The organism is Dongia soli (assembly GCF_034044715.1).
GTDB classification, from domain to species: Bacteria; Pseudomonadota; Alphaproteobacteria; order Dongiales; family Dongiaceae; genus Dongia_B; species Dongia_B soli.
Map to the genome: position 1 here is coordinate 631,713 of NZ_JAXCLW010000002.1, position 115,343 is coordinate 747,055.

Annotated in this window: 102 protein-coding genes and 3 tRNA genes (2 of these 105 cut by a window edge); 64 read left to right on the forward strand and 41 right to left on the reverse strand. The window is 58.9% G+C overall.

Going from position 1 to position 115,343, the window contains the following annotated elements:
- From kdsA to SMD27_RS09470, 13 genes are all read left to right on the forward strand, one after another.
- Positions 1–329: the final stretch of a 3-deoxy-8-phosphooctulonate synthase gene (gene kdsA, locus SMD27_RS09410; RefSeq protein ID WP_320508113.1), read on the forward strand. 532 nt of this gene lie to the left of the window's left edge; 329 of the gene's 861 nt are visible here — the last part of the coding sequence; its start codon lies off the left edge, out of view; it ends in the stop codon at positions 327–329.
- A 122-nt stretch (positions 330–451) separates the two neighbouring features.
- A complete protein-coding gene (locus SMD27_RS09415; protein WP_320508656.1) occupies positions 452–628 on the forward strand; it encodes a DUF1272 domain-containing protein in 177 nt (58 codons plus the stop codon).
- Positions 629–723: 95 nt separating this feature from the next.
- Entirely contained in the window at positions 724–1,989 is a 1,266-nt protein-coding gene (locus tag SMD27_RS09420; protein ID WP_320508114.1) for a YihY family inner membrane protein, read from the forward strand.
- 157 nt (positions 1,990–2,146) lie between these two features.
- Complete coding sequence (gene eno, locus SMD27_RS09425; protein ID WP_320508115.1) at positions 2,147–3,424, forward strand: phosphopyruvate hydratase; 1,278 nt, start codon at positions 2,147–2,149, stop codon at positions 3,422–3,424.
- Between the two features lie 84 nt (positions 3,425–3,508).
- Positions 3,509–3,862 (forward strand): FtsB family cell division protein, encoded by a 354-nt coding sequence (locus SMD27_RS09430; RefSeq protein ID WP_320508116.1) that lies wholly within the window; start codon positions 3,509–3,511, stop codon positions 3,860–3,862.
- Between the two features lie 205 nt (positions 3,863–4,067).
- Entirely contained in the window at positions 4,068–5,093 is a 1,026-nt protein-coding gene (gene pdhA / locus SMD27_RS09435) for a pyruvate dehydrogenase (acetyl-transferring) E1 component subunit alpha (protein ID WP_320508117.1), read from the forward strand.
- Between the two features lie 14 nt (positions 5,094–5,107).
- On the forward strand, positions 5,108–6,511 hold the full coding sequence (locus SMD27_RS09440; RefSeq protein ID WP_320508118.1) for a pyruvate dehydrogenase complex E1 component subunit beta: 1,404 nt from the start codon (positions 5,108–5,110) through the stop codon (positions 6,509–6,511).
- Between the two features lie 29 nt (positions 6,512–6,540).
- Positions 6,541–7,878, forward strand: coding sequence for a pyruvate dehydrogenase complex dihydrolipoamide acetyltransferase (locus SMD27_RS09445; protein WP_320508119.1), 1,338 nt, complete (start codon positions 6,541–6,543; stop codon positions 7,876–7,878).
- A gap of 75 nt (positions 7,879–7,953) precedes the next feature.
- Entirely contained in the window at positions 7,954–8,322 is a 369-nt protein-coding gene (locus SMD27_RS09450) for a hypothetical protein (RefSeq protein WP_320508120.1), read from the forward strand.
- A 22-nt stretch (positions 8,323–8,344) separates the two neighbouring features.
- Positions 8,345–8,713, forward strand: coding sequence for a hypothetical protein (locus SMD27_RS09455; protein ID WP_320508121.1), 369 nt, complete (start codon positions 8,345–8,347; stop codon positions 8,711–8,713).
- Between the two features lie 44 nt (positions 8,714–8,757).
- Positions 8,758–10,158: a dihydrolipoyl dehydrogenase gene (lpdA, locus tag SMD27_RS09460; RefSeq protein WP_320508657.1), complete on the forward strand. Its 1,401-nt coding sequence runs from the start codon at positions 8,758–8,760 to the stop codon at positions 10,156–10,158.
- A gap of 10 nt (positions 10,159–10,168) precedes the next feature.
- Positions 10,169–11,122 carry a lipoyl synthase gene (gene lipA / locus SMD27_RS09465; RefSeq protein WP_320508122.1) on the forward strand — a complete coding sequence of 318 codons (954 nt, stop codon included), beginning with the start codon at positions 10,169–10,171 and terminating at the stop codon, positions 11,120–11,122.
- On the forward strand, positions 11,122–11,556 hold the full coding sequence (locus SMD27_RS09470) for a type II toxin-antitoxin system RatA family toxin (RefSeq protein WP_320508123.1): 435 nt from the start codon (positions 11,122–11,124) through the stop codon (positions 11,554–11,556). The genes lipA and SMD27_RS09470 overlap by 1 nt, the downstream gene beginning before the upstream one ends.
- On the opposite strand, the gene SMD27_RS09475 is transcribed toward SMD27_RS09470, so the two are convergent.
- Genes SMD27_RS09475 through SMD27_RS09485 form a run of 3 tightly spaced genes read right to left on the reverse strand, consistent with a single transcriptional unit; the run spans position 11,453 to position 14,055 of the window.
- The gene (locus SMD27_RS09475; RefSeq protein ID WP_320508124.1) at positions 11,453–12,391 is read right to left on the reverse strand and encodes a hypothetical protein; all 939 of its coding nucleotides are present in this window, start codon (positions 12,389–12,391) and stop codon (positions 11,453–11,455) included. The two genes, SMD27_RS09470 and SMD27_RS09475, sit on opposite strands and share 104 nt — an antisense overlap.
- Positions 12,388–12,858 (reverse strand): CinA family protein, encoded by a 471-nt coding sequence (locus tag SMD27_RS09480; protein ID WP_320508125.1) that lies wholly within the window; start codon positions 12,856–12,858, stop codon positions 12,388–12,390. Before SMD27_RS09480 ends, SMD27_RS09475 begins: the two co-directional genes overlap by 4 nt.
- Positions 12,859–12,882: 24 nt before the next feature.
- The gene (locus SMD27_RS09485) at positions 12,883–14,055 is read right to left on the reverse strand and encodes a bifunctional 2-C-methyl-D-erythritol 4-phosphate cytidylyltransferase/2-C-methyl-D-erythritol 2,4-cyclodiphosphate synthase (RefSeq protein WP_320508126.1); all 1,173 of its coding nucleotides are present in this window, start codon (positions 14,053–14,055) and stop codon (positions 12,883–12,885) included.
- 89 nt (positions 14,056–14,144) lie between these two features.
- On the opposite strand from SMD27_RS09485, the gene ccsA reads away from it, so the two are divergent.
- The 13 genes from ccsA (at position 14,145) to SMD27_RS09550 (ending at position 29,065) form a co-directional block, all read left to right on the forward strand.
- On the forward strand, positions 14,145–14,945 hold the full coding sequence (gene ccsA / locus SMD27_RS09490) for a cytochrome c biogenesis protein CcsA (RefSeq protein WP_320508127.1): 801 nt from the start codon (positions 14,145–14,147) through the stop codon (positions 14,943–14,945).
- Positions 14,946–15,036: 91 nt separating this feature from the next.
- Positions 15,037–16,023 (forward strand): tRNA dihydrouridine synthase DusB, encoded by a 987-nt coding sequence (gene dusB / locus SMD27_RS09495; RefSeq protein ID WP_320508128.1) that lies wholly within the window; start codon positions 15,037–15,039, stop codon positions 16,021–16,023.
- Positions 16,024–16,088: 65 nt separating this feature from the next.
- Positions 16,089–17,204: a two-component system sensor histidine kinase NtrB gene (locus SMD27_RS09500; protein ID WP_320508129.1), complete on the forward strand. Its 1,116-nt coding sequence runs from the start codon at positions 16,089–16,091 to the stop codon at positions 17,202–17,204.
- The gene (ntrC, locus tag SMD27_RS09505; protein ID WP_320508130.1) at positions 17,201–18,667 is read left to right on the forward strand and encodes a nitrogen regulation protein NR(I); all 1,467 of its coding nucleotides are present in this window, start codon (positions 17,201–17,203) and stop codon (positions 18,665–18,667) included. Before SMD27_RS09500 ends, ntrC begins: the two co-directional genes overlap by 4 nt.
- Positions 18,668–18,695: 28 nt before the next feature.
- Entirely contained in the window at positions 18,696–20,978 is a 2,283-nt protein-coding gene (locus SMD27_RS09510) for a sensor histidine kinase NtrY-like (protein ID WP_320508131.1), read from the forward strand.
- Between the two features lie 143 nt (positions 20,979–21,121).
- Positions 21,122–22,531: a nitrogen assimilation response regulator NtrX gene (gene ntrX / locus SMD27_RS09515; protein ID WP_320508132.1), complete on the forward strand. Its 1,410-nt coding sequence runs from the start codon at positions 21,122–21,124 to the stop codon at positions 22,529–22,531.
- Between the two features lies 1 nt (position 22,532).
- Positions 22,533–23,909: a Trk system potassium transporter TrkA gene (gene trkA / locus SMD27_RS09520; protein ID WP_320508133.1), complete on the forward strand. Its 1,377-nt coding sequence runs from the start codon at positions 22,533–22,535 to the stop codon at positions 23,907–23,909.
- Between the two features lie 26 nt (positions 23,910–23,935).
- A complete protein-coding gene (locus SMD27_RS09525) occupies positions 23,936–24,805 on the forward strand; it encodes a D-amino-acid transaminase (RefSeq protein WP_320508134.1) in 870 nt (289 codons plus the stop codon).
- Complete coding sequence (locus SMD27_RS09530; RefSeq protein ID WP_320508135.1) at positions 24,802–25,464, forward strand: HAD family hydrolase; 663 nt, start codon at positions 24,802–24,804, stop codon at positions 25,462–25,464. The genes SMD27_RS09525 and SMD27_RS09530 overlap by 4 nt, the downstream gene beginning before the upstream one ends.
- Positions 25,465–25,604: 140 nt before the next feature.
- Positions 25,605–25,856: an RNA chaperone Hfq gene (gene hfq, locus SMD27_RS09535; RefSeq protein ID WP_320508136.1), complete on the forward strand. Its 252-nt coding sequence runs from the start codon at positions 25,605–25,607 to the stop codon at positions 25,854–25,856.
- A 131-nt stretch (positions 25,857–25,987) separates the two neighbouring features.
- Positions 25,988–27,328, forward strand: a complete 1,341-nt coding sequence (gene hflX, locus SMD27_RS09540) for a GTPase HflX (protein WP_320508658.1) — start codon at positions 25,988–25,990, stop codon at positions 27,326–27,328.
- Positions 27,325–28,179, forward strand: coding sequence for an inositol monophosphatase family protein (locus SMD27_RS09545; protein WP_320508137.1), 855 nt, complete (start codon positions 27,325–27,327; stop codon positions 28,177–28,179). Before hflX ends, SMD27_RS09545 begins: the two co-directional genes overlap by 4 nt.
- Positions 28,180–28,198: 19 nt before the next feature.
- Positions 28,199–29,065 carry an NAD(P)-dependent oxidoreductase gene (locus SMD27_RS09550; protein WP_320508138.1) on the forward strand — a complete coding sequence of 289 codons (867 nt, stop codon included), beginning with the start codon at positions 28,199–28,201 and terminating at the stop codon, positions 29,063–29,065.
- 161 nt (positions 29,066–29,226) lie between these two features.
- On the opposite strand, the gene mazG is transcribed toward SMD27_RS09550, so the two are convergent.
- Positions 29,227–30,048, reverse strand: a complete 822-nt coding sequence (gene mazG, locus SMD27_RS09555; protein ID WP_320508139.1) for a nucleoside triphosphate pyrophosphohydrolase — start codon at positions 30,046–30,048, stop codon at positions 29,227–29,229.
- 177 nt (positions 30,049–30,225) lie between these two features.
- Here mazG and SMD27_RS09560 point away from each other — a divergent pair, with 177 nt between their 5' ends.
- From SMD27_RS09560 to pstB, 6 genes are all read left to right on the forward strand, one after another.
- Positions 30,226–31,287 carry a DmpA family aminopeptidase gene (locus tag SMD27_RS09560; RefSeq protein WP_320508140.1) on the forward strand — a complete coding sequence of 354 codons (1,062 nt, stop codon included), beginning with the start codon at positions 30,226–30,228 and terminating at the stop codon, positions 31,285–31,287.
- 8 nt (positions 31,288–31,295) lie between these two features.
- Complete coding sequence (locus tag SMD27_RS09565) at positions 31,296–31,880, forward strand: DNA-3-methyladenine glycosylase (RefSeq protein WP_320508141.1); 585 nt, start codon at positions 31,296–31,298, stop codon at positions 31,878–31,880.
- A 288-nt stretch (positions 31,881–32,168) separates the two neighbouring features.
- The gene (pstS, locus tag SMD27_RS09570) at positions 32,169–33,191 is read left to right on the forward strand and encodes a phosphate ABC transporter substrate-binding protein PstS (RefSeq protein ID WP_320508142.1); all 1,023 of its coding nucleotides are present in this window, start codon (positions 32,169–32,171) and stop codon (positions 33,189–33,191) included.
- Between the two features lie 118 nt (positions 33,192–33,309).
- Positions 33,310–34,314 carry a phosphate ABC transporter permease subunit PstC gene (pstC, locus tag SMD27_RS09575; RefSeq protein ID WP_320508143.1) on the forward strand — a complete coding sequence of 335 codons (1,005 nt, stop codon included), beginning with the start codon at positions 33,310–33,312 and terminating at the stop codon, positions 34,312–34,314.
- 1 nt (position 34,315) lies between these two features.
- The gene (gene pstA, locus SMD27_RS09580; protein WP_320508144.1) at positions 34,316–35,176 is read left to right on the forward strand and encodes a phosphate ABC transporter permease PstA; all 861 of its coding nucleotides are present in this window, start codon (positions 34,316–34,318) and stop codon (positions 35,174–35,176) included.
- Entirely contained in the window at positions 35,169–36,029 is an 861-nt protein-coding gene (gene pstB, locus SMD27_RS09585) for a phosphate ABC transporter ATP-binding protein PstB (protein WP_320508145.1), read from the forward strand. Before pstA ends, pstB begins: the two co-directional genes overlap by 8 nt.
- A gap of 45 nt (positions 36,030–36,074) precedes the next feature.
- On the opposite strand, the gene SMD27_RS09590 is transcribed toward pstB, so the two are convergent.
- Positions 36,075–36,686 (reverse strand): nitroreductase family protein, encoded by a 612-nt coding sequence (locus SMD27_RS09590; RefSeq protein WP_320508146.1) that lies wholly within the window; start codon positions 36,684–36,686, stop codon positions 36,075–36,077.
- Positions 36,687–36,759: 73 nt separating this feature from the next.
- Between SMD27_RS09590 and SMD27_RS09595 the strand changes: the two genes are divergently transcribed.
- Entirely contained in the window at positions 36,760–37,194 is a 435-nt protein-coding gene (locus SMD27_RS09595; RefSeq protein ID WP_320508147.1) for a bleomycin resistance protein, read from the forward strand.
- Between the two features lie 30 nt (positions 37,195–37,224).
- On the opposite strand, the gene SMD27_RS09600 is transcribed toward SMD27_RS09595, so the two are convergent.
- Both SMD27_RS09600 and SMD27_RS09605 read right to left on the reverse strand, forming a co-directional pair.
- The gene (locus SMD27_RS09600; RefSeq protein ID WP_320508148.1) at positions 37,225–37,473 is read right to left on the reverse strand and encodes a hypothetical protein; all 249 of its coding nucleotides are present in this window, start codon (positions 37,471–37,473) and stop codon (positions 37,225–37,227) included.
- A gap of 226 nt (positions 37,474–37,699) precedes the next feature.
- On the reverse strand, positions 37,700–39,565 hold the full coding sequence (locus SMD27_RS09605) for a CHASE3 domain-containing protein (RefSeq protein ID WP_320508149.1): 1,866 nt from the start codon (positions 39,563–39,565) through the stop codon (positions 37,700–37,702).
- Positions 39,566–39,873: 308 nt separating this feature from the next.
- Here SMD27_RS09605 and SMD27_RS09610 point away from each other — a divergent pair, with 308 nt between their 5' ends.
- The 3 genes from SMD27_RS09610 to SMD27_RS09620 all read left to right on the forward strand — a co-directional run bounded on the left by SMD27_RS09610 (position 39,874) and on the right by SMD27_RS09620 (position 43,623).
- Positions 39,874–41,145, forward strand: coding sequence for an NAD(P)/FAD-dependent oxidoreductase (locus SMD27_RS09610; RefSeq protein WP_320508150.1), 1,272 nt, complete (start codon positions 39,874–39,876; stop codon positions 41,143–41,145).
- Between the two features lie 444 nt (positions 41,146–41,589).
- Positions 41,590–42,702 (forward strand): acyltransferase family protein, encoded by a 1,113-nt coding sequence (locus SMD27_RS09615; RefSeq protein ID WP_320508151.1) that lies wholly within the window; start codon positions 41,590–41,592, stop codon positions 42,700–42,702.
- 312 nt (positions 42,703–43,014) lie between these two features.
- Positions 43,015–43,623: a hypothetical protein gene (locus SMD27_RS09620; RefSeq protein WP_320508152.1), complete on the forward strand. Its 609-nt coding sequence runs from the start codon at positions 43,015–43,017 to the stop codon at positions 43,621–43,623.
- Between the two features lie 135 nt (positions 43,624–43,758).
- Here the strand turns inward: SMD27_RS09620 and SMD27_RS09625 are convergent, their stop codons facing one another.
- The 9 genes from SMD27_RS09625 to SMD27_RS09665 form a co-directional block, all read right to left on the reverse strand.
- Positions 43,759–44,817: a sodium:calcium antiporter gene (locus SMD27_RS09625; protein WP_320508153.1), complete on the reverse strand. Its 1,059-nt coding sequence runs from the start codon at positions 44,815–44,817 to the stop codon at positions 43,759–43,761.
- On the reverse strand, positions 44,777–45,796 hold the full coding sequence (locus tag SMD27_RS09630; RefSeq protein WP_320508154.1) for a cation diffusion facilitator family transporter: 1,020 nt from the start codon (positions 45,794–45,796) through the stop codon (positions 44,777–44,779). The genes SMD27_RS09625 and SMD27_RS09630 overlap by 41 nt, the downstream gene beginning before the upstream one ends.
- 46 nt (positions 45,797–45,842) lie before the next feature.
- Positions 45,843–46,637 (reverse strand): MBL fold metallo-hydrolase, encoded by a 795-nt coding sequence (locus SMD27_RS09635; protein WP_320508155.1) that lies wholly within the window; start codon positions 46,635–46,637, stop codon positions 45,843–45,845.
- Positions 46,634–47,449, reverse strand: a complete 816-nt coding sequence (locus SMD27_RS09640; protein WP_320508156.1) for a TatD family hydrolase — start codon at positions 47,447–47,449, stop codon at positions 46,634–46,636. The genes SMD27_RS09635 and SMD27_RS09640 overlap by 4 nt, the downstream gene beginning before the upstream one ends.
- Positions 47,446–49,002: a methionine--tRNA ligase gene (metG, locus tag SMD27_RS09645; protein WP_320508157.1), complete on the reverse strand. Its 1,557-nt coding sequence runs from the start codon at positions 49,000–49,002 to the stop codon at positions 47,446–47,448. Before metG ends, SMD27_RS09640 begins: the two co-directional genes overlap by 4 nt.
- A 175-nt stretch (positions 49,003–49,177) precedes the next feature.
- Positions 49,178–50,362: a DNA polymerase III subunit delta' gene (locus SMD27_RS09650; protein WP_320508158.1), complete on the reverse strand. Its 1,185-nt coding sequence runs from the start codon at positions 50,360–50,362 to the stop codon at positions 49,178–49,180.
- A gap of 6 nt (positions 50,363–50,368) precedes the next feature.
- Positions 50,369–51,094 carry a dTMP kinase gene (gene tmk / locus SMD27_RS09655; RefSeq protein WP_320508159.1) on the reverse strand — a complete coding sequence of 242 codons (726 nt, stop codon included), beginning with the start codon at positions 51,092–51,094 and terminating at the stop codon, positions 50,369–50,371.
- Position 51,095: 1 nt separating this feature from the next.
- Positions 51,096–52,259: a D-alanyl-D-alanine carboxypeptidase family protein gene (locus SMD27_RS09660; RefSeq protein ID WP_320508160.1), complete on the reverse strand. Its 1,164-nt coding sequence runs from the start codon at positions 52,257–52,259 to the stop codon at positions 51,096–51,098.
- Positions 52,260–52,395: 136 nt separating this feature from the next.
- Complete coding sequence (locus tag SMD27_RS09665; RefSeq protein ID WP_320508161.1) at positions 52,396–53,355, reverse strand: septal ring lytic transglycosylase RlpA family protein; 960 nt, start codon at positions 53,353–53,355, stop codon at positions 52,396–52,398.
- A 452-nt stretch (positions 53,356–53,807) separates the two neighbouring features.
- Between SMD27_RS09665 and SMD27_RS09670 the strand changes: the two genes are divergently transcribed.
- Positions 53,808–54,200: a GFA family protein gene (locus tag SMD27_RS09670; RefSeq protein WP_320508162.1), complete on the forward strand. Its 393-nt coding sequence runs from the start codon at positions 53,808–53,810 to the stop codon at positions 54,198–54,200.
- 101 nt (positions 54,201–54,301) lie between these two features.
- On the opposite strand, the gene SMD27_RS09675 is transcribed toward SMD27_RS09670, so the two are convergent.
- Positions 54,302–54,391, reverse strand: a tRNA-Ser gene (locus SMD27_RS09675).
- 202 nt (positions 54,392–54,593) lie between these two features.
- Here SMD27_RS09675 and SMD27_RS09680 point away from each other — a divergent pair.
- Both SMD27_RS09680 and SMD27_RS09685 read left to right on the forward strand, forming a co-directional pair.
- A complete protein-coding gene (locus SMD27_RS09680; RefSeq protein WP_320508163.1) occupies positions 54,594–55,178 on the forward strand; it encodes an OmpA family protein in 585 nt (194 codons plus the stop codon).
- 285 nt (positions 55,179–55,463) lie between these two features.
- A complete protein-coding gene (locus tag SMD27_RS09685; RefSeq protein ID WP_320508164.1) occupies positions 55,464–56,732 on the forward strand; it encodes an MFS transporter in 1,269 nt (422 codons plus the stop codon).
- 15 nt (positions 56,733–56,747) lie between these two features.
- Here the strand turns inward: SMD27_RS09685 and adiC are convergent, their stop codons facing one another.
- The gene (adiC, locus tag SMD27_RS09690; protein WP_320508165.1) at positions 56,748–58,292 is read right to left on the reverse strand and encodes an arginine/agmatine antiporter; all 1,545 of its coding nucleotides are present in this window, start codon (positions 58,290–58,292) and stop codon (positions 56,748–56,750) included.
- Between the two features lie 258 nt (positions 58,293–58,550).
- Here adiC and SMD27_RS09695 point away from each other — a divergent pair, with 258 nt between their 5' ends.
- A complete protein-coding gene (locus SMD27_RS09695; protein ID WP_320508166.1) occupies positions 58,551–59,198 on the forward strand; it encodes a DsbA family oxidoreductase in 648 nt (215 codons plus the stop codon).
- Between the two features lie 22 nt (positions 59,199–59,220).
- On the opposite strand, the gene mfd is transcribed toward SMD27_RS09695, so the two are convergent.
- Both mfd and SMD27_RS09705 read right to left on the reverse strand, forming a co-directional pair.
- Positions 59,221–62,727, reverse strand: a complete 3,507-nt coding sequence (gene mfd / locus SMD27_RS09700) for a transcription-repair coupling factor (protein ID WP_379990415.1) — start codon at positions 62,725–62,727, stop codon at positions 59,221–59,223.
- Positions 62,728–62,769: 42 nt separating this feature from the next.
- The gene (locus SMD27_RS09705; RefSeq protein ID WP_320508167.1) at positions 62,770–63,096 is read right to left on the reverse strand and encodes an FAD assembly factor SdhE; all 327 of its coding nucleotides are present in this window, start codon (positions 63,094–63,096) and stop codon (positions 62,770–62,772) included.
- A gap of 81 nt (positions 63,097–63,177) precedes the next feature.
- Between SMD27_RS09705 and recG the strand changes: the two genes are divergently transcribed.
- On the forward strand, positions 63,178–65,259 hold the full coding sequence (gene recG / locus SMD27_RS09710; protein ID WP_320508168.1) for an ATP-dependent DNA helicase RecG: 2,082 nt from the start codon (positions 63,178–63,180) through the stop codon (positions 65,257–65,259).
- A gap of 9 nt (positions 65,260–65,268) precedes the next feature.
- On the opposite strand, the gene SMD27_RS09715 is transcribed toward recG, so the two are convergent.
- The gene (locus SMD27_RS09715; RefSeq protein ID WP_320508169.1) at positions 65,269–65,961 is read right to left on the reverse strand and encodes a DUF502 domain-containing protein; all 693 of its coding nucleotides are present in this window, start codon (positions 65,959–65,961) and stop codon (positions 65,269–65,271) included.
- A gap of 190 nt (positions 65,962–66,151) precedes the next feature.
- Here SMD27_RS09715 and SMD27_RS09720 point away from each other — a divergent pair, with 190 nt between their 5' ends.
- Complete coding sequence (locus tag SMD27_RS09720) at positions 66,152–67,039, forward strand: tetratricopeptide repeat protein (protein WP_320508170.1); 888 nt, start codon at positions 66,152–66,154, stop codon at positions 67,037–67,039.
- A 16-nt stretch (positions 67,040–67,055) separates the two neighbouring features.
- Here the strand turns inward: SMD27_RS09720 and SMD27_RS09725 are convergent, their stop codons facing one another.
- Both SMD27_RS09725 and SMD27_RS09730 read right to left on the reverse strand, forming a co-directional pair.
- Positions 67,056–67,637 carry a hypothetical protein gene (locus SMD27_RS09725; protein ID WP_320508171.1) on the reverse strand — a complete coding sequence of 194 codons (582 nt, stop codon included), beginning with the start codon at positions 67,635–67,637 and terminating at the stop codon, positions 67,056–67,058.
- 129 nt (positions 67,638–67,766) lie between these two features.
- Positions 67,767–68,957, reverse strand: a complete 1,191-nt coding sequence (locus SMD27_RS09730; RefSeq protein ID WP_320508172.1) for a D-alanyl-D-alanine carboxypeptidase family protein — start codon at positions 68,955–68,957, stop codon at positions 67,767–67,769.
- Positions 68,958–69,149: 192 nt separating this feature from the next.
- Here SMD27_RS09730 and SMD27_RS09735 point away from each other — a divergent pair, with 192 nt between their 5' ends.
- Positions 69,150–70,916 (forward strand): tetratricopeptide repeat protein, encoded by a 1,767-nt coding sequence (locus SMD27_RS09735; protein ID WP_320508173.1) that lies wholly within the window; start codon positions 69,150–69,152, stop codon positions 70,914–70,916.
- A gap of 53 nt (positions 70,917–70,969) precedes the next feature.
- Here the strand turns inward: SMD27_RS09735 and pbpC are convergent, their stop codons facing one another.
- Together pbpC and SMD27_RS09745 are read right to left on the reverse strand one after the other, a co-directional pair.
- Positions 70,970–73,084, reverse strand: a complete 2,115-nt coding sequence (pbpC, locus tag SMD27_RS09740) for a penicillin-binding protein 1C (RefSeq protein WP_320508174.1) — start codon at positions 73,082–73,084, stop codon at positions 70,970–70,972.
- A complete protein-coding gene (locus tag SMD27_RS09745) occupies positions 73,081–78,321 on the reverse strand; it encodes an alpha-2-macroglobulin (protein ID WP_320508175.1) in 5,241 nt (1,746 codons plus the stop codon). The genes pbpC and SMD27_RS09745 overlap by 4 nt, the downstream gene beginning before the upstream one ends.
- 260 nt (positions 78,322–78,581) lie before the next feature.
- Here SMD27_RS09745 and SMD27_RS09750 point away from each other — a divergent pair, with 260 nt between their 5' ends.
- Complete coding sequence (locus SMD27_RS09750) at positions 78,582–79,805, forward strand: mitochondrial fission ELM1 family protein (protein ID WP_320508176.1); 1,224 nt, start codon at positions 78,582–78,584, stop codon at positions 79,803–79,805.
- Between the two features lie 13 nt (positions 79,806–79,818).
- On the opposite strand, the gene SMD27_RS09755 is transcribed toward SMD27_RS09750, so the two are convergent.
- Positions 79,819–80,679: a hypothetical protein gene (locus SMD27_RS09755; protein ID WP_320508177.1), complete on the reverse strand. Its 861-nt coding sequence runs from the start codon at positions 80,677–80,679 to the stop codon at positions 79,819–79,821.
- A 55-nt stretch (positions 80,680–80,734) separates the two neighbouring features.
- On the reverse strand, positions 80,735–81,619 hold the full coding sequence (locus SMD27_RS09760; RefSeq protein ID WP_320508178.1) for a hypothetical protein: 885 nt from the start codon (positions 81,617–81,619) through the stop codon (positions 80,735–80,737).
- 423 nt (positions 81,620–82,042) lie between these two features.
- Here SMD27_RS09760 and SMD27_RS09765 point away from each other — a divergent pair, with 423 nt between their 5' ends.
- Positions 82,043–83,824: an ABC transporter ATP-binding protein gene (locus tag SMD27_RS09765; RefSeq protein WP_320508179.1), complete on the forward strand. Its 1,782-nt coding sequence runs from the start codon at positions 82,043–82,045 to the stop codon at positions 83,822–83,824.
- On the opposite strand, the gene SMD27_RS09770 is transcribed toward SMD27_RS09765, so the two are convergent.
- Positions 83,796–85,265: an ABC transporter ATP-binding protein gene (locus SMD27_RS09770; protein ID WP_320508660.1), complete on the reverse strand. Its 1,470-nt coding sequence runs from the start codon at positions 85,263–85,265 to the stop codon at positions 83,796–83,798. The two genes, SMD27_RS09765 and SMD27_RS09770, sit on opposite strands and share 29 nt — an antisense overlap.
- Between SMD27_RS09770 and SMD27_RS09775 the strand changes: the two genes are divergently transcribed.
- The 5 genes from SMD27_RS09775 (at position 85,203) to spt (ending at position 90,236) form a co-directional block, all read left to right on the forward strand.
- Positions 85,203–85,340: a hypothetical protein gene (locus tag SMD27_RS09775; protein ID WP_320508679.1), complete on the forward strand. Its 138-nt coding sequence runs from the start codon at positions 85,203–85,205 to the stop codon at positions 85,338–85,340. The genes SMD27_RS09770 and SMD27_RS09775 overlap by 63 nt on opposite strands.
- A gap of 523 nt (positions 85,341–85,863) precedes the next feature.
- Positions 85,864–87,594: a fatty acyl-AMP ligase gene (locus SMD27_RS09780; protein WP_320508180.1), complete on the forward strand. Its 1,731-nt coding sequence runs from the start codon at positions 85,864–85,866 to the stop codon at positions 87,592–87,594.
- Complete coding sequence (locus SMD27_RS09785) at positions 87,594–88,562, forward strand: NAD-dependent epimerase/dehydratase family protein (RefSeq protein ID WP_320508181.1); 969 nt, start codon at positions 87,594–87,596, stop codon at positions 88,560–88,562. Before SMD27_RS09780 ends, SMD27_RS09785 begins: the two co-directional genes overlap by 1 nt.
- Positions 88,563–88,743: 181 nt before the next feature.
- Complete coding sequence (locus SMD27_RS09790; protein ID WP_320508182.1) at positions 88,744–89,010, forward strand: acyl carrier protein; 267 nt, start codon at positions 88,744–88,746, stop codon at positions 89,008–89,010.
- Positions 89,011–89,012: 2 nt separating this feature from the next.
- Positions 89,013–90,236, forward strand: a complete 1,224-nt coding sequence (spt, locus tag SMD27_RS09795) for a serine palmitoyltransferase (protein WP_379990422.1) — start codon at positions 89,013–89,015, stop codon at positions 90,234–90,236.
- Positions 90,237–90,334: 98 nt separating this feature from the next.
- Here the strand turns inward: spt and SMD27_RS09800 are convergent, their stop codons facing one another.
- The 3 genes from SMD27_RS09800 to SMD27_RS09810 are packed head-to-tail and all read right to left on the reverse strand — an operon-like array spanning position 90,335 to position 93,476.
- Complete coding sequence (locus tag SMD27_RS09800) at positions 90,335–91,258, reverse strand: hypothetical protein (protein ID WP_320508183.1); 924 nt, start codon at positions 91,256–91,258, stop codon at positions 90,335–90,337.
- Positions 91,259–91,284: 26 nt separating this feature from the next.
- Positions 91,285–92,244: a diacylglycerol kinase family protein gene (locus tag SMD27_RS09805; RefSeq protein ID WP_320508184.1), complete on the reverse strand. Its 960-nt coding sequence runs from the start codon at positions 92,242–92,244 to the stop codon at positions 91,285–91,287.
- Positions 92,241–93,476 (reverse strand): CDP-alcohol phosphatidyltransferase family protein, encoded by a 1,236-nt coding sequence (locus SMD27_RS09810; protein WP_320508185.1) that lies wholly within the window; start codon positions 93,474–93,476, stop codon positions 92,241–92,243. The genes SMD27_RS09805 and SMD27_RS09810 overlap by 4 nt, the downstream gene beginning before the upstream one ends.
- A gap of 249 nt (positions 93,477–93,725) precedes the next feature.
- Here SMD27_RS09810 and SMD27_RS09815 point away from each other — a divergent pair, with 249 nt between their 5' ends.
- The 7 genes from SMD27_RS09815 to SMD27_RS09845 all read left to right on the forward strand — a co-directional run bounded on the left by SMD27_RS09815 (position 93,726) and on the right by SMD27_RS09845 (position 100,804).
- Complete coding sequence (locus tag SMD27_RS09815; protein WP_320508186.1) at positions 93,726–94,661, forward strand: metallophosphoesterase family protein; 936 nt, start codon at positions 93,726–93,728, stop codon at positions 94,659–94,661.
- Between the two features lie 101 nt (positions 94,662–94,762).
- The gene (locus tag SMD27_RS09820; RefSeq protein ID WP_320508187.1) at positions 94,763–95,218 is read left to right on the forward strand and encodes an HIT family protein; all 456 of its coding nucleotides are present in this window, start codon (positions 94,763–94,765) and stop codon (positions 95,216–95,218) included.
- Between the two features lie 17 nt (positions 95,219–95,235).
- Complete coding sequence (gene lptF / locus SMD27_RS09825; protein WP_320508188.1) at positions 95,236–96,450, forward strand: LPS export ABC transporter permease LptF; 1,215 nt, start codon at positions 95,236–95,238, stop codon at positions 96,448–96,450.
- Positions 96,447–97,541, forward strand: coding sequence for an LPS export ABC transporter permease LptG (lptG, locus tag SMD27_RS09830; RefSeq protein ID WP_320508189.1), 1,095 nt, complete (start codon positions 96,447–96,449; stop codon positions 97,539–97,541). The genes lptF and lptG overlap by 4 nt, the downstream gene beginning before the upstream one ends.
- A 5-nt stretch (positions 97,542–97,546) precedes the next feature.
- Positions 97,547–98,779, forward strand: a complete 1,233-nt coding sequence (locus SMD27_RS09835; protein WP_320508190.1) for a CDP-alcohol phosphatidyltransferase family protein — start codon at positions 97,547–97,549, stop codon at positions 98,777–98,779.
- 23 nt (positions 98,780–98,802) lie between these two features.
- The gene (locus SMD27_RS09840; RefSeq protein WP_320508191.1) at positions 98,803–99,978 is read left to right on the forward strand and encodes a GNAT family N-acetyltransferase; all 1,176 of its coding nucleotides are present in this window, start codon (positions 98,803–98,805) and stop codon (positions 99,976–99,978) included.
- Between the two features lie 34 nt (positions 99,979–100,012).
- The gene (locus SMD27_RS09845; protein ID WP_320508192.1) at positions 100,013–100,804 is read left to right on the forward strand and encodes a nucleotidyltransferase family protein; all 792 of its coding nucleotides are present in this window, start codon (positions 100,013–100,015) and stop codon (positions 100,802–100,804) included.
- Between the two features lie 49 nt (positions 100,805–100,853).
- Here SMD27_RS09845 and SMD27_RS09850 read toward each other — a convergent pair whose 3' ends face one another.
- Positions 100,854–101,585: a phosphocholine cytidylyltransferase family protein gene (locus SMD27_RS09850; protein WP_320508193.1), complete on the reverse strand. Its 732-nt coding sequence runs from the start codon at positions 101,583–101,585 to the stop codon at positions 100,854–100,856.
- A gap of 228 nt (positions 101,586–101,813) precedes the next feature.
- Between SMD27_RS09850 and SMD27_RS09855 the strand changes: the two genes are divergently transcribed.
- A tRNA-Asn gene (locus SMD27_RS09855) sits at positions 101,814–101,888 on the forward strand.
- A gap of 93 nt (positions 101,889–101,981) precedes the next feature.
- On the opposite strand, the gene SMD27_RS09860 is transcribed toward SMD27_RS09855, so the two are convergent.
- Together SMD27_RS09860 and SMD27_RS09865 are read right to left on the reverse strand one after the other, a co-directional pair.
- Positions 101,982–102,671 (reverse strand): type 1 glutamine amidotransferase domain-containing protein, encoded by a 690-nt coding sequence (locus SMD27_RS09860; protein WP_320508194.1) that lies wholly within the window; start codon positions 102,669–102,671, stop codon positions 101,982–101,984.
- A 123-nt stretch (positions 102,672–102,794) separates the two neighbouring features.
- Positions 102,795–103,397: a TetR/AcrR family transcriptional regulator gene (locus tag SMD27_RS09865; RefSeq protein WP_320508195.1), complete on the reverse strand. Its 603-nt coding sequence runs from the start codon at positions 103,395–103,397 to the stop codon at positions 102,795–102,797.
- A gap of 139 nt (positions 103,398–103,536) precedes the next feature.
- Here SMD27_RS09865 and SMD27_RS09870 point away from each other — a divergent pair, with 139 nt between their 5' ends.
- Positions 103,537–104,025: a hypothetical protein gene (locus tag SMD27_RS09870; RefSeq protein WP_320508196.1), complete on the forward strand. Its 489-nt coding sequence runs from the start codon at positions 103,537–103,539 to the stop codon at positions 104,023–104,025.
- Positions 104,026–104,030: 5 nt separating this feature from the next.
- On the opposite strand, the gene SMD27_RS09875 is transcribed toward SMD27_RS09870, so the two are convergent.
- Positions 104,031–105,368, reverse strand: a complete 1,338-nt coding sequence (locus tag SMD27_RS09875; RefSeq protein ID WP_320508197.1) for an MFS transporter — start codon at positions 105,366–105,368, stop codon at positions 104,031–104,033.
- Positions 105,369–105,484: 116 nt separating this feature from the next.
- Between SMD27_RS09875 and SMD27_RS09880 the strand changes: the two genes are divergently transcribed.
- The gene (locus SMD27_RS09880) at positions 105,485–106,381 is read left to right on the forward strand and encodes a LysR substrate-binding domain-containing protein (protein WP_320508198.1); all 897 of its coding nucleotides are present in this window, start codon (positions 105,485–105,487) and stop codon (positions 106,379–106,381) included.
- Positions 106,382–106,393: 12 nt separating this feature from the next.
- Here SMD27_RS09880 and SMD27_RS09885 read toward each other — a convergent pair whose 3' ends face one another.
- The 3 genes from SMD27_RS09885 to SMD27_RS09895 form a co-directional block, all read right to left on the reverse strand.
- Positions 106,394–106,726: a hypothetical protein gene (locus SMD27_RS09885; RefSeq protein ID WP_320508199.1), complete on the reverse strand. Its 333-nt coding sequence runs from the start codon at positions 106,724–106,726 to the stop codon at positions 106,394–106,396.
- Between the two features lie 114 nt (positions 106,727–106,840).
- Positions 106,841–106,915 (reverse strand) — tRNA-Lys (locus tag SMD27_RS09890).
- A gap of 120 nt (positions 106,916–107,035) precedes the next feature.
- The gene (locus SMD27_RS09895; RefSeq protein WP_320508200.1) at positions 107,036–107,944 is read right to left on the reverse strand and encodes a DMT family transporter; all 909 of its coding nucleotides are present in this window, start codon (positions 107,942–107,944) and stop codon (positions 107,036–107,038) included.
- A gap of 216 nt (positions 107,945–108,160) precedes the next feature.
- Between SMD27_RS09895 and SMD27_RS09900 the strand changes: the two genes are divergently transcribed.
- From SMD27_RS09900 to SMD27_RS09910, 3 genes are all read left to right on the forward strand, one after another.
- Positions 108,161–108,376: a dodecin gene (locus tag SMD27_RS09900; protein WP_320508201.1), complete on the forward strand. Its 216-nt coding sequence runs from the start codon at positions 108,161–108,163 to the stop codon at positions 108,374–108,376.
- Positions 108,376–109,431, forward strand: coding sequence for a lipid A deacylase LpxR family protein (locus SMD27_RS09905; protein WP_320508202.1), 1,056 nt, complete (start codon positions 108,376–108,378; stop codon positions 109,429–109,431). The genes SMD27_RS09900 and SMD27_RS09905 overlap by 1 nt, the downstream gene beginning before the upstream one ends.
- Positions 109,432–109,767: 336 nt before the next feature.
- Positions 109,768–110,091, forward strand: coding sequence for a hypothetical protein (locus tag SMD27_RS09910; RefSeq protein WP_320508203.1), 324 nt, complete (start codon positions 109,768–109,770; stop codon positions 110,089–110,091).
- Between the two features lie 496 nt (positions 110,092–110,587).
- Here SMD27_RS09910 and coaD read toward each other — a convergent pair whose 3' ends face one another.
- Entirely contained in the window at positions 110,588–111,103 is a 516-nt protein-coding gene (gene coaD, locus SMD27_RS09915; protein WP_320508204.1) for a pantetheine-phosphate adenylyltransferase, read from the reverse strand.
- Positions 111,096–113,882: a DNA gyrase subunit A gene (gene gyrA, locus SMD27_RS09920; protein WP_379990551.1), complete on the reverse strand. Its 2,787-nt coding sequence runs from the start codon at positions 113,880–113,882 to the stop codon at positions 111,096–111,098. The genes coaD and gyrA overlap by 8 nt, the downstream gene beginning before the upstream one ends.
- A gap of 289 nt (positions 113,883–114,171) precedes the next feature.
- On the opposite strand from gyrA, the gene SMD27_RS09925 reads away from it, so the two are divergent.
- Positions 114,172–114,879, forward strand: a complete 708-nt coding sequence (locus tag SMD27_RS09925; protein ID WP_320508206.1) for an MOSC domain-containing protein — start codon at positions 114,172–114,174, stop codon at positions 114,877–114,879.
- A 2-nt stretch (positions 114,880–114,881) separates the two neighbouring features.
- Here SMD27_RS09925 and SMD27_RS09930 read toward each other — a convergent pair whose 3' ends face one another.
- Positions 114,882–115,343, reverse strand: partial view of a DMT family transporter gene (locus SMD27_RS09930; protein WP_320508207.1) — the 3' end only. It continues 471 nt past the right edge of the window; 462 of the gene's 933 nt are visible here — the last part of the coding sequence; its start codon lies beyond the right edge, outside the window — the gene reads right to left on this strand; it ends in the stop codon at positions 114,882–114,884.

Genomic DNA, 115,343 nt, shown 5'->3' on the forward strand with positions numbered 1-115,343 from the left:
ACATGCTGGGCTTCCGCGCGATGAAAGCCGTCAGCAATGATCTGCCGATCATCTTCGACGCGACACATGCCCTGCAGATGCGCGATCCGACCGCGGAAAAATCTGGCGGCCGGCGTGGCCAGATCGCCGAGCTCGCGCGGGCCGGACTGGCGATCGGCATCGCGGGACTGTTCATCGAAGCCCACCCCGATCCGGATAAGGCTAAATGCGACGGGCCATGCGCCTTGCCGCTGGCGAAATTGCCCGCCTTCCTGGAACAGATGAAAGCCCTGGACGACTTGATCAAAGGTTTCACGCCGCTTGATATCGACGGGAAAGGGCAGGGCTGATCTAGACCGCAGAAGCCTGTCGAGATGGCAGTGAATGCTGTCTGATCGTCATTGTCGCTGGCAGTCAGGCGATCCAGAGTTATGGGATGAACCAGCGATGGAGGTATCCGATGGCTCTCGAGATGCGACCGGTTTGCGAGAAATGCGGTCGGAACCTGCCGCAGGATGGCGAGGCCTATATTTGCTCCTACGAATGCAGCTTTTGCGCTAACTGCACGCAGGACATGTCGGGGGCTTGCCCGAATTGCAGTGGCGAATTGCTCCGCCGCCCGAAACGCCAGGCGAAGGCGACCGCTTAAATATCACGAATCCTTGCTTCGCCGAAGCGGAGGCCCGCGATTGACCCGCTCTCAATCGCCTTCTACCCTAACGGGAAGTTGAGTGAGGGGAGCGGATGAAGAAGGCCCAAGAGATCGTTGCGATTGCCATATCCATGGCGCGTCAGGCTCCCGGCCTGATCTATTACGTCTGGCAACGTTTCAACCAGGATTCATGTGCGTCAATCGCGGCGGCGCTGAGCTATAACTCATTGCTCGCTTTGGTGCCGTTGCTGGCGATCGGCCTAGCCATGTTCGCAGCCTTCCCCGCCTTCAGCTCGATCCGCGAAAACATGCTGCAGGCAATCTTCGATAACCTGGCGCCCTCGATCAGCGATAGCGTCAGCCAATATCTCCAGACGTTCGTCGAGAATGCCGGCAAGGCCACCGGTGCCGGCGTCATCGGCCTCGGCGTCACGTCGATCCTGCTTTTCAATACAATTCAAACAGCCGTCGATCGCATATGGGGCGTGACCGTCAGCCGGACTAATCTCAACCGGCTGATCATCTATTGGGCTCTGATTACCCTCGGTCCGATTCTGTTCGGCGCCAGTTTTTCGATTTCCGGCTATGTTTTCGCAACGGTCAGATCCGTTGGTGCTTATGGTATCTCCACCGGCTTGCGCGTCTTGACCACGCTGATGCCTTTTCTCCTTGAGACAATCGGATTTGCCGTATTTTACCGGCTTATTCCGTCGCGCTACGTCCGGCTTGGCGATGCCGTGACGGGGGCTGTCATCACGGCTCTGCTTTTCGAATTCTTGAAGCAAAGCTTCGCACTCTATCTCTATTACGTGCCGACCTATCAGGCTGTTTACGGGGCAATCGCCACGCTGCCGGTCTTTCTTCTTTGGATGTATCTGGTTTGGCTGATGATCCTGGTCGGCGCTGAGATCACTGCTGCTTTGCCGGAATGGCGCGCCGGCCGCCGTAGCGTCGGCGGCGGCATCCGGCGGTCGGATACCTTTGCGTTAGCCCTTGGTGTGCTGGGGGCCCTACGGCGAGCATCGCTACACGGAACAGGTCTGCGGCTGATACAATTGCAGTCAGGCTTGCAAGCCGATCCCCACCGGCTGCTGGCTATTCTCGATAATTTGAAAGATAGCAATATCCTGACCCGCGGTGAAAACGACCGCTGGCACATCAGCCGCGATCTCCGCAGTCTCAGCCTGTTCGATCTCTGCCGCCATCTCGGCCTGACGCTTAGCGATCCTTCGGAGAGCCCGACGAGGCTGGCTCCCTTGGTTGAGCATCTGAATGAGGCCGAGCGGGAGATGCTGAGCCAATCGGTTGATGACAGCTTGACGTCGCTCGATCATGGTTCTGGCGCCAAATCCCGATAGAAAATTTTACCTTATTGAATAGAGGCGGTTTCAGATCACACGTGAATCGCTTAAGCGATTCCACTTGTGATCATCCGGCCCTAGTAGGGACGGATCGACCTCGCTATAAAAGTCGACCTAATTGTAATCGGCATCCTTCCCCGAAGAGGTTAGAGACATGAGCGCCATCATCGACATCAATGCCCGTCAAATCCTGGACAGCCGCGGCAATCCCACCGTGGAAGTCGACGTCGTGTTGGAAAGCGGTGCCTCGGGACGGGCCGCGGTGCCCTCCGGTGCCTCCACGGGTGCGCATGAAGCCGTTGAATTGCGTGATGGGGACAAGAAGCTTTATCTCGGCAAGGGCGTCCTCAATGCCGTGGCCGCGGCGAATGGCGAGATTTTCGATGCCATCGGCGGGCTGGAAGCCGACGATCAGGTGAAAATTGACCAGACGATGATCGAGCTGGATGGGACGCCGAACAAGGCGCGCCTTGGCGCCAATGCCATTCTTGGCGTCAGCCTCGCCGTTGCCAAGGCTGCGGCGGAAGAGGCGGGGCTGCCGCTTTATCGCTATGTCGGCGGTACCCAGGCGCGGATCCTGCCGGTCCCCATGATGAACATCATCAATGGCGGCGCCCATGCCGACAATCCCATTGATTTCCAGGAATTCATGGTGCTGCCGGTAGCGGCGCCAAGCGGCAGTGAGGCGATCCGCTGGGGCGCCGAGATCTTCCATGCCTTGAAAGCGCAGTTGAAGGCTGCCGGACATAACACCAATGTCGGCGATGAAGGCGGCTTCGCGCCCAACCTGGCCAGCGCCGAAAAGGCCCTGGACTTCATTATGCAGGCGATTGAAAAAGCCGGCTTCAAGCCCGGCAAGGATGTTGCCCTGGGACTTGATGCCGCTTCTACGGAATTCTTCAAAGACGGCAAATATCATCTGGAGGGCGAAGGCAAGGTGCTGGATGCCGGCGGGATGGTTGACTTCTACGCCAAGCTGGTCGCGGCCTATCCTATCGTCTCAATTGAAGATGGCATGGCTGAAGACGATTGGGCGGGCTGGAAGGCGCTGACCGATAAGCTGGGGGGCAAGGTACAATTGGTGGGCGACGATTTGTTCGTTACCAATCCGGTACGGCTGGCTGACGGCATCAAGCGCGGGGTGGCCAATGCCATCCTGGTCAAGGTCAATCAAATCGGTACGCTGACGGAAACCCTGGAAGCGGTGGAGATGGCGCACAAGGCTGGCTATCGCGCAGTCATGTCGCATCGTTCTGGTGAAACCGAAGATGCCACCATCGCGGATCTCGCGGTCGCGACGAATTGCGGGCAGATCAAGACAGGTTCGCTGTCGCGGTCCGATCGTATCGCCAAGTACAACCAGCTCATTCGCATCGAAGAGCAACTCGGCTCGGCGGCGCGTTATGGTGGTCGCGCAGCCCTGGCACGCTAAATAATCGCTCGATCAACACGATTTTACGTGTCCGATTCGCTTTTGAGTTGACGCCTGGAATCGAGATGTGATTCCGTATTTTTCATGGATCTACGTCGCGAATTCAGGCGCCGCTCGCGCCAAGTACTTTGTCAGCTGCTTGGCGCATGCATAGCGGGATATTTTGTCTACCACGCGGTACAAGGCGACCGCGGGGTCATTGCTTGGATTCAGGTCAACCAACGTCTCGCCCAGGCCCAAGCGGATCTTGATCGCACCAACGAAGAACGTAGTGCGTTGGAGCAGCGTGTCGCTCTCTTGAGCAACAGCAGTCTGGACCTGGATATGCTTGAAGAGCGGGCCCGCGTCATGCTCAATTTCAGCCACCCCGACGACCTTGTGATCTTCCTCGATGATGCGGCAAATAAGGCTTCCTCAGCGCCTCACTCGGTGAATTAACCGGTGTCTGGTTAATCGAAACAAAATCCTTTTGTTTCAGTTTTTTAACCCTCCTTGATTTTGCTGTTCACCTACCCATAATACAAGTCCAACAGGTCGATGGGATGCAAAGTCCCCGTTTCGATCACGCATTTAAAAAAGACCGCACCAAAAGATCACCGTAATTCGTTTCGCAGACCACCATCACCATTCGAAGGGGAGGTTCATGGCAAAGGCAACTCAAGCTAAGGCCGGTGCAGCGCGCGCCGCCCGCGGCAAGGATTCGTCGGCCACCTCGGAAGAGCTCATTGGTTACTATCGTGACATGCTGTTGATCCGCCGCTTCGAAGAGAAAGCGGGACAACTCTACGGCATGGGCCTGATTGGTGGTTTCTGCCATCTCTATATCGGCCAAGAAGCCGTCGTCGTCGGTATGCAGGCTGTGGCCGAGGAGGGCGACAGCATCATCACCAGTTACCGCGATCACGGCCATATGCTGGCTTGCGGCATGGACCCAAAAGGAGTCATGGCGGAACTCACCGGCAGACGGGGCGGCTATTCCAAGGGCAAGGGCGGCTCGATGCACATGTTCAGCCGCGAAAAGGGTTTCTTCGGCGGTCACGGGATCGTCGGTGCCCAGGTGCCGCTCGGAACCGGCCTGGCTTTCGGCCACCATTATCGCGGCGACGGGAAGGTCTGCATGACTTATCTCGGCGACGGCGCGGTCAATCAGGGGCAGGTCTATGAGGCTTTCAATATCGCTTCGCTATGGAAGCTGCCCGTCGTCTACATCATCGAAAACAATAAATACGCCATGGGCACCAGCCAGCAGCGTTCGTCTGCGGGAACCGAACTGTGCAAGCGCGGCACTGCATATGACATCCCCGGCATCCAGGTGGACGGGATGGATGTGCTTAAGGTGCGCGAAGCCGGCGAGATGGCGGTCGCTCATGCCCGCGCCGGTAATGGGCCCTACATCCTGGAAATGATGACCTACCGCTATCGCGGCCATTCGATGTCCGATCCAGCCAAGTATCGCAGCAAGGAAGAAGTTGCGAAGATGCGCCAGGAACATGACCCGATCGATCATCTGAGGGATCGGCTCCTGTCAGGTAACCATACCGATGAAGCGGCCTTGAAGAGTATCGACAAGGAGATCAAGGAGATCGTCTCCACCGCTACCGAATTCGCCCAGAGCAGCCAGGAGCCAGATCCGGCCGAGCTCTATACCGATGTGCTGATCGAGGCCTGAGAGGGATACATATCATGGCGATCGATATTCTGATGCCCGCTCTCTCTCCGACGATGACCGAAGGCAAATTGGCCAAATGGCTGAAGTCGCCAGGCGATCAAGTCAAGGCCGGCGATATCCTGGCCGAGATCGAAACCGATAAGGCCACGATGGAAGTGGAGGCGGTGGATGAAGGTGTCCTCGACCGCATACTGGTCGAAGCGGGCACCGATAATGTAGCGGTCAATAGCGTGATTGCTATCTTGCGCGGCGAAGACGAGGCAGCCGGCACAGAGCCTGCAAAGAAGATGGATGGTGCCACGGCACCGGTGCCCCAGCCCCAAGCGCAAGAGGCAAAGGCGCCCGAAACAAAAGCGCCGGAATCCAAACCTGCCGAACCGAAGGCTGCTGCGCCAAAGGCAGCGCCGATTCCCATGGAAGCGGATTATGCCGGCCCGACCGTCACGCAGACGGTTCGCGAAGCTCTACGCGACGCCATGGCGGAAGAAATGCGCCGTGACGAGAACGTGTTTTTGATGGGCGAGGAGGTCGCGGAATATCAAGGGGCTTATAAGGTCAGTCAGGGCCTGCTGGAGGAATTCGGCGCTCGCCGGGTGATCGATACGCCAATCACGGAACACGGCTTTACCGGGATCGGCGTAGGCGCTGCTTTCAGCGGATTGCGCCCGATCGTCGAATTCATGACCTTCAACTTCGCGATGCAGGCAATCGACCAGATCATCAATTCGGCAGCCAAGACGCTATACATGTCCGGTGGCCAGCTTGGTTGCCCGATCGTCTTCCGTGGGCCCAATGGTGCCGCGGCGCGTGTGGCTGCACAGCATTCCCAATGCTATGCCAGTTGGTATGCCCATTGCCCAGGTTTGAAGGTCGTGGCGCCCTGGTCTGGCGCGGATGCGAAAGGACTGCTGAAATCGGCGATCCGCGATCCCAATCCAGTGATCTTCCTGGAAAACGAGATCCTGTACGGCCAAAGCTTCGAGGTGCCGAGCGATCCCAACTGGATCGTTCCGATCGGCAAGGCGAAGGTTGTGCGTCCTGGCAAGCATGTGACGATCACCGCTTTCTCCCGGATGGTCAGCGTCGCATTATCGGCGGCGGAAGATTTGGCGAAAGAAGGTATCGAGGCGGAAGTCATCGATTTGCGGACGATCCGGCCATTGGATGTCGAAACCATCGTTACGTCAGTTCAGAAGACCAATCGCCTGGTATCGGTCGAAGAGGGCTGGCCCTTCGCCGGCATCGGGTCGGAATTGTCGGCGGTGATGATGGAAGAGGCTTTTGATTGGTTGGATGCGCCGGTGGTGCGCGTCGCCGGTGTCGACGTGCCCATGCCCTATGCCGCCAATCTGGAAAAAATGGCGCTGCCCCAGCCGCAAACGGTGGCGGAAGCAGCTAAACGCGTCTGTTATCGCTGAACAAGCGGACGGTAGGAGGAGGCGATATCATGCCGATCAATATCCTGATGCCCGCTCTGTCACCGACGATGACGGAAGGTAATCTGGCAAAGTGGCTGAAGAACGAAGGCGACGAGGTCAAGGCCGGTGACGTGATCGCCGAGATCGAGACCGACAAGGCGACGATGGAAGTCGAAGCGGTCGATGAAGGCCGTATCGGTAAGATCCTGGTGCCGGCTGGTTCCGAAGGCGTCAAGGTGAATGACGTCATCGCGGTCCTGCTGGAAGAAGGTGAAGATGCCAGCGCCATCGGTAAGGCTGCACCAGCGCCGAAGCCGGCCGAGCAACCGAAGACCGAAGCAAAGCAGGCGGAGCCAAAAGTCGAAAGTGCGCCTCAGGCTGCGCCGACACCTCAAGCTGGTCCTGCAGCGACGCCGGCACCCCGGGTACCGGCAAAAGCTGATGCCGGGGGAAAAAGCGAGCGCATCTTCGCTAGCCCGCTCGCGCGACGTATAGCGACGGAAAAGGGGATCGATCTCGCCGGTATCAATGGATCGGGTCCGCACGGCCGCATCATCCGACACGACGTCGAAGAAGCGGTTGGCAAAGGCGGTGGCGCGAAACCGGCTGCGGCTGCTGCTGCCGGAGCAAAGGCGCCGGCAATTCCCGGCACGCAGGGTTTCGGCGAAGGCGCATTCGATCTCGTTCCCCACACCAATATGCGCAAGACGATCGCGCGGCGTCTGCAGGAATCGAAGCAATTCGTTCCGCATTTCTATCTGACGGTGGATTGCGAAATCGACCGCCTGTTGGAATTGCGCGAGGAGATCAATGCCGCGTCGCCCACTGAAGGCGAAGGCGCTTATAAGCTATCAGTCAACGATTTCCTGATCAAAGCCTGCGCCGTTGCCTTGAAGAAAGTACCCGCTGCGAATGCGTCTTGGAGCGATGACGGCCTCAAGATGTATAAGACGGCTGATATTTCTGTCGCGGTTGCGATTCCCGGCGGACTGGTGACGCCGATCATCCGCGAAGCCGAACGCAAAAGTTTGACAGAGATTTCATCAGAGATGAAATCTCTGGCGAAACGAGCGAAGGACGGCAAACTTAAGCCGGAAGATTACACTGGCGGCAGTTTCTCACTGTCCAATCTCGGGATGTATGGCATCAAGGAATTCAGCGCCATCATCAACCCGCCGCAGGCTTGCATTCTGTCGGTGGGCGCTGGCGAGCAACGTCCGGTCGTTCGCAACGGCAAGATCGAGATAGCGACGGTCATGAGCATCACGCTGTCGGTCGATCATCGGGCCGTCGATGGCGCTCTCGGCGCAGAATATCTGGCAGCATTGAAGCGGCTGATCGAAAAGCCACTCGGCATGCTGGTGTGAGATGACGCTGCAGGGCGTGGCCGCCAGACAAGTAAAGAGCCAGAGTCCTGGGGACCGATCGTCCCGGGGGCGGCGATGACGCGGCGTGGCTGGACCTTGCTGATCGTCGCTCTCGTGGTCCTCGGCCTCGTGGCGATTTATCTTTGGTCAATGCAGCGCCAAGCCCCTATTGTTTCTGCGCGCTATAAAGAGGTCTTCGTTGAGAACTGTCTGAAGCAGGCCAATGACGCGGCCCAGCAGCAGAATAAGCCGTTCAATGAAGAGCAAAAGCAGATGCTCCAGCAGGTCTGTAACTGTGGTGCGGCCCGGAGTTCCTCCGTCTTAAGTACGACGGACGTCAACACTTTCCTCGCCAATCCGAGCGATCCGGCGATGCTCGATAAGATCAAGCCAATCCTCGAGGCCTGCGCCAAGGAGTCTCGGGGATCGGGCACCGCGCCGTAACCGGCTGGACGGATCGCGAAAGATGCGCAGATTTCTTCTGATCTTCATTGCGGTCATCGTCGTGACAGCGGCAATCGTCGTTGGCGCTATCGTTTGGACGATCGGCCAGTTGGACGATCCGGCGAGCCGCCCGAGCCTGGCCTTCAAGGCGCGTTTCGCCGAGGGCTGCGTAAAGACCGCGTCGGAAAGTGGGTCAGCCGGCAGCAATGAGCTGAGCGATCAGCAGCGTAACGATCTAGCATCGGTTTGCGATTGCGCGGCGGAATATGTGCGGCAGGATGTTGCTGAGACCGGCGTTGCAGGAACCTTGCATATGCTGATAGTCGAAGGTCCGAAGGCGAAATTGCTGCGTGCCTTGGATAGTTGCCAGACCACACCATCTGCGCCCTAAGGCGCGACGATAGAACCCGCATCCTTGACGGGAAGGAGTTGATGATGAGCGATAATGCCTTCGACCTGATTGTCGTCGGTGGTGGTCCTGGCGGTTATGTCGCCGCCATCCGAAGCGCCCAGCTCGGCTTGAAGACGGCTGTGATCGAACGCGAGCATCTTGGCGGCATCTGCCTCAATTGGGGGTGTATTCCGACGAAGGCGCTGCTGCGCTCGTCGGAGATTGCCCATCTCATCCGCCATGCCGGTGATTACGGCTTCTCGGTCAGCGGTTTCACCATCGATCTGCCAAAAATCGTCGAGCGGTCGCGCAAGGTTGCAGCGCAGCTTTCCGCTGGCGTCAAACATCTCCTCAAGAAGAACAAGGTGACGGTTTTTGACGGCCATGGCCGGCTGAATGGCGCAGGCAAGCTGAGTGTCGAAAAAGACGGCAAGAAACTAGCGGACTTGACCGCGAAGCATATCATCCTGGCGACCGGCGCCCGTGCGCGGGCTCTGCCGGGTCTCGAGCCGGATGGCAAGCTGGTTTGGACCTATAAGGAAGCCATGGTGCCGAAAGAGATGCCAAAAAAGCTGCTGGTGGTCGGCAGCGGGGCGATCGGTATCGAATTCGCCAGCTTCTATCGCGGCCTCGGTGTGGACGTAACTGTCGTGGAAGTGGTCGATCGCATCCTGCCGGTGGAAGATGCGGAAATCTCTGCCTTCGCCCACAAATCCTTCGAGAAGCAGGGTATGAAGATTATCACCGGTGCGGCGGTGAAGGCGCTGAAGAAATCCGATAATTTCGTGACCGCCACGATCGAAAGCGGCGGCAAGTCCCAGGACATCACGGTCGACCGGGTCGTCCTCGCCGTGGGGATCGTCGGTAATGTCGAAAACTTGGGTCTCGAGGGGACCAAGATCAAAGTCGAGAAAGCCCATATCGTCGTGGATGAATTTTGCCGTACCGGCGAGCCCGGCGTTTATGCCATCGGCGATTTGGTCGGCGCGCCATGGCTGGCGCATAAGGCCAGTCATGAGGGCGTGATCTGCGTGGAGAAGATCGCTGGGCTCAACGATGTTCATCCGTTGGATGTCCGCAGCATTCCCGGATGCACCTATTGCTCGCCCCAGATCGCCAGTGTCGGCCTGACCGAACAGGCGGCCAAGGACAAAGGTTATGAGATCAAGGTCGGCCGTTTTCCCTTTATCGGCAATGGCAAGGCGATCGCCCTGGGCGAGCCGGAGGGCATGGTCAAGACCGTGTTCGACGCCAAGACCGGCGAATTGCTGGGGGCTCATATGATCGGGGCCGAGGTGACGGAACTCATTCAGGGTTATACAATCGCCAAGACATTGGAGACCACCGAAGCGGAACTGATGCATACCGTCTTCCCGCATCCGACCCTATCGGAAATGATGCATGAGGCGGTCCTGGCAGCTTATGGTCGGGCCATCCATTACTAAGGAATTCGCGATGAGCGAGAAGGCAGCAGCTTTACGGCACCCGGAAAAGGCGCACCGGCCGGATACGCCGGTCCAGCGTAAGCCGGATTGGATTCGCGTCAAGGCGCCGGTCAGCATTGAATATGCCGAGACCAAGGCGCTGATGCGGCGGCTCAATCTGAATACGGTTTGCGAGGAAGCGGCCTGCCCGAATATCGGCGAGTGCTGGAAACAGAAGCATGCGACGGTGATGATCCTGGGATCGGTTTGCACCCGGGCCTGTGCGTTCTGCAACGTGGCGACCGGCCGGCCGGATCTGCTCGATCCGCATGAGCCGGCGCATGTCGCCGAGGCGGTCGGGCAGCTCGGCCTCAATCATATCGTGATCACATCAGTCGATCGCGACGATCTCGATGACGGTGGTGCGGCGCACTTTGCCGAAACCATCCGACGCATTCGCGATGCCTCACCCGAAACGACGATTGAAGTTCTGACACCCGATTTCCAGAAGAAGCCGGGGGCGTTGGAAACGGTCATCGAAGCCCGGCCGGATGTCTTCAATCACAATCTGGAAACAGTGCCACGGCTCTATCGCAATGTGCGGCCTGGTGCGCGTTACTATGCGTCGCTGCGCCTGCTGCAGAAGGCGAAGGAAGTCGATTCCAAGATGTTCACCAAATCCGGCTTGATGGTTGGATTGGGTGAGAGCTTCGACGAAGTCTGCCAGGTGATGGACGACATGCGAGCCGCCGACGTCGATTTTCTGACGATCGGCCAATATCTCCAGCCGACCCGCAAGCACCACCCGGTGGATCGTTTCGTACCACCGGAGGAATTCGATCAATTGAAACGCCAGGGGCAGGGAAGGGGCTTCCTGCTGGTTGCCGCGTCGCCGCTGACACGCTCGTCGCATCATGCGGGCGAAGATTTCAAACGGTTGCAGGCTGCGCGCGCCGCTCAGCAGAAAACGGCTCCGGCGGCGTGATGAAGGTCCATTCGGAACAGCGTAATCTGCCCTATCGGGCGGAGCAGATGTTCGATTTGGTGGCCGATGTCGGCCGCTATCCCGAATTCCTGCCCTGGTGCCTCGGTGCCCGCATCCGGGAAAAGCGCGAGGACCTCGTCGTCGCCGATCTGATGATCGGTTTCAAGATGGTGCGCGAGCGCTTCACCAGCCGCGTCCACCTGGACCGGCCGGACTTGCGCATCGATGTCGAATATATCGATGGTCCGTTTAAATATCTGAAGAATCATTGGACCTTTGCCGATCTCGGCAACGGGCATTGCCGGGTGGATTTCCATTTGGAGTTCGAATTCAGCTCGGCCGTCTTGCAGAAGCTGATCGGCGTCCTATTTCATGAGGCCGTGCGTCGCATGGTTTATGCATTCGAAATGCGGGCGGCGCAGCTTTACCGATAGCCTGCTCCGGCCGATCGCAGTCTCTGCGCAATTCGAAAAAGACCCGGCCTTCCAGCCGCTCGAAGCGATCGGCTTTGCGCCGGAAATCGGCACGTGTGGTGGCGACCGCACCAATCACTGCATCCAGCGCGTCGCCGCCAATATTGTCGAGCAATTGCTGGCGCAAGGCACGCTTGGGGGCCGCCAGCAGATTGAGCTCGATTAGGCAATCGAGAATGCGTTGCCGGGACCGGCGATGCAGTGCGGTGCGGCCTTTGTAGGAGGGATAGCAATCGAGATGTTTGAGGCTGCAGGCGGCGCAGACTTCCATGATCGTCGGTATGCCGCGCCGGCTCGTCATTTGCGGAATGACGATGGCCTTCTTGCTGACGATGAGCGGATGCAGCAGATGTGCCATACCCCACCAGGCCTGGCGATAGAGCCGTAGGTTATATGAATTGAAGGGTGTTCCGGCCAGCCGATCGGTCTGGCGCTTGATCTCAATCAGATTGGTGCGCGTGCGGTTGAGCAGGCGATATGCATCGTGATCCGGGAACCGGGCCGGAAAGCCGGTAATGAAATCGGTCCAGCGTGCCGCATCGACTAGTTCGGCCGGCAGGCTGAACGGGAAATCGCAGCCGGCCACTGTCTGCGGCATGGCGGCAATGTGGCGTGCCAAGGCCGGCAAGGCCAATTGCGGCGCGACGCCAGAATTCGGCAGCTCGGTCGCGGGAAAACAGCGATCGATGACCAGGGGCGCATCATAGGCGGCCGGATCATGCTGTGCCTCGGCAATCCAAATCTTGCGGCCGGCATCGCTCGCGCCGCTGAAATCGATGCCGAGGATGCGCTTCATCTGGCGGCGTCGGATAACAGCTCGAGCGCACGCATGACGCTTTGCAGCCGAACCTCGTGCCGGCGCCCTTCGAAGACATGGCGTTCGACCTTGGCATGGGGATCGCCTTGTTTCGCAATGCCGAGATAGACGAGCCCGACCGGCTTTTCGGCCGATCCGCCGCCGGGACCGGCAATGCCGGTGACGGCGACGGCGACCTGTGCGCGGGAACGCGCAACGGCGCCCAGGGCCATTGCGGCCGCAACCGGATCGCTAACGGCCCCATATTGCTCGATCAGCGCCGCCGGTACGCCCAGCAAATCGGCTTTCGCTTCGTTCGAATAGGTGACGAAGCCCCGATCCACGACATCGGAAGAGCCGGCGATTTCCGTCAGCGTGGCGGCAATCAGGCCGCCCGTGCAGGATTCCGCCGTCGCGATCATCCAGCCACGCTGGCGGTAAAGGTCCAACAGGGCCGGGATATCCATCGCATTCTCTCCGTGTTTGTTGGTCTATCCGATAGGCAAGGCAACCGTTGCAGTTGCCTGGGCGGCAACACCTTCGCCGCGGCCAGTGAAGCCGAGCTTTTCTGTCGTTGTCGCCTTCACGCTAACCCGGTCGCGCTCGATGCCGAGGATCTCCGCAACACGCGTTACCATCGCGTCGCGATGAGGGCCGATCTTTGGCTTTTCGCAGATGATGGTGATGTCGCAATGGGTGATGCTGCCGCCCCGTTGCTGCACAAGCTTGTTGGCATGGGCCAGGAATTTCCACGATTCGGCGCCCTTCCATTGCGGATCGCTCGGCGGAAAATGAGCGCCGATATCCTTCGCCGAAATCGCGCCCAGGACGGCATCGGTCAGGGCATGCAATGCGACATCGGCATCGGAATGACCTTCCAGGCGCCATTCGCAGGGAATTTTGATGCCACACATATGCACGCCGTCACCTTCGATCAATCGATGGACGTCGAAGCCATTGCCGGTGCGGTATTCGAAAGCCTGACTCATTTTGGGATTCAACATCCTTTCCGCGCGCGCCAGGTCGGCCGGCGTCGTGATTTTGAAGTTATCTTCATGCCCCAGTACGAGAGCGACATCAATGCCGGCTGCCTCGGCGACACCCGCATCATCCGTCATTTCGGCATCGCGACCCATCACGGCATGGTGGGCTGACAGAATGGTGTTGTAGTGGAAGCCCTGGGGCGTCTGTGCGCGCCACAGGCCGTTGCGATCGACGGTCAGACCGCTGAAGCTGCCGGCTGCCCGCTTGAGCGTATCCACTACCGGCACCGCGACCAAGGCGGCCGGATGTGTGGCCAAAGTGTCCAATGTGCGGTCGATTGTCGCGGCATCCAGAAAGGGACGGGCAGCATCGTGAATGAGCACCAGATGAGGTGATAAGTCGGCCAGACTTTCCAATCCCAGGCGGACCGATTCCTGCCGGGTTTGGCCGCCATGTACCGGCGGCAGCAGGTCCAACCCGGTCGTCGCCGTCTCATAAAGCGCCTGATAGGTGGGATTGATTACAACCCTGACACCGGCAACGCGCGGATGCGACAGGAAGGTTTCCAGGCAATAGCGCAGGAGAGGTTTGCCGGCGAGGGTCAAAAACTGTTTCGGTATTTCGCCACCGACCCGCAGGCCGCTACCGGCGGCCACGACCAGGGCTATCGCTTTTGTCATTTCGCACCAGATTCGTCTTATGGGCGGTGTCTCGATAGGCCGTCGGACGCCGTTTGCCAAGGCGGCGCAGTTTAAACATAATGCGCGCCATGTCGACCATCGGACTTCCTGAAATCATTGCCGTTATCGGCCTCATTCCGCTCAGCATCGCTGGTCTGCGGGGACAGCTCGGGCGGCCGCCGTTATTTTGGCTCCTGTTGTTGATCGCGGCAATTCCGCCGGTCAGCCTGGTTTGGCAGACCGTGCATAACGGTTGGCAGGCCGGCTTGGCGGCGACCTTGTGGGTCAGCATAGCGACCATTCTGGTGCTCTACGGCATCGTCGCGGCCTTCAACCGCATGGCGATCGGCCTTAGCGCCCTGTTGGCGCCGTATCTGCTCCTGCTGGCGGTCCTGGCGACCTTGGCGCATTGGTTTGCGCGGTCGGAGGCGGTCAATCTCGCCTCGGTTCCCTGGTTTGCCGTGCATATCCTTTTGGCCGTGGGAAGCTATGCGCTGCTTACCATCACGGCTGTCGCCGCCCTAGCCATCGTCCTGCAGGAGCGGGCTATGAAGCGGCGGCGGCAAGGCTGGACCTCGGCGACCCTGCCACCGGTTGCGGAGACTGAGCGGTTGCAGCAGTACCTGCTTTGGGTCGCGGCCCTATGGATGGGGGCGGCCTTGGCGACAGGAGCGGCCAATGAGTTCCTGGAGACCGGCCGGTTTCTGCTGATGACGCATAAGATCCTGCTCTCCTGCCTGGCCTTCGCCGTGATTGTGGTTTTCCTGATCTTGCATCAGGCGACCGGCTTACGCGGGCGGCTTGCGGCGCGTTGGCTGTTGGCCGGCTATCTCTTGCTGACGTTGGCCTATCCGGGTGTGAAGTTCGTGCGGGATATACTCCTAGGGTAGCGACGCCCCGGCATCCGAAATCTATTGCATTTTTGCCTCGGGCGCGTAGAAATCGCCCAGAAAATAGGCAGCTTACATTGGTGCTGAAAAAATGAGCATCCAGATCGGTCCGGTCGAAATTGCGGACCCCGTCATTCTCGCGCCAATGTCCGGCGTGACCGACATGCCCTTCCGCCGCCTGGTGAAGCGTTGCGGGGCAGGGCTCGTCGTGTCCGAGATGATCGCCAGCGAGGCGATGATCCGGCAGACCCGGCAGTCGATGAAAATGTCGACCAATTGTGCCGAGGAATTTCCCATGTCGGTGCAGCTTGCCGGCTGCGAACCGCAGGTGATGGCGGAGGCGGCGAAGCTCAACCAGGACCGCGGCGCGGCGATCATCGATATCAATTTCGGCTGCCCGGTGAAGAAGGTAGTCAACGGCCATGCCGGCTCGGCATTGATGCGCGATGAGCCGACAGCGGCTAAAATCCTGGAAGCGACGGTTAAGGCGGTCGATCTGCCTGTAACGTTGAAGATGCGCATGGGCTGGGATCACAGCAGCCTCAATGCGCCGACCTTGGCTCGTATCGCCGAATCCGTCGGTATTCGGATGATCACCATTCACGGCCGCACACGCTGCCAGCTCTATAACGGCTCCGCTGACTGGGCGTTCGTTCGCCGGGTCAAAGAGGCCGTCTCGATCCCGGTCATCGTCAATGGTGATATCACCACCCTCGAAGATGCGAAGACCGCTCTCGATCTGTCCGGCGCCGATGGCGTGATGATCGGTCGCGGCGCCTATGGCAAGCCCTGGTTCCTGTCGCAGGTCATGGCCTATCTCAAGACCGGCCAGCGTCTGCCGGATCCGCCGCTGCAGCAGCAACTGGATATCCTCCTGGAGCATTATGAGACGATGCTGGAGCATTATGGGGTCAGCGGCGGGCTGAAGATCGCGCGCAAGCATGTTGCCTGGTATTCGAAGGGCCTGTTCGGCTCGGCTGAATTCCGTACCCGGATCAATCAGATCGACGACCCCAAGCAGGTTACAGCCGCCATCAAGGACTTTTACCTGCCGCAGATCGATCGACTGGCGGCGTGACCGTGTCGCGCGGCGGCCAGGCAATACGTGTCGCCCCGTTAACCGGTCAATCTGAGTCGGTAAATATGGAAGCGACGGCAACGACTGACATTTCCGATCGCGGCACAATTCTCGAAACCTTGCCGATTGCCGTCATCACGCTCGATGCGAATGATGTTGTTGTCGACGCCAATGCGGCCGCTGAAAGTCTGCTGGGGCAAAGCCGCGCTTTGCTGCGCGTCACGCCGCTGCGCGAAATCATTGCCGCCGATAATCCGTTGTTCGGCCTGATTGCCACAGCCCGCCATCAGCAGATCTCCGTTGTGGAATACGATCTCGCATTAGGCGGACCGCGCTTCGATGCTGCCCATATGGCGGTTGAGATCGCCCCTATGGCGGAACGGCCGGATCATGTCGTCGTGGCGCTGCTCAATCGCGGCATCGAACATCGGATCTCTCAGCAACAGATGGGCCGCGATGCGGCGCGCTCGGTTCGTGCCATGGCTGGGATGCTGGCGCATGAAGTCAAAAATCCGCTTTCCGGGATTCGCGGTGCTGCGCAGCTTTTGGAAGCCAAGTTGAACGGCGCCGATCTGCAACTCGCGGAATTGATTCGCGAGGAGACCGACCGCATCGTTGCTCTGATCAATCGCATGGAAATGTTCACCGACGACCGGGCCCCGCGTCTGGAGGCGGTCAATATTCACGAGGTCCTCGACCGTGTGCGGCGATTGGCGCAGCATGGGGTGGCGGCGAAGATCGATTTCCAGATGCATTTCGATCCGTCCTTGCCGCCGGTCAACGGCAATCGCGACATGCTGATCCAGGCCTTCTTTAATCTGGTGCGCAATGCGGCGGAAGCCTGTCCAGCGGAAGGTGGCATGATCACCCTGACGACCAGCTATCAGACCGGTTTGCGGCTGGGGAACCGGGCCGGATCCTGGCGCTATAACCGATGCGTCACCGTGACCGTTGAAGATAATGGCAGCGGAATTCCGACACATCTGCAAGCCCGCCTGTTCGATCCCTTCGTCAGTGAAAAGCCCGGCGGCAAGGGGCTCGGCCTCGCGCTTGTTGCAAAGATCGTGCAGGATCATGCCGGCATCATTGAATTCACCAGCGAACTCGGCAAAACCCAATTTTCCATCATGCTGCCGCTGCATGAAGAGCAGCGGCCGAGAAAAGCCGGGAGCGCACCATGACGTCGACCATCCTGGTGGCAGATGATGATCGCGCCATTCGCCTGGTTTTGAGCCAGGCACTTTCCCAATTGGGGCATGATGTGCGCGCTGCCAGCGATGCGGCGACATTATGGAATTGGATCGAACGTGGCGAGGGCGATGTCGTGATCACCGATGTCGTCATGCCGGATGAGAACGGCCTGGACCTTATTCCGCGGATCAAGACCCAGCGGCCGGATTTGCCGATCATTGTCATGAGCGCGCAGAACACCTTGCTGACGGCGATCCGCGCAACCGAAAGGGGGGCTTTCGAATACCTGCCCAAGCCCTTTGATTTGCGGGCGCTGATCGGTGCAGTCGAACGGGCATTAAGCCAGGCGGGGCAGCCGGCGCCGGAAACCGGGACCGCCGAGGGAGAGGTTTTGCCGCTGATCGGTCGTTCCCCGGCGATGCAGGAGATCTACCGGGTCCTGGCGCGGCTGGTGAACACAGATATGACCACGCTGATTCATGGTGAATCCGGTACCGGCAAGGAATTGGTCGCACGAGTTCTACATGATTTCGGCCGTCGTAAGGAGATGCCCTTTATCGCCATCAATATGGCTGCCATTCCCCGTGACCTCATCGAAAGCGAATTGTTCGGCCATGAAAAGGGCGCCTTTACCGGTGCGGTGAGCCGCGGCAGCGGACGGTTCGAGCAGGCCAGCGGCGGCACGTTGTTTCTGGACGAGATCGGCGACATGCCGCTTGAGGCACAAACCCGCCTGTTGCGGGTTTTGCAGACCGGCGAATTCACGCCGGTCGGTGGCCGCCAGACGATCAAGGCCGATGTCCGGATCATTGCTGCGACCCATCGCGACCTGCGGCAGATGATCAAGCAGGGGAGTTTCCGCGAAGATCTGTTCTATCGCCTGAACGTGGTGCCGCTGAAATTGCCGCCATTGCGGGAACGGCTAGAGGATATCGCGGATTTGGCGCGTCATTTCCTGCACCAGACAGAGCAGGAGGGGATGCCGGCCAAGCATCTGGATACCAATGCGATTGCCGAGCTGAAACGGCACGATTGGCCTGGCAATGTGCGAGAACTGGAAAATTTGATGCGGCGAATTGCCGTGCTTTATAGCGAGACCCTGATCGACGCCCGCATCATCACGTCGGCACTGGCGGATCAGGATCTGGGTGTCACGGCGGTCTCTCTGCCGGAACCGAACCGGCCAGCGGAATTGCTTGCGCCCGGCGAAGAGACATTGGGGCAGTCCGTTGAGCGGCATTTGCGCGCTTATTTCCTGGCGCATGAAGGTCGCTTGCCGGCGGCTGGGCTCTATGACAGGGTATTGCAGGAAGTCGAGCGCCCCTTGATCTCCCTGTCCTTGGATGCGACGCGGGGCAATCAAATCAAAGCAGCTGATTTGCTTGGTCTGAACCGCAATACCTTGCGCAAGAAACTGCGTGAGCTTGATATCCAGCCATCCCGCGGTAAATGACGGTGATACAAATGATGGCGGCAGGCAGATGACGACGATCATGGCGGGGCCCAAGAAACACCAGCGACCTAAATTGCTGCACCGCTTGGTTGACTGGGCCGACCGGATCAATCTGGAACGCAACATCGCCTATCTTTTGATGGTGATAGGTCTTGCCTGCGGTTTCGCGACCTATCTTATCATGGCGGATTACTGGCGCACCCAAAGTCCCGCCAAAGCCATTTCCTATTTGTTAATGGCCGATTTGGTGGTCGTGTTGTCTCTCGGCACGATCATTGCGCGGCGGGTGGTCCAGCTCTGGCTATCGCATCGGCGCGGCTTGGTCGGAGCGAAACTGCATTCGCGTCTGGTGCTGCTATTCGGTCTGGTGGCGCTGACGCCAACCATTATCGTTTCGGTCTTTTCCACGACATTTCTGAATTACGGCCTCAATGTCTGGTTCGGCGATCGGGTGCGCAGTGCCGTCGAAAGCTCGCAGAACGTTGCCCAGTCCTATCTGCTTGAACAACAGCAGCGAATTGCCAATGACGCTTTGTCGATGGCCAATGAAATCCGGTTGCAGGATTTTCTGAACATCATTGATCCCGGCCGTGGCCAGGCATTTCTCGACCGCCAGATCGATCTTCGCGATATTTCCGAAGCCGTGATTGTCAGCAGCTCCCGCCGTATCGTGGCCCGCAGCAGCCTCAGCCTGATGATGGAATTCGATCTTGGTATACCGGACGGCGCCTTTATGCGGGCCCGGGACGGCAAGCCTATTATTCTGCCCGCTGATGAGGGGGACAGGATTCGCGCCTTGGTACAGATCGATCCGACCTCGGATCTTTTCCTCTATGTCGGCCGGCTGATCGATGATCGCGTCCTATCCAGTGTGCGCCGGAACGAAGATGCCGTGCAGCTCTATAACCAGTTGGAGCGTGCTAGGTCGCAATGGCAAATCACCGTGCCGTTGATTTTCGGCATCATGGCTTTGTTGCTGCTGACCGGCGCGGTTTGGGTGGCCATCCTCTCCGCCAGCCAGCTCGTCCGGCCGATTACCCGCCTGGTCGTTGCAGCGCAAAAGATCGGTGATGGCGATCTAGGTGCCCGCGTCAAGGTGGGCAAGCGAGACGATGAGTTGAACTCGCTCAGCCGCACGTTCAACGTCATGGCGATCCAGTTACAGACCCAGCAGCAGGCGCTTATCGCTGCCAATCGCCAGGCAGAGGACCGCCGGCAATTTACCGAACTGGTCTTGTCAGGCGTTTCAGCCGGCGTGATCGGACTCAATGAGCAGGGCGAAATTGACTTGCCGAACCGTTCGGCTTCGGAATTGCTCGGCATCAATCTGCTGGACCACCGCGGCCGCGACCTCGGTGATGTCGTTCCGGAAATGGCGGAGATCATCAATCAGGCGCGGTTACGGCAAAGCGGTTCGGCTGAAGGCCAAATCAATCTGACAGTCGATACGATGACGCGGACCTTCCATGTCCGCGTCATTTCGGAAGAGGGCGGAGACGGACATACCCGACTTGTTGTTACCTTCGACGATGTATCGGAATTGTTATCGGCCCAGCGCAAGGCTGCTTGGGCGGATATTGCACGCCGTATCGCACACGAGATCAAAAATCCGTTAACACCCATTCAGCTGTCGGCTGAACGCCTGAAGCGCAAATATTTGAAGCAAATCACGCAAGACCCGGAAACCTTTACGGTTTGCACCGACACCATCGTCCGGCAAGTTGGCGATATCGGCCGAATGGTCGATGAATTCTCTGCATTTGCGCGTATGCCGGCCCCTGTTCTTCGGGCTGAAAATATCAACGATCTATCACGCCAGGCATTGTTTCTACAGCAGAATGCCAATCCGGCCATTAGCTATACGAGTGACTTGCCGAGCCTTTCGGTGGTTCTGAATTGTGACAGTGCCCAGTTTAATCGTGCGTTGACCAATCTATTGCAGAATGCGGCAGATGCCATTGAAGGTCGCCTGGAAGAACAGCGCCAGGCTATTGCCGATGGCCAGTTGGATGTCGCGGAACCGGGCCATATCCATCTCTGGATACGGGACACTGGGAGTGGTATTGCTGTCGGTGTCGACGATAATGGGCGTGGCCTGCCGAAGCAGGGGCGGGAGCGTCTGACTGAGCCTTATGTGACCACGCGTGCCAAAGGAACCGGTTTGGGTTTAGCGATCGTAAAGAAAATTATGGAGGATCACGGCGGTAAGCTGATCCTTGCTGATCGGGATGGCAATGGGGCCTCGGTACAATTGTTATTCCCGAGTGATGCCATCGCGAGCGACCGGTCGGTGCGTGCGGTACAGGCGTAAGAGTAAGAAAAATGTCAGCTATTGTGGCGGGTCTCATCTGTCATCGCAGGAACCTCACCTATCGGATGGTAGCGGTCATGCTATGCAATCCGAGCATTCAGCTTGTGTTTGGCAGAAGAGACCGGACAGGGTAAATCAGGATCATGGCGCGCGACATACTGATTGTCGATGATGAGGCCGATATTCGCCTGCTGATCGCCGGGATCCTCGGTGACGAAGGCTATCAGACCAGGGAGGCGGCGGAGAGCGATACAGCGCTCGACCTGCTGCGCCAGCGGCAACCGAGCCTCATCATCCTGGATATTTGGCTGCAAAACAGCACCCTGGACGGCATGGCGTTATTGAACGTCGTCAAGGCCGATTGGCCCGACGTACCCGTCATCATGATCAGCGGTCACGGCAATATCGAAACCGCCGTTAACGCGATCAAGCATGGCGCCTATGATTTCATCGAGAAACCGTTCAAGGCGGACCGGCTTCTGGTCATCATCGAACGTGCCTTGGAAGCCGCGCGGCTGCGTCGAGAAAATCAGGAATTGCGCGTCCGCGCCGGCGGCGATCTCGAACTGATCGGCAATTCGGCCGCGATGCAGCAATTGCGTCAGGCGATCGAACGTGTCGCGCCAACCGGCAGCCGGGTGCTGTTTTCCGGTCCTCCAGGCAGCGGCAAGGAGGTCGCGGCGAGATTATTACATCGGCGATCGAAGCGGGCAAATTCGCCCTTCGTTGTCGTCAATTGCGCGACGATGCATCCTGATCGTCTGGAAATCGAATTGTTCGGCGTGGAAAAAGGCAGCGACGGCGCCGACGGCGCCGGCAAGGTCGGTTTCCTGGAACAGGCCCATGGCGGCACATTGCTCCTGGATGAGGTGGCCGATATGCCGCTGGAGACCCAGGGGAAGATCGTCCGGGCATTGCAGGACCAGACCTTCGAACGGGTAGGGGGCAAGACGAAAGTCGAAGTTGATGTCCGCGTCATCGCCTCGACCAGCAAGGATCTCCAAGCGGAAATGGCCGCCGGACGCTTCCGCCAGGATCTCTTCTACCGTCTGAATGTGGTGCCAATGCGGTTGCCGCCGCTGAAGGAGCGCCGTGACGATATCGGCAGCCTGCTGGAACACTTCATGGCGCAGGCTGCTGAGGTTTCCGGCTTGCCGCCGCGCACTTTGGGCGACGATGCCCGGGCGATCCTGCAAGCTTACGATTGGCCGGGGAATGTGCGGCAGCTGCGCAATGTGATCGACTGGCTGCTGATCATGGCGCCGGGTGAATCCAATGAACAGATTCGCAGCGATATGCTGCCGCCGGATATCGGCGCGATGTCGCTTTCGCCGATGGCGTTGAACGACAGCAGCGAGGTCATGTCGTTGCCGCTACGCGAAGCGCGCGAGATTTTCGAACGACGCTATCTGGAATCTCAGGTGACGCGATTCGGCGGCAATATTTCGCGGACGGCCAGCTTCGTCGGCATGGAGCGTTCCGCCTTGCACCGCAAATTACGCTCTCTTGGCATAACGACATCCGAACGCGGGGATAAGCCCGAGGGCCAATAGGATGAAAGTAGTGATCTGCGGTGCTGGCCAGGTCGGCTCGAGCATCGCGAAATACCTCGCGCACGAGCGCAATGACGTCACCATCGTCGATTCCGATCAGGCGCTGATCCGCGAAATCACCGATCAATTGGAAGTCCAGGGCATTGTCGGCCATGCCTCGCATCCCACCGTCCTGGAGCAGGCCGGCTTGCGTGATGCCGATCTGCTGATTGCCGTCACGGCGTCGGATGAGGTCAACATGATGGCTTGTCTGATCGCCCATAGTATTTTCGACGTCCCCACCAAGATTGCCCGGGTGCGGGAGCAAAGTTACCTGGAAACGAAGTGGTCCTCGATCTTCAATCCCGATCATCTGGGAATCGATGCAGTCATTTCCCCTGAGATTGAGGTTGCCGAGGCCATTCATCGTCGTCTGGAAGTTCCGGGCGCTTTCGATGCCGTGCCTCTGGCTGACAATCTGGTCACCTTGGTCGGTGTCCGCTGCACGGCAACCTGCCCGATCATCAATACGCCGCTGCGTCATCTGACGACCTTGTTTCCTGATCTGCATGTCTCGGTGATCGGCATTGTGCGCAACGATGTTAAAATTATCCCGAGCGACAACGAGATGATGTTGCCGGGAGATGACGTCTATTTCATTGCCGACACAACCCATCTGAAACGGGCATTGGCTGCCTTCGGCCATGAAGAAGCGGAGGCGCGGCGCCTAATCATTGTCGGCGGCGGCAATATTGGCCTCTGTCTGGCGGAGCTGCTAGCGAAGCGCAATCATGGCACGGAAGTCAAGATCATCGAATTGGATAACGATCGGGCTGCCGTAGTGGCCGGTCGTTTGCCGAACCGGGTGGTAATCCAAGGGGACGCGCTCGATCCGCGTATTTTGCAGGAAGCCAATATCGAAGGCAGCGAGACGATCATCGCGGTCAGTAATGATGATGAGGTTAATATCCTCGCCTCACTTCTTGCTAAGCGCGCCGGCTGCCAGCGTTCCGTCACACTGATCAATACCTCGAATTATGCGCCTCTCGTTGGATCACTCGGGATCGATGCGGTCGTCAGTCCACGCGCGACGACGGTGTCGATTATTCTCCAGCATGTGCGGCGCGGCCGAATTCGCGGCGTGCATTCGCTGGGAGATGATTTCGGTGAGCTGATCGAGATTGAGGTGCTCGAAGCATCGCGCCTGGCCGGCACATCGATCCGGGCGGCGAAGTTGCCCAAGGGCGTGATCATCGGCGCCCTTGTTCGCGGCAAGAGCGTCATCATCGCGTCTGGTGATACGGTCATAGAGCCGGATGACCGTGTTATTCTCTTCGCCGCGCCGGAGGCAGTGCGCCATGTTGAGCGCATGTTCGCGGTACGTTTGGAATTCTTCTGATAACTGATTGTGTCGGTTGGTGCTGTATGTCTCGTTTCTGCTATGTTAATGGTCGCTATCTGCCGCATGCCAATGGCATGGTTCATATCGAGGATCGCGGCTATCAACTCGCCGACGGTATTTATGAAGTTGTGCCGATCTATCACGGCAAGCTCGTCGATATGGAGCAACATCTGGATCGGCTAGCCTATTCCTTGGGTGAGCTGCGCATTGCGCCGCCGATGGAGAGAAATGCGCTGCGGCTGGTGATGCGTGAGCTGATTGCCCGCAACGGCGTCACCAATGGTCTCATCTATCTCCAGGTGACGCGTGGCGTCGCACCACGCGAGCACAAATTTCCGAAGAAGACGAAAAGTTCGCTGGTCATGACGACCAAGAAGACCAAGCCGGTGGCGCCGGAGCTGCTGGAGAAAGGCGCCGCCATCATCACCCAGCGGGATCTTCGTTGGCTGCGGCGGGACATCAAATCGATCGGTCTCTTGCCGAATGTGCTGGCGAAGCAGGCCGCGTCGGAACAGGGTGCTTTCGAAGCCTGGCTGGTGGATGATGCCGGCTATATCACCGAGGGAAGTTCGACCAATGCCTGGATCGTCAAAGCCGGCCCCGACGGCAAGGCACGCGAACTGATCACGCGCCCCCTGGGACATGACATCCTGGGCGGCATCACGCGGCGCGGTGTCGTCGATTTGGCGAAAGAGCAGGGACTAAATCTGGTCCAGCGGCCGTTTTCACTGGAGGAGGCGCTGTCGGCCGCCGAGGCCTTTCAGACCAGCAGCAGCGCTTTCGTTTTGCCGGTGACGTCAATCGACGGCAAAGCCATCGGCGATGGCAAGCCCGGTCCGATGACCATGCGGTTGCGCGAGATCTACTGCCGTTACGCGGAGCAGGGCGAATGACCGTGGCGCTTCTGTCGAAACCGCGCGCGGTTCTGTTCGATTGGGATAATACGCTGGTGGATAGCTGGGCGGTAATCCATGCGGCGATGAATCATACGCTCGAAGCGCTAGGCCATCCGCTTTGGACCCAGGCGGAGACGGAGGCGCGCGCCCGCAACTCGCTTCGAGATAGTTTTCCTAAACTTTTCGGTGATGACTGGCCGAAAGCGGAAAAGCTTTTCTACGATCATTTCAGTGCCGTTCACCTGAGCCACCTGCATCCGCTGCCGGGAGCCGAAGCCTTGCTGAAAGCTTTCCATGAAGCAGGCATTTATCTGGCTGTGGTCAGCAATAAGCGGGGTGCCTTCTTGCGCACCGAGGCTCAGCATCTCGGCTGGGACCGATACTTCTCTGTCCTGGCGGGCGCAGGTGATGCGGCGCGCGACAAGCCGGCTAAGGAACATGTCGATCTCGCACTGCAGGGTTCCGGCATCGAAGCCGGGCCGGAGGTCTGGTTCGTTGGTGATACCGACATCGATCTGGAGTGTGCAGGCCTCGCCGGCTGCGTGCCGATCCTGTCGCGCGCAACCCCACCCGCTGTGGGGGAATTTGGCGATCATCCTCCCGTTCTACATGTAGCCGGTTGTCAGGCGTTAACGGAATACCTGAGTCAACTTTAACACTTGCCCTTTGGGTTTCTTCCCCGGGTAACTTATGTTACTCGTAGTTTCGGTGGGTTCATCGACCCGACCGCAACTAATGATGTCGCCTTCTCCGGGTGCATCGGGCCGAACCGGCCCCAAAAATAAGGAATAGAAAAATGGCAAACGAAAAATCTCAAAGCGTCCAGGACGTGTTTCTGAACAGCATCCGCAAAAGCAAGATGCCGGTCACGATCTTCCTGGTGAACGGTGTCAAACTGCAAGGTATCGTAACTTGGTTTGATAATTTTTCCGTTCTGTTGCGGCGCGATGCGCATTCCCAACTGGTTTACAAGCATGCGATCTCGACGATCATGCCGGCTGGTCCGTTGCAGCTGTTCGACGGCGCCAAGGAAAGTGACGAAGGTTGAGATTATGAAACTGTCCGGCGCGGCCATAGCCGCGCCGGACAGAGAATAGGAAATAGGTGAGTAAGAACGATCGCCCGGCGACTGCGACCGGTCAGCTGGATATTGATGGCGTACGCCATGGCGATCGGGCATTGGTCATTCATCCGGATTTGCGGCAGGCAGCACGGCCTGCAAGCGGGCCGGGCCGATCCCCTGAAGCGCGACTGGCGGAAGCTTGCGGCCTGTCGCTCGCCATCGATCTCAATATCGTCGCCGCGGAAGTCATCCGTCTGAATGCGGTCAAACCGGCAACCTTGATCGGTGGCGGTGCGGTGGAGCGTCTGCGCGACCTGATTGAGGCGGAAGAAATCTCCGTCGTCATCGTCGATGGCGCGGTCACGCCGATTCAGCAGCGCAATCTGGAAAAGGCTTGGAATGCAAAGGTCATCGACCGCACCGGCCTGATCCTGGAAATCTTCGGCGAGCGGGCGCGCACGCGGGAGGGCCAGTTGCAGGTGGAATTGGCAGCTTTGTCCTATCAGCGCAGCCGCCTCGTGCGGTCATGGACCCACTTGGAACGGCAGCGCGGCGGCTTCGGCTTCCTCGGCGGTCCCGGTGAATCCCAGTTGGAAATCGACCGTCGCTTGATCGATGAGCGCATGGTGCGGATCAAGCGCGATCTCGATGATGTCAGGCGGACGCGCGGCTTGCATCGCCGGGCACGTCAGCGCGTCCCTTATCCCGTCGTCGCGCTGGTCGGCTATACCAATGCCGGCAAATCGACGTTGTTCAATCGCCTGACCCGCTCGGATGTCTTCGCCAAGGATCTGCTCTTCGCCACGCTAGACCCGACCATGCGGCGGGTGAAGCTGCCGTCAGGCCGCGACATCATCCTGTCGGATACGGTCGGCTTCATCTCTGATCTGCCGACCGAGCTGGTCGCTGCATTCCGCGCCACGCTGGAAGAGGTGCTGGAGGCGGATCTTTTGCTGCATGTTCGGGACGTGTCGCATCCAGAGAGCGAAGCGCAGAAAGCGGATGTCGAGCAGGTGCTGAGCGGCCTCGGTATCGAGATGGCCACCGGCGATGACGGCGTCTTGCCATCAACCGGCAAAGGCATTCTGGAAGTCTTGAACAAGATTGATTTGATGGAACCCGAACAGCGGCAAAGCCTGTTAGACCAGGCGAGGCGTGATCCCCCGCTCGTGCCGATTTCAGCGGTTACCGGGGAGGGTTGCGACGCCTTGCTAGCCGAGATCGAGCGTCAGCTGGCGGCAAACCGCCTGGTGGTGACCTATCACCTCGGTCACGATCAAGGCGGCGCCGTAGCATGGCTCTATAAGCATGGCGAGGTGCTGGAGCGGGCAGATAATGATGAAAGCGCTGAATTAATGGTGCGGTTATCACCGACGGACATTGAACGGTTCGAACGGATGCATGGCCGCGAATTAAAAAACGGTATGACGGAGAGTGGCGGGAAACATCTGCCGTGAAAGTGTACGATATCGAGATTCCCGATCCGCATAAAATCGCCGAGTTGATGGCAGAAATCGCACAGGCACAGATCCTGCCGCGCTTCCGTTGTCTGGAAGAGGGGGAGTGGCGGGAAAAAGGCCCTGGCGATATTGTCACCGTGGCGGATGAAGAGGCCGAAGCGGCCCTGACGCCGCGGCTGCAGTCGCTGCTGCCGGGTTCCGTTGTGCTGGGCGAAGAAGCGGCGGCGGCCGACCCTTCGCTGATGGGGCTCCTCCGGAAGCACCAGCCGGTCTGGATCATTGATCCAGTCGACGGAACGGCCAATTTCGCCGCCGGCAAGCCCGATTTCTGCTCGATGCTGGCTTTAGTGAGCGGTGACCGGCTTCTGGCCGGCTGGATACACGAGCCGATCAATGGGCGGACCACCATGGCGGTTGCGCGGCAGGGTATTGAAATCCTCGGCTCACCGCAGGACAGGACCTTGTCTGATCGAACCGATGGCAAGTTGCGCGGTGTCGTTGCCGTCGGCCATCGCGGTAAAGAGGATCTGGCCCGCCGGGCAAATGCCGTGCGTGCAAAGATCGATCAGGTCCGGTCGTTGCGTTGCGCCGGCCTCGATTACCTGCGCCTGCTGGCCGGCGATCTCGATTTCCTGTTGTTCTCCGGCGTGATGCCCTGGGATCACGCCGCCGGGGCGCTGATCGTACATGAATCCGGCGGGCTGGCGGGTTATCTTGGTAATGGCGGCGATTACATTGCGAGTAATGCCCTCACGGCTGAGGGTGTATTGGCGGCGGCCGAGCCGGCAGTCTGGCATCAGGTTGCGGCAACCTTGGCGGGCGGCAGTGCTGCAATGGCAACGGGATAACGATAAACAGGGGTTGACGATGAAGGTGGCGTTTCTTGGACTGGGCGTCATGGGCTATCCGATGGCGGGGCATTTGGCCAAAGTAGGCCATCAGGTGACGGTCTATAATCGCACCAGCAGCAAAGCCGAGAAATGGAGCAAGGAGCACGGCGGAAAGGCCGTGCCCACCCCCAAAGCTGCCGCGGGGGATGCGGAGATTGTCTTCGCTTGTGTCGGGAATGACGACGATCTGCGAAGCGTCACCATCGGCGCCGATGGTGCCTTCGCCGGCATGGCAAAAGACAGTCTTTTCATCGATCACACCACGGCATCAGCCGATGTCGCGCGCGAATTGGGCGGCATCGCCGCCGACCGAGGACTGAATTTCCTTGATGCGCCCGTGTCGGGCGGGCAAGCGGGAGCCGAGAACGGCAAGCTCACCGTCATGGTCGGCGGCGAGCAGCCGGCTTTTGATCGGGCCAAGCCGGTGATCGATAGCTATGCGAAATCCTGCGTCCTGATGGGGCCCGTCGGCAGCGGACAGCTCACCAAGATGGTGAATCAGATCTGCATTGCCGGTCTGGTTCAGGGCCTGTCCGAGGCGGTCAATTTCGGCCAGAAGGCAGGGCTGGATATCGCCAAGGTGGTTGAGGTGATCTCCAAAGGGGCGGCACAGTCATGGCAGATGGAGAATCGCGCCTTGACCATGGCCGACGGCAAATTCGAATTCGGCTTTGCCGTCGACTGGATGCGCAAAGATCTGGGCATCTGCCTGAACGAGGCGACACGGAACGGCGCCCGACTGCCTGTTACCGCGCTGGTGGATCAGTTTTATGCACAGATCCAGGCCCGCGGCGGTCGCCACTGGGATACCTCCAGTCTCATCCATCTGCTCCAGAAACCCTGATCAATAGACGGCACGGGAAAACACGCAGCCCGCGCTTTGCGGGCTTCTATGGTTTAACAAATCGATGTAATCGGCTGTCTTTAAAATATAAAAACGGGTCTGGGCCTAACCTTATAGGTCTGCGCGATAGGTCACAACCCTGGTGGTTGAGTTTTTCTAACTCAGCGCCGTTCTTCTACCTTGGCTTGTTGCCAGGCCGCTTCCATACGATCGAGATCGGCCTTATCCGGAGAGCTGCCTTCTGCTGCCAGGATCGTTTCGACGCGGCGGAAGCGGCGCTCGAACTTGCCATTTGCTTGACGCAGCGCGGCTTCAGGGTCGACCTTCAAGTGTCGGGCGAGATTGGCGCAAACGAACAGCAGATCCCCGATCTCGTCGACCAAACGCTCGGCTGCGCCGCCCGTTTTTATTTCCGTTTCGACCTCCGCCAACTCTTCTCGCACCTTGTCCAAAACCTGCGCCGTTTCCGGCCAGTCGAAGCCGACGCGGGCGGCGCGCTTTTGCAGCTTATCGGCCCGCATTAAGGCGGGCAGGCCCAGCGCAACTCCATCCAGCGTGCTGGGCTCGCGACCGCTGGCTTTAGCCAAGCGTGCCCGCTCCTCAGCTTTCCGGTGCTCCCAAGCCACCGTCTGGGCGTGCGAAGTCTCGATTTTTTCATCAGAAAATACATGAGGATGACGCTCTATCATCTTATTATTGATAGATTTAATAACGTCAACCATCGCGAAGTCGCCTGCTTCCCCGGCCATCTGGGCATAAAAAACCACCTGGAATAACAGATCGCCCAATTCCCCCTTGAGTGCCGGCATATCGTTTTGCGAGATCGCATCCGCCACTTCATAAGCTTCCTCGATCGTATGGGGGGCAATGGTGGCGAAGCTCTGTTCGAGATCCCAGGGACAGCCATTCTGGGGATCCCGCAAGCGGGCCATGATGTCGAGCAACCGGTCCAGGGCGGCAGCGGCAGGGCTGGGTGTGGTCATATCTGGTGAGCCTTCGAATGCGTGTCGCAGAGGGGCTGACTATAGCCGCCCGGTCCCGGTGATGAAATGTTCGATAGGGCTCGGGAAACCGACGGACCTTCGCGTTCGGAGGTGGTGACGGGCTGCGCGCAATCTATTAAGACGAACGATAATACCTTCGATCAGGAAGTCAGCGCGATGATCAAGCGTTTCAGAGCCCGCGATCTATCGATTTCGCCGGGGCACCTGCCAATTGGCCCATTGAATGCCATTACCGACGTGGCTGGTTTGCTGGTCGGCCATGTCACGCTATACGACGGCGATCGCTTGCGGACAGGCGCGACGGCGATCCGGCCTCATAGCGGCAATCTGTTTCAAGACAAGGTGCCGGCCGGTCTCGCCGTGCTCAATGGCTACGGCAAGCTCGCCGGGGCGACGCAGCTCTTGGAACTGGGGGAGCTGGAGACGCCGATTGTCCTGACCAATACACTCGCCGTCGGCCGCGCCATCGAAGCCGTCAATCAATGGACGCTCGCCCAGCCTGGCAATGAATCAGTGACATCGGTCAATGCGGTCGTTGGTGAAACCAACGACAGCCGGCTCAATGATATTCGCAGCGGTCACCCGACCGTGGAGCAGATCATGGCGGCGATCGAGAAGGCATCCGATGGTCCCGTGGCTGAAGGCGGGGTCGGGGCGGGGACGGGGACAGTCGCTTTTGGTTTCAAAGGTGGTATCGGCACGTCGTCCCGCCGGCTGTCCGGCCCGCAGGGCGGCTATACGCTCGGCGTCCTCGTTCAATCGAATTATGGTGGCGATCTGCGGATCGATGGCCGCCGCTATGCAGAGCTGACAAAGATCGAGGCTGATACGGATGGGTCGATCATGATCGTGCTGGCGACGGATGCGCCGCTATCCGATCGCAACCTGGGCCGTCTGGCGGAACGAAGCTTTGCCGGTCTCGCGCGAACCGGATCGGCTCTCAGCAACGGCTCGGGCGATTATGCCATCGCTTTCTCCACGGCCGAGGCCGTGCGGCGGACGCCATCGCGCCGCGGGGCCGCTGCTGAAGTTGCCGACTTGCCGAATGACCGGATGTCGCCCTTGTTCCAAGCGGCGATCGAGGCGACCGAGGAAGCGATCCTCAATTCGCTTTTTATCGCCGAGACGACAGAGGGTTATGATGCGGGTCGCCGCACACCATCGCGCATCGAGGCTTTGCCGTTGGATCCGATCATCCGTTCGCTCAATAAAGGGTGAGGCGGTTGATGCCGGATGCTCAACCCCTGACGCAAGCCTTCTTCGCACGTCCGGTGGTGACGGTCGCGAAAGAACTGATCGGCTGCAAATTGCTTTTTGCGGGCTGCGGCGGAATCATCGTCGAAACCGAAGCCTATGATCACGAGGATCCGGCTTCCCACTGTTATGGTGGACGGACGCCGCGCAATGCCTCGATGTTCGGGCCGCCGGGCCATGCTTATGTCTATCGCTCTTACGGTATTCACTGGTGCTTGAATTTCGTTTGCGGCCGTCTTCCCAAACACGGCGAGATGGCGAGCGGCGTGCTTATTCGCGCAATCGAGCCAACGGACGGTTTGGAATTGATTGAGGAACGCCGAGGGACACGCGACCGGCGCAAATTGTGTTCAGGACCGGGACGCGTCTGCCAAGCATTGAACATCACCAAGGTGCAAGACGGACAGCCGCTCGATCAGCCACCTTTTTCCGTTCTGCGTCGTGCCAGGCGCCACGACATTGTAATCGGGCCTCGCATCGGCATCACACGTGCAGCCGAAACTCCTTGGCGTTTCGGCATGGCAGGGTCGGTGTTTCTCAGTCGTCCCTTCGCCTGATCTGCGATCGTTGATAATGCGAATCAATTTGGCCGACTGTCGGTTCGCACCGCGATTTTGTCCGTCAGCAAAACCAGCGTAAATCTGTCTCTTAACTGACAATCTATAGATCCCGTGTGTCAGCAATCTTGCTGATAACGACGCATTCTCCGCCACTGATAGCGCAGCTCGTCGGTTGAGAGACTGATTCCGAAGTTAAGACGGAATCGTCAAAAAAGGGTAACAGGGTTTGGACTATGTGAGAGCTCCCACCGCAAGCCATTCGTTCGAATTGGGAGAACTCTACAAATGAAGTATTCGAAGATGATTACGCACACTGTCGCAGCGACGCTGTGCGGGATCGCGTTGATTGGAACTGCCAGCGCTGCCGAAATCACGGGCGCTGGCTCTACGTTTGTTTATCCTATCCTGTCCAAGTGGTCGGCTGACTACAGCACGGCCACCGGCAACAAAGTGAACTATCAGTCGATTGGCTCCGGTGGCGGTATCGCGCAGATCAAAGCGGCGACCGTTGATTTCGGTGCGTCTGATATGCCGATGAAGCCGGACGATCTGAACCAACTCGGTCTCGGCCAGTTTCCTTCGGTTATCGGTGGCGTCGTTCCGGTCGTCAATCTGCCCGGCGTTGCTGCTGGCAAGCTCAAGCTGTCGGGCTCGGTTCTGGCCGATATCTATCTCGGCAAGGTCCAGACCTGGAACGACCCGGAAATCGCCAAGCTCAATTCCGGCGTGAAGCTCCCGGATACCAAGATCACCGTCGTTCATCGTTCGGATGGATCGGGCACGACCTTTAACTTCGTCAACTATCTCTCGAAGGAAAGCGCCGACTGGCAGTCGAAAGTGGGCGAAGGCACCTCCGTCTCGTGGCCGACCGGCGTCGGCGGCAAGGGCAATGAAGGTGTGGCTGCTTACGTGAACCGCATTAAGGGTTCGATCGGTTATGTCGAATACGCCTATGTCCTGCAGAACAAGATGACCTATGCCTTGATGCAGAACAAGGCGGGCAAGTTCATCGCCCCGAGTGCGAAGAGCTTCCAGGCTGCTGCGGGGACTGCAGACTGGACCAATGCGAAGGACTTCTATCTGGTTATGACGGACGCGCCGGGTGAAACGGCTTATCCGATCACCGCGACCACCTTCGTGCTGATGTACAAGCAGCCGAAGGATGCCGAGCGTTCGAAGCAGGCTTTCAGCTTCTTCAAGTGGGCCCTCGAAAATGGCCAAAAGCAGGCCGCTGCGCTCGATTACGTGCCGCTTCCCAAGGAGCTGGTCAGCCAGATCGAGACCTACTGGAAGGCAGATTTCAAGTAATTGAATCTGTCTGGCGTCTAAGCGTCACATCACGAGGCCTCTTCATAACGGGCGAAGCGGAAGCATTTCAGAATTGCGATGCTCCCGCTTCGTTGCATGATGTCGGAAAGCAATATTCATGGCCAATAATCATCTTGCCGCCGACCTTCCGGTTTCCTCCCAGAAAAATACCGCGGGGATGAGAAGCCGGCATTCCTGGAAGGACGTGGCAGCCGACAAGGCCTTCAACTGGTCGATTGCAGCAGCCGCCTTTTTCGTGCTGATCTTGCTTAGCGGCGCGGCGCTGTCGATGCTCTGGGGTGGGCGTCTAGCTTTCGAGACATTCGGTTGGCGCTTCTTCTATGGAACCGAATGGGATGCCGTCGGCAAGAAATTCGCTGCACTTGTCCCGATTTACGGTACCTTGGTGACATCGATCATCGCCATCCTGATCGCAGTCCCGGTCAGCTTCGGCATTGCTTTCTTTTTGACGGAAGTCGCACCACGCTGGATGCGTGGACCGGTTGCGTCGGCAATCGAACTTCTCGCCGGCATTCCCAGCATCATCTACGGCATGTGGGGGTTGTTCGTTTTCGTTCCCTTCATGTCCGATAATGTTGAGCCCTGGCTTGATAGCAACATTGGCCCGCTGCCGGTGATCGGCCCTCTGTTCCAGGGGGCGCCTATGGGGATCGGCATGCTGACCACCGGCATCATTCTCGGCATCATGATCATTCCCTTCATTTCCTCCGTCATGCGCGATGTTTTCACGCTTGTTCCCGTGACGCTAAAGCATTCGGCCTATGCGCTCGGCTGCACGACGTGGGAAGTGGTTTGGGATGTGGTCTTGCCTTATACACGCACGGCGGTGGTCGGCGGCATCATGTTGGGTTTGGGACGCGCGCTCGGCGAAACCATGGCGGTGACCTTCGTGCTCGGCAATGCGCATAATCTCAGCGTCTCGTTGCTGGAACCCGGCAATTCCATTGCCGCGGCAATCGCGAATGAATTCACCGAAGCGGATTCGGATATCTATCTCTCGTCGCTGATCGCGCTCGGCTTCCTGCTGTTCATTGTCACTTTCATTGTTCTTGCCGCTGCGAAGCTAATGCTGCGGCGCCTCGAACGCCAGAAGGGAGCGTGAGATGAGAGCTGTCAGTCAATCCCGTTTCCGCTGGCGCCATGCCAAAAACAGGATCGCTATGGGGCTGTCCACGCTGGCAGCGCTGTTCGGCCTGTTCTGGTTGGCCTGGATCCTGCTAACGACCTTCATCAACGGCGCCAGCGCCATCAATCTCAAACTCTTCACGGAGATGACGCCGCCGCCGGGCGAGGAGGGTGGCTTGCTCAATGCCATCTTCGGCAGTCTTGTGATGGTTGGTGTTGGTATTATCCTAGGCACGCCGATTGGCATCGCCGCCGGCACGTTCCTTGCCGAACGGGCCCGAAAAAGCAAGCTCGGCGAGACCATTCGCTTCGTGAACGACATTCTGCTCAGCGCGCCGTCGATCGTGATCGGCCTCTTCGTCTATACGTTGATCGTACGTCAGACGGGGCACTTCTCCGGTTGGGCCGGAGGTATTGCACTCGCCTTCATTCTGTTGCCGGTCGTTGTGCGCACCACTGACGAAATGCTGCAGCTCGTGCCCAATTCGATGCGCGAGGCGGCTCTGGCACTTGGCTTGCCGCAATGGAAGCTGACGACCCAAATTCTTTATCGTGCGGCGAGTGCCGGCATGGTGACCGGTGTTTTGTTGGCCATCGCGCGTATCAGTGGCGAGACGGCGCCTTTGCTGTTTACCGCGCTCAACAACCAGTTCTGGACGGATAATCCTGCCAATCCCATGGCCAATATCCCCGTGGTCATCTTCCAGTATGCGTTGAGCCCCTATGACAGTTGGCATTCCTTGGCCTGGGCGGGCGCGCTCATCGTGACGATCTTCGTTCTCTTCATCAGCATTACATCGCGTGCGCTGTTGGCACGGCGGAGGCATGGCAATGATTAACCAACGTGCAGCAACCGGTAGTGCCGCTTTTCATCCGCTGGCCGGCCTGCGGGCGACAGCCCATGCCGCCAGCCTGTCCGCGACCTCGCGCGACAACGAGATTATCAAGATCGAAGCGCGGGGGCTGAACTTCTTCTATGGAAAAAGCCAACAGCTGCACGATGTCGGCCTATCGATCCCGCAAGATCGGTTGACGGCGATCATTGGTCCATCCGGTTGCGGTAAATCGACGCTGCTGCGGATATTCAACCGCATGTACTCGATCTACCCGGATCAGACAGCGACGGGTACCTTGCTACTCGACGGACAGAATGTGCTGGATCCGAATTACCCGCTGAGCCGCTTGCGCAACGCGATCGGCATGGTGTTCCAGAAGCCGAACCCGTTCCCGATGTCGATCTACAACAATGTCGCTTATGCATTGCAGCACCACGAGAAGCTGTCGCGCCAGGATCTTCATGACCGGGTAGAAGAGGCATTACGCCAGGCCGCGCTCTGGGACGAGGTCAAGGATAAGCTCAAAGATAGCGGTCTCAGCCTTTCCGGCGGTCAGCAACAGCGTCTCTGCATTGCACGGGCGGTTGCTTTGCGCCCGGAAGTCATCCTGTTCGACGAGCCGACATCGGCTTTGGACCCGATCGCAACCAGCAAGATCGAGCAGCTTTTCTATGAGTTGAAAAGCCAGTTCACCCTGGTCGTTGTCACTCATAGCATGCAGCAGGCGGCGCGTGTGTCAGACTATATCGCCTTCATGTATATGGGCGAATTGGTCGAGTTCGGAAACACAGTGCAGATCTTTGAACGACCGCAGGACGAGCGTACCTCGGCCTATATCACGGGTCGCTTGGGATAACAGCCGGTTTGGGAAGAAAAGGGGGAGGGTATCAGCCTTGCCTCCTCAATTGTTGCGCGTTCGCAATCCCTGCGCATCAAAGATTTCCAGCATCTCGTCGAGCGTCGGCCGGCGCGACGGGATTGGCGTCTCGACAATGGTGCCGATGCTGATGAAGCCGAGTAGGTGATCGGTCCCTTCGGCACCAAAAGCCCGCCGCACCTCTGGATCGGCGCAACGCGACCCACTGAGAATGATGGCGCCGTAGCCCAGACCATAGGCTGCCAACAGCATGCTCTGCATGGCAGCACCGGCGCAGGCAATCTGTTCCGCTTCCGTGACTTCGGGCTTGCTCGTTTTCGGTTTGGCAAGGATGGCCAGCAGGACCGGCGGCCGCAGCGCCTTGTCCCGTTCCCTGGCGAATTCCGCTTCCGTTGCATCCGGCTTTGACCGCCGCTTGGCGGCGACGAAGAGTTCGGCCAGCCGTGCGCGGCCATCATCGGTACATTGTACGACGCGCCAGGGCCGCATGGCGCCATGGTCTGGCGCCGTCAGTCCAGCCGAAAGGATCTGATCAAGTTCAGCCTCAGTCGGCGCCGGCGCCCCCAGACGCTTGACGGCCGCCGACCGGCGGGTCAGGAGCCAGGAAATGTCGTGTTTCTGATCGCTTGCAGGCATGGTGCAATCCGCTTCGGTTTACGTCTATTCTCCCTCCATTAAGTGGAAGATTCCGCGGGGAAAGTGAAGTCAAATGAGTAATCCGAAGCTTGTTCCGGAACTGCTTGTCTCGGATTTCGAGAAAAGCCGTCAATTCTATGTAGAAGTTATCGGCTGTAACATCCGCTATGACCGTCCCGCACAGCGCTTCGCCTATCTCGAACTGGACGGCGTCCATCTGATGATCGAGCAGGAAAGCGATTTCTGGGAAACCGGAAAGCGGGAATATCCCTATGGCCGCGGCATCAGCCTGCAAATCGAGGTAACGGACCTCGACGGTCTACTGCGCCGCATTGAAGCGGCCGGCCTCACTTTGTTTCGCCCGGTGGAGGAGGCCTGGTATAGGGCAGGGGATGTCTATGAGGGCAATCGTCAATTCCTGGTCCAGGATCCGGACGGCTATCTGCTCCGCTTTTTCCAGGATCTAGGCGCCGCCAACTCGCCGAGATCCGGGCGTATTGTCGGTTGAACTCGATCCGCGGTAATCCGGAGCATCAGGTCATTTGCGAGATGAGGCGCGATCGAGCAGATCCGGTTGCTCTTGCCTGATGTCTTTAGGTCGCTGCCGACGGAAATATTTGAGCCACCAGAAAAATGGCCAGAACGTTATAAAAATGACGATCAAGGTGAAGACGACGACCGCGATCCCCATCTTGATGACGGCAAAATTATGGGTATTGGGGTCCCAAAACCAGCCGCCGATCGTGGCGCCGATCGATAAGAGCGTCGCAACAATGAAATCCACCATTTGCTCCTCCGATACCGATCGTGATGTTCGTGTCTTATTGATCGATAAAGAGTGTAGTGGCTCCCTGGGCACTTGGCCTGATTGATCTGTCCGCTGTCCCAATTGGGCGCATCGGGCATTCATCGCTTCGGCTGAGTGTATCACAATTCGAAATCGTTCTGACGACTAAAGTTCCTAACTGCTCCAGGGCATATATACCGCCTCGTTCCACCACCGGGTTAGTAGATTAGGCAGCAGGGAAACCGGACGTTCCGTCCAGCACGTCACGGATTTTGGTCGCAAGCTGGTCGATGGTGAAAGGCTTTGGCAGGAAGGCCGTGCCGCGGTCGAGCACCCCATTGTGGACGATGGCGTTGCGGGTATAGCCGGTGGTGTAAAGAACCTTCATCTCAGGCCGAGTTTCGTGGACCTTGTCTGCAAGCTGGCGGCCGGTCATGCCGGGCATCACGATATCGGTGAATATCAAATCGATTTCGGGATGCTGCTCCAATTGCTGCAACGCTTGTTCCGGTAAGGCCGCTTCGATGACCGAATAACCGAGTTCGCGCAATGACTCGATCGTCATCTGCCTGACTTGGCTTTCGTCTTCCACGACCAAAATCACTTCGCCTGGACGGCCGCCAGGCAATTTAGCTGGCGCCGATATCGGCTGGTCTTCAGGCGTGTCCGAACCGTTATATCGCGGTAGGTAGATCTTCACCGTGGTGCCGTGCTCGCATTCGGAATAAATCTTGATATGGCCATGGGACTGTTTGACAAAGCCGAAGACCTGGCTCAGTCCGAGGCCGGTTCCTTTGCCTGCACTTTTGGTAGTGAAGAAAGGCTCGAAGGCGCGACGCATCACCTCTTCGGTCATGCCGACACCAGTGTCAGTGATCGAGAGCATGACATACTGGCCTGGCTCCACTTCGCTATGTGCCCGTGCATAGCGCTCATCCAGATCACTGTTTGCCGTTTCAATCGTCAACTTGCCGCCGGACGGCATAGCGTCCCGGGCGTTGACGGAAAGATTGACGATGGCGCTTTCAAGCTGGGCGAGATCGGCAAAGGTAATCCAAAGGCCGCCAGCCAAGACTGTTTCTATCTGCACCCGTTCTCCCAATGTCCGGCGCAACAATTCGGAGATGCCGCCGACCAGCCGGTTGATGTCCACCGGCTGGGGGGACAGCGGTTGCTGCCGGGAGAAGGCGAGCAGGCGGGCGGTCAGGACCGATGCATGGCGTGCGCCTTCGGCGGCATTGTCGATATATTTTTCGAGACGGGCATTGTCCATCCCGCCAAGACGGCGTTTGGCTAATTCCAGCGAGCCGATGATGATCGCCAGCATATTGTTGAAGTCATGGGCGATGCCACCGGTCAATTGCCCGATCGCTTCCATCTTCTGCAGTTGCCTGACTTGTTCTTCCGCAGCGGCACGCTCGGCCACCTCACGCCGCAGCCGTTTTGTCGATGCCTGCAGGTCGAGGTAGCGCCGTCTTGCCTGCATGAACGATAAAATCGCCAGCAGGACGACAAGCAAGGCGCAGATGATCAGGGTCGTTTGTGAAATGACGTTTAGCCGGTTCGCGCTTTCGCTCCGCTCATGAAGTAAGCGTTCTTCTTCTGATCGCATCGTGGCGATTGTCTTGCGAAAATCGTCCATGAGACGGATGCCGGTATCATTACCTATTTCAGCGAGCGCCTCATTCGGTTTCCCTGCCACATGCAACCGGAGGATCTCTTCAAGTTCACCGAGTTTGCCACTCGCAAGAGCGCGCAGTCGTTCGATCGATTTTCGCTGGTTGGAATTGTCGGTTGTGAGTTCGCCAAGAGTGCTGATTTCCGGCAGAAGTTGCTGTCGTGCGGTTTCATAGGGCGCGAGATAGCGGTCGCGCCCGGTCAACAGATATCCGCGCTGCCCGGTTTCGGCATCGGTTGCCAGCGCGAGAACCTGGTTTAGATGGTTTTCGACCTCCAGGGCATGTTGCACCCAGAAGGTGACGCTTTGCTGCTGGTTCCACAGCCAGATCGCCAGGCCGGAAACCAGGAACAGCAGGACGAAGCCGAATAGGAGAGGGACGAAATGCCGATCCATTCGATTGAGAGAAAGCATTGAAGTTTTACCGCTCAAACCAACTAGCGTCGCGGTTCGACGCATTCCCCACAATTCCGGACTCGTGCGGTTGGACGGGTCCGCCTGCAATTTACAGGAGACGGGCCAATTTGCCAGGGAAATCCCGCTGGCCGTAAACGATCCACCTGCTGGACTACAGATTGTTCAAGATGTAGGAAAATCGTTTGTAAAATCTTGATTGCCATGGATTATGTCCGGCGCATGCCGGTCTTGAATCCCGAGCATTGAGCCGCTTGCAAAACTGCAACATAAGAACGGTCATCGACCCACCAAAACGGATTGAAGACGTGTCTAGCCATGCCTCTGTCCCCAACCACCGTACCGATTACGATGTCATCATTATTGGCGCGGGCATTATCGGTGTGGCAATTGCATGCTATCTGCAGCAAAGCGGTCAATCGGTCGCTCTGATCGACAAGAAAGGCATCGGCCTGGAAACCAGCAAAGGCAATGCGGGGGCATTTGCTTTTTCGGATATCATGCCACTGGCGTCACCTGGGATCATTCTCAAGGCGCCTAAATGGCTGTTTGATCCCTTGGGACCGCTGACCATTCCGCCCCGGTATCTGCCGAAAATCCTGCCCTGGCTCATTCGCTTCGGCTGGGCCAGCCGAAGCAGCATCTTCAGAAAGAATTCGGCGGTGCAGGCGCAGCTCATGAAGCTGGCCGCTCAGGAGGCCAAGGGGCTGTTGGCAGCGCGAGGCGCTCTGTCGATGTTACGCTCCGATGGCGCGTTGGAGCTTTACGAGTCCGAGCGCGAATTCAAGGCAGCCCTGCCGGGATGGAAGTTGAGGGAAGAGCAGGGGATCGAGTTCCGGCATGTGCGAGGCGCCGAATTGGCCGAGCTTCAGCCCGGCCTCAGTCCAAGCTTCGTCTGCGCTACCTTCACACCGAAATGGCAGACTGTTTCCGATCCTTATCTGGTGGTCAAACATCTCGGTGAATCCGTTCTCGACAATGGTGGTCAGCTGATCGTCGCGGGCGTGCGAAAACTGCAGCCGGCCGGTGAGGGCGCTGAGGTCATCCTCGATGATGGTCGCCGCTTGAGGTCGCGAAATGCGATCGTTGCCTCCGGTGCCTGGTCGAAGACATTCGCCGCGGATCTGGGCGATCCGGTGCCGCTTGAGACGGAACGCGGCTACAACACGACACTGCCGGTCTCGGCCTTCGACTTAAAGCGCCAGCTTATCTTCGGCGGCCACGGCTTCGTGATGACGCCGTTGAGCACCGGGATCCGCGTCGGCGGCGCCGTGGAGCTCGGCGGCCTGGACCTGCCGCCGAATTTCCGCCGATCCGATGCCATGCTGCAAAAGGCGGCCAAATTCCTGCCTGGCCTGAAAACTGAAGGCGGTACGCAGTGGATGGGGTACCGGCCGTCGCTGCCAGATTCGTTACCGGTAATCGGCCCGTCGACCGCCAGCCGCCAGATCATCTATGCCTTCGGCCATGGGCATCTTGGGCTAACGCAAAGCGCCGCAACGGGCAGATTGGTGACGGATCTGGTGCTGAAGCGAACGCCGGCCATGCCGGTCGAGCCATTTTCGGCCAGCCGGTTTTGAGCTTGACCGCACGCACCATCGCATCGGTTTGAACCAATCGTTCCACGATATGCGTGGACGGGGTGGATGCCGAACGATACGGTCGATCGATGGGGACAGGCGGTGTTCTCAAGAAACCCAGTTTTCCTTGCTCAATACCGACCGATCATCGAAGGTCTGCAAGGTAGGGTTGCTGAAAATAGTCGACCTGAAAGGTAACTAGCCGAAATAGCGCTGACGCGCTGCGCTTTCTCAGCGATAAACGGAATGCGGTGCAGAACGAGATCACAGTGCATATCACCGGACCGCTGTCGTCCCGGTTGCGCGATTAAATGTCCTTGCCAGGCGTGTGAGCAGATGAATGTCATTTCTGGCATCAGGGCTCGTTATGAGCTAACATTCATTCCATCGATAAAACCCAACTAGTCTTTGGCAAACGGCCCAATCAGATGACTGGGCGGGCGCATGAGCGCATCGCATCGCATCGACATCTTGGATGGCTTGCGGGCAGTCGCCATCATGGCGGTGTTGCTGTACCACTACTTTGTCAAATTCGCCGATCCCGGCGGTCCTGACCCATACCCATATGCGGCCGCTTATGCCGGAGTTTCGATAGCTAAATATGGATTCATGGGAGTTCAATTATTCTTCGTCGTGTCCGGCTTCGTCATCGCGATGACACTGGCGCGTTGCACAACCATCTCCGAATTCTATCTGCGACGCTTCGCGCGGCTTTGGCCACCGCTGCTGGTATGCGCAATAATCACTTTCGCCGCCCTAAACGTCATTGATACTAACTTCGCCCAGCAGCGGCGCGCCATGATGCTGGATCTGATTCCTTCCTTGACGCTGACGTCGCCAAAGATATGGCTGTGGCTCAACCACAATATCAGGTATGTCGATGGCGCTTACTGGTCGCTTTTTGTCGAAGCGCGGTTCTATATTTACGCAGCGATCATTTATCGGTGGTCCGCCAAGGGCAAATTCCTACGCAACTACATCATCTTTTCGATGACTGCCGTTGCGATCGCCACCCTCTATCGAGCGCTTCTGCAGGATGACAGATGGTACCTGATTATCGATGGCCTCTTTTACCCGGCGCACACCCTTTGGTTTGCCGCCGGTATCCTCTTCTATGAAGTCTGGACAGGCCATATTCGCCTGAAGAAAGCGATCGGGCTACTCACCCTTGGCTTTGTGCCGCTCGTCTATATGCTGAGAACGTTCCATCCGGATATCTCCGTCGTTCCTCTTGCGACGATGTCGCTGATCATTCTTTTATTGTTTGTTGTTTTTTCCGTGCGCCCCGAGTGGCTCGCACCGCTCAGATTTCGGGCAGTTCTGTGGATGGGAACGATAAGCTACTCCGTTTATCTTCTGCATCAGAATGTCGGACTGGGATTGATTTCCCTGATACCACAGCGCCTCCCATGGTGGATGCAGCTTGGCCTGGTGGCAGCCGTATCTGCTGCGATTCTCTTGCTGTCGAGTGTCGTATACGTCCTGATCGAGCAGCGGGGGAAGGCGATGGTGCTTCGACATCTGCTGCGTTCACCCCCGGTAGGCCTGCAGATGTGAGACGTAATGTTGGGGGCATCAGCGCGCCGTCTTCCTGCCAGCACTCCGCAGCAGCTCCATATGGAGCAGATGACCTGTAAGCGGTCCGCCAGACGATTTCATGTGTTGCCAAGTTAAATTGTCGTGGCCGGTCATGTGCATGCGCTTTCTCTAGGCCTCTGACTTGGAGATCGGTGGAATGCAAAAGGACGCTCAGTGACGGGGAAGGGGCGCGCAGGTCTCGGTCGTGGAGACCGCCACCATCTCGCTTGCAGGCGATTCGCACGGAGCCTCGTGTCCGCGTTGGTCGTGGCATTCTGGGCTTGGCGCGCGATGGCGATGCAGCTGGGGCAGGAGGGTCTTTCCTTTAGCGACGAAGGGGGCGGATTCACGCTCAAGGCCGTGAGCGGCAGGGGCACGCTCAGCGATCCATTTGTTGTAGTCGAAGAGGTCACACAGCAACAGGCCGTGCTGGTTATTCGTGGCTTTACCGAGGTCGGAAACCGCATCGGAACGGATCACACCGCGGGTGTTGCCGTCACGAAGGTCGTGATCAATCGCACCGCGGATGTGTGGCAGAGCTTCCAATTGGAGCTTAGGCAGATCGAAGGGCAACATTCGCCCTACGAAGACGGGCTGAGCTTTGCCCAGAATACGGCAATTACCAATGCCTTCACGACAAGCAGCTTCCCTAATATCCAAAGGTTTGACGAGCCGGAGGACCGTCTGGTGTTCTCAGGCAAGTCCGTGCGGCCAGGCGAGAGCGCAAAGTTCACCTTCCTGATCACAGACATGTCGCCAATCAGCAAGTTCTTTCTGGTTCAACAGCCGCTGCGGCCAGTATCTGGTCTGCCGGCTACTTTCCAAGGGGCCCAAGCGGCGACGGTGCAGCGTCGGATTTCGCAGATTTCATACCGCTGGCGTCAGAAACATCAGCCATAGAGCTACATATAGAAATGTCGCATAATATATATTATGGAAAATAAACGCATACTCCAGGAAAGAGGCGCAAACGGGGGCCTGGTCGGCGTCTACGTCTTGTTTTAATCCTGTTCAGCACGCCGGTGATCCACACGCTCACCTGGTCAGCGTGACGGCCAGATAGGCGACATACAGCAGAATATTGACGAGCGGCACCCAGACCGGCAGACCGCCGCGGCGCAAGGCCATGAGCCGGAGCCAGGCGGTTGCCAGCAGGGTCACCAGCACACCCATCAGGACTTCGATGCGGGGCTGCCATGGCGTCAGCAGAATGCCGATGGCTGGCAGGACGGTTCCTTGGAACACCAAAGCGCCGGTGATATTGCCGAAGGCCAGCGTATCCTTGCCGCGGCGGATCCAGAGAATGCTGTTGATTTTTTCCGGTAGCTCGGTCGCCACCGGGATGATCAGCAATGACAGCAGCAAAGCCGAAAGCCCCAGGTGAGTCGAGACACCTTCGACGCCGAAAATGAAGACCTTGGCGCCGCCGATCAGCAAAGCTAGGCCGATGATGAGCTGCAGGATGATCGTCGCCCAGTTTGACGGCAATCTGAGCCGGCTGATCAACAGCTTGTTTTCCGCCTCCGTCTTATGGCCATGCTCGACCAGCTTGTCCGAGGCGCGCAGCGTGAAGAGCAGATAAGCGAAATAGGTCAAAGCTAGGGCCGCGCTAAGAATGGCGCGGGTGTAACGCGGCTCTTGGGGCACGAACATCGCAATCGTCGTCAAGACGAAGGCGAAGAGAAAGAAATTGAGATCACGCGTCAGCCCACCATGTTCCGGGCGAAGATGGCCCCTCACCCCGCGCCGCCCCAGCACCGCAAAGGTCATCAGTCCAATCGACAGGGTCGATAACATCAGCGGTGCGCCAAGGATCGCGCCGACGCCGATCTCCTCGTTGACATTGACGTCCGTGGTTCCGGCAAAAAGAGCCAGAAAGGGTACCGTCGTTTCCGGCAAGGCCGTGCCGACGGCGGCAAAGAGCGATCCGGTGACGCCTTCCGATAGGGTCAGGCGAGCGCCCAGATGTTCCAGCCCGTTGGTGAAGAGTTGGGCAGCGATCAGGATCACCACCAGCGACAGCAGCAATTCGGCGACCGATATCGTCATGCCGCTAAACGATATGATCCGGCGCCAGACGGCATTTGTCGCCATCGAGCTCGACCTGAAGCGTCGTATGGCCGATGCCGAACTTATGGTTCAATTCATCGGCCATGCGATCGATCAGCTGGTCGCCGGGATGGCCCGATGGCATGACGAGATGCGCCGTCAAAGCCGTCTCGGTGGTGCTCAGCGACCAGATATGCAGGTCATGTACGGCCGCGACGCCGGCTTGCCCCGCAAGGTATTGACGCACTTCGGTCGGGTCGATGGCATCGGGAACGGCACCGAACGTCATGCGGACCGAGTCCCGCAACAGACCCCAGGTTCCATAGACGATCAGGGCCGAAACGATGAGGCTGACCACCGGATCGACCAGATTCCAGCCGGTGAAATAAATGACCGCACCGGACAAGACGACGCCGGCGGAGATCGCCGCATCGGCGATCATATGCAGATAAGCGCCGCGGATATTGAGATCGCCTTTACGCCCCCGCATGAAAAGCATTGCCGTGCCGGCATTGATGAAGACGCCGATCGCGGCGACGACCATCATGGTGGCGCCGGCGACGGCTGGCGGTTCGGCCAGACGGCGTAAAGCCTCCCAAGCGATGCCGCCGATGACCACCAGCAGAAACAGGGCGTTAAACAGCGCCGCAAGGATCGAAGAACTACGCAGGCCATAGGTGAAGCGTGCAGTCGGCTGTCGTTGCGACAACGACATCGCGACCCAGGCGACGATCAAGCTCAGCACATCGCTCAGATTGTGACCGGCATCTGCGAGCAGTGCCACGGAATCACTGATGATGCCATAGGCCGCTTCAACGAAGACGAAAGCCAAATTGAGGATCGCGCCGATGGCAAAGGCCCGTCCGAAACTGGCCGGCGCATGGCTATGGCCGTGATGCCCGTGACTGTGATTTCCGTGACTATGATTTCCGTGAGCATGACGATGGCCCTGATGATGCGCATGACCCTGCCCGTGACCGTGAGCATCATGAGAATGGCCATGATGATGATCATTCAAGGCCATCCGGTTCGCGCCCCCTCACCTTGCGCTTTCATTGATAACTCCTGCCTTAGGCGGAAATCTCGATCGTCAAGCCGTCATAGGCCGGTTCGACACCAGGCGGACAACGGTCCCGGATCACATCGTAATCGACCAGATGATTGAGATGCGTCAGCACCGCATGTTTCGGCTTCACACGGGCAATCCACTCCAGCGCCTTGTCGAAATGGGCATGGGTTTCATGCGGCTCGAAGCGCAGGCAATCGACGATCCAAAGATCGAGCCCCTGCAGCAGATCGAAAGCATATTCGGGCAGGTTCACCGCATCGGTCGAATAAGCCATGGTGCCGATGCGGTAGCCGGTGGTCATGCTGCCGAAGCCATGTTCCTGCTCGAAGGCATCGATCTCGATATCGTTGATCCGAAAATGCGACGGAATGCGGATCGGATGCGGCGTCAGAAAGGGTTTGTAAAGATGCCCCGATCCCTTGGTCTCCTGCCGGAAGATATAATTGAAGCGCTCGGTCAAGCTGCCCAGCGTTTCTTCCGAGGCATAGACATCGATGGTGGCACCTGACGAGGCTTTCAGAAAACGAACATCGTCGATGCCCTGCGTATGGTCCGCGTGGTCATGGGTATAGAGGATCGCGTCGATCTTGCCAACTCCGGCATCGAGCATCTGCATGCGCAGATCAGGCGATGTATCGAGCAGGATCTTGGCACGCGGATGCTCGACCAATACCGAGACCCGGCGCCGGCGGTTCTTGGGATTGTCCGGATTGCATTTGCCCCAATTGGGCCCGATCATGGGCACGCCACCGGAACCGCCGCAACCCAGCACGGTGACCTTCGCCATTGTTGTCATGCGATGACTCCGTCCTGCGGAACCTTGCGAAAGAGCCGATGGAAATTAGCCGTCGTCTGGGCGGCGAAATCGGCCAGCGGAAGACCCAGCATATCCGCGACGAAGCTCGCCGTATGCCGGACAAATGACGGTTCGTTGCGTTTGCCGCGCTGGGGTATGGGCGCCAGATAAGGTGAATCCGTTTCGACCAGCAGGCGGTCATGTGGCACGGTGCGCGCCACCTGGCGCAGGGCTTCGGCATTCTTGAAGGTGACGATGCCGGAGAGCGAAATATAGAAGCCCATCTCCAGCGCCGCATCGGCGAGATATTGCGTCGAGGTGAAGCAGTGGATGACACCGGTCAGGCCACCCTTCCCGGCTCCTTGCTGCAGCAGCCGTACGGTATCCTCATCGGCTTCGCGAGAATGCACGATGAGCGGTAGGCCGCTTTGGCGCGAAGCTTCTATATGCGTTGCGAAGACCGCTTGCTGCCGATTGCGGTCACTTTTGTCGTAGAAGTAGTCCAGGCCAGCCTCACCGATGCCAACCACCTTCGGATGTTTGGAGAGCTCGACCAACCGGATGACATCCACGTCCGGATGATGATCAGCCTCATGGGGATGAATACCGACGGAGCAGCTCAGAACATCATGCGCTTCAGCGAGCTTCAGCACGCGATCGAATTCCGTCACCTTGGTGCAGATGGTAACCATCCGCTGCACACCCTGCACAAGGGCGCGGTCCAGCACCTGGTCGATCTCGCCGGAGAAATCCGCGAAATCGAGGTGGCAATGGCTGTCGACGAGGCGGACGCTTTCTACAGGCACATTCATGATGCAGCTTCAGGTTCCACAAAGCGCGGGAAGACGCCCTCAGGCTTCGGCAAGGCGGTGCCGGGCTTCAAGGCGTGATCGCGTCCATAGGCGGCGAAGACGCGGGCTTCCGCTGGAAGAACAAGCTGATCGAGCAGCCGTTCCGCCGATTGCGGCATGAACGGCTGAAGCAGCAAGCCAAGCCGGCGGATCGTCTCGGCAAGCACGTACAGCACCGTGTTCATGCGGTCCGGATCGGTCTTGCGCAAAGCCCAAGGTGCCTGCTCGTCGACATAGCGGTCGGCCTCGCCGATCACCTGCCAGATCGTCTCCAGGGCCTTGTGGAAGGCCTGTTCGCGGATGAAGCCACGCACCTTGGGCAGGGCTTCCTCGGCAGTGCCAATAAGGCGCTCATCCGCTTCGCTGAAAGCACCGGGCTGCGGCACTGAGGCGTTGCAGTTCTTGTTGATCATCGACAGTGAACGCTGCGCCAGATTGCCAATGCCATTGGCGAGATCACTGTTCATGCGCTGAACCATGGCGCGATGAGAGAAGTCACCGTCATTGCCGAACGGAATTTCCCGCAGCAGGAAATAGCGCGTCTGGTCGAGGCCGTATTTTTCGACCAGGTGCAACGGCGCGATCACATTGCCCAGCGACTTCGAGATCTTCTGACCTTCATTCGTCCACCAGCCATGGGCGAAGACGCGGCGCGGCGGTTCCAGGCCCGCTGCCATCAGGAAGGCCGGCCAGTAGATGGCATGGAAGCGCAGAATATCCTTGCCCACCATATGCAAATCGGCCGGCCAGAATTTCCTGTACATCGCCGATTGATCGTCCGGGAAACCGACCGCGGTGAGATAGTTGGTCAAAGCATCGAGCCAGACATACATGATGTGGTCCGGATCGTCGGGCACCTGGACGCCCCAATTGAAAGTGGTGCGTGAGATCGACAGGTCCTTCAGGCCGGATTTGACGAAGCTGATCACTTCGTTGCGGCGGCTTTCCGGTGCAATGAAGTCTGGGTTGGCTTCATAAAAAGCCAGCAGCTTGTCGCCCCATTCCGAGAGCTTGAAGAAATAGCTGGGCTCTTCGACCCATTCGACCTCGGCGCCGCTGGGCGCGATCTTCTTGCCGTTCGGGCCGACGGTCAATTCGTCTTCGCCGTAATAGGCCTCGTCGCGCACCGCATACCAGCCGGCATAGGAGCCGAGATAGATTTCGCCGCGGTCCTTCAGGCGGCGCCAGATTTCCTGACAGGCCTTCTTGTGCCGCTCCTCCGTGGTGCGAATGAAGTCGTCATTGCTGTAATTCATCGCCTTGGCAAGGTCGCGGAAATTCTGCGACACCTTGTCGGTGAAAGCTTGCGGGTCGACACCGGCCGCCTTCGCCGACTTTTCCACCTTCTGGCCATGTTCGTCGGTGCCGGTCAGGAAATGCACATCATAGCCGTCCAGCCGCATGAACCTTGCCAGCGCGTCACAGGCCAGTGTCGTATAAGCATGGCCGATATGGGGCGCGTCATTGACGTAGTAGATTGGCGTTGTAACGTAATAACGTTTGGCCTCGGCCATTGATCGAACTCCTTCATTGGACAGCGGCGATCGGCACCGCCCGTCACTGCTTTTCGCCTGCTTAGCACAGGACGCGGCCGGATGACATTAAACGATCGGGAAAAGCCGGAAGGCTGGGATCGTGGTCCGATCCGGCAGGTGACCGCGCCATCTTGCCGGCGGAGTGGCCCCTATCTCACCGGCTGAGAGACTGGATGGCCAGGCAACCGGCGATCCAGGCTTGCTTGCGGTCAAGATTGACGGTGGCGACCCGCTCAAACAGACGGTTGAGTTTTTCCCACAGCTCGATCCAGCGATCAAGGCCGGCAGCCCGATGGCAACGGACGATCAAGTCCCTCTCGCCGGCGAACAATTCCGGTTCCACGTCATTGTCCGGTCCCTGCTGGTTCAGCGCCATTTTCCGGCACAACCGCTTCAGCCACCAGTCCAGCGCCTCGACGGCGATTTCGAATTCGCTTTCGTTGCCGCGGCTGGCGAGGCGGTCGGCCAATTGATGCTGCGCCGTCATATTCAGATTGGGCCAGCTTGCCATGCCGGCAAGAACGGCGCGAAAGACCGGCAGGCCGTTCTGTTCCAACAGGGCGATCCCCTGCCCCAGGCTGCCCGCGGCAATCGCCATGGCGGCGTCCCGGTCGGCCGGATCAGCTTCGGGGCAGCGGTCGGCCAAGGCCCGTTTCAGCACTTCGGCCGGCAGCGGCGCCAACGCCAAGCGCCGGCAGCGCGACCGGATGGTCGGCAACAAGCTGCCGGGCGCATGACTGATGAGAATTAGCACCGTCCGCGCCGCCGGTTCTTCCAGCATCTTCAAAATGGCGTTGGCAGCATTGCGGTTGAGGTCGTCGGCTGAATCGATAAGCACCACGCGCCAATAGCTTTCAGCCGGCTTCAGATGCAGGAAATCGATAACTTCCCGGACGTCCTCGATAAGGATTTCGCTACGCAGCTTGCCGGTCTTCTCATTGACCTTGCGCTGCAGGATCCGGATATCCGGATGTGACTGCGCAACGATCCGGCGGAACACTGGGTGATCCGGCGGCATGCCGAGACTGTTTGCCGGCAACGGCTGCTGTGCAGGCGCGGCCACTGGGAGGTCATCACCGAATAGGCCGATCCCCGCATCGGCTTCCGGCTCCGCCCTCACCGGCGGCGCTTCGCTCAGCAGCCGGCGCGCCATGCGATAGGCAAGTGTCGCCTTGCCGACCCCGCGCGGTCCGGTAATCAGCCAGGCATGGGGCATGCGCCCTCGGCCTAGAGCTTTCAGAAAGCTTTGCTCCGCCGCTTCATGGCCAATCAGGCTCGTGCTGACCACAGGGCCAGTCGGCTCTTCGATCTCCATTGCGGCTGCGGGCTTGCGGGCCATCGAAGATCAGCCTTGGCCGGACGCTACTGAAGTCGGCACTGGCAGTGTCATGCCAAAATGCCGGGAGACGATTTCGCGCACAGAGTCAGCGACATCGTCGATCGAGCGATCCGCCCGCAGAATTTGACAGCGCTGCGGTCCCGCTTTGGCGATCGCCATAAAGCCATCACGCAGGCGCTGATGAAACGCCTTGTCCATGCGCTCATAGCGATCTTCCGGAGAGGTTCCCACCGGAAGCCGAGCGGCGGCGCGCGCCAGGCCGATTTCAATCGGCAAATCGAAAATAATTGTCAGTCCGGGCTCGGTCGTCCCAACAATTTGCCGCCGAAGCGAATCCAACCATGCTAAATCGAGGCCGTGGCCATAACCCTGATAGGCGATCGTGGAATCGGCGAAGCGGTCGCACAATACCCAACTGCCCTCCGCCAAAGCCGGCCGGATGAGCTTGTCGAGATGGTCAGCCCGCGCGGCGAAATGCAGCAGGACCTCGGTCTCCGGCGTCCAACGACCCGGTAGCCCTTCAACGAGCAACTTGCGGATCTCTTCCGCGCCGGTCGATCCGCCGGGTTCTCGCGTCACCACGACCGGCTGGCCTACGGCGCGCAGCGCATCAGCCAGACGGCGGATCTGGGTGGATTTCCCCGCCCCCTCACCGCCTTCGAAAGTTATGAAACGGTTTGGTCTGCCGTGATCCCGTCCGCCGTCATTCGGTTGGACTGGCGCAGATCCCATTTTAGCTGCCGCCGAAAACCAGGTACTGCAGCTTCGCGAACATGCGGCCCGGCAAGCTTTGACGCGGCACATCCGTGCCGGCCACCAGCGGCGCTTCGAAGTCCGGCTGGCCGGGAACGCTGATGACCAGTTTGCCGACCTGCGAACCGGCGGCGATCGGAGCCGGAAGCGGGCCGTTGAAAACCGCTTTCGCCGTCACTTTCTGGCGCGCCGATCGGGGCAAGGTCGCGATCAGGTCTTTATCGACAGTGAGCGGCACGGTCTTGGCGCCCCCCATCCAGACGGGGGCTTCGGCAAGAACCGCGCCTTTGCTGGCGATGGTATAATTCGCGGTCTCGCGGAAGGCCCAGTCGATGAGCGCGCCGCCACTATCAGCGCGATGCTGCATGCTGGCGGTTCCCTGCATCACGGCGATGATGCGGCGATTATCGCGCACGGCGGAGGCGACCAGGCCAAAACCTGCTTCCTCGGTGTGACCGGTCTTCAGGCCGTCGACACCGCTACCCTGGCGGTACAGCAAGGGATTGCGGTTGCCCTGCTTGATGCCGTGCCAGGTGAACTCCTTCTCCGAGAAGTAATGGTAATAATCGGGGAAATCCTCGATCAGACGCTTCGCCAGGGTGGCAAGGTCATGCGCGGTCATATACTGCTCAGGATCGGGCAAGCCGGAAGCGTCAACGAAGTGGCTGCCGGTAAGGCCGATTTCCTTGGCCTTGGCCGTCATCCGCTCGGCGAAAGCCTCTTCCGTGCCGGCAAGCCCTTCAGCCACCACCACGCAAGCATCGTTGCCCGACTGGATGATGATGCCGCGGATCAAATCCTCGACGCCGATATTCGAATCGAGCTCGACGAACATCTTCGACCCTTGGGTCGACCAGGCCTTTTTGCTGACATGGAATGTATCGGTCAGCTTAACGTCGCCCCGCTTCAGGGCGTCGAAAAGCAGATAGATGGTCATCAGCTTGCTCATCGATGCCGGCGGCAGGCGTTCGTCGCCCTTTTTATCCAGGAGGACCGCGCCGGTCTGGTAATCGACGATATACGCTCGTTGGGCATCCGTTTCGATCGGCTCCGCCGCCGCCATGCCGATCGGTATGGCCGCCAGCAGCAAGCCAGCCATCAGAAGCGTGACGGGTCGTGCTGCATGTCGCGCGGAGAGAATCATGGAACCACCTGAGTCGTAAGGCAAATTTCGATTGGCATCTGTGTCGCAAGCTGCTGCAAATCAGGCTGTACGTCAAGCGGTTCGACGCGTATTTGCACGAAATTTCCCCATTGCATCAACAGGCTGGCTTAGCACCTCAGTCGACGACAATCCGGGCTTCCGTTTGACCCGACTGGATCAGTTGCTGGAGGACCTGATCCGCCTGCGTCACATTGGAGATCGGGCCGAGGCGAACGCGATAGAAGAGCTGGTTATTGACGTAGATCGGCGTTGTCCGCACTTGTCCGAACCGCGCCAATTTGGCGGTCAAGGTCTGGGCATTGGCCTGGCGGGTGAAGGCGCCGGCCTGGATGAAGATGTTCGTCGCCCGAACCGGCTCAAGCGATACCTGTCCATCCGGCTCCGGCTCGGCCGCCTGACCTAGGACCGTCTTGCCGGGCATGGATTGGGCCGCAGGAGCCGGGGTGGCTGGTGGCGTCGCCTGGGCGGTCGATGTCGCGCCGACCGGCGGCAACGGCGTTGCCGTGACTATGCCGGCAGGAGCGGCAGTCGGCTTGGGACCGAACCCTTCCGCTCCCTTGGCGGAAGCTGCCGCCGCCAAGGCCTGGCTTTCCTCGCCTAATATCTGGACGCGGACCCGCGCCGTGCCCGGGCCGATGAAGCCCAGCAGCTGGGCGCCGCGGCGGGTCATGTCGATGATGCGGCCGTTGGAAAAAGGCCCGCGGTCATTGACCCGGACCACGATTGAACGGCCGTTTTCCAGATTGGTGACGCGGACCATGGACGGGAGCGGCAGGGTCTTGTGGGCTGCCGTCAGGCCGTTCTGGTCATAGATCTCGCCATTGGCGGTGTATTTGCCGTGGAAGCCCGGACCGTACCAGGATGCAATACCGGTTTCGTCGTAATTGTAATCGACCTTTGGGTAATACCAGACGCCGGCGACCTGGTAAGGATTGCCAATCTTATAGGGCTGCACCTGACCTTGCGGCAATGTACGCGCTGTCGGGCTTGCCACTTTGGTTTCGCCGCAGCCAGTCAGCACAATCATGGCCAGCGCGCCCGCCGCAAGGGGAAAACGCCGAATCATACGCATCATTTTGTATCCGAGGAGCCCCAGTTAATCAGGATGTTGTAAAGTAAACGGAGCTTCGCCTCGATGCAATAATCCCTGACCGGTCTCTGCGATGGTCACGGCTTTATTTCAGGGTCGTAACGCGGATTAAGCGGTTTCGGGGCTGAGCCGCTCGAGCCTAGCGATGAGCGAGGAGGAATTCGATTTCGCCCGATACGTTGATTGGAGGGCAAATCGGCTCCCCCGCGCCGATTCGCGTATCTACTACGGCGTCCACAATGTAAGGCATCCACAATGTTCAGGGCGTTTTGGTGCAGGCTATTCCCCGCTGTTCGGAGCGCCCGCTTTTTGCAAGGGCTGGGCCGGGAAACCTTATGATGCAGGTGATCGCAGCAGCGATCGCCCCTGCCCGCAGTTGCAATGGCAGAGGCGTCCGTTTTAAACATTTCATCTGCTTGATTTAAAGGAGGCACAGCATGGACCGGTTCACTGGCGGTTGCCTGTGCGGCGACGTCCGAGTTGTAGCGTCGGGACGGCCATACCGGGTTGGCATTTGCCACTGCCTGGACTGTCGCAAACACCATGGCGCCCTTTTTTATGCCGCCGCTGTGTTCCCTGAGGATGCGGTGACGATTGAAGGGGAGACGCGCGATTATGCCGGACGCTTTTTCTGCCCGCGTTGCGGCTCGCCGGTTTTTTCCCGCAGCGGAGACGAGATCGAAGTGCATCTGGGGTCCCTGGATGCCCCCGACCAATTGAAACCAACTTATGAAAGCTGGATCATCCGCCGCGAGTCCTGGTTGCCGCCGTTTCCGCTGGCAAAGCGATACGAGCATGATCGCGAGGGCACGACTCGCTTTGAAGAGTAGAACGCGCGAACCGGGCCATGACGCTGCGACAAGCGATTGGCCGGTTTCGTCACGGGCGCATGCGACAGATTTAAATGCGGGCGCTAAGTACCTAGAAACGCTGGCGGATGGGGTGAGATTCGAACTCACGGTAGGGGTTACCCTACGGCGGTTTTCAAGACCGCTGCCTTAAACCACTCGGCCACCCATCCGGAACGTTCGGGGACAGCGCGCGCCACCGATGGACAGCGCTTTGATTATCCGCTGCGCCGCCGATGGTCAATGCATCGCTTGAAGGAAATCGTCCTTTCCTATCCTGACGGGCTGCACAAGCCTGCCGGCCTGATCTATCCTTTAAGTCGTGCGCCGGCAGATTGGCGTCGGAGGGTTGTCTTGGCGGCACCCGGAATAACCATGTGGTTGGGCGCCCTTGTGGTGCTGGTCGGGATCGCTTTGCTTGTCATCGATCAGTACGACAACGCGTCCAAATCGCGCCGCATTTTCAACCGAAGGATAACGATCTCGGCCTCGCCGATCATCATCCTTCTGGTCGGCTGTGTGTTGCTTGCATATGCCTTCGGCCAGCATTCATCGCTGCTCGATCCATTCTCCGGCAAAAGGCCGATACCTGTCTCTTTCGACGAGGCGCTGCATGCGCCGGGCGATCGGACGGTGACAGGGAGTATTTTCTTCACCTTCGGTGACGCGCATCTGGTCGAAGGCGAGATCCGCCTGCTCGACGCTGCCGCCGTTATCATGAAGCGGCACCCGACCGCCTTGATGATGGTACGGTCGCGGCTTTACCTGGGCGGCGCGAGAGAAGACTTGACCAGCAGTGTCGATGCGCGGGCGGCGGCGATCGGAAGTCATATGAAGGGGGCCGGTATCGCACCGGATCGGGTGGTCTATGATGAAGCCGCTACCGTCACTGAACACCTGCGCCGCGGCGATTATCGCCGGGCATATTCGGCCGTCGATTTCATCGTTTGGTGGGAGTGAGTAATATTGCGAGTTGCGTGCAGGCACCTATTGAAGCGCTTTGGCGAGAAGCCTGTCTTCGACCGGTCAGCAGCCAGATCTCACCTTCGCCGCTGACATCGAAAAAGCCGACCTGATGTTTCTCCGCCAACGTGCGAAGTTTAGTAGCCAAGCCGGCGACCCGGAGATGACATCTCTGCCGCAGAACATCGTTTCAGAGGCTCGGTAAATGCGTTATGAGATGCAACGGCGCATCCCCTTCCCCGCTCTCTCCTGCTATTTTCTCCGACTTGGCCCTTGCTTCCGATGAAAATTTCCTTTCCCAAAAGCTCCTCTTTCCTGCGCTTTTGGATGAGCCAGACGGCCTCTACCATGGCCTATCAGATGCTCGTCGTCGCAATCGGCTGGCAGGTCTACGATCTGACGCAAAGTGCCTTCATGCTAGGCATGGTCGGGCTGGTACAATTCGTGCCGCAGCTTCTGCTCACGCTTATCGTCGGGCATGTCGCGGACCAATACGACCGTCGGCGTATCGTCCTGCTTTGCCAGTGGTTGAAAACCGCAATGGCAGCCATTCTCGCTATAGGCAGTTTGACGGGGACGTTGACGGTCGAGATCATTTTCATCTGCGCTTGTCTGATCGGCGGAGCACGAGCTTTCGAACTGCCCAGCATGCAAGCTCTGCTCCCCAAGCTGGTCGAGCCGTCAATGCTGGCGCGGGCGATGGCGAGCGCCGCCGGTGGACGTGAATTCGCGATCATCATCGGCCCTGCACTGGGTGGGCTGATCTATGCCCTGGGATCGGATATCGTCTATATGACCGGCGCCGCGCTGTTTCTGGCGGCCGGTTTCCTGGTCCTCATCATCCGCCTTCCTTTCCACACGCAGCGTCGGGAAAAACCGACGCTGCAATCCTTGCTGGGCGGCGTCAATTTCATCCGCAGCAAGAAAGTGGTGCTGGGCGCTATTTCAATGGATCTGTTCTCCGTCCTGCTGGGCGGTGCGACCGCGTTGTTGCCCATCTATGCACGGGACATTCTACAGACCGGCCCCTGGGGACTTGGTTTGCTGCGGACCGCGCCGGCAATCGGTGCGCTCGCCATGTCGGTCTATCTCGCCAAGCGGCCGCTGGCCAGCCGGGTGGGACATGTGATGTTTGCCGCTGTCGCTGGCTTCGGCCTGGCGACCATCGTTTTCGGCATTTCGCGCTGGTTCCCGCTGTCATTGCTGGCATTGATCGTTCTGGGCGCAATGGACATGGTGAGCGTGGTGATCCGGCAGACATTGGTACAGCTGGAAACGCCCGATGAGATGCGGGGCCGCGTGAGCGCAGTGAACGCGATTTTCATCGGCGCCTCGAACCAGTTGGGTGAATTTGAATCCGGCGTGACGGCCGCCTGGTTTGGAACGGTGCCGGCGGTCGTGATCGGCGGCATCGGTACCCTGCTGGTGGTGGTTGCCTGGATGCGTCTTTTCCCCGATCTTTTCCGGCGTGACGCTCTTCTCCACGAGCAACCGCGCGTTACATCTGCGGTGCCCGAAAAGAGCCGCAGCATTCCGTCTGCGGCTCCTTGATAAGGTCCGTCCCGCCTATTCGGTTGCAGGCGGCGGCGTCGCGGGTTGCGTCGATGGCGGTGGCGGCACGGTGACCGGCGGCACCTCCTCGCCCTGTTCGACATTTGGTTTGATCGCACGTTCATGCAGCAGTTCGGCCGATTTCCGGCCCACCGAAACCCAGTACATCGCGATCAGGGCGATGATCGTGATCGCCAGGGAAACGTGGCGGATCCAATGCGGCGTGCGTCCGCCTGGATGCTGGCCGGTCTCTTCGATTTGGCGCTGGCGGCTGATCGCGGCCGAATAGAAGACGATGGTGGTGATGACGAAAATCAGCGACCAGCGGGTCTGGGCGCCGTCGGATCCGATCATGGCCCATAGGCTATAGACGGCGGCAATGACGCCGATCACCGTGTAGATGACGTACTGGTTTTGCGCCATCTGCTTGTAGCCGATGACCTTCATCGAAATCGACGAATAGATATAAGGCAGCAGCGTCATGATAACGGCGATAGAGGCGATCTTGCCGAATTGCTCGCTCGCGGTTGGCGACATGGTGGCGAGCACCTGCACCGTCATGATGACCGCGACGATCATCAATCCTGCCGCAGGCACGCCCCGCGAATTCACCCGGGCGAAGATGGCGCCGAACAGACCGTCATCGGCAGCCGCCTTCGCGGTCTGGCCGACCAGCAATGTCCAGCCTGCCAGCGAGCCGAGACAGCCGACCGCCGCACAGACCGCCACGATATTGGCGGCGACGTCGCCCAGGGCGACGCGGGCGGCATCGGCGAAAGGCGCGTTGGAAACTACCAGCTCCTTATTGGGAATCATCCCCATGATGACCGAAGAGCTAAGGATATAGCACACACCGGCCAGCAGTACCCCGACGACGGTGGCAATGGGTACATTGCGTGACGGATTGCGGACCACAGCCGCCGAGACGGAGGCGCTCTCCACACCGATGAAGGCCCAGAGCGTATAATTCAGCGTGGAATTGACGGCGTCGAAATTGCTTTTGCCCGAAACATTCCAGGCCTCGCCAAAAGTCTGGGCGTTGAACCAGAACCAACCGAAGATCGCCATGCCGATGATCGGCACCAAGGCGAAGCTGGTTGTCAAGGACTGGATCTTGCCGACAATATTCGGCCCCAGGATATTGGCGTAGGTGAAGAACCAGATGACGGCGATCTGCGCCAGAGCGAAGACCAGCACGTCATTGAGCATCGGAAAGAAGTGCCGTAGATAGGCGAGACCGGCGACGGCCAAGCCGACATTGCCGACCACATTGGCGAGCCAATAGACCAGATTGGTCTGATAGCCCATGTAATTGCCGAAAGCCTTCCGGGTATAGGCATAGGGCCCGCCAGCCGCCGGATCGATGGCGGCGAGCTTGGCGAAAATCAGCGCCAATGCAACCGATCCCACCATTGTGATGAGCCAGCCGATCAGCGAGATGCTACCAGCCGTGGCCAGATTGGCGGGCAGCATGAAGACGCCAGAGCCCATCATATTGCCGGCAACCATCAAGGTCGCAGCTGACAGGCCGATTTTGTTGTCGGTATTTTCAGTCGCCATGATCATCTTCCCCCGAAGACAGTGTCGAAGGTAGGCAGATGCAATAACGGGACCCGAATAGATTGCCAGATCTTAGCAAATCGAGCGCAGGCAGCTACTAAAATTTGCCGAAGACGCATCTCGGGTAGGATGTATGGGTCATGAGGAAGACTTGCCAGCCGACCAGAGAGGGCACAATATGTCATAAATTATATCTGTTTACCCATGATAACTGGACGCGCCGCTACCTTGAACGCGGTGCTCAATGTGGCGGATGCGATGCAGCTGGACATTTTTTCCGACACGATCTGCCCCTGGTGCTACATCGGTAAGCGCCGCTTGGAACGTGCGCTCCAGGCGCGACCTCAGCCGAATTTGCAACTCCGCTGGCGAGCCTTCCAGCTCAATCCGGGCATGCCGGCAACCGGTATGGAACGCCAGCAATATATGACGGCGAAGTTCGGCAGCGTGGAGCGCGCCAGCCGGCTATACGATACGGTCACCCGCATCGGCGCCGCCGAAGGCATCACCTTCCGCTTTGATCTGATTTTGCGAACGCCAAACACCTTGATGTCGCATCGCCTTTGCTATGTCGCAGCAACGGCGGATCTGCAGGATGCCATGCTTGATCGCCTGTATATGGCCTATTTCCAGGAAGGTCTGGATATCGGCGATGCCACGATCCTCGCTTCCCTTGCCCGGGAAGTGGACGTGCCCTCGGATCTCGCGGCCGAGGCCCTGGCCGGCACGGCGCGGATCGACACTGCGCTTGCCAGCGATTTCCAGGCGCGCCGCCAGGGGATCAACGGCGTTCCCTATTTCATCTTCAACGGTCGCTTCGGCCTCTCCGGTGCACAGGAGCCCGAAGCGCTGTTCCACATGTTAGATCTCGCCCGAGAAGACGATGCGCTGCAGCGTTCGGCCTAAGCCAGTTTGAGGGCAAAGGCGGTCACGCCACCAGCGTCACGAGGTTCTGCAAGAGCTTCTTGACGCCTCCCACCCTTGCCTTTTGCTCGTCCCATTCCTGGCGATAGACCAGGCGATGGTCGGGCCGCATGGCGATGATGGTTGAGCGCTTGGTGATAAACTCGATCAGCTTGGCCGGCTCGGCGAAGCGGTTCTGATGGAAGGTCAAGACCGCACCCTTCGGCCCTGCTTCCACCTTCTCGACATTGGCCTGACGGCACATCTTCTTGATGGCGACGATCTGCAGGAGATTCTCGACCTCTTCCGGCAATTTGCCGAAACGATCGATCAGCTCGGCCGCGAAGGCATCGATCTCAGCCTGATTGTCGAGACCGGCGATGCGGCGGTAGAGGCCAAGGCGGATATTGAGGTCAGTGACATAATCTTCCGGGATCAGGACCGACATGCCGATATTGATCTGCGGCGTCCATTCCTGCGCCTTGGCAACCGTCACGTCACCCCGCGCTTCCCGCACGGCTTCTTCCAGCAATTGCTGATAGAGCTCGACGCCGACTTCGCGGACATGGCCCGATTGCTCGTCGCCCAGCAGATTGCCGGCCCCTCGGATATCGAGATCGTGGCTGGCGAGTGTGAAGCCCGCGCCGAGCTGATCCAGGCTTTGCATCACCTCCAGGCGGCGCTGCGCTGAATCGGTGAGTTTTTTCCCCGGTGGTGTCGTCAGATAGGCATAGCCGCGCAGCTTCGCCCGACCGACCCGGCCGCGCAATTGATAGAGCTGCGCCAAGCCAAACATGTCGGCACGGTGCATAATGATGGTATTGGCGGTCGGAATATCGAGACCGGATTCGATGATGTTGGTCGCCAGCAGCAATTCGTAGCTGCCGTCATAAAAGGCGTTCATCGCCTTCTCCAACTGCGTCGGCGTCATGCGGCCATGGGCGATGACGAATTTGATTTCCGGCACCAGATTGCGCAGCCTTTCGGCAAGGGTGTCGATATCCTCAATGCGGGGGCAGACATAGAAAATTTGTCCGCCGCGGAAATGTTCGCGCATGATCGCTTCGCGGATTACGACAGGATCATAAGGCAGCACGAAGCTGCGCACTGCCAGGCGGTCGACTGGCGCCGTGGTGATCAGGCTCATCTCGCGAATGCCGGTCAGCGCCAATTGCAGGGTGCGCGGGATGGGCGTTGCCGTCAGCGTCAGGACATGCACATCGCCCCGCAATTCTTTCAGGCGCTCCTTCTGCGTCACGCCGAAATGCTGCTCCTCATCGACGATCAACAAGCCGAGATTGGCGAATTCGATCGATTTTGCCAGCAGGGCATGGGTCCCGACGACAATATCGACGGTGCCCTCCTTGACCTCTTTCTTGATCTCGTTCGCTTCCTTGGTGCCGACGAGACGCGAAAGCTGCCGCACCCGCACCGGCAGGCCGGCGAAACGCTCGGCAAAGGTCCGGGCATGCTGCCGGCACAGCAAGGTAGTTGGCGTCACCACCGCCACCTGCTTGCCGCTCATAGCCGCGACGAAAGCCGCCCGCAAGGCAACTTCTGTCTTGCCGAAGCCGACATCGCCGCAGACCAGACGATCCATCGGCTTGCCGTTGGCCATGTCTTCCAGCACTTCTTCGATGGCGCGCAGCTGGTCTTCCGTCTCGGCATAGCGGAAACGGGCGCAAAATTCGTCAAACAAGCCTTCCGGTGGCAACATCGGTTCGGCCTGTTTCACCGCGCGCTGGGCGGCGGTCTTCATCAACTGATCGGCAATATCGCGGATGCGCTGCTTGACGCGCGCCTTTCGTGCCTGCCAGGCAGCGCCACCCAGCTTGTCGAGCTGGACAATGGCGTCTTCGCCGCCATAGCGGCTGATGACGTCGATATTTTCGACCGGCACGTAGAGCTTGTCGCCGCCGTCATAGAAAACCCGCAGGCAGTCATGGGGAGCGCCGCCGACATCCAGCGTTTCCAATCCGTCATAACGGCCGATACCGTGATCGACGTGAACCACATAGTCGCCGGCCTGGAAATTCGCGAGTTCCGCCAGGAAGGTCTCGTTCTTGCGCTTCTTGGTGATGGGCCGGGTCAGGCGGTCGCCGAGGATATCCTGTTCGGTCAGGAAGAGCAGTTGATCGGTGGCAAAGCCGCTTTCCAGCGCGAGCATAGCTCGGCCGAGCGTTTCCTTGCCGTCGGTCAATGCCGATTCCAGGGCCTGCTGCCAATCGGTGGTGGCTTCCTGGTGCTTGATGCCGTGTTCGGACAACAGATGGGATAGCCGTTCCAGGGCGCCATTGCTGGCGGCTGTCAAAATGACCTTGCGGCCTTCGCTATGTTCGGTCCGGATGGCACGGACCACCGCCTCGTAGAGATTGACGTCGGGATTGGTGCGCGCCTCGACGAAATTGCGGCCAGGCTTGGCCGGACCTTTCAGCCAATTGGAGCCGGGCGGCGCGAGGAATGGGTTGCAGGCCAGGGTGATCCGCTCGCGCTCCATCTTGTCCCAGCCATTGCCGGTCAGATAAAGCCGGCTCGGCGGCAGCGGCCGGTAGATAGGTGCGCCGCTGTCTTTTTCGGCGCGCTGCAGATCGGTGCGGGCCTGGTAAAAATCGGCGATCATATCCAGGCGGGCCTTCTTCGCCTCTTCCGCCTGATGATCGAGAGTGAGCACGGCTTCCGGCATGTAGTGGTCGAAGGGAACCAGCGTGGTGCCGAAGAGCGGCAACCAGTGTTCCATGCCCGGATAATGCCGGCCGGCGCTGATCGCCTCGTAAAGCGGATCGTCGCTGCCCGATGTGCCGAATTCAGTGCGATAGCCGGTGCGGAAGCTTTCGATCGCCGCCGCCGTCAGGCTGATTTCATTGATCGGATTGAGAGCAAAGCGGTCGAGCCGATCGCGGCTGCGCTGGGTCATCGGATCGAAGAAGCGCAGATCCTCGATATCGTCGCCAAAAAAATCCACGCGCAAAGGCTGGTTGGTTCCCGGCGGAAAGAGATCTACGATGCCGCCACGCACGGCGAACTCGCCCGCCTCGCCCACGGCACCGCTGCGCAGATAGCCCTTGCGCAGCAGGAACTCCACCAACCCGTCGGGCCCCCGCTTGCCAGCGAATTCAAGTATCTGACCACGTTTCAGCTCCAGCGAGGATTCGGCGAAACTGAATGGCTCCGGCACTCGTTGCAAAATGGCGGCGATCGTGGTGATGACGATTGGCCAGGCCCGCTTGTCCCGGTGGATGGCGGCCAGTTGCGAAAGCGTATCGATTCGGCGGGCCAGAATATCGCGATGTGGCGAGGCCCGGTCATAGGGCAGACAGTCCCAGGCGGGAAAGGTCAGGACCTGGAGATCCGGCGCGAAGAAGCGCAGGGTCTCGGCCAGCCGCGTCATGCGCAGGTCATCGAGCGCCACGTGAATGACACCGCCTCGTTGATGACGCGCCAGAGCGGCGATCAGCAGGGCCTCGCTGCCATCGGGAACACCGCCGACATCGTGGCGGCCGGGAGCTGGAAGAGTAAAAGGTAAATCGATCACGTTACGTGGCCAGTGAGACAAATTGATGAGGCAGAAACGGCTTTAGCCGCGGTCGGGAAAATGATGGCGGATAAGGCGTTGCAGGATTGTGCTGTTGCTGGCTGGCGGCACATCGGCCCGCGCGCAAAGCCAGTCGTATATATCTGGGTCGCTTTCCTCAAGCAACTTGGCATAGTCGGCCAGTTCGCTTTCGCTCATATCCGGCACCGCGGCATCGGCGAAGCGGCCCATGATCAAATCCATCTCACGGGTTCCCCGGTGCCAGCTACGGAAAATCAGTCTTTTCCGCAGCCCGGTAGTGCTATCCACCGGGGGTGGGCCCATATTTTCACCGGGACGTTCACCGGGGGCATCCTTGGCTGCGCCCATCAAAACTCCTTCCCTGCCATCCGCACTGGGGGTAGAACAAAACGGAGCCAAAATAGTCGACAACCACGCATAAGAAAACCCGTGCGACCGCAGATCCTCTTCCCGCTTTTTGCAGCCCTCGACAAGTTGCCCGGTCTCGGCCCGCGCCTCTCGAAGCTGGCTGCGAAGCTCTGCGGCGAGCATGTGGTTGACCTCCTCTGGCATTTGCCTGTCAGCGTAATCGATCGGCGCGCCAGCCCGAGCCTCGCTTCGGCAGAGAACGGGGCGATCGTCACCTTGAAGGTCAAGGTGGAACGGCACCAGAAGCCCAGCCACCAGCGCCAGCCTTATCGCGTGCGCTGCTCGGATGGCAGTGGCTTCATCGACCTTGTGTTCTTCAACGCGCGCGACCAGTGGCTGGAGAAGAACCTCCCTATCGGCACCTGGCGGGCGATCAGTGGCCGGGTCGAGCGGTTCGGTGGCGAATTGAACATGGTGCATCCGGATCACATCGTGCCGGCCGAGGAACTGGAGAGCCTGCAGCGCTTGGAACCCGTCTATCCGCTGACCGCCGGCCTGCCCGCGAAGACGCTCCGCAAAGCAATCGATGCGGCTCTGACCCGCTTGCCGGATCTGCCCGAATGGATCGATCCCGCTGTGATGCGGCGGGATGATTGGCCTTCCTGGCGGGAGGCTTTGTCTTCCCTGCACCGCCCTGAAGCGGCCGATGGCTTTTCCCTGCAGTCAAGAGCGCGCCGACGTCTCGCTTATGACGAATTGCTCGCCAATCAGCTCGCGCTGGCCTTGGTGCGACAGCAGAACCGGTCCCTCGCCGGGCGCCCAAGCCAGGGTGACGGCCGTTTGAGGGAAAAGGTTCTGGCGTCCCTGCCCTATCAACTGACCGGCAGCCAGCAACAGGCCATGCATGAAATCGCCGAGGACATGGCCCAGGCCAACCGGATGCTGCGCTTGCTCCAAGGCGATGTCGGCAGCGGCAAAACGGTGGTGGCGTTGCTGGCCATGCTGATTGCTGTGGAAGCTGAGGGGCAGGCAGCCCTGCTCGCGCCTACTGATATTCTGGCGCGCCAGCATTTCGCCAATTTACAGCCTTTGGCACAGGCCGCGGGCGTGGAGATTGCCCTGCTCACCGGGCGTGACAAAGGTAAGGCGAGAGAGGCCTTGCTGTCGCGACTCGCAGCCGGCGATATCAAGCTCATCGTCGGCACCCATGCTTTGGTGCAAGAAGACGTTGTATTCGATGACCTGCGGCTGGCGGTGGTTGATGAACAGCACCGTTTCGGTGTTCAGCAGCGCGTCGCTTTGGCCGGCAAAGGCCGTGGCGTCGATCTCCTGGTGATGACGGCGACACCTATCCCGCGCACGCTGATGCTGACCGGCTATGGCGATATCGATGTCTCGCGTCTGACGGAAAAACCACCGGGGCGACAACCCATCGATACCCGCACCTTGCCAATCGAGCGTCTGGACGATGTGGTCGAAGGTCTGCGGCGTGCCATCGCCGGTGGTGCCCGCATCTACTGGGTTTGTCCGCTGGTAGATGAGTCCGAGGTCATCGATCTCGCCGCGGCGAGCGAGCGTCATCGTCACCTAAGTCAAATTTTCGGCGATCGCGTCGGCCTGGTGCATGGCAAGCAGAAAGCCGCCGAACGGGATCAGACAATGGCCGCTTTCACGGCTGGCGATCTGGATATCCTGGTCGCGACCACGGTCATTGAGGTTGGGGTCAATGTTCCCGAAGCCACGGTCATGGTGATCGAACATGCTGAACGCTTTGGCCTTGCCCAATTGCATCAATTGCGTGGCCGGGTCGGCCGGGGCTCCGGAAAATCGAGTTGCCTGCTGCTCTATCAGACGCCGCTGGGCGAGACTGCGAAAGCGCGCCTGTCGATCCTGCGCGAGAGCGAAGACGGTTTCCGCATCGCTGAGGAAGACCTGCGGCTACGTGGCGGCGGCGAATTGCTGGGGACGCGGCAAAGTGGTCTGCCGGAATTTCGTCTCGCCGATCTCGCAGCTCACGACGATCTTTTGACCATGGCGCGTGACGATGCACATCTGATTATTGAGCGCGACCACAACCTGCTGTCGCCGCGCGGCGAGGCCTTGCGCATCCTGCTTTATCTCTTCCAGCGCGACGCGATGATAAAAACCCTGCGCTCGGGTTGACGCCACGAACTATTTGATCGAAACGCCGTTCGCTGCTTTCTCTGTCGGTGTAATGATGCCACCGGAAATGACCAGCTTGAGGCCGTCTTCCACCGACATCTTCAGGCGTTTGATCTCCGCCACCGGGACAAAGAGCAGGAATCCCGAAGTGGGATTTGGTGTCGTCGGCACGAAGATGTTGATCAGATCATCCTCCAGAAGCTCTTTGACCTCGCCTTGCGTAGTGCCGGTGATGAAGCCGATGGTCCAGCAATCCCGGCGCGGATATTCGACCAGAACCACCTCGCGGAATGCCGCCGATTTGGTGGCGAAGACCGTTTCCACAATTTGCTTGATGGCGCTGTAGATGCTGCGGATGATCGGCAGCCGATTGAGGATACCTTCAATGAGGTGGCGAAAGAACCGTCCCAGGAACCCGGCGGTAATGGCCCCGATAAAGGTCAGGGCGATGACGGCGACGATCAGGCCAAGCCCCGGTACGCCGAAGGGAAGATAGGTTGCGGGATTGTATTGCGGCGGGAGCACGCTGAAGACGCGCTGATCGACGAAGGTGATGACCAGCCAGGTCAGATAAATCGTCAGGCCGATCGGCGCGGTTATCAGGATGCCAGCCAGAAAGTACGTCCGCAGCCTTGCGCCCAGTGTAAAGTGGATACCTCGGCGATGCGGTTCCGTCGGTGTTTCGCCCGTATTCTCAGACATATCCGCCCTTTCGCCAGTCAGTCTGCGCCGTGATGCCGTTTGGCTCCCAGTTCGCCATAAGCGGCCACCGAAGCTGGCGCATTTACGGATCAGGCGTCAAGCCAATGATCTTCCGCCCAGTGCCTTGCAGCTAACACCCAGTTATTGCAAGGTGCCGCCATGTGAGTTCCGTGGCGTGGAGGCCGCAAAGTTGACGAGTCGCGTTTATCCGTGGGCACTCTCAGCTGCCCTGGCCTTAGCCGGTTTGGGCTTGCTTGGCGCGCAAACTGTTGTCTTGCCTGCTTTTGCACAATCGACTGGCGCGACAGCCTCGCAGGTTTTGCCAAATGAAGCGGCGAGCCGGGCCTTCAATCTGGGAGATTACCAAACCGCGCGCCAGCTCTGGGAACGACTGGCAGCGGCCAATGACCCCGAGGCAATCAACAATCTCGGCATCCTCTATCAGAAAGGCCTTGGCGTCGAACAGGATGCCGAAAAGGCACAGATGCTTTACCTCCGTGCGGCAAATCTTGGATTCACGAATGCTCAGGTCAATCTAGCGAACCTCTATTTCAACGGCGAGGGCGTCAAGGAAGACCTAACCGAGGCGGCGCGCTGGTATACGGCCGCGGCGCGCGGCGGGCATCTTCGGGCACAGTATTATCTGGCCCAGATGTATGATCACGGCGACGGGGTGAAAGAGGACCATAATACAGCCCTGAAATGGTATGTCAGCGCGGCCGATAGCGGCCTGCCGGAAGCAAAATATGTCGTCGGCCGTATGCTCCTGACTGGCGATGGTTTGAAGCAGGACCAGGCGAAGTCGCTGCCCTATCTGCTGGATGCCGCAACGGCTGGTGTGTCTCAGGCGCGGGCTCTGCTTGGTCAAGCTTATGCGGATGGACTTGGCACCGAGCAGAATCTGATCGAAGCCTATATCTGGCTAAGCCTTGCTCTTGATAATTTGCCGCCCGGCCAGGCACAGCAGAAAGCCTTCAAAACCCTGCGCAGGGTCGAAGCCGACATGTCTCAGGATGAAACTGCGGCCGCGAAGCGCCTGTTGGCCAGAAAAGACGCGCGACGGAGCCAGACGCAATAGCAGCCGCAACAAGCTGCTAATAAGTCGCACTGCCCCATTTCGCTTGCATACGGCTGAGCGTGTCAGGGATGGAGATCAAGCCTTCGGTATCGGCATCGAAGGTTCGGCTGTAAAGAATGTACAGTCGAACGACCGCGCGAGCCTGTGCCGATCTGCTCGTGCCATAATAGTCACCGTAAAATCCCCACGGGCCGTGTGGACCGAAGCCGCGATAGCCATAAGGCCGATAAGCATACATCGGGGCCGGATAATAAACCGGTCTGGTCGAGACCTGGACGTCGCTGTCGCGTTGCTCCTTCTCCACCTTGAAAGCCGCAAAACCCTGCTGCTGGCCAATCTGTGCGGCACGCCAGAGAGCGAGATCGTAGGTCTTGTCGAGTTCTCCCTTCAAGCGGCTGTCATCGCGCGGGTTGTTTGCGCTCACGTAGCGGAACGGGCCGGTATAGGTGATCGTCGTACGGTTTTCGACGATCGGCTGCTCGCTATAACCAAAGGGGCCATTGCTGCCCAATGGCGCCATTGCCGGCTTGGGCGGAGCCGAGGTACAGCCGGCTGCCAGGAGAACAAGAAAAGTGGCAATAAGACGGATACCGGTCATGGTATGTCGCAATGGCTATTTCGCATTTGGGCGGCCGTTTAGCGCTGACGTTATTCTATCATAAGAGGGCTTAGGTTGTGCCACGACGCATCAATGCGGCGGCCGATCAAGATCATGTGACGCCTTTTGTCAGCGCCAGACAGCTTGTGGGTTTTTGAGAACCTGCGGACTGAGGGCCAAGCAATAGGCGTTATTTTCCCACATTGCCTTGCAGGCTCTCCCGGCATCGGCTTGCGCCAGACCGACGAGGAGTGCGCTGTAGCGGGATGTCCCTTCATAGTCGCGGCGAATAATGGCGGGCTTACCCTTCGTCGCCAAAGCGGTTGGAAGTCTCTTGCGGGCTGCACTCACCGCCGCCTGCGCTCTCTTCTGATCGTTGAAGGAACCGAAGACGATTCCCCAACCGCTGACCCGGGGAACGGTTGTCGTCGATGTACCGCCGGCGATAACTGCCTGGTCGCAATCGCCTCCTTTCAACCGGATCGGCGGTGGTGCGTCAGAAGCATCGAGCTTTAAGGATATATCCTGCAACATAGGCAGATCACTCGTGGACCGAGCGAATCCCTTGTTTAGCAAGGCAACCATCTGGCTCGCCCGTTCACCCCGATTACCACCACCAAGAAGGACGCCGACCAGACGGCGGTTTCCCTGTCGTGCGGAAGCAACCAAATTGTAGCCCGATCCGCAAGTGAAGCCGGTCTTCAGGCCATCGGCACCGCGGTAACTGACCAGGATGCCATTCACGGTCGGCAGTGTGCGGCCGGCAATGCTGACGCTTTTATCGCCGAAGAAATGATATTGATCCGGGAAATCATGAATGAGCGCCAAGGCCAGTCGCGCCATGTCGGCGGCAGTCGTCACCTGCTCATTGTCGGGTAAGCCGGTTGCATTGCGGAAGACGGTCCGGCTCATGCCCAAATCTCGCGCCATTTCTGTCATACGTTGCGCGAAAGCGGCTTCGGTTCCGGCGATCTGTTCGGCGATGGCGGCGGCGGCGTCATTGGCCGAGGCGACGATGGTGGCGGAAATGGCTTGGCTCAGGGTGATCTTCTGGCCCTTCCGAAAGCCGAACTTGACCGGCGACTGGCCGGCCGCCGTCGCGGAAATCGTTACCGGCTCCTCGAGCCGATGCTGACCCGCCTTGATCTCGGAAAAGGCGATATAGACGGTCATCATCTTGGTTAAGGAGGCCGGGTACCAGAGCGCATTGGGCGAGTCGGCCTCAAGGACCTGTCCGCTATCCGCGTCGACCACCAGGCTGACACTACTTGCGGCATACCCCGGTAACGGCGTTAGAATGCCCAGAATCAGGGCGGCCATGAAAATGGCCGGGGGAAGAAGCCCGGACCAAAGCGGAAAAGTGCAAAAATGGCGCAAAAGCCTGGGGTTCATGCTAGCCTCTGGGCCCTAACCATAGGCCATCTTGCACTCGGCCGCCATGGTTGGATGCAAAATCGCCACTTATTTCCCTTAATAGGGATAAGAGCCATATCGCATGTTGAGAGGAAGAGAGTGAAGATTATTACTCGGGCAGCGCTGCTCACATTTTTGACCGCTTGCGCCGCAAGTCCGGCTTGGGCCGGCTTCCAGGAAGGTGCTGATGCCTATAATCAGGGCGACTATCAAACCGCCCTGAATGAATGGATGACGGCCGCCAATGCGGGAGATCCCCAGGCGCAAAATGCGATCGGCGCCTTATATGACCATGGTCTTGGTGTTCTGGAAGATACGGCGGAAGCTTTCCGCTGGTACTCCATGGCTGCCCAGCAGAATTATCCTTTGGCCATGCGCAATTTGGGCAGCATGTATGCCGCCGGCCGTGGCGTGCCTTATAGCCTGCAACAGGCGCAGCTATGGTTGGGTAAAGCAGCTGCGGCCGGCGATCAGATCGCCGTCTCGCGCTTGTCGGCTCTCCCGCCCGTTTCCAATGCGCCGGGCGATCCGGTGAAAAAGCCTTTATTCCCAGGTCAAGCGGCGGCGCCTACGGCGGCCCCGAGCACGACGGCCGATGGCTTTGGTTCGAATGCCGGATCAGCCAATCTGCTGTCGGCGTTGGACAGCAAGGCAGCTGCCGCTGCGGCCGCCGCGAATCAACCCACAGAAAAAGGCCAATCCGCTGCGGCCTCGTCGGCGACATCGGATATGGCAGTAGCCGAAGTGGCCTCCGCTCCGGCAGAAGCCTCCGAGGCCCCCGCTCCGGCTGCCGATCCTGTTCCGGAAGTGCAAAGCAGTACGGCGGAAAGCCAACCGGCAGTGTCTGCCGCCAGCGAGGCGACGTCATCCAGCGAGACGCCATCATCCGACCGAACGAAGCCCCTGGTTTTCCCGCCGGTTGCCTCGTCGAGCGGAGCCGATTCTACCACCCCGGAAACCGATCCCGCTGTCGCCACATTGCAGCAGGCGTCGGTTGCGGCCGAGACAAAGACCGGGAATTGGCTGCTCGGGCAATGGCAAGGCCCCTCGCTTGGCTGCCCGCCCGACGGCGGTATGGAGTTTCTGGCCGGCGAGACGCGCAGCTATTTGAATGGACGTATCGCCGTCACGCTGAAGGCGAACTATGTGTTGCAAGGCGACCGGATCATCGTCAGCAATCCGGGTGCTGAAGGCAGTTATACTTACCGTCTCATCAGTGCGGACAGCTTCAGTATCGAATCGGCGCCGCCGATCATGCCGGCCTCGATCATCGGCGCGGTGTATAAGCGGTGCGGTGCTCCGCCCGCCGCCACACCGTCTGCACAGGCCGTGCCTGCTCCTACCCCGACGAAGTCTGTTCCTGCCTCGACGACATTGTCCGCGAACGCGGCCGGTGAAATCGACACACCCAAAGCCGATGATGCCAAAACAGCCGATGTGAAGTCCGGATGGGATGCGTTCGAGAAAGGCGATTACAAGCAGGCGCTCGCCATCTGGGAGCCGCAGGCGGAAAAAGGCGATCCCAATCTCCAGCTCCTGGTTGGCTCCATGTACGACTACGGCCAGGGCGTAACGACGGATAAGAAAGAAGCCCTCAAGTGGTATCTGATGGCGGCCCAGCAAGGTTCTGGCCGGGGGCAATATGCTGCCGGCACGCTGCTCGGCCGCGGTGGCGACGGCGTCCAACCCAATCTGGTCGAGGCTTATAAGTGGCTTACCTTGGCCAGCCGGTCCTTGGCGGCCCAGCCGGGACAAGTGACCCCCAGCCATGCTTTGCAGTTGCGTCGCGAAATCGCCCGCCAAATGAGCAAGGCTGATATTGCCAAAGCTGAAACACTGGCCGGCGACTTCCATACGCAAGGCTAGACCTATATGACCGGCAGTAACGCGCAAACGACGTTACTGCCGGTTGTCGCTTCTTATTGCAGCCAGACCGACGCGCTGGCGCTATTCCCTTCCCGGTCGATCACCGTAACCCGCACAGCGCCATTGCCATCCGGTTGCCATTCCGTCTGCCGGCGGTAAGGCAAGGCCTCCACCGGATGGCCATTGACCAGCCAGCGCAACGGCATGGCGCCACCGCTGGCGCGCAGGACAAGCGGTTCAGTTTTTCCATTCTCCCGCTGCATCTCGACGGTGGCACCGTCGATCGGAAATTGCAGCTTGAGATCCGACTGATGTTCCTGGGCGGCTGCGGCCAATTGCGCCGCGCTTTGGTAACGCCGGAGATTTGCCGGCAAGCCGAGCGTGTCGCTCAAAATGACGCCGGACGGTGCTCTATTCGGCAAGGCGCATCGTGCCGCCGGCAATTGATCGAAGGCTTCAAAAAGGATAGGTGCTGCCGTATCGCGCCCCATGCGGTCGGGCGAGAAACTGCCATCGGGCCGGCCAACCCAGACACCGATGGTGTATCGCTCATTGTAGCCAACGGCCCAAGCATCGCGGTAGCCGTATGACGTTCCGGTCTTATAGGCAACGCGGGTAGCATCGCGGCGGTTGCTGCCCGCGAGCCAGCTGGGCGGTGGCGGCGTGTCGTTCAAAATTTGCGTGAGATAGTAAGCTGCCACCGGCGAGAACAATGTCTCGCCGTCATCTGTCGTCATCGTTATTGCCGGTTGAAGGTGCAGCGGCTTGACCTGTCCCTGATTTGCGAGGCCGGCATAAAGGGTAACAAGATTCTCTAATGAAATGCCGACCCCGCCCAAGGCAATCGGCAGTCCGGGCGTCGTGGCCTCGGGCGGAAGCTGCAAGGTGATTCGGACATCGTGCAGCCGCTGCACGAAACGCGCCGGCCCGATACGGTCCAGCAGCGCCACGGCGGGCAGGTTTCTTGAACTCTGCAATGCCTCACGAGCGGTCAGGTCGCCACGAAACAAATTGTCGAAATTCTGCGGCGCATAATCGCCGAAGCGCATGGGAATGTCCTGCATGACCGTTTCCGGATGGATCAGCAGGTCATCGAAGCCCATGCCGTAAATGAACGGCTTCAAGGCTGATCCTGGCGAACGGGTGGCCGTCACCATGTCATTCTGTCCAAAACGCTGATCGGCAAAAAAGTCACTGGAACCGATATAGGCACGCACGTCCCGTGTATCGTTCTCGACGACCAGCGCGGCGATCGAGGCTGCGGGCTCCAGCAAGCGTTGATGGCGGGCGACGAGCAATTGCAGGCGACGTTGCAGATCGGCATCAAGCGTCGTTTCGATCGTGCCACCCGTCTGCTGGCGATCCTGCCCGATCAATCGCTGCGCCAGATGGGGCGCATCGATCGGTGCCGGCCGGCGCCGCGTTGGGACCGCTTCGCTCAGGGCTGCCCGGTAGGCCGGTTCGTCGATGACGCCGGCAGACAAAAGACGCTGCAAAATCTTGTCACGGCCATGTCGTGCCGCCGCCAGATTGCGGTCGGGTCGTTGACGTTCCGGTGATTGCGGCAGCGCGACCAGCAATGCCGCTTCGGCATCGGTAAGATGTTTCGGTTCCTTGCCGAAATAAGCGAGGCTCGCCGCGCGGATACCTTCCAGATTGCCGCCATAAGGTGCGAGGCTCATATAGAAGCCAAGAATCTCATCCGACTTGTAATGCCATTGCAGTTGCACGGCACGGGCCATCTCGATCAGTTTTGCCGGCACCGTCCGCAGCCGTGGCTCCAGCAGCCGGGCGACCTGCATGGTGAGTGTCGAGGCGCCGGAGACTGTGTGACCAGCTTGCAGGGCCTGCCCGATCGCCCGGAATAGTGCCAAAGGATCGACACCTGGATGATGGCCGAAGCGACGATCTTCATAGGCAATGAGGAAGCGCTCGAACTTTGGATCGACTGCGCCCCGGTCCACCGGATAGCGCCAGATACCGCCGGGCGTGGTGAACGCCCGCAGCACGCTGCCATCCTCCGCTTCCACCACGGTCGATTGTTGGGACAGGCCGGACAGATCGGGGGGATAGATCCAATCCAACAAGACGGCAGCCAGAAGAAGCAGGCAGGCAGATCCCCCAAGGATCCGCCCTACCCGCTGCAAAACTGCTTTGCCGTCTGTCACGGCGCTGCGATCTCCATATGACCGACCGTCCCTCGCGCACGGAATTCCGGTTTGTACATGTCCTCAACGATGACAGGGGGAACCTTGTACTTGCCCGGCGACACGACGCGGGTGAGATAAGCGAAGGTAAAGTCACGGTCGTTCGAGCTGGAATGATCAGCATCGGCCATGTCGAAAGCTGCGACATATCGGTCGTCGCGATATTCTTCATAGTCCGGGGTGCTTAGGCTTGGTAGCCAGGCATATTCAGCCGTTTGCCGCCGGTCGGCGAGCCGCGCATTTTCAATTTCCAGCCCGGCCGGCAACAGATCCACCACCATCGACTGGTGATTGGCCCTGTCGGTGATTTGGCCTTTGATCACCACCACGAGCAGGTCGTTCTGCTTCAACTGGCCAAGATCGGCTGGCTTGCCGTCCTGCAGGAAGTAGCCGCGCTCGATCGAATAGCCATTGCTGCTGGCCGGCTGATCTTTTTGCAGTATGCCGGTCGATGTGGCGCGGGCATAGATAACGCCCTGTCCTGCATTGGCAACGGCAAAGCCCTGCCGCAGATTCTCCGTATTGAGAAGGCGCGTATACGGGCGGCTCTGCCGCACGGTTTCGGCACCGCCGATCTTCAGGTCGACCTGCTGCGCACCACTGCTGGCGGTGCTGGCGGCGAGCAACAGCCACGCCTGCTCCTGCGTACTGAGATATTTACGGCCGTTCTGCAAAGCTGCCAGGCGGTCAAGCAAGACAGCCGGTTGCTGATCTGACAGCATCTGCTCGGCCATGCCGCTTTCCCTCAGCAGCGAAATGGTCGCCGCCAAGTCGCGCAGTGGGGAGCCGTAATCCCACCACACATCACTGCGCTTGCCGATTTGACTCAGGGCGATCTTGAACCCTTCAGCGGCGCGGCCCTGATCGCCGCTCACTGCCAGCGCCGCGGAAAGCTGGGCGATCGGTAGGGTCGGCGCGCTGTCCTTGTAGGTATCGAAAATATAGCGCAGATCGCTGAGGTTTGCCTGCCTCGCCGCCGTCAAGACATACAGCGCATAGGCCTTGGCCGGCAGGCTGACCGTGTAACGCTGCCAGGCATCGCCGATATCCTGGCGCACGATCTGCCGCAAGCCGTTCAGGCCGTTGGCATAAGCGCTGTCGGGCACTTTGAAACCTTTGTCCCGGGCGCGGGTCAGAAAATCCATAGCATAGGCCGACAGCCAGGGTTCCGCCGGACCGCTGCTGCTCCAGAGTGAAAACTGCCCGTCGAAACGCTGCCGGTCGATGATGCGCGCGACGGCGCGCTGCACCTGATCCGCATCGATCTTCTCATAGCGGTTTTCCAGGTCCCAGGCTTTCGCGACCTCGCTGGTGAAGAGCAGCGGGAAAGCAATGCTGGTCGTCTGTTCCAGGCAGCCATAGGGATAATGTTCCAAAGACTGCAGCACGGTCTGCACATCCAGATTGGGTGTCGTGCTGAACGATGTGCGGATCAGGCCCGTACCGGGCAGGTAGGCGTCCAACGCCGCTGCCGGCACATCCAGCCTCTCACCGGGCTTCAATGTCGCGACGCGGCTCTCGGTGATCGGCGGTTGGGCCGGCCGGACCGGAACCGAGACTTTCCGTTCCCGATGATAACCGCCAGGTCCATCGATGGTCAGCGTGATTTCACCGCTGCCGACACGGTTGCCGAGCATGGCAATGCGACGCGAGGTGGTTGCGCCTTTCGCCAGATCGGTTGTGAAGGACGCGCCGTCCGGGGCAAGCTGGACATCGTTCTCCGCGTGCAGCGCTACTGAATATTGTCCGGCGACGCCGTCCAGATTCTGTAACGACAGTGACAAAGCGCTCTGGTCACCGGGCGCCAGGAAGCGCGGCGTCGAGATTTCCGCCACAATCGGATCGCGCACCACGAGCCCGGCTTCGGCCGAGCCGATATTCCGCTCGTCATAGGCAATCGCCATCAGGCGGAGGCGGCCGTTATAGTCGGGTATGTCAAGACCGACGATCGCCTTGCCGTCCTTGTCTACCGTGACCGGGCCGGAGAAGAGCGCGACGAGCTTGATTTCCGGCGGCGCACCGCGCTGGCGCATATCGCCATCGCCGCCTTCGCGAATCTGCCCGCGCCGACCAACCTTGCCATCGATCAATTGGCCGTAGAGATCGCGGACCTCCAGGCCGAGCCGTCGCTTGCCGAGATAGAAGTTCACGGGATCGGGCGTTGCGAAATCGGTCAGTTGCAGGATGCCTTCATCGACCGCCGCCAAGGTCAGCATGGCGGTGCCACTCGAGATATTGCCGATGGTGACTGGCAGGTCGATATGCTGGCGCGGCAAAACCTTATCCGGCACGGTCATGGAAATCAGCAATTGGCGCGGCTTTGGATCGATGCCGAGCCAGGTCACGCCGATTGCCCGCCCAGGACCGCGTTCGGCTTTTTCACCGGGCCGAAAGGCGCTGGCCAAAACATAGGCGCCGGCCCCCCACTCCCCATTCACCGAAAGGCGAACGGTCTTGCCCTCCTTGGGCACCGTGACGATCCGTTTTTCGATGACATGATCGGTCGCGATGGTGAGCAGCACCTCGCCGTCGAAAGGCGGCCGGATCATGACATCCGCGGTATCGCCCGGCTGATAGACGGGCTTGTCGGCCGTCAGCGTCAGCTTGTCCGGTGTCTCCGCGGTACCTGGTTTCGCGCTCCAGCCGGCATGGAAGCGGACGGATGCCGCACTGCCGCTGACGGGGTCGAAGACTTCAAGCCGGTAATTGCCCCAATCGACAGCTGCCTGGACCGTCCCCGGCTTATCGGCCGGTACGGTCACCGAACCGGTGGTGACCGATCCGTCACTGACCGTCACGGCATAATCCCAACTGCCATTGGTGAAATACCAGTTGTAGTCCCAGTTCTCCTTGACGAGGCGGTATTGCAGATCAGGCTTGGCGACGGTCTTGCCGTCCTTGTCCAGCGCGATCACTTCGAAACCGGCGGTACTACCTTCCGCGGCTTCACTATCCGCAAAACCAGGCTTGATCCCGAGCGCCACGCCGTCGCGGCGGATCGGCAGAGACACGCTCTTGATGACCGGGCGGCCACCGAATTCGTAGACTTCCACGCGCAGATTTGCCGCCAATGGCGATTGCACATCGGGCAGATCCGCCAATTGGATCGGCAATCGGACACGGCCCTCCGCATCGGTCTGCTGATCCGCCAAGGCGATCCGCTTTGCCTCGACGTCTTCATCGGCGAGACCAAACTGATAGCCGGAATAAGCCGGAAATGGTTTGGGATCACGGCCGACCAGAATATCAGCCTTGGTGACAAGACCGGCGGCCGGAGCGCCATAGAGGAACTTCGCCGTTACATCGATGGCGCTGTTCTGGCCTGGCGTCAGCGTATCGCTCTCGGGTTTGCCGGCAACTTCAATCCGCGCCGGCACAACATCCTCGACCAGGAAAGTCGTCGTGGCGACCGGCCGTCCTTTGGGATCAATATAGGCTTCTACAGTCCAGGAGCCGGTGCGCGCCGTATCGGCAATTTCCATGTCCTGCTGGAAGCCGCCCATTTTGTCTTTAAGATTGTCGTAGCGCTGCGCTTCGATGCCGTCCGGTCGTAGTAGCCGAAGGGATATCGGCAAGCCTGTGATGGCTTTGGCCGTCGAATCGCGCAGCAGCGCGGAGAGATGCACGGTCTCGCCCGGACGATAAACACCACGATCGGTATAGAAGAAGAGATCCGCCTCGCCTGGCGAGGCGCGCCCGCTGACGCCGCGATCACTGAGGTCATAAGCAGCGCGGGTGAGATCGAGGAAACTGAAATCGCTGTCCTTGGTACGCAGCGCCATGACGGCAGTCGCGGTCCGCCCGCCCTCACCGCGTAGCAAGCCCGGATCGAAATGCGCAAAGCCGCTGCGATCCGTCTCGGCCTTGGCTAGAATTTCGTTGTTCCGCGCCAGGAGGCGAACTTCGACCCTATCGATCGACGTTGCATCGGCCAAAGAGCGCACGAAGACGGAGAGGCCGTCGCTGCCGGAAAATGTTGTGAGGCCGAGATCGGATACGACCAGCCATTGCGTGGCATAGGCATCCCAATAGGACCGACTATCCTGATCCTGCCCGTCCTCTTCTCCGCTGCGATACGGTCTCGCCATGAGAACATAGATGCCGGGTTCCGGCTTGGAGATTACCCCGCTGATTGGAATGGAGGTTGCCTGACGGGCATTCTTCTCCATGGCAATATCCATGGAGCCCTGCCAAACCTCCTCACCGCTTTCATTGGCGATCCGCCGGCCGTCATATTCATAGAGATTGGCCAGAAAGCGCCGTTCGTTCAGCGTCTCGACCAGGTTACGGTCATTGATCCGCAGCAGCTTCAATTTCACCCGCTCGACATTGACCGTGTAAAGCGGAACGCCCGTTGAACCGACGCGTGGCAAGACATAAGCCTGATTGCGGAAGCCGACCGAAGGCTCGCGGTCACCGATGGAAACCTCGATCTTTTCATCGCTCTCTAATCGGCCGCTAATGGCGGCGGGCAAGCCGCGAAGCATGCTGATCTCATAGGATTGGCTATAGGCAAGCCCGTCGATGCACAATGTGTCGCCCTGCGTCTGGAAAGAAAGCCGCGCTTCCGGTGTCACCCGCACGTAATCTTCATAGCGCAGTTGCGTCGTGCTGCGCAGCGACCGGTCGAACTCGACACAGGCGCGAGCCCGGTCACCACTTCCCGCCGTCGAATTCCCGACGATATGAAATGCCAGCCGTGCGCTGAGCCGATGGAGACCATCGCTGGCTTCCGGATCGGCGGTCAAAGCTGCAGCCTGTTCAAAAGCCGTCAGAGCCTCGGCATCGCGATCAGCCTTCTCAAGGTTACGCGCGACCCGGAGCAACTGAGTGCCACGTTGTTGCGGCGCGACGGCCTGTTGACTTGCGATCATGGCGGCATAAACCGCATCCAGATCCGGCCCTAGACGCTCATTCGCAACGGCGAGCGAATCCCAAATCTCGTAACGGTATTCACCCAGCTTGATCAGTCGTCGGGCGATTTCGGTTACCGCTGCCCAGTTCTTCTGCTCCATCGAGGCTGACAGATTTGCCAACAATTTCTGCGGGTCGCGCTCGCCGTCTGGCAAACGTTCGCTGACAATGGCGTCACGATACTCGCCGGCCGCGCCTTCGACGGCAGATAGATCGGTCGCGCGAGCAGAGAAGGAAAAGATGCAGCAGCATAGGAAAAATAGAACTCGGGCGAATACAATCATAGCAAACCAGCCAGTTGAAATAATGACGGTTTAATTGTGGGACGGTGTGAAGAAAGGGCAGTCGGTCCTCATGGGCGAGATCACCAAGTTGGTGGAGAAGTACAACAAATTCCGGGAAAGTTGTGGTGCATGTCACAATTTTGTTATTATTCTTGGCCGGCTTGGTTGATCTTCTACCTTTGATACCCCAACTACGATACTAAGAAGCGATTGCGCTTTCATTATGTTCTCCGCGTGTCGCCAAGATGAATTGGATCAGGATGCAGGGCAGTAAGGCTGTAGATGCGGAGGGAGTTGGACTGCCGTCGGAGCGAGCAGGCTACTCTTCTTTGCCGCCTGTTCCACGTATCTGGTTGCTCCTAGGAGAACGTTACGGCGACAATGCTCAGGTGCTTGCGCTCGGTAAAACGCTCAGCCAAGACTTCGGGTGGCCGAGCGAGATCAAGCAGATTTTTTACGACGCGAACTGCGATGTGTCGTTTCGGGAGCGCGGCGCGTCTTTGGTCGGTGTAGACAAAAACCGTACCAAGCCGCTTACCCCACCCTGGCCTGACATTGTCATCGCGATTGGAAAATCGTCAGCGTCGGTCGTGCGGTGGATTAAGGAGCAGACCTGCGATCATGCCATCAGTGTTCAGCTCGGCCGGCCGCGTACCGCTTATCATCATTTCGATCTTTTGGTGACGACGCCACAGTTCAGCATGCCGCCCGGCGACAATGTGATTCGATTGTCGATGCCGATTACATTGCACGATGAAAAAAAACTCGCTGCAGAAGCGGAACTTTGGCAGCAGCATTTCGCACATTTGCCAAAACCTTGGACCGCTGTTCTGGTCGGCGGCGACACGGCGCAACTCAGTTTTGACCAGGATGATGCGCAGAACCTGGTCGATCAGATGTCCGACTATCAGAGACAGGTTGGCGGTTCGTTATTGGTGACGACCAGTCCGCGGACACCTGCGGATGTTGCTGACATCCTGCAAGGGAAGATGCCAAATCCGCATTTCTTCTTCCGCTGGGCCAAGGATGTCCCCAATCCCTATTACGGTTTTCTTGCGTTGGCTGATAATTTCATCGTTACGAATGACAGCGTCACGATGATCGCGGAGGCAGCAGACCGGGCGAAGCCGACTTATATATATACCTTGCCGCGGCGCGAGCTGGGATCGACTACGTGGCTCAATACCGTTGGCCGGTGGCTGCGGCTACGTCGAGAGCGACGCAAAAATATCGGTAGCCGGCGCGACATGATCGATCGTTTGTTCGATTCGATGACACATAACGGCGTTCTTCGTCCGCGGAATAACGTCGATTGGTTTGAAGCGACACTTTATGGTCAAGGAATTGCCCGGCCCCTGGGGCGCGAGACCTTCAGGTCTTGGACAACGGAACGCGTGACGGAAATCGAGCGGCGGATCGTAACCGATCGAATTCGTGTTTTGTGGGAACGGCGCGTCCTGTCATCCTCGGCAGTTGCAAGTTAAACCAGTCTCGCCTTCAATAGCGCTCTTCGCCAGTATCGGCGTTCAGCTCCGATCTATACAAAATCCGCTGCCACCGATTGAGTTGCTGTGGTCGAAAAGCTTCGACCGGCAACTCGGCGATGAAGTTGATATAACGCCGCGGAATCGCGGTGATGCCACGCGGACTGACACCGTGAATGGCTTTCACCGAATTAACGAAACACAGGTAAGTATTCGGCGCGTAGTGAATTGTCTTCGCTAGCTTGATGTCGCGGTTCATCGTGCGATGTTTGATGAAGCGCGGCGATCTTTGCCAAGCATACATTTGTAGATCGCCGCCGGCGGTCGTATCGTTCGGATCGCGGAAATAAAATAGCCCGCTGAAGATTTTGTCGCATAAATCGACATGTGGACTCTTGACGCTGCTGACCTGCGTCACCGGTGTATTCATGACGAACTGGCAATCGAGACGGACTTCCGCTTCGCCACTGAAACCGCGAGGAATGACGCGCCAATCTTCAAATCGCCGACCCAAGCGCGTTTCGAGGCCGGGAAATTCCTGGCGAAAAAAATCTCCGAACAGGCGGATTACATTGCGCCAATATTCCGCGGAGGTATGGTATTCAAAAAAGCTGCGCCATAAGGGCGAAATTCGCTGATCGGCGAGCACCTGTTTTGCACTCATACGGACCGCTTCGTTGTTGCCATAGCTCGTGCGTCCGTTTAGCACCGTCGCCAAGTCAGGAAACTCTCGATCCAATGCGCTGTAGACGTCCCGCGGCAAGACATTTTGCATCGAGAAATGCGGATATGGTGACGTGCAGATCTGATCGGGCGTCACGTTGGCAAGCAGCTGTGGCACCGACATTCCCATGGCTGCGGTAGCCGCGACCATTTACTCCTCCACCCTACCCATCATCAATAAACTCAAATCAAGTCGGCTAAGCAGACTACGCCGCCTGGCGATGGCATAACTGTAGGGCGTCATGCCGAATGTGGTTCGATGCCATTTCTCGCTGCAGCATTTCTTCCGTGACAATGCCCTGCTCCAGGCATTCGGATAGAAAATCGAAAAACAGCTGCTCCTGCTTCGGGTCCGGATGCGGTCGATAGATCTTGGGCTTGCCGCCATTGAACCACCGCTTGACCGACTTGACGACGGAGGCCGGGAAGCTTTTCGCCTTAGCACGAACCGTAAAATCGATCGGCAGGCCGGTCTTCCAGGGTTGCGTGCGGCGATAGGTATTATGCAAGATCTTTGTCTGCGGGGTCAGTCGATCGAAATCATTCCACTCGTCTTCAAGGGTCCCCACGGTGTCATCGGGTTCATATTCCAGCTTTACCCATTTCATATAATCTTTTTTGAACTCGAAAAGCTCATTGAAAGTCTTTTCGGCATCCCAATGATGCAGTTTCGTATTGTCCAGCAACATGACCGATGAGGCCCGATATTCCGCGAGATCTTTGAGAGCTGGCCTGATGCGGCACATCAAGGCCTTGCCCTGCATGTCGCGGGTCAGCAGGTCCCAAATGTCTGCGACGGCAAAGCAATCCGGATCGATAACAACCGCACGACCCTGGTAGTTCATCAGCTTAGGTGGTGCGAACCGCAAGGGCGTAAAGGATTGCAAATCATCGTGCTTCCAAACCCGACGTTCCCGCCCACGGAGGAATTTTTGGCCGACCTTGGCTTCCAACCAGGGAAAGTCCTTGTAATGCATGATTTCGACATCGAACTTGTCGGCATGCTTGCTGTTCCGCTTCAGCGCATGAGCGGCAACCAAGGCTCCCAGATATTGCTCGTCATTGGTCTGAATGAAGACCTTGTATTCCACCGACCGCTCCTTCATACCCAACTACCGACTGTTTCCGTTTTGTCTCGACCACACAATTGCTCAGGCCCAGCCATCGGTCAATCGGCCCCCTTCGGCAGACTTGCCATTTTATCCACAGCCTTAACAAAACTGTCGTAATGATAGTTATTGTTGGGCATTTCGGCAACTAACTATCTGACAAAGTGCAACTTTGCCGCAAATTTGAGGCATCTGATAATCATGCCAAGAGTTCCGCCGCCGGGCTGTTCAAGATCCCCGAAGCGGCCTCTTCGCGGGCGTCCCAGGATTGCCAAATTGACAATTGCTTACGCGATGCTATCAAGGCGGAAATGTTCCGATTGAACTACCTCACGCCCTTTTGCTACGGATTCGGCCCTTCGATTCCGTCAACGGCCGGTGGCCGGCGATACCGACAGAAAGCTTATGCAGCCGACCAATACGCCTAGCGACTCCTCCCTTGGCAATGTTTATCGCGTCCTGCGTAAACATGGCATTTGGCGGCAGATTCCGATTGTCATCGGGCTTCTGGTGACAGGTGTCCTCGACGGCGTCAGCCTGACGACCCTATTGCCGATGATCAGCATGCTAACCGGCAATGTGGATGGCAAGACCGGTCCGTTGCAGCGCTATATACAAGAGATTTTCCAAGCACTGCACTTGCCGCTCAACCTTGGTTTTCTCTGCGTTGTCGTGCTCGGATGCCTTGTCGTCAAGGCCGTCATCACGTTGCAGATCAATAGATATGTCAATGTCGTCGTGGCTGAAATCTGCCGCGAGCTGCGCCAGACTCTGATCAGCCGCCTCCTGGAAGCACAGTGGTCCTATTTCACCGTCAATCCCGTGGGACGCTTCGTGGTGACGATGATACCCGAAGCGAACTGGGCGGGTTATGCGTACCGGGCGGCGCTCAATGTATCAATGCAAGTCGTCAGAGCCATTATTCTGGCGCTGGTTGCACTGATTTTCGGCTGGCGTACGGCTGCCGTGGCGGTGGCGCTCGGCCTCCTCATGGGACTGGCGCTGCGCTTCCTGATCCGTACGTCACGCACGGCGGCAAGGCAATTTCGGACCTCGTTGTCCGGCCTGGTTGCCGATCTCACTGATCTGATCATTGGCTACAAGCCGCTGAAAGCCATGGGACGGGAAGGCATTCTGATTGCCAGATTGCGCTCGGAGGCGAAGGCGATCCGCCGGTCGATGTATGATCTGGTCATGATGCAGCAATTGTCGGGTGCTCTCCCCGACTTCCTTATTGGCTGCACCCTGGCTTTCGGCATCTATATCGTAAATCTGTTCTTCGGCATTACGATCGAACCCCTTTTGGCTTTCGGCATCGCTACATATGGTCTGATGAACTCGGTTTCGAAGATCCAGAAGGCGATGCAGGAATTGGCGCAGTCAGACAATATGTACTGGGCGGTCCAAGCAACGATTGCAGAAGTGGAAGAAGCCAGCGAACCGCATCGCGGCACGGCCGAACCCTCTCTCGCCAAAGGCTGCCGATTGGAGAATGTGTCCTTCTCCTATGGGCGCGGCGCCGTCTTGGACGATGTCTCGATCGACATTCCGGCAGGTGGCATCACCACGCTGATTGGCGAGTCAGGCTCCGGCAAGACGACGGTCGCTGATTTGCTGCTCGGCCTGTTCCTACCGGATTCGGGCCGCATCCTGATCGATGGGGTGGATCTGAAAGAGATCGATATACGCCGATGGCGGTCGATGATCGGCTACGTGCCGCAGGAAGTATTGATGTTCAATGACACGATCATGGCTAATATCGTGCTCGGCGATCCATCCATCACCGAAATTGAGGTGGTTGAAGCATTAAGGATCGCCGGCATATATGACTTCATCATGAGTTTGCCGGACGGGCTGCAGACCCGCGTGGGCGAACGCGGCATGATGATTTCAGGCGGCCAACGCCAACGCATCGCCCTGGCCCGCGCGCTGGCGCATCGACCCCAATTGCTGATTTTGGATGAGGCGACAAGTGCGCTTGATCCCCAAACCGAGGCCGAGATTTGTGCTGCCGTGCGGCGGCAGGCGGGAAAAATCACCGTCCTGGCGATCACGCATCAACCCTCCTGGGTCGATGCGGCAGACCGGATCTATGTGATCGAAAAAGGCCGGGCCCATCTCCGCGATCGGCGACCCGGCAGTGACGCTGACGAACGCCTTAAGACGAATGTTTCTCGGCCAGCGTAACTGAGCCGTTCTCCATCTCGTAAATGCGGTCAGCAGCATCGATCCACAAGGATTGATGCGTGATGGCGAGGATTGTCCGCTGACCGGCCAAGCTTCGGACGCTGTCGCAGATTTCAAGGGCGGTATCGTGGTCCAATGCGCTGGTCGCTTCATCAAGAATGAGCAGATTAGGATCATTGATCAGCGCACGGGCGATGGAAAGCCTCTGTCGTTGCCCTCCGGAAAGAAGATTTCCGCGGACGCCTACCATCTCATCAAGGCCTGCCGGCAACCTCGAAACGAATTGCCACGCACCCGCCAGTTTGAGTGCGGCTTCAATGCGTGAATTGTCGATCGTCGCATCGCCAAGCGTAACATTCTGGGCCACGGTATCGTTGAATAGAATGTTGTCCTGAGGGATGTAGCCGATGCGGTTTCTCCATTGCCGCAGATCGCCGTCTTTTAGCGACATGCCGTCGATCAGCACCTGCCCGCTACGCGGCTGATGCAGCCCGACCAGGAGATCCGCAATCGTCGTCTTGCCGGAACCCGACGGACCGATGATGGTCGTGACCTTTCCGGCTTCGATCGCGATATTGATATCTTTCATCACGTCGCGACTAGGATAGGCAAAGCTGACATCCGCAAAACGGGCTTCGTTTTGCAGAATCATCGAGCTTCCTTTTTGCATTTGCTCGGCTTCGATCTCGGTTTCCTCGATCAGGGCGACCGTCGACCAGAAAGCAGAAGAGTCGATAAACATCCCCTGCATGCCGGCGCGGATCTCGCCGATTTTCGCGGCAATCCGACGTAGCAGCCAGATCGTTGCAACCAATGCCTCGAAAGGCATACCGAAGTAATTGTAGCCAAAGTAAATGCCGGTCACGAGGAACCCCGCAAGCAACGGGTCCTGCAGCGCGACGACGGCGGCATTGCTGTCGTTTTCGCGTCTCAACGCACGGCTTAGCTTATCGATATCAGTATCAAACACTGCGGCAATGTGACCGTGACGGTTCATCGCCTTCAATGCCTTGATATTCGTGAGGACCTCGGTGACAGCGCCAGCCAGCCGCTGATTGTATTTGGTTTTTCCGCGGCCTGCCCGTTTCGCCATTCGCATGTATCGCGAGACGGCAATCCATAGCAGCACGCAGAGGACAACGGCTGCGACGGAGAACTGCCAGGAAATGAAAAGCGCGCCGACGAAATAAACGAGAATTTCGACAAACTTCGCGAAGATAAGGCCGGCTTGCTTGAAGGCTGTGGCGGCGCGATCCGAATCCGTGCTGACGGCAGCCGTGAAGCGGCCGGTCGGTTGTGACGTGAAGAAGCCCCAGCGCGCCTTCATGATCCCGTCGATGAGCCGAAGCCGCAAACGCGTGCTGAGATTTGCCACCTCTTGTCCCACAAAAACCATGCCAGCCATGCTGAGCACGAATTTCGCGAACATCATGACGATCATGAAAGCCAGAAGGATGCCCAGCGTGATCGGCAGGTTGAGGTAGGTGAGGATATCGGTGACGATCCGCTCGACTAATCTATCCGATTTCTGGACATTGTTGGTTGCCATCGAGATGATCGGCCAAAGCGTAGCGATGCTGAGGTTTTCAGCAAGACTGCCGAAGAGCAGCGCGCCGACCATAAGAAGCTGCCGCTGATAGCCGGTATAGAAAAAGATGCGGAAAATACTAAGCATGAAACTAGACGTTCTGTTCGATTTGTCGGCGGCCCGGCACAGCAAGGAATTGCGGCATACCTGATCCGATTATGGTTACCGTCACCTGCTGTCAATAATCCCAAAGATGCTGCAAGCCAATGTCGCCTCGCGGCAAAAGAGCGAGCACATGTGCCATACGTCGGCATCGGCCGGGCCTATCCTGTAACCCGCCAAACTCGACATTTGCCGTCTCATACTGGGCTGCTCGAATTATTTGCGAAAAATTGCCGTTTCTAGAAACTACCGTCGAACTTGCTGATTCGCCGGACTTTTGCTAATGACCGGCAATCCTAGGGGCAGCCTTTGCCCTCCGCAATCAATCTTTTACGCGACCCAGGGGCTGATGACTGAACGTGTTACATCGACAACGAACCCAGGGCTCCCTTTTCGTTGCGCCGACTTCGAGACAATGTGGCAGGCGCTCGATTATGCGGCGCAGGGCGAGACGGGATACAATTTTTTTGACGCAAAAGGCGAATTGCAGCGCAGCTTGACCTATCGCGAGTTGCGCGACCAGGCGCGCTCATTCGCGCGGCATTTGCTGGGTCTTGGCCTTGAACCGGGCGACCGCATGGTGCTGGTCGCCGATACCGATGCCGATTTCATGATCGGCTTCATGGGCTGTCAGTATGCGGCCATCCTGCCCGTACCGGTTGCCATTCCCACCAGTTTGGGCGGGAAAGATGCCTATGTGGCGCAATTGCGTCATCAGATCGAGGGGTGTGGCGCCAAGGCCGTGATGGCCCCGGACTCGCTGGGCGCCATTCTGCAGCAGGCGGCAGCCGGTCTGCCGATCAAACTGGCAGGAGCTCCGAAAGATTTTTGGGCTGCCCCCACTACCTCTCACGATCCCCGCCCCGCAAACGCGGATGCCTTGAGTTATCTTCAGTATTCCTCGGGCAGCACGCGTTTCCCCAAGGGAATCCAGATTACGCACCGGGTTTTCATGGCGAATGCCTACGCGATCGCCCGGGATGGCTTGCGTGTCCGGGCTGGTGATCGCTGCACCTCCTGGCTGCCGCTCTATCACGATATGGGGCTGGTCGGCTTTATGCTGGTGCCTCTTACGACCCAGATGTCCGTGGATTATATCGCGACGCGCGATTTCGCGCGGCGGTCCTTAACCTGGCTGAAGCTGATCTCGGACCATGCGGGCACCCTCTCCTATTCTCCAAGCTTCGGTTACGATCTCTGCACGCGCCGTATGCGTGACGATGCCGACAAGCTCGACCTGAGTTCCTGGCGCGCGGCTGGCATCGGTGGCGACATGGTGCAGCATGAAACTTTGCAGCGTTTCTCGGCGATGTTCGGTCCGCATGGTTTTAGCAAGACCGCCTTCGTGCCAAGCTACGGCATGGCGGAAACCACCTTGGCAATGAGTTTTGCGCCGCTCGATCAGGAGTACCAGGTGGACTATGTGGACCGGGAAGAGCTGGCCCATCACAACCGCGCTGTACCGGCGGCGCGCGGGCCGGCTGCGCGGGGATTTGTCGCCTGCGGTCGCGCGCTCATCGGTCATGCTTTCGAAATTCGCGACGCCAATGGCAAATCCTGTCCGGAACGGCAAGTGGGCAGGATTTTCTTCAAAGGCCCGAGCGTCATGAGGGGATATTTTCAAGAACCGGAACTCACCCGCGAGGCCTTGTCGCCCGATGGTTGGCTCGATACCGGCGATCTCGGCTACATGCTGGACGGCCAAATCGTCATCACGGGGCGAGCAAAAGACCTGATCATTATCGCTGGCCGCAATATCTGGCCGCAGGATCTGGAATGGGCTGCGGAGGAGTTGCCGGAGCTGCGCCGAGGCGATGCGGCGGCCTTTTCCATTGAGGATGGCGAAAGCGAGGCAATTGTCGTTTTAGTGCAGTGTCGCGTGACCGATCCGGAGGCGAAGACCAAACTGGCCAAGGATATTGGCGCGGTGCTGCAGAAATCGGCCGGTGTCGAAGCGCGGATCGTGTTCATCCCACCCCATGGCCTGCCGCAAACTTCATCGGGAAAACTAAGCCGAGCGAAAGCCAAGGCGAATTATCTCAACGGCGTCTACGACGCCGATATTGGGACTAATAAATAGTGTCTGATCGCAAGGTCGTCGCGGTGACCGGGGCGACCGGCTTTATCGGCCAGGCGCTGATCCACTCTTTGGTTAGAGCGGGGTTGCAGCCGCGACTGCTGGTCCGGCGGTTTCCTCGGGGTGCGCTGCGGGCGGGCCAGCCGGTAGAAATCGTCCTTGGCGATCTGGACGAGCCAGCAAGCCTGGAAAAGCTATTGAACGGGGCAGATGCCGTCATTCATCTGGCCGGATTGATAAAAGCGTCCAATGCCGCAGCGTTCTTCGCCGCCAATGCCCAGGGGACCGAGCGGCTCTTAACTATAGCCGGCAAGATCAATCCCAAGGCCGCATTCCTACATGTTTCCTCCCTCGCGGCACGGGAGCCTTCGCTTTCGCCTTATGCGGCGAGCAAGCGTGCCGGTGAAGAGAAGGTCGGCAAGGCAGCGGGCGGCCGGCCATGGCTGATCCTAAGGCCGCCAGCGGTTTATGGACCGGGCGATCCGGCCACGTTGCCGCTCTTCCAGGCGGCCACCCTTGGATTCGTCCCTTATCCCGCAGCTCCCCTGGCACGGTTCTCACTCATTCATGTCGCCGATCTCGCCGAGGCCATCACCCGGCTGACCGAGACATTGCTGTCGGGGTCAGGGCTTTCGGGTAAATGTTTTGAAGTCGATGACGGCTATCCGGGCGGTTACCAGTGGCCACATCTCATTGCCGCCTTGCGGGCGGCGACGGGACGTCAGGTCCGTAGCTACCGGTTGCCGCGCTGGTTAATGTCGACGGTCGCGCAGCTTAATGGCGTCAAGGTCCACCTAACCGGCCGCGCAGAAGTGCTCATGCCCCATAAAGTCGCCGAATTATACCATGGCAACTGGGTTGCCGAGGATGGCGCCCTGCCTGCCGACGTCCGTTGGCGACCTGAATTCGATCTTACAGATGGCTTTCAGGACACGTTGCGGTGGTACCGGCTGAACTCATGGGTCAGATAAGTTCTTGCAGCCAAGACCTTGAAACAATGCACTTGTTACATTTCGAAACAATTTGTCATTTAACGCTGGGATCGAAATCTACGAAAAGGTTCTTAGCTGAATCGGGGTTGCCGATTCACGGTTAACGTGTCGGCAGGGAGCAAGCAAATCCCTGCCCTGGGTAGATCGAGTGGAAATCGGAATGTTGCAAGCGTCTCAGCCTTTATCGCTGGAGAATGTATTCGGGGAAGTGGCCCAGTTGATGGATCGCTTCCGGAAAGGTGACGCGCCGATCACCATGGACACCGATATTGCCCAGGATTTGAACATGGATTCGCTGGCTGTCATGGATCTCATGATGGAACTGGAAGACAAGTTCGACGTCTCGATCCCGCTCAATATGGTGCCGGAGATCGTGACTGTGGGACAACTTGCCCAGACCATCCTCGACAGCAAGAAGGGGGCTTGATCATGGGTTTGTTCGATCGCTTCAAATCGGTGCGCGACGCGCATGGCGCACTGAAAGCCTGTGGCGGCGATCCGTTCGGCGTCAAAATGGAACGGGTTCTCTCGACCACCGAAGCGATGATCGAGGGCCGGCGGACGATCCTGTGCGGCACCAACAACTATCTTGGCCTGACTTTCGATCCCGACAGCGTCGCGGCGGCCCAGCAGGCAATCGCCGATTTCGGCACCGGTACGACCGGCTCGCGGATCGCGAATGGCTCCTATAGCGGCCATCAGGCGCTGGAGCAGGATCTGGCCGATTTCTACGGCAAGAAGCACTGCATGGTCTTCACCACCGGCTATCAGGCCAATTTGGGCGCCATCTCAACTTTGGCCGGCCCGAACGATTTCCTGATCATCGATGCGGACAGCCATGCCAGCATCTACGACGCCTGCCGCTTGGGCAGCGCCACGGTGATCCGTTTCAAGCACAACGACCCGGTTGATCTCGACCGCCGGCTCGCCCGGATCGCCAACGAGCCGGGCAACAAGATCATCGTCGTCGAAGGTATTTATTCGATGCTGGGTGACCATGCCCCGCTGAAGGAATTCGTCGCGGTCAAGAAGAAGCACGGAGCCTATCTGCTGGTCGACGAAGCCCATTCGATGGGTGTCATGGGGGCGACGGGCCGCGGTCTGCTGGAAGCCGAAGGCGTGGATCACGATGTCGATTTCGTCACCGGCACCTTCTCGAAGAGCATGGGCGCCATCGGCGGTTTCCTGATCTCGGACCATCCGGAATTCGACATCCTCCGCGTTGCTTGTCGGCCCTATATGTTCACCGCCTCGCTGCCGCCTTCGATCATCGCCTCGGTGCGCCAATCGCTGGCGGTATTGCGGGCGAAGCCGGAGCTGATGCGCAAGCTGTGGCAGAATGTTGACACGCTGTACAACGGCCTGCAGGCCGCCGGCTTCAAGCTGGGTACTCAGAAGGGTCCCGTCGTCGCCGTACACCTCACCGATCCGGTGCTGGCCGGCGTCGCTTGGAACGCGCTGCTGAAGCGCGGCGTTTATGTGAACCTGGCCCTGCCGCCGGCCACCCCCAGCGGCACCGCTCTGCTCCGCTGCTCCGTCTGCGCGGCGCATAGCACTGAGCAGCTACAACATGTCGTGTCGGTTCTGACTGAGGTCGGCGAAGAGTTTGGCCTGTTGCCACAGCCGGCACTGCGTATCGCCGCCGCCGAATAAGCGTTACGACTTTGGGGGATGAAAGGGCTGGTCTTCGGACCGGCCCTTTTTCATTCGCGGCCGGTGCCAATCGAGCTTGCAGCAGGCAGGTGGAAAGTTCAGCGGAAGGCGCCGCGGCGATAGAGCCGCCAAGCCAGGAGAGGTGCTGCTAAAACCGGATGGCGCCGCTGCCAATGCGTCACAGGAATACTGACGCCACTGTGGCGCTTTACCTTCCAGAGGATGTAGTCGAGACCGCCGTCGAAAGTGAAGGCGGCCTTCAGCAACCGGGCGATATTCAGCAGCTTGCCGATCCGCCGGCGGCTTTCCCAGGAATAGCCGGCTTCCTTACCCTTCCCTTCCCCATTACGCCGCCTCAGGACCTGCAAGGCTGCGGCGGTGATGCGGTCATACCTCGTCCGGTCGCTCTCATAGATATGGTGCGCACGATCGCTGCCCTCGGGGCGGAGCTCCGCCCGGTAGGTAGCTTGAAATGCCGCCACCCAAAGTCTTTCGGGATTTTCCGTCTCCGGTAGTTGCGGCCGGATCGCGCCCAGCATCGTCAGCACCGCTTCTGCACAGGCATCGGCAACGGCCGCGGCGGTGGTTTGATCGCGGTGCCAGATCAACCGGGCCGGCTGCGAAAACCGCGCCCAGAGAGAGACATTTGCGGCCGCCGAGCTGGTGCCGCGACGGAACTGTGCCAGGCTGATGACCGCATATTTGGTCCGCAGCTTGCCCGTGCCGAAGGGGATCTCGAGATAAAAGACGTTCGGTGGCAGGAGTCGGTTGGCGAGCGCCAGCCAGGCGCTGTTATAAGCCGCCTTATAATCGTCGACGAGAAGATAGAAATCGAGCAGCGAATCCGCCAGTTGCGTTTCCGGCTGGCGCAGGCAGGACCCGTAGAACAGCACTGCGATCGCAGAGCCGTGGCGGCGACGGACCGCTTCGGCCATGTCACGGGCCGCCTGGGCCACGGGTTGCGCCAGCTCGGCGGCAATCAGCCCGGTTAGCGCCTGCTTCGGATCTGGTTGCGCTGACATACCGACTGATGCCGACATCCGGGACCTCAGAAACGATGAAAGCGGATCGCCGGTCCGGCGGAGATCTGCAACCCATTCCCCGGGTTCGGCGTGAACAATTCGCCATCCATGACAAAGGGCGTGCTGAGCATCAAAGCCAGGTGATTCAAGGATCCGCTGTGATAGCCGGCATCTTCGAACCAGGGACGAGCCCTGCCGCGCAGCATCGGCCAGACGGCACAGAGAAAACGTTGCGGCGGATGATCCATCAAGGTGTAGCGGATAGTTTTGCTGGCATCGCCCCAGAACGGCATTACGCCCGGCAACAGGCGGTGCAGGGTCGTCAAAAGCAGCAGAAAGACATCTTGTTCGCGCCGCTCGCCATCATCCTTGGCAATGGTTATGCGCTCACCATGGAAGCCGGACCGCGGTCCCGGTCCATACCATAAGACGCGCAAAAGCGAGAGCAGGATCGTCGCATTGGCCGCCAAGCTGCGGTGCTCTTCACCGTTTTGCCGACCCTTTTGGCTAAGCATGGTGCCCTGATAGAAACTGACGGCGCCGCCGAAGAAACCATAGGTTTGCGTCGTACCGCCATCGAGGCTGAGGGCGATCAGGCTACGATCCAGGCTGGTGCCGGCATCGCCCGCCTTCACCCGTTCGATCAGCTGCTTCAACGCTCTTGCCGGCTTGCCTGGCATCCCGACATCGATGGCGATGACATTTGTCATCCCACCGGAAATCAGGCTGATTTTCGGCATCTGCGCGAAAGGCTTGTCCTTGATCAAATGATTGACGGCGGCCTGAACCGTGCCATCGCCACCGCTGATCGCCAAATGCGTCACCGATTGTGCCGCCATTTCATCCAGCGCGTCGGAGAGTTCGTGGATGTTATGGAAGACCAGGTGCATCACATCAGGATGCGCTTCGAGCAGATCGTGGACATCCGCTATGGACTCCAAGTTCCGCGTGCTTCTGGCATTGCTGATGAGGCCAATGCGGGTCATGGCACGCCAGATCCCCGCAGGCCGGATCCGCCGCGGCGTTCCGTCCGCCAAGCTTCGGGCGTCACCAGCGGTTCGGTCAGCCAGGAGCAAGGACGATGGCCCATCATCCGTTGCCAACCGGCCTGGGCGATGCGCCAGCAATGGAAGAGGAAGGAAACAATGGTCCAGGCGGCGACTGCAAGAAAACCTTCGGCCGGACGGTCGATGAGGGCGGCAATCGTCAGGATGAAGAGATTGGGGTTGCGGCGCGCCGTGATCAGCCGGAACCAGGAATCGATCGGACGCCACGTGTGGATCTCAATCCGATAGAGCCAGATGAAAAGACCTTCCTGTCCGCGACCGAGGACGTAGCCGGCAATAATGATCCAGAGAGCGGCCGTTTGAAGTGCATCCTGTCCGGAACCGCCGATGACAGCGCCTTGTCCCACGAACCAGGCATAATACCAAAAAGGCGGATGGAGAAGATCGATGCCGTGATCGAAAACATCGCCGAACTTGGTCGAGGTCAGCGTCACGCGCGCCAGCTTTCCGTCGACGGTATCGAGGAAGCACATCATCCAGGCAGCGGCCAGACCGGCCAGGAACTGGCCGTGCCAGAAGAGCGACATGGCCGCCAGTACGCAAAGAAAACTGACTGTCGTCACCATATTTGGCGAGATGCTGAGGCGGGCGCACCAGCGCGTTACTGCCATTGCCGGAACCGGCCATACATATTTTGTGACGAAATCGGTGACGCCCTTATACGCGCCGTGAAACATGCGGTGTTCGATAGCCGGTACGGTTTCTGGCGTCAGCGGCAGCACATAGGGACGCGCACGCTTGCGCAAAGCATGGTTATACGTGCTCGCGAGTGCGGCCGGATCAACCACGGTGGATAGGCCAGCCGGTAAGGCGCCACTGGCCACGGTTGCCTCCGATTGAAGGAGCGCCGCAGCCGCATCGATATCGCCACCCGGCGCAATATGAGCCGCGACCGGCACGCCGGCATCGGTCACCAGCAGATGAGACGGGTTGCGAATCAAGGCGCGAATGACGCTTTCCTCGTAGACATGGTCTGCCCGGATCAACAGCGTTGGCTGTTCCGTACCGGCCACGCCGCCGCCGGCGGACTGCCCTGTGACGGCAATACCGGCTCGTTTGAAGGCGCGACGCAGCCGCTCTTGGCTGTCGATCCCCCATAGCGCTATGGGGCTGCTACGAATCAGGACGATATTTGGTGTAACGGAGGTCACGGGCAGAATCTTCTGTCGATATCGCGTGGCATCGGAGGAATAGCGGCGGTAAACCGGGCCGTCTACGAGAAATCGCTAAAACCGGTATCGACGTCACCTTGAATGCAGATAAGCGGCCGATCATGTGACCTTGCTGGACCCTGTGCTCGGCGTCACAATCTAACGTTGTCTCGCACCGGTCCCAGATCCCGGAGCTTGACGTCGTGCGGATTTGGCGACAGAACGAAGGTTAGCGCAAAGGTTCGATAAATGTTCACGCTTGCCCATATCTCCGACCCCCATCTTGCCGGCTGGGCGGTTGATAATCCCTTGGCTCTGGTCAGCAAGCGGATCACCGGATTTCTCTCCTGGCGGCTTAAACGCGTCAAGGTGCACCGTCCTGAGGTCCTGGACCTCGTCGTTGCGGATGTCCAGGCGGCCAAGCCGGATCATATCGCCGTCACCGGCGACCTGACGAATATCTCGCTGTTCGGCGAATTTGCTGCGGCCGCAACCTGGTTGCGACGCCTCGGGCCCCCGCAGACCGTCACGGTCGTTCCGGGGAACCATGATGCCTATGTCGGCCTGCCTTGGGAGAAGTCGACCGGTTTATGGCGGGACAATATGACCGGGTTGATGCCCGGCGAGGCGTTAAGCCCGGGGACCCCGGAACGTGCCGTTACCGGCGCGGACGATTTCCCGTTCGTCCGGCAACGGGGGCCGATTGCCCTCATCGGCACCTCGACCGCCGTTCCCACCTTGCCCTTCTCGGCGGCGGGAGAGCTTGGGCAGAAGCAGTTGCAGCGCTTGGCCGATATCCTAGAGCGCCTCGGGGCGGCCAGTTTGTGCCGGGTCCTCCTGATTCACCATCCTCCCTTTGTTGAAGGCGGTGGCCGCCGTAAATCCTTGAGGGATCACAACGCCTTACGTGAGGTTTTGCGGCAAAAGGGGGTCGAGCTGATCCTGCACGGCCATACCCATGTCGCCTGTTTGGATCGCGTCGCGACGCCTGATGGCATCGCGCCGGTCTTTGGTGTTCCCTCCGCTTCCGCTTTGCCATGGCATCGAAAGGATTCCGCCGGCTATAATCTGTACAGGATCGAGCGTGCCGGCGATTCCTGGAACATCAAGGTGGAGCTGAAAACTTTGGCAAAAGATGCCAAAGCGGTGGTTCCCGCCGGACAAATGCTGCTCACCGTCCCTTGAATTCGTTAACGAATCCCGTAAATGGTCGTTTATTGCCGGGCAATGTGATAGAGAACGGCCCCGAGCGATAAATCTAGCGGCCGATTGAAGAGTAGTTCCCCATGACCCCAGCAGCGCCCAACGCAACGGCGGTGAAGTTCGGCTATCCGGAAAGCCTGGTGGCCGGTTACCGGCATTGGCTCGTATTGGCGCGGCCGCAGCAGCCTACGCTCGGCTCACTGGTCCTTCTATGCACTGATCCCGCCCGCTCCTTCTCGCAAATCTCTCCAGCGGCTTTTGCCGAGCTTGAGCAGGTCACAGCGGATATCGAGGCCGCGTTGAAAGCGGCGTTCCAGCCGGACAAGCTGAACTATCTGATGCTCATGATGGTGGACCCGGATGTGCATTTTCACGTCCTGCCTCGATATGAGCAGCCGCGTCAGTTCAATGGCTGCGATTTCGGTGACAGTTTCTGGCCGAAACCGGTCGATCTGACGCAGCCTGCCATGAATGAGCCGGCGATGCTGGTGGAAATCCGCGAGGATCTTCGGCGCCATTGGCCGCGGCGCGGCGGCTGAGGCGCGGACAACAGCAGATGCGCCTGATCGATCTCTACATTCTCAAGAGAGTGTCCTGGCCGCTGATCGCTTCGATGCTGATCGCGCTGTCGGGCCTGCTCATGGAACGCCTGATTCGATTGCTCGATCTGTTCGCGAATCGGGGCGGGCCCCTGACGCTCATCATGAAGATGCTGGCTTACCTCGTGCCGCATTATCTAGCGGTAGCTATTCCAGCAGCCTTCTTTGTCGGCATCCTTTATGCAAGTCTCCGCTTATCGAGTGACAGCGAGCTTGATGCCTTGCGCGCGACCGGCCTATCGCTGGGGCGGATTTTGGCGCCGATCGCCAGCCTCGCTTGCGTCCTCACCGTCATTTGCGTGATTATCATCGGCTTCCTGCAGCCTTATACCCGCTATGCCTATCGTGCGCTGGTCTATCTCGTCACCGAAACGTCCTGGAATTCGGCAATCGAGCGCGGCGCCTTTTTTTCCGGGTTCGGCGGTAAGACAATTCTGATCGGCGACATCGCCGATGGCGGGCATAAATTGTCGCAGATCTTCATCAAGGAAGCCGACGAAGGCAATGGTACGAACAAAACCCACACGGTCATTACCGCTCCGACCGGCGATCTGACCAATGACCCGTTCGACTTTTCCGTCGTCCTCAAAATGTATGACGGCTACCGGGTCGAACTGAATGCCGACGGGTCAACCGCCAGATCGATCAAATTCCAGGAATTGCAGCTACCTTTGGAAGCTGTGTCGCCTCAGCCCTTCCGACAGCGCGGCGACCGGGAATCCGAAATGACGTTCTTCGAACTGATTCAAAACTGGTGGCTGAACAACCCGCATATCGATGCCTCCGATCTCTCGGCGGAGGTCAATTATCGGCTGGTCCGGTCCATTTCAGTGCTATTCCTGCCGTTTCTTGCGCTGCCGCTGGGGTTGTCATCGCGGCGATCGCCGAAGAATTTCCGCTTGGTGGCGGGTATCATTTTTCTCATCTGCTACTATCAGGTTCTGGAATTCGGCAACAACCTGGTGCAACACGGCAAGCTGTCTGCACTGGTGGCTTTGTGGCTGCCTTTCCTGGTCTTCGCCATACCTAGTACATGGTTGTTCTATGCGGCCAATAAACGGGTCGGTCAGGATCCTTTGGCCATGCTGTTCGAAGCCTTGGGCGAAGCCTCGCGTTTTGTATCGACGCGCTTTCGGCACATCTTCCGCCGTGGCGCGCGGAGTGACGCATGATTTCTACCTTCGCCAAATATGCGCTGCGGACATTCTTCTGGCACTTCTTTTTACTGTGGATGAGTTTCACGGCGCTGTTGCAGCTTTTCGACCTGCTGAATAACGGCGACGACGTATTGAAGCAGTCCGGTGGCGGCCTGCGCGAGTTGATGGAATATGCCTTCTGGCGGGTGCCGGAACTGGCGGCATTCCTGATCCCCTTTTCCGTGCTGCTTGGCGCCTTGCTCAGCCTCGGCAAGCTGGAGCGCAATAATGAAATCCTCGCTTTCAAGGCCGCCGGCGCACCTTACTATCTCGTTCTGGCGTCGTTCCTGCCGGCAGTCGGTCTAGCCGGGTTATTGCATTTCGCCATCGCCGATCAGATCGTTCCCTATAGTGTTGCGAAACTGATCTCGGCCAATCTGTATCCGGATAAGAACAGCAAATCGACCGATGGCGCGAACAACAACATCTGGATTCAGGACGGCATGACGGTCGTTGAAGTGGAATCCGTTTCGCACAAAGGCAGCATTCTGCATGGCGTCATGCTGTACCAACGCGGCAATGATGGTAATTTGCAGTTGCTCGACAAGGCTGCGACCGCCGTTTTTGACGTGAAGCAGAAGATCTGGGATCTGAATAACGTCTGGCGGACTAAGGTATTTCCGGACCAAGCCGCACAGACGACGCATTTCGATAAGGCGACCTGGCAATCGCGCCTGACGCCTGCTGAATTCTCCAATCTCGTCGAGCAACCGCAGGCGATGCAGCTCAGCAAAATCTGGCGGTTCGTAAGTACCGACCAGATCGGTGTCCGGCCCACTTATTTTTATGAAACTTGGCTACAGAAGCGCATCGCTTTGCCGGTCGCATCGATTTTGATGATCCTGCTGGCCGCACCTGTCGCGCAAAGCCTGCAACGGCGCGACCGCAGTATGGCCGCCGGCATCGCCATTGGCTTCCTGCTGGGTTTCCTCTATTTCATTACGGATGGATTGGTTATGTCCCTGGGTGAAACCGGTGCCGTACCTCCATTCTTTGCCGCATGGCTGCCGCCTCTCCTCTTCGCCAGCATCGGCGGCGTCATGCTGATTCGTCTCGAAGGTTACTAACGCACATGAAGTTTTGGATTGACGCTGCCAATTTGTCGCCGGAGCGGGTCTTCGGCATGACGTTGATCGAACGGCAACTGAAAGCGCTGCGACATCAAAAAGTGGACCTATCCGAGGTGGTGATCGATACCGGCGATCAACCGGCGTCGAGTGTAGATGTGCCGCAGGATACCGGGATCGCCTGTCCGATCCGTGTGGTATCCGGCGGTGGCGACGTGGCGACACGTATTGCCCGGTCGTCCGGCGGCGAAGATGTGCTGGCGAGCACGGCCACAAGCCTGATCGATGCGCGCCTTTACGGCTTTCTTGCCAAACAGAACGAGAATGTGGCTGTCGCAGATGATGGCGCCATCCTGGTTCGTGTGACCAATACGGAGCGGCTGGAAACCGGCGCCAATGATCTCCTGCGGGCGGTCGGCAGCAATATCCGGTGGCTGTCGCAATCGGAGTTCCCATCTTTCGTGCGGAAGCTGCGGCGCAGCACGCCCTATTATCTTTTCTCGGTTACGACCAGGGAGCATCGCCGCAAGATCGAGCGCTTCCTTTTCTGGTCGAACTATAAAGGCTCGACTGATTTCTTCACCAAGTATGTCTATCCGCCGCTGGTCTGGCTGATGGTGCGGCCGCTTGCACGGGCGCGCGTACATCCAAATGTCGTGACGATCATCAGCATCCTGCTGACCATCGCTGTCGTGCCGCTCTGTGCCACAGGCCACTTCTTCTGGGGCTTTGTCTGCGCCTATACGATGAGCGTGCTGGATTCGGTCGATGGAAAATTGGCGCGGCTGACTTTCACTGATTCCGCAATCGGCAATGTGCTGGATCATGGTCTTGATCTGGTGCACCCGCCCTTCTGGTACTGTGCCTGGGCCTGGGGACTCGCCAATAGCGATTATCATCAACCAGCGGCAACGATTTGGCAGTCGCCGGTCTTCGTTGCTTCGCTGTGGATCCTCGGTCTCTACGTCCTCGACCGCGTCATCCTGAAGATTTACCCGAATATCTTCCATCGCGGCCTACACACGCATGCGCCGATCGACGGCTTCATCCGGACCTTCATTTCCCGCCGAAACATCAATTTGCCGCTCTTTACAGTCGGTTATGCAATCGGCCTTGGCGTGCAGACGATCTATCTGATCCTTATCTGGCAGGCAGTCACCTGTCTGTACCACGGCATCCGTACCGCCTGGATCATCTTCGTTGAAAAAGCCCGACCAGCTCCCGACGTCGCCGAGTGACGTGTTTCGCATAGAGGTGACCAGTGCTCGCTAATCAAATGCCCGCTGTTGCTAAAGACAGCGGATCAGTTGTCGTCAGTCCTGTCAGCGGCAAGTCCGACCTCAAACATTTCATAGAGTTGCCGAAGCGGCTCTATCGCGAGCAGCCCGGTTATGTGGCGCCGCTGGATATCGAGCGGGCCGAGACATTAGATCCGGGCAAGAACCCCTATTTTCGCCATGCCGAGGTGCAGTTGTTCCTGGCTTGGCGGGGCGACAAGCCGGTTGGCCGGATTTCCGTGCAGATCTGCAAGCTCTACCAGGAGCGCTATGGCGATCGCACCGGCCATTTCGGTTTCATCGACGCGATTGACGACCTGGAGGTTTATGCAGCGCTCATGGCCGCTGCCGAAGACTGGCTGAGTCAGCGGGGCATGCTGCGGATTCTAGGACCGCTCAGCTTTTCCACGAATGAGGAAAGCGGCCTGCTGATCGATGGGTTCAATGCCCTGCCGATGCTGATGATGCCCTATCACGCACCCTATGCCGGTTTTCGGCTGGAAGAATGCGGCTATGGCAAGGCGAAGGATCTGATCGCCTATGATGTCGACAAGACGACCTATCAGGCGGTCGGTTCCAATCGGCTGCTGGACAAGGTCAAGGCTGAGGGTCGGGTCCGCGTCCGGCCGCTTAATATGAAGCATTACCATCGCGATTTGGCTTTGGCGCTCGATATCTTCAACGATGCATGGTCGGAAAACTGGGGCATGATCCCCTTCACCCAGGCGGAGATTGAAGCTGCTGCTGCCGGGCTGAAGCCGCTGATCGATCCCAAGCTGGTCGCGATTGCAGAAGTGGATGGCGAAGCCGCCGGCATGCTGGTTTGTGTGCCGAATCTGATGGAAGCGATTGCTGATCTGGACGGGTCGCTCCTGCCCCTCGGCTGGATCAAACTGATCTGGCGATTGAAAGTTGGCCGGTTGAAAACCGCGCGTGTCCCATTGATGGGAATCCGCAGGAAGCATCACGGAACTCTGCTGGGCGCCACTTTGCTGCCTCTGATGTTCGCGGCGATCAAGGATCACTTCCTCTCGCGCGGTCTGGAGCGGGTCGAGCTTTCCTGGATTCTCGAAGACAATCTCCCTATGCGCCGGGTATGCGAAGGCGTGGGGGCGAAGGCTTATAAAACCTATCGTCTCTATGAAAAGAGACTGGGGTGAATGTGAGCCGTGATCTGGCTATGAGGTTCAGGGCATGAGGGTCAATGCGCTGATCCTTGCCGGCAATCGGGGTGGCACGGATTCCATCGCGGCCTTGGCTGGCAGCAGCCATAAGGCCCTGGCGCCGATCAATGGCGTGCCGATGTTGCTGCGCCTCTTGCGCTGCCTGACCGGCTGTCCCGACATTGCACAGATTTATGTCTGCATCGACGATGTGGCATTGCTGGGAGATGTGCCGGAGCTTGCGGCCGCCCTGCATGGCGGCATCTTGAAAATCGTCGTGCCTGCGGCAAGTCCCGCCGCGAGTGTCGCCGCGGCCTTGCAGCAGATCGGTCTCGATGAGCCATTGCTCATCACCACGGCGGATCACCCCTTGCTGACACCGCAGATGGTAGCGCATTTCCTCGCCCAAGCGCCGGAGGACGGCGATCTCACCGTTGCCGTGGCGCGCATCGATGTGATCATGGCCGCCTATCCGGAATCGATCCGGACCGGCTACCGGTTGGCCGGCCAGGGCTATAGCGGCTGCAACCTCTTCCTCGCCCGGCGACCAGCGGCAGCCAAGGTGGCGATGTTCTGGCAGCGGATGGAAAAATTCCGCAAGAAGCCCTGGCGTCTGGTGCTCGAGGTCGGCCCCGTCGCCTTGCTGCGGCTTGTGCTCGGCTGGCTGGATCTGCCTGCCGCGCTGAACCATTTGTCGCGGCGCACCGGTGCCCGTATTCGCGCCGTCGAAATGCCTTTCGCCGAGGCGGCGATCGATGTCGACAAGCCGGCCGATTACGACCTGGTCACCGCAATCCTACGGCGACGCGAAAACGCCGCCTGAAACCATCAGGTCTCAAGCGGCGCAAACGAAGTTCGGGATTTCGAAGGCCTTAGGAATTCCACTCCGAGACGAGCGTCGTGACGCTGTCGAGATCGGCGGGAAAATCAACCTCGCCCCAACTCAGCCCTTCGATGCTGCAGGTCTCGACCTGGTGATGTTCGGCGATCTGGCCGATGGCACGCAGATACCACCACTTCAATCCTTCGGGTGTGTGCATGATGCGGTCGAGCGTATCGGTGAACAGCTTTGGCCCGTCATTACGGAAAAGCAGCATGCCGATCGATTCGCCATTGGTGCGATCCTGCGTCAGCGTCTTGCCGATATCGAGCAGGCGCGTTCCCTTGAGATGCACCTTCATATCGTCGGCGTCGTAATCTTCCTTCTTGTCGATCGTCACGGTGATCGGCGCCGCCGGACTCGCCAGCAGGCGCTGGAAAATCGCCGGCTCGATCACCGTATCGCCGTTCAGGATCACGAAGTCGCGGTCCATCTCGTGGCGGGCCAGCCAGCAGCTCGCCAGGTTGTCCGCCAGTTTGTAGAACGGATTGAAAATCGTGCGGATCTTGAGCTTGGGGCTTTCCAGCTTTTTCAGCAAAGCCTGCACATCGGTCGCATGATAGCCGACCACGACCGCGATATCGTCCACCCCTCCCTGGGTCAGCGCCCAGATCTGCCACTCGATCAGCGTTTTTTCGCCAAGGGGCAACAGGCATTTCGGACGGCCTTCGGTCAGCGGCAGCAGACGCGATCCCTGCCCGGCACTTAGGATGATGGCTTTCATGGAACACCGAATGGATTATGTCGGATAATGGCCGCGAAGATCGTGAATAGAGGCAGTTCTGTCAACCCTTTAGGGGAAAAGTGCACCAATCCGTCGCAAGCGCGAAAATAAGATGTTAAAGTTGTTTGCAGCGCGCGAAAGTGTTTGCTATAAGCGCGTCCGTCAGGCGGCGCCCTGCTCTGCTTTTCGCTTCGGCGAAGTTTGCATGGACGTGGAGCGAAGCCCTGATCCGGAGTAGCTCAGTGGTAGAGCAAGCGGCTGTTAACCGCTTGGCCGGGGGTTCGAATCCCTCCTCCGGAGCCAGTTTAAAGGGGTTCCGACCGTCGGTCGGAACCCCTTTTTCTTTGGCTTCGCGAGCAACCTTCCACGGTTCGAGAGCTGCTCGCAGGGAGAATGTCATCGACCGCTTTTGCCAAGCTGATCGAGAAGCGCCTTGGCTGCCGGAGCCGATGAGGCTGGATTTTGTCCGGTGATCAGCAGGCCATCGCCGACGATATAGGGCTGCCAGTCACCGGCCTTTGAGAAGCGCCCGCCGTTCCGCTTCAATTCGTCTTCGACGAGGAAAGGCACCACCTTGGTCAGGCCGACCGCTTCCTCTTCAGTATTGGTGAAGCCGGTGACGTTCTTGCCCTGGACCAGGGGTTTGCCATCGGCGGTTTTCACGTGACGAAGCACGCCGGGGGCGTGGCAGACAAGCGTGACGGGCTTGCCGGCCGCAAGGGTCGCTTCGATCAGTTTGACCGAATCCCGATCTTCGGCGAGATCCCAGAGGGGTCCGTGTCCACCGGGATAGAAGACCGCATCGAAGCCGTCATGGGAAACACTCTTGAGGGGAACGGTGGCAGCAAGCGCCGACTTGGCTGCATTATCCGCTTCGAAACGCCGTGTCGCTTCGGTCTGGAAATCGGGCTCATTGCTTTTCGGGTCGAGCGGCGGCTGGCCACCTTTCGGTGAGGCCAGCACGATCTCGGCGCCGGCGTCCTTAAAGGCATAATAGGGAGCGGCCAGTTCTTCCAGCCAGAAGCCGGTCTTTCGGCCGGTATTACCGAGCTGATCGTGCGATGTCAGGACCATGAGGATTTTCATGTCGGGTCTCCTTGCGAAGCTCGTTTGGCGGAAATCCGGCCGGAATTCCTACTAGGCCGGCCGGCGAGTGTGAGGCAAATCGAGACGGTGCTATCCAGGTACTCGGACGGCGATCGTTGAACTTCAACGTTCCGGTAGATGCAGAAGTTGCCGAGTTGCGGCCCTCGCCGTCTGGAACGGCCCGGCGCTCCGTGTGATCTTCGCCATCAAGCTGGCACCGAGCCAGATATGGTAAAGCGTCTGGGCAATTTGATGGGGATTATCCTCGACCGCGAGCGATCGTTCAGCGATCCCTGCTTCGATAGCACTGGTCAAGCGGTCGATAATCGCCACCGTGCCGCTCTTCAGCGCGAGACGCATCGCGTCTGACAGATCGGCGACTTCGGCGCCTAATTTGACGGCCAGGCATTTACCCTGGAAATCGAAACGCTCCTGGGTGTCTTGCCAATGCTGCCAATAGACCATCAGGCGCTGGGCCATATCCAGGCCTGGTTGGCTGAGTGTTTCGTCGAGCTCGGCGAGATAATCTTCGAAATAATGCCTGAGGAGCGCCTCCCCGAACGCGTCTTTCGAGCTGAAATAGTGGTAGAACGACCCCTTCGGAACAGAGGCCGCGATCAAGATCTCGTTCAGGCCGACAGCGGAAAAGCCCTTACTGGCCATAATTCGCTGGGCGGTCTCGAGGATATTGCGGCGGGCATTTGGCGTTGCAGCGCTGATACTCATGGAGCGAGTGTAGAGAGAAGTAGACCAGTCGGCTAGGGAAATCGGCCGGCGCGGGTCTAGTCCTTTTTAACGGAGAATCAACGACCTTCCCGGCACGATTGGCAGAAGGCGGCATGTCTTATGCATGGAACCTCGCAACATGGACCGGGTACAGCCGGTATTGAAGGAGTCAATGTCCGTGATGTTCAGGGCCCGCATGCACCAGCCACACAACGTCGGTGCCTTATCTTCTTTAAGGCTATCTCTAATCTTCGCATCGGCGGCATTTCTTTCCGCCTGCATGCCACAAGAGCGGGTGGCGGAGCCGACACTGGTGATGAAAGTCGGCGCCGCTGTAGAGCCTGCAGCGCAATGCATTTCCACCGGCCTCGGCATCGAATTTCGCGATAAACATCCGCGACTGGATTTTTATCGCGGTGTAGCAGAAATCACCATCAATGCACCCCGCGGCGGAGTGCTGGCTTTCGTCACTGTGGAGCCGGATGTCTATCAGGGCTCCGTCGTCAGCTTCCATAACGGCGATCTCTATTGGCCGAACCATGAGGTCAGTGGTGTCTATCCGGATATCGCGCGCGACAACTGGCACCGCGTTGAGCGGACGGTACAGAACTGCGACAAGACGGCGTGAGATCGTTAAGGCTTGCCGATATTAACCGGCAGCGGCGCGAGCCAGCGGAGACGCAACGCGACACCGAGCAGGAGCAGCATGGCGATGCCGAGCAAGGCGACGACTCCATGCCACCCATTAACGCCCCACATTAGGCCGGAAGCCGAGCCAACGCCGCTGCTGCCGAGATAATAGCAGCAGAGATAGATCGCCGAGGCGAGCGCCCTCGCCCGCAAGGCACGCCGGCCGATCCAGCTGCTGGCGACCGAATGGCCGCCAAAGAAGCCGAAGGTCAAGCCGGCAACGCCCAGCACCACGAGGATCAGCGAATTGGCTGCGGTCATCGCCAGGCCGGCAGCCATCACGGCGATCATGATCCACAGCACGTTGCGACGGCCAAATCGGTCGGCGAGCTTCCCTGCCCAGGCCGAACCGACAATGCCAACCAGATAGAGCGTGAAGACGAGGCCGATCTGGCTTGGCCGCAGATTGAAAGGTGCCGCTTCCAGGCGGTAGCCGAGATAGTTATAGACGCTGACAAAGCAGCCCATCAGCAAGAAGCCGGTCACGAAAAGCCAAGGCAGGCCGGCATCGCCGAAATGCGCCCTTGCGTCAGCCAGCAGATCCTTCGGCTTCAGGCCGGTCGGGCGGAAATGCCTAGACGGCGGCAGGCTGCGCCAGAATTCCAGCGCAGCCAGGATGCCAAGTACGCCAAGTACCGCCACGGCATAGCGCCAGGAGATCCATTCCGTCAGAGTGGACATCAGGAATCGGCCGCTCATGCCGCCAAGGCCATTGCCGGCGATATAGAGACCCATCGACCGACCGAGCGACTGGGCGTCGATTTCCTCGCTGAGATAAGCCATGGCGACGGCCGGCAGCCCAGCCAAAGCGAGTCCCATCAAGCCGCGTAGAATGACGAGCTGCTGGAAATTGCCGGCGAAAGTGGCTGCAAGCGTAAAGATCGCGGCCAATGCCAAAGAAGCATTCATGATCGGCTTACGACCGAACCGGTCGGCGAGCAGGCTGGCCGGAATGAGCGCCACCGCCAGGGCTCCGGTCGCCGCCGAGACCACGCCGCTGGCAGCGGCGGGGATTAAGTGGAACTCGTCGGAGAACATCGGCATCAAAGGCTGCAGGCCGTAAAGCAGCGCGAAGGTCGCGAAACCGCCCACAAACATTGCCCGTGCCGTCCGGCGGTAGGCCGGCGTTCCAGCCAACAGCCCGCCACCTGTTTGGTCCGCTGTCGCAAGCACCACCTCGATCGGCGGCGGCTCATTCCGCACGACATTGTCGTTGCTCGCAGCGGCTTCGGCAGAAACGGGTTGCGGATGTTCGGATAATCCGTGGTCCAAGGCCATCATCGGCTCGTATATCGCAAAAGCATCAAGGAAGAGATGCCGTTACAAATTATCTGGGGCTTGGTCCAACAGATTGTCCAATATATATTTCATAGCCTATTTATATGCGGAAAATATAAATGGAATTGCGCCATCTCCGTTATTTCGTCGCGGTCGCTGAGGAGCTGCATTTCACCCGGGCGGCGGAGCGCCTGCATATCGGCCAGCCGCCCCTTAGCCAGCAGATCCAGGCGCTGGAACAGGAACTGGGCGTCGAGCTGCTGGCCCGTAGCAAGCGCCGCGTCAGCCTCACCGAGGCCGGCAAGCGTTTCCTGGTCAGTGCCCGGCGCATCTTGGCCGAGGCGGATCAGGCCGCCGACGATGCCCGGCGGGCCGCACGCGGCGAATTGGGCGAGTTGCGCATTGGCTTTTCCTCTTCGGTCCCCTTCACCAGCATGCTGCCGCGCCTGCTGCACGACTACCGGCAGGCCCACCCGCAGGTGACGCTGACCCTGCGGGAAATGTTCGCCGTCGAACAGATGGAAGCCTTGCGGGCGGATAAGCTGGATATCGGCCTGGTACGCCATAGCGGCTTGGAGCATCCGGCGGATCTGGAATTCCACGAGATCCGCCAGGATCCCCTGCGCGTCGCAATCAATGCCGGCCATCCCTTGGCGAGCCGCGCGATATTGCAGATGAGCGATCTGCGGGATGAGGGATTTATCGGATACCCGCCGGGCACCGGCAGCGGCTTTACGCTTCAATTGCATCGGCTATGCCTCGCCGCCGGCTTTGCGCCGCGCGTGGTCCAGGAGGCACGCGAAATCACCACGCAGATCGGATTAGCGGCTGCCGGCCTTGGCATCGCCGTCCTGCCGGCTCCCTTCGAATGCATCAAGATCGATGGTGTTCGCTATGTGCCTTTGGCCGATGACGGGGCCTATCTGGCGCTGGCGGTAGCGACCCGTCGCTTGGCGCCCAGCCCGCTGGTGGGCGGGTTTCTCGAGAGCCTTTGGACGCTGACCGCGTCCACGTAACCGCGGGTGCCGTCAATATTCGTGAATGCCATAGATCTTATCGACGTCAAAATAATAGCGCCGCCCCTGCCCGTCCGAGCCGTTCACGTCCACCTGGTCATAGACGCGGTGATTAACAATCGTCAGGGAGCTGAGGCGCTGCTTGATATCGGGCTGCCGCTCAAGGATATGGCGATCCTCCCAATTGACGGCATCGAGCGCAGTATTGGCACGAATCGGAATGGCTGTCTCGATAGTGCGGCCGTCGTTTCGCGACTGGGTATAGTGAGGTGCGGGCCTGGTCGCACAGCCTACTGCCAGGAGGATGATGGGAACCAGAAATGACGCAATCCGTGCGACGCTCATGCCCGTTGCTCCGCTGTCATCGCCATTCTCGTCATAACACCGCAAGCGGACAAAATATCCGCATACAGCAGCTTATTTCTGTGTTGAGAAGTACCCGTAAGGTATTGAGTTTGTTGGTGAGCCGGGCGGGGTTCGAACCCGCGACCTACTGATTAAAAGTCAGTTGCTCTACCACTGAGCTACCGGCCCACTGGCGACATCGCCAGCGCCGGGCTGGGGTCGCGATCTCGCCGCCGGACCAATTGGGGGCGGGCGCCCTCACTTCCCAAAATCCGGGGTAAAAAGCAAGCCAAAACTGCCTCTTATCCCCTATTTACCGGCCGGCCGCGCTCGATTCACCAGAAAAACCCCGACGAGGATAAAAATCGCCGCGATCAGCAAAACGTAGGATGCCGATTCGCCCAGGACCAGGATGGCGATCAATGACCCGACAATTGCAGCGACGGAGCCGATCTGGCTGAGATAGACCGGGCCGGCGACATATTGCAGGAAGAAAAAGAGGATATAGGTAATGGCAATGATCAGGCTTTGGCATGCGAGCAACAGGAGGGCCGCTCGGTCATAGGCCTGGAAACCAAGTGATGTCGAGCTGAGCCAAGCGGCGCCGAAGAGGACAAGGGCGCCGCCCAATAACATGCCGGGCGCCAGCGATAGAGACGTCGCGCCCGCTGGCCAACGCCGCGTGCGATAGATATTGCCGATCGACAGCAATATCGGCGCGGCAAACGCAGCCAAGACCCAGATCCAGCTGGCGGGCTCGCGCCACGACTGAGATAGGGCCAGAGCCAATGCACCTGCCAGGCCGCAGAAAACGCCGAGAGCTCGCTGCCATTGATAGCGTTCCATGTGCATTCCCAAAGCCAGCAGATAGGTGACGAGTGGCGGAAAAGCCGTGGCGAGAGAGATGAAACTAACCCCGACATGGGGTACGGCGGAAAAGCTCAACGCATTCGGCAGGCCAATGCTGACCAGGCCGGAGAAGAGATAGTATTCGATATGGTGACAGCTCAGACGCGGCGCTTGTCGCGCAAGGGCCGAAATCAGCACCAAGATCAAACCGGCAAACAGCACGGACCAGAAGACGAAGCCGAGCAGAGGCAGGTCGAAGCGATGGGCCACTTTCACAAGGTTAGCTGTGACACCGAGCAGGCTGCCCACGGTCACCAGGCAACCGAGCGGCAGAAACCCGTGTCGATGCATTTTGGCTTGTTGGGACATCGGATGGTTTTCAGCTCCCGAGTTCCTAAGCACTGACCAGCCGGCACGGCGCCTCGCGCATGACGTGGCCTGTCAGCTCCTATCGCAGGGAACTCCCCTGCTTATCCTTGCTCATTTCACGGAAGCGTGAAAGCCTGAGGATGCCGGCGCGGTTCCCCGCCGGGAACCGTCCTGTCAGGCTTACGTTTACAAAACTATCGTTTAAGGAGGGATCAGATGGGCAATACCTACGCGATTTCCGAGATCGTCGGGACCTCGGAGAAAAGCGTCGAAGACGCGATCGAAAGCGGCATCGCCACGGCATCCAAGTCATTACGCAATCTCGACTGGTTTGAAGTCAGCAATGTCCGTGGTCATTTGAGCGACGGGAAAGTCGCCCATTATCAGGTGACCTTGCGCATCGGCTTCCGTTACGAGACAAGCGGATCGTGATGCCGAAAATAACGCGGTCAGATTTGCACGTTACGTCTCTAAAAATCTCCATTCTTGGCTTCAGTCTGCTGTTGCTGTCGGTCTCACCGGATCGGGCAACAGCAGACGATGCCGGGCGCTTATCGATCGTGGAGGAGAATGACTCCATTGTTTTCGACAGCGACCGGTACTACACGCAGGGTCTGCAATTCTCGTATCTAACCCCCGATATCGCCGCAAGCAGCGACTGGGTTTCGCCTTTCAACCTGCTTGGCGACAATCTGCCGGTGTTTCCAACCGACGCGGCGCAAAGCTCGCGCCGCTATGAGATCCTGTTAGGTCAACAAATCTTCACCCCGCGAAATACCCAGAACGAACCGCCGGATCCTGACGACCGACCTTATGCTGGTTGGCTCTATACTGGTGTCGGCCTGATCCAGGATACGGATAGACGCCAGCTCGATCATCTCGAGCTGTTGATCGGTGTCGTGGGACCTGCCGCTCTGGGGCGTCAGGCGCAGAATGACTGGCATCAATTCATCGGCGTGGAAAAGGCGCAAGGCTGGGATTCGCAGTTGCATAACGAGCCCGGCGTGATGCTGAGCTACGAGCATAAGTGGCGCTTCCTGCAGTCTTTGGGCGATGGCTTTGCTGTCGATGCAATTCCGGAAGTCGGCGCGACTGCAGGTAACGTCATGACCTATGGCGAGATCGGGACGATGTTCCGTATCGGCCGCAACCTGGAAGCCGATTACGGTCCGCAGCGCATGCGCCCTGCTTTATCCGGTACCAGTTATTTCAATCGCGATTATCTCGACGGTCCTTTCGGCTTTTACTTCTATGTCGGCGCCCAAGGGCGTGCCGTCGCGCGCAATATTTTTCTGGACGGCAATACCTTCGAAGACAGTCACAGTGTCAACAAGAAGGTCTTTGTCGGCGACTTGACCGGCGGGCTTGCATTGTTCTGGTCCAATGCCGTTAAGCTCGATATGACCGTGACCTATCGCACCGACGAATTCGACGGCCAGGAGCGGAATGCGAAATTTGCCGGTCTCAACTTGTCCTTCGGGTTGTGACTTGGCATCTCCATGCGCTGCATTTCGCCGGTTAGTCGTATTTGGACTTGGCCGGCGGTAAGTCAGAGGGCATCACGAGGCGAAGAGAGATCCGAGCCGCAGGGTCTAGGCGCATCCACGGATATCGGCTATATCTTCTGATACCAAGGACAGATGGCGCGGTGGATCAGTGTTGTGTCAGCCGGATCGCATCGACGATTGAGCTTCCTGATCTGTTTCGGGTTTTTGATCGCCGCAACAGCTTGCACTCCCGCGCATAATTCCGACCAAGATGCCGGGGTCCGGACGGAGCAACCGGCGAGCTCTCTTGGACGCGCCCATGCGAGAATTGATCGCTTGTATCTCGATGCGGCGGAGGTGCTGAGCAAACAATCCAGTGGTGGCAAGATTGATATCAAACGGCTAGCCGGCGATATCAACGCCATCTCGTCGGATGATATGGCGTCCGATCCTTGCCTGGCGCAAAAGCGGTCGCAGCTTATGCCGATTTTGATCTCGCTTGCCGTTATCGACGGCATGCCCGATCCTGCGGAACGGCGCGATCTGCAGGCCGAGGCCTATCGGCGTTTGCAGGCGCTTGGCGATCCCTCTCGACAATCATCCATGGGCGATGTCTGTTTCGGGCAGAAATTTCCCAATCTCGCCAAGATGAAAAAGTGACCGCTTTCTACGCTGTCTGTACGGCTTTAGCGGCTTCGGCGCGGGCCGCCATGAAGGTTTTCAGCGGCGCTTCGAAGGCGAGAGCGGCAGGGAATAAAGCTTCATATCCTCTCCGATGCGATCCGAGACGCAGGATCGGCAAGATAACACCGAGCGCCGCTATTTCTTTTGAGGAGTGGTCCCTTTGGTCGTTACCGACCGGTTGTCCGAAGGCAGTTCGGCACAGCGGATGCATCTCGGCAGCCCCCCGGTACCGGGTATGCGGAAGGATGGATCGATATTCTGACCTTCACCACAAAAGGCATTGTCGTGATAGACGCGGCGCGTATTCGTTTTACTGGAGTGGAATGGGGGAATCCGGCTCATGCGCTTTTCCTTTCTCCCAATGATCGCAAATTCAAATTGTCAGATAAGCAGGCTGTTCACTCCTTTGCTCCGCCCGTCTTCTAGCTGTCTTTCGTGCCTTACTGGCCGGTGACCATTACCTCGGTTAACATCACTCGGTCGCAAATTTTTGCATCAGGCGCTCGACCACCCGTGGCGAAGCGAATTGATCGATCCTGCCACCGAGCCGGCCGATTTCCTTGACGAAACGTGATGAAATGAACTGGGAGCCTTCCGACGCCATGAGGAAAACGGTTTCGATGCGAGGATTGAGCCGCGAATTCATGCCGGCCATCTGGAATTCATATTCGAAATCCGAGACGGCACGCAGTCCGCGGACAATGACGCGGGCCCCCTGCTTCTCGGCAAAGTGCATCAGCAGATTGTCGAAGCTGAGGGTTTTGACCCGGTCGGCCGGCAAGCCATTCTTAGGATCGGCAACTTCATCCTGAACCAAAGCAAGACGCTCTTCGACGCTGAACAGCGGTCCCTTCCCTGCATTGACCGAGACGGCGATGATCAATTGATCGACCAGCGACACTGCCCGGCGGATGATATCCATATGGCCATTGGTGATCGGGTCGAAAGTCCCCGGGTAAATCCCGATCCGCGGCGCCTTATCAGGCATTTTCTTCCCCATTCGTGCCCTCGGCATCATTGTTTTCTGCGGGTTCGTTCTCCGCAGCGTCGTTTGCCGTCTGCTCACCGGCCGGCATCGCGGCGGGGACCACGCCCTCGGCAGGGACCGCGGCCTCGACAGAGCCCTCGCCCTCCTCTGCACCGTCTTCTTCGCCAAGGTCACTTAAATGTGCCACGGCAACGACATGCTCATCATCCGCGACTCGGAAGATCATCACGCCCTGGGTCTGGCGGCGGGCGATGCGTATATCGTGGACCGGGCAGCGGATGAGCTGGCCACCATCGGTCACCAGCATGATCTGGTCGCTTTCGGCCACGGGGAAGGAAGCCGCAACCTTGCCGTTGCGGGCGGAGACTTCAATATTGGCAACGCCCTGCCCGCCGCGACCGGTCAGCCGGTATTCATAGGCGGAGGTCCGTTTGCCATAGCCGTTGCGGGTGACTGTGAGGATGAACTCTTCGGCCGCTTCCAGCTCGGCTAGGCGTTCCGCGGAGAGCGCGATCTCGGTCGTACCTTCCTCAACGCCGCCATCCTCCTCCTCACCAGCGCTCCGGCGCTTGGCCACGGCATAACGCAGATAGGTATCGCGCTCCTCGATCTCGACATCGATATGGTACAGGACCGACATGGAGACGACACTGTCGCCTTCTTCCAGCCGGATGCCCCGCACACCCATGGAATCACGGCCGGCGAAGACGCGGACATCGGTCACCGGGAAGCGGATGGCCTTGCCGCTTTCGGCGGCAAGCAGGATGTCGTTCGCCTCGGTACAGACCGCAACGCCGATCAGGCGATCGCCCTGATCCAGCTTCATGGCGATCTTGCCATTGGCCTTCACATCGACGAAATCGCTGAGCTCGTTGCGCCGGACATAGCCGCTCAAGGTGGCGAACATCACATGGCTTTGCGCCCAGCTTGCCTCGTCTTCCGGCAAGGGCATGACGGTCGAAATTTTTTCGCCTTCATCCAGGGGCAGCAAATTTACCAGCGCCTTGCCGCGCGCCTGGGGATTGCCCAGCGGCAGTTTATAGACCTTCATCTTGTAGACCATGCCGCGTGTCGAGAAGAACAGCATCGGCGTATGGGTGTTGGCGACGAAGACCTGGCTGACGAAATCCTCATCCTTGGTCGACATGCCGGAACGGCCCTTGCCGCCGCGACGCTGCGCCCGATAAGTCGAGAGCGGCACGCGCTTGATATAACCGCCATGGCTGACGGTGACGACCATGTCTTCGCGCTGAATGAGGTCTTCGATATCGTGTTCGAATTCGTTATCTTCGATGCTGGTCCGGCGTGGCGTGCCGAATTGCTCCTTCATCGCGACGATTTCCTCGCGCAGGATGCGGAAGCGTTTCTCGCGGCTTTCCAGTGTTTCCAGATAATCGACGATCTTGGCGGATAATTCTTTCAATTCATCGGCGATCTTATCGCGCTCCAAGCCGGTCAAACGCTGCAGGCGCAATTCCAGGATCGCGCGGGCCTGGGTTTCCGACAGGCGATAGGTGCCCTGTTCAGAAATCGTATGGGTCGGGTCGTCAATCAGGTGGATGAGCGGCGCGACATCCTGCGCGGGCCAGTCGCGTGCCATCAATTGTTCGCGGGCAACGACCGGGTCCGGCGCATTGCGGATCAGGCTGATGACCTCATCGATATTGGCGACGGCGATGGCGAGACCGACCAAAACATGGGCGCGTTCGCGGGTCTGGTTGAGTTCAAAGACGGTGCGCCGAGTAATCACCTCCTCACGGAAATCGATGAAAGCAGCGATGATGTCCTTGATATTCATCAATTGCGGCCGGCCGCCGTTAAGAGCCAGCATATTGACACCGAAACTGGTCTGAAGCGGCGTGAAGCGGAAGAGCTGGTTCAGCACAACCTCCGCCATAGCATCACGCTTCAGCTCGACGACGACGCGCACGCCGTCGCGATCGGATTCATCGCGAAGATCGGCGATACCCTCGATCAACTTCTCGCGCACGACTTCTGCCATGCGCTCGATCATGCGGGCTTTGTTCACCTGATAGGGAATTTCGGTGATGACGATGGCGTCGCGGTCCTTGCGGATTTCCTCAACATGGGTGCGTCCGCGCATCACGACGGAGCCGCGACCGGTATGGAAGGCCTCGCGAATGCCGTTGCGGCCCAGGATCAGGCCACCGGTCGGGAAATCGGGCCCCGGCACGTGCTGCATGATCTGATCGATGGTGATCGACGGGTTGTCGATATAGGCGCAGCAGGCGTCGATCACTTCCGACAGGTTATGAGTCGGGATATTGGTCGCCATGCCGACCGCGATGCCGCCCGCGCCATTGACCAGCAGATTGGGGAAGCGCGCCGGCAGGACGGTCGGTTCTTCGCGGCTTTCGTCATAGGTCGGCTGGAAATCGACCGTGTCCTTGTCGATATCGTCGAGCAGCGCCTCGGCCGATTTGGTCAAGCGGGCTTCGGTGTAACGCATCGCCGCCGGCGGATCGCCGTCCATCGAGCCGAAATTGCCCTGCCCGTCCACCAGCATCAGGCGCATGGAGAAATTCTGCGCCATGCGGACCAAGGCATCGTAGATCGACTGGTCGCCATGCGGGTGATAGTTACCCATCACTTCACCGACCGCGCGGGCCGATTTCTTATAGCTCTTGGTGGAGTCGAACCCGGCCTCCCGCATGCCGTAAAGGATGCGTCGGTGCACCGGTTTCAGCCCGTCGCGCACATCGGGGAGCGCACGGCTCACGATGACGCTCATGGCGTAATCGAGATAGGAGCGCTTCATCTCCTCTTCGATGGTGATCGGGGATATGTCGAATGTCGGTGCGGCGGGTGTATCGGTCACTGGAAATCTGCTTATTTTTCGGATGTTTATGAAAGGGTCGCTGGTGGCCCTGAATGCTGCTGGAAGCTAGCAGATTCGTCTGCCGTAAACAACTTTTGTAACGCTGGTTTTTCGGCGATTATCTATTTGATTTTATTTGAAAAAAATGGCGCGACAAAAGGCAGGTTGAGGGCTTGGCTGGTTTTGGGCCTATTAAGGTGGAAATAGCGCTTCGGGAGCCCGACTCAGCATGTCGCTTTCTGCACATTTAAGCCTGCCCATTGATGCCGTCCTGGTGGGTCGGCCAAAGCCTTTCGGACCGCCCGGCCGGACTTCGGCGATCGACAAAAAACCGGTGCTGGCGCGTTGCGCCGTAACCGAGAGGAAATTGGCCGGCGATCAGCAGGCGGATCTCCGGTTTCATGGCGGACCAGAGAAAGCGGTCCATCATTATCCAAGGGATCATTATGCGGCCTGGCTGGCGGATCTTCCCCTGCTGGGGCCGCTTCTGAAGCAGCCCGGCGCCTTCGGCGAGAACGTCTCGACGACCGGCATGACCGAAGCCGAAGTCTGTATCGGCGATGTTTATCGCCTCGGCAGCGCTCTCGTCCAAGTGAGCCAGGGGCGCCAGCCCTGTTGGAAGCTGAACGTACGGTTTGACGTGCCGGATATGGCTCTACGGGTGCAAAACACCGGCCGGACCGGCTGGTACTACCGCGTGCTGGAACCGGGCGACGTGGCGGCCGGCGACCGGATCGAGCTTCAGGACCGCCCGCATGGCGATTGGCCGCTCTCCCGCCTCCTGGACGTGCTTTATCACAACAAGCTGGACGCGGCGTCGCTGCAGGAGATGGCTAGGCTAGAGCCACTGGCCGAGTCCTGGCGCAAGGTCGCGCGCCGCCGGTTGGACACTATGGAAGTCGAAGACTGGAGCCGGCGCGTCGCGACGCCGGGCTGAGTTCAGGCTGGCTTGAGGCGGGCGAAGAGCCTGCCATCGATCACGGCCAGGCCCGCGAAGATCAGGGCCATGCCGCCGAAATGGCGGGGTGCGACATCCTCGCCCAGGATCGAAATGCCGAGCAGCAAGGCCGAAACCGGGATAAGGAACGTGACCAGCGCCAGATTGGTGGGGCCGGCCGAGCGTAGGATGCGAAAGAAGATCACATAGGCCAAGGCGGTGCAGAGCAGGCCCAGGCCGAAGACGGCGATGCAGGTCACCGTGCCGGGCATCGGCAGAGCCCAGGGACGGTCGACCACGCAGACGATGGGCAACAGCAGCAGCGCGCTGCAGGTGACCTGGCCTGTTGCCGGCAGCAACGGGGACAGGCCCCGGAAACGGCGGCCAAAGATACCGGCAAAGCCATAGGACAAGGCGGCGCCCAGGATCGCCAATTCACTGCCCAGATTCAGGCTGAAACCCTG

Coding starts and splice junctions, on each gene's coding strand:
- SMD27_RS09415 (WP_320508656.1), top strand. CDS start 452: ATGCGACCGGTTTGCGAGAAATGCGGTCGGAACCTGCCGCAGGATGGC.
- SMD27_RS09420 (WP_320508114.1), top strand. CDS start 724: ATGAAGAAGGCCCAAGAGATCGTTGCGATTGCCATATCCATGGCGCGT.
- eno (WP_320508115.1), top strand. CDS start 2,147: ATGAGCGCCATCATCGACATCAATGCCCGTCAAATCCTGGACAGCCGC.
- SMD27_RS09430 (WP_320508116.1), top strand. CDS start 3,509: ATGGATCTACGTCGCGAATTCAGGCGCCGCTCGCGCCAAGTACTTTGT.
- pdhA (WP_320508117.1), top strand. CDS start 4,068: ATGGCAAAGGCAACTCAAGCTAAGGCCGGTGCAGCGCGCGCCGCCCGC.
- SMD27_RS09440 (WP_320508118.1), top strand. CDS start 5,108: ATGGCGATCGATATTCTGATGCCCGCTCTCTCTCCGACGATGACCGAA.
- SMD27_RS09445 (WP_320508119.1), top strand. CDS start 6,541: ATGCCGATCAATATCCTGATGCCCGCTCTGTCACCGACGATGACGGAA.
- SMD27_RS09450 (WP_320508120.1), top strand. CDS start 7,954: ATGACGCGGCGTGGCTGGACCTTGCTGATCGTCGCTCTCGTGGTCCTC.
- SMD27_RS09455 (WP_320508121.1), top strand. CDS start 8,345: ATGCGCAGATTTCTTCTGATCTTCATTGCGGTCATCGTCGTGACAGCG.
- lpdA (WP_320508657.1), top strand. CDS start 8,758: ATGAGCGATAATGCCTTCGACCTGATTGTCGTCGGTGGTGGTCCTGGC.
- lipA (WP_320508122.1), top strand. CDS start 10,169: ATGAGCGAGAAGGCAGCAGCTTTACGGCACCCGGAAAAGGCGCACCGG.
- SMD27_RS09470 (WP_320508123.1), top strand. CDS start 11,122: ATGAAGGTCCATTCGGAACAGCGTAATCTGCCCTATCGGGCGGAGCAG.
- SMD27_RS09475 (WP_320508124.1), bottom strand. CDS start 12,391: ATGAAGCGCATCCTCGGCATCGATTTCAGCGGCGCGAGCGATGCCGGC.
- SMD27_RS09480 (WP_320508125.1), bottom strand. CDS start 12,858: ATGGATATCCCGGCCCTGTTGGACCTTTACCGCCAGCGTGGCTGGATG.
- SMD27_RS09485 (WP_320508126.1), bottom strand. CDS start 14,055: ATGACAAAAGCGATAGCCCTGGTCGTGGCCGCCGGTAGCGGCCTGCGG.
- ccsA (WP_320508127.1), top strand. CDS start 14,145: ATGTCGACCATCGGACTTCCTGAAATCATTGCCGTTATCGGCCTCATT.
- dusB (WP_320508128.1), top strand. CDS start 15,037: ATGAGCATCCAGATCGGTCCGGTCGAAATTGCGGACCCCGTCATTCTC.
- SMD27_RS09500 (WP_320508129.1), top strand. CDS start 16,089: ATGGAAGCGACGGCAACGACTGACATTTCCGATCGCGGCACAATTCTC.
- ntrC (WP_320508130.1), top strand. CDS start 17,201: ATGACGTCGACCATCCTGGTGGCAGATGATGATCGCGCCATTCGCCTG.
- SMD27_RS09510 (WP_320508131.1), top strand. CDS start 18,696: ATGACGACGATCATGGCGGGGCCCAAGAAACACCAGCGACCTAAATTG.
- ntrX (WP_320508132.1), top strand. CDS start 21,122: ATGGCGCGCGACATACTGATTGTCGATGATGAGGCCGATATTCGCCTG.
- trkA (WP_320508133.1), top strand. CDS start 22,533: ATGAAAGTAGTGATCTGCGGTGCTGGCCAGGTCGGCTCGAGCATCGCG.
- SMD27_RS09525 (WP_320508134.1), top strand. CDS start 23,936: ATGTCTCGTTTCTGCTATGTTAATGGTCGCTATCTGCCGCATGCCAAT.
- SMD27_RS09530 (WP_320508135.1), top strand. CDS start 24,802: ATGACCGTGGCGCTTCTGTCGAAACCGCGCGCGGTTCTGTTCGATTGG.
- hfq (WP_320508136.1), top strand. CDS start 25,605: ATGGCAAACGAAAAATCTCAAAGCGTCCAGGACGTGTTTCTGAACAGC.
- SMD27_RS09550 (WP_320508138.1), top strand. CDS start 28,199: ATGAAGGTGGCGTTTCTTGGACTGGGCGTCATGGGCTATCCGATGGCG.
- mazG (WP_320508139.1), bottom strand. CDS start 30,048: ATGACCACACCCAGCCCTGCCGCTGCCGCCCTGGACCGGTTGCTCGAC.
- SMD27_RS09560 (WP_320508140.1), top strand. CDS start 30,226: ATGATCAAGCGTTTCAGAGCCCGCGATCTATCGATTTCGCCGGGGCAC.
- SMD27_RS09565 (WP_320508141.1), top strand. CDS start 31,296: ATGCCGGATGCTCAACCCCTGACGCAAGCCTTCTTCGCACGTCCGGTG.
- pstS (WP_320508142.1), top strand. CDS start 32,169: ATGAAGTATTCGAAGATGATTACGCACACTGTCGCAGCGACGCTGTGC.
- pstC (WP_320508143.1), top strand. CDS start 33,310: ATGGCCAATAATCATCTTGCCGCCGACCTTCCGGTTTCCTCCCAGAAA.
- pstA (WP_320508144.1), top strand. CDS start 34,316: ATGAGAGCTGTCAGTCAATCCCGTTTCCGCTGGCGCCATGCCAAAAAC.
- pstB (WP_320508145.1), top strand. CDS start 35,169: ATGATTAACCAACGTGCAGCAACCGGTAGTGCCGCTTTTCATCCGCTG.
- SMD27_RS09590 (WP_320508146.1), bottom strand. CDS start 36,686: ATGCCTGCAAGCGATCAGAAACACGACATTTCCTGGCTCCTGACCCGC.
- SMD27_RS09595 (WP_320508147.1), top strand. CDS start 36,760: ATGAGTAATCCGAAGCTTGTTCCGGAACTGCTTGTCTCGGATTTCGAG.
- SMD27_RS09600 (WP_320508148.1), bottom strand. CDS start 37,473: ATGGTGGATTTCATTGTTGCGACGCTCTTATCGATCGGCGCCACGATC.
- SMD27_RS09605 (WP_320508149.1), bottom strand. CDS start 39,565: ATGCTTTCTCTCAATCGAATGGATCGGCATTTCGTCCCTCTCCTATTC.
- SMD27_RS09615 (WP_320508151.1), top strand. CDS start 41,590: ATGAGCGCATCGCATCGCATCGACATCTTGGATGGCTTGCGGGCAGTC.
- SMD27_RS09620 (WP_320508152.1), top strand. CDS start 43,015: ATGGCGATGCAGCTGGGGCAGGAGGGTCTTTCCTTTAGCGACGAAGGG.
- SMD27_RS09625 (WP_320508153.1), bottom strand. CDS start 44,817: ATGGCGACAAATGCCGTCTGGCGCCGGATCATATCGTTTAGCGGCATG.
- SMD27_RS09630 (WP_320508154.1), bottom strand. CDS start 45,796: ATGGCCTTGAATGATCATCATCATGGCCATTCTCATGATGCTCACGGT.
- SMD27_RS09635 (WP_320508155.1), bottom strand. CDS start 46,637: ATGACAACAATGGCGAAGGTCACCGTGCTGGGTTGCGGCGGTTCCGGT.
- SMD27_RS09640 (WP_320508156.1), bottom strand. CDS start 47,449: ATGAATGTGCCTGTAGAAAGCGTCCGCCTCGTCGACAGCCATTGCCAC.
- metG (WP_320508157.1), bottom strand. CDS start 49,002: ATGGCCGAGGCCAAACGTTATTACGTTACAACGCCAATCTACTACGTC.
- SMD27_RS09650 (WP_320508158.1), bottom strand. CDS start 50,362: ATGGCCCGCAAGCCCGCAGCCGCAATGGAGATCGAAGAGCCGACTGGC.
- tmk (WP_320508159.1), bottom strand. CDS start 51,094: ATGGGATCTGCGCCAGTCCAACCGAATGACGGCGGACGGGATCACGGC.
- SMD27_RS09660 (WP_320508160.1), bottom strand. CDS start 52,259: ATGATTCTCTCCGCGCGACATGCAGCACGACCCGTCACGCTTCTGATG.
- SMD27_RS09665 (WP_320508161.1), bottom strand. CDS start 53,355: ATGATGCGTATGATTCGGCGTTTTCCCCTTGCGGCGGGCGCGCTGGCC.
- SMD27_RS09670 (WP_320508162.1), top strand. CDS start 53,808: ATGGACCGGTTCACTGGCGGTTGCCTGTGCGGCGACGTCCGAGTTGTA.
- SMD27_RS09680 (WP_320508163.1), top strand. CDS start 54,594: ATGTGGTTGGGCGCCCTTGTGGTGCTGGTCGGGATCGCTTTGCTTGTC.
- SMD27_RS09685 (WP_320508164.1), top strand. CDS start 55,464: ATGAAAATTTCCTTTCCCAAAAGCTCCTCTTTCCTGCGCTTTTGGATG.
- adiC (WP_320508165.1), bottom strand. CDS start 58,292: ATGGCGACTGAAAATACCGACAACAAAATCGGCCTGTCAGCTGCGACC.
- SMD27_RS09695 (WP_320508166.1), top strand. CDS start 58,551: ATGCAGCTGGACATTTTTTCCGACACGATCTGCCCCTGGTGCTACATC.
- SMD27_RS09705 (WP_320508167.1), bottom strand. CDS start 63,096: ATGGGCGCAGCCAAGGATGCCCCCGGTGAACGTCCCGGTGAAAATATG.
- SMD27_RS09715 (WP_320508169.1), bottom strand. CDS start 65,961: ATGTCTGAGAATACGGGCGAAACACCGACGGAACCGCATCGCCGAGGT.
- SMD27_RS09725 (WP_320508171.1), bottom strand. CDS start 67,637: ATGACCGGTATCCGTCTTATTGCCACTTTTCTTGTTCTCCTGGCAGCC.
- SMD27_RS09730 (WP_320508172.1), bottom strand. CDS start 68,957: ATGGCCGCCCTGATTCTGGGCATTCTAACGCCGTTACCGGGGTATGCC.
- SMD27_RS09745 (WP_320508175.1), bottom strand. CDS start 78,321: ATGATTGTATTCGCCCGAGTTCTATTTTTCCTATGCTGCTGCATCTTT.
- SMD27_RS09750 (WP_320508176.1), top strand. CDS start 78,582: ATGCAGGGCAGTAAGGCTGTAGATGCGGAGGGAGTTGGACTGCCGTCG.
- SMD27_RS09755 (WP_320508177.1), bottom strand. CDS start 80,679: ATGGTCGCGGCTACCGCAGCCATGGGAATGTCGGTGCCACAGCTGCTT.
- SMD27_RS09765 (WP_320508179.1), top strand. CDS start 82,043: ATGCAGCCGACCAATACGCCTAGCGACTCCTCCCTTGGCAATGTTTAT.
- SMD27_RS09770 (WP_320508660.1), bottom strand. CDS start 85,265: ATGATCGTCATGATGTTCGCGAAATTCGTGCTCAGCATGGCTGGCATG.
- SMD27_RS09780 (WP_320508180.1), top strand. CDS start 85,864: ATGACTGAACGTGTTACATCGACAACGAACCCAGGGCTCCCTTTTCGT.
- SMD27_RS09790 (WP_320508182.1), top strand. CDS start 88,744: ATGTTGCAAGCGTCTCAGCCTTTATCGCTGGAGAATGTATTCGGGGAA.
- spt (WP_379990422.1), top strand. CDS start 89,013: ATGGGTTTGTTCGATCGCTTCAAATCGGTGCGCGACGCGCATGGCGCA.
- SMD27_RS09800 (WP_320508183.1), bottom strand. CDS start 91,258: ATGTCAGCGCAACCAGATCCGAAGCAGGCGCTAACCGGGCTGATTGCC.
- SMD27_RS09805 (WP_320508184.1), bottom strand. CDS start 92,244: ATGACCCGCATTGGCCTCATCAGCAATGCCAGAAGCACGCGGAACTTG.
- SMD27_RS09815 (WP_320508186.1), top strand. CDS start 93,726: ATGTTCACGCTTGCCCATATCTCCGACCCCCATCTTGCCGGCTGGGCG.
- SMD27_RS09820 (WP_320508187.1), top strand. CDS start 94,763: ATGACCCCAGCAGCGCCCAACGCAACGGCGGTGAAGTTCGGCTATCCG.
- lptF (WP_320508188.1), top strand. CDS start 95,236: ATGCGCCTGATCGATCTCTACATTCTCAAGAGAGTGTCCTGGCCGCTG.
- lptG (WP_320508189.1), top strand. CDS start 96,447: ATGATTTCTACCTTCGCCAAATATGCGCTGCGGACATTCTTCTGGCAC.
- SMD27_RS09835 (WP_320508190.1), top strand. CDS start 97,547: ATGAAGTTTTGGATTGACGCTGCCAATTTGTCGCCGGAGCGGGTCTTC.
- SMD27_RS09845 (WP_320508192.1), top strand. CDS start 100,013: ATGAGGGTCAATGCGCTGATCCTTGCCGGCAATCGGGGTGGCACGGAT.
- SMD27_RS09850 (WP_320508193.1), bottom strand. CDS start 101,585: ATGAAAGCCATCATCCTAAGTGCCGGGCAGGGATCGCGTCTGCTGCCG.
- SMD27_RS09860 (WP_320508194.1), bottom strand. CDS start 102,671: ATGAAAATCCTCATGGTCCTGACATCGCACGATCAGCTCGGTAATACC.
- SMD27_RS09865 (WP_320508195.1), bottom strand. CDS start 103,397: ATGAGTATCAGCGCTGCAACGCCAAATGCCCGCCGCAATATCCTCGAG.
- SMD27_RS09870 (WP_320508196.1), top strand. CDS start 103,537: ATGGACCGGGTACAGCCGGTATTGAAGGAGTCAATGTCCGTGATGTTC.
- SMD27_RS09875 (WP_320508197.1), bottom strand. CDS start 105,368: ATGATGGCCTTGGACCACGGATTATCCGAACATCCGCAACCCGTTTCT.
- SMD27_RS09880 (WP_320508198.1), top strand. CDS start 105,485: ATGGAATTGCGCCATCTCCGTTATTTCGTCGCGGTCGCTGAGGAGCTG.
- SMD27_RS09885 (WP_320508199.1), bottom strand. CDS start 106,726: ATGAGCGTCGCACGGATTGCGTCATTTCTGGTTCCCATCATCCTCCTG.
- SMD27_RS09895 (WP_320508200.1), bottom strand. CDS start 107,944: ATGTCCCAACAAGCCAAAATGCATCGACACGGGTTTCTGCCGCTCGGT.
- SMD27_RS09900 (WP_320508201.1), top strand. CDS start 108,161: ATGGGCAATACCTACGCGATTTCCGAGATCGTCGGGACCTCGGAGAAA.
- SMD27_RS09905 (WP_320508202.1), top strand. CDS start 108,376: ATGCCGAAAATAACGCGGTCAGATTTGCACGTTACGTCTCTAAAAATC.
- coaD (WP_320508204.1), bottom strand. CDS start 111,103: ATGCCTGATAAGGCGCCGCGGATCGGGATTTACCCGGGGACTTTCGAC.
- gyrA (WP_379990551.1), bottom strand. CDS start 113,882: ATGAAGCGCTCCTATCTCGATTACGCCATGAGCGTCATCGTGAGCCGT.
- SMD27_RS09925 (WP_320508206.1), top strand. CDS start 114,172: ATGTCGCTTTCTGCACATTTAAGCCTGCCCATTGATGCCGTCCTGGTG.